The sequence below is a fragment of the Polynucleobacter acidiphobus genome, assembly GCF_003065385.1.
Taxonomy (GTDB): Bacteria; Pseudomonadota; Gammaproteobacteria; order Burkholderiales; family Burkholderiaceae; genus Polynucleobacter; species Polynucleobacter acidiphobus.
In genome coordinates, this window is sequence record NZ_CP023277.1 from 1,644,889 (window position 1) to 1,756,622 (window position 111,734).

At 47.3% G+C, this 111,734-nt stretch carries 120 protein-coding genes, 2 tRNA genes and 1 other RNA gene (1 of these 123 running past the window's edge); 58 read left to right on the plus strand and 65 right to left on the minus strand.

The window, feature by feature from the left end:
• Positions 1-51: 51 nt before the first annotated feature.
• From AOC32_RS08635 to AOC32_RS08645, 3 genes are all read left to right on the plus strand, one after another.
• A protein-coding gene (locus AOC32_RS08635) for an IS3 family transposase (protein WP_108507841.1) occupies positions 52-1,139 on the plus strand; the annotation gives its coding sequence in 2 pieces (ribosomal slippage) (positions 52-304 and positions 304-1,139; 1,089 coding nt in all).
• Positions 1,140-1,167: 28 nt separating this feature from the next.
• Positions 1,168-1,608, plus strand: coding sequence for a DUF6641 family protein (locus AOC32_RS08640; protein ID WP_108509071.1), 441 nt, complete (start codon positions 1,168-1,170; stop codon positions 1,606-1,608).
• A 63-nt stretch (positions 1,609-1,671) separates the two neighbouring features.
• A complete protein-coding gene (locus tag AOC32_RS08645; protein ID WP_108509072.1) occupies positions 1,672-1,866 on the plus strand; it encodes a hypothetical protein in 195 nt (64 codons plus the stop codon).
• Between the two features lie 24 nt (positions 1,867-1,890).
• Here AOC32_RS08645 and AOC32_RS08650 read toward each other — a convergent pair whose 3' ends face one another.
• Positions 1,891-2,241, minus strand: coding sequence for a helix-turn-helix domain-containing protein (locus tag AOC32_RS08650; RefSeq protein ID WP_108509073.1), 351 nt, complete (start codon positions 2,239-2,241; stop codon positions 1,891-1,893).
• 69 nt (positions 2,242-2,310) lie between these two features.
• On the opposite strand from AOC32_RS08650, the gene AOC32_RS08655 reads away from it, so the two are divergent.
• From AOC32_RS08655 to AOC32_RS09790, 3 genes are all read left to right on the plus strand, one after another.
• Complete coding sequence (locus AOC32_RS08655; protein ID WP_234409740.1) at positions 2,311-2,883, plus strand: hypothetical protein; 573 nt, start codon at positions 2,311-2,313, stop codon at positions 2,881-2,883.
• A 100-nt stretch (positions 2,884-2,983) separates the two neighbouring features.
• A tRNA-Met gene (locus tag AOC32_RS08660) sits at positions 2,984-3,060 on the plus strand.
• Between the two features lie 62 nt (positions 3,061-3,122).
• On the plus strand, positions 3,123-3,269 hold the full coding sequence (locus tag AOC32_RS09790; RefSeq protein WP_159074934.1) for a hypothetical protein: 147 nt from the start codon (positions 3,123-3,125) through the stop codon (positions 3,267-3,269).
• A 118-nt stretch (positions 3,270-3,387) separates the two neighbouring features.
• Here AOC32_RS09790 and AOC32_RS08665 read toward each other — a convergent pair whose 3' ends face one another.
• Positions 3,388-4,650 (minus strand): Coenzyme F420 hydrogenase/dehydrogenase, beta subunit C-terminal domain, encoded by a 1,263-nt coding sequence (locus AOC32_RS08665; protein WP_108509074.1) that lies wholly within the window; start codon positions 4,648-4,650, stop codon positions 3,388-3,390.
• A gap of 43 nt (positions 4,651-4,693) precedes the next feature.
• Here AOC32_RS08665 and maiA point away from each other — a divergent pair, with 43 nt between their 5' ends.
• Positions 4,694-5,365 (plus strand): maleylacetoacetate isomerase, encoded by a 672-nt coding sequence (maiA, locus tag AOC32_RS08670; protein WP_234409741.1) that lies wholly within the window; start codon positions 4,694-4,696, stop codon positions 5,363-5,365.
• On the opposite strand, the gene AOC32_RS08675 is transcribed toward maiA, so the two are convergent.
• Genes AOC32_RS08675 through AOC32_RS08685 form a run of 3 tightly spaced genes read right to left on the minus strand, consistent with a single transcriptional unit; the run spans position 5,358 to position 8,048 of the window.
• Complete coding sequence (locus AOC32_RS08675; protein ID WP_108509076.1) at positions 5,358-6,290, minus strand: AEC family transporter; 933 nt, start codon at positions 6,288-6,290, stop codon at positions 5,358-5,360. The two genes, maiA and AOC32_RS08675, sit on opposite strands and share 8 nt — an antisense overlap.
• A gap of 7 nt (positions 6,291-6,297) precedes the next feature.
• Positions 6,298-6,822: a gamma carbonic anhydrase family protein gene (locus tag AOC32_RS08680; protein WP_108509077.1), complete on the minus strand. Its 525-nt coding sequence runs from the start codon at positions 6,820-6,822 to the stop codon at positions 6,298-6,300.
• 23 nt (positions 6,823-6,845) lie between these two features.
• Positions 6,846-8,048 carry an ammonium transporter gene (locus AOC32_RS08685; protein ID WP_108509078.1) on the minus strand — a complete coding sequence of 401 codons (1,203 nt, stop codon included), beginning with the start codon at positions 8,046-8,048 and terminating at the stop codon, positions 6,846-6,848.
• A 111-nt stretch (positions 8,049-8,159) separates the two neighbouring features.
• On the opposite strand from AOC32_RS08685, the gene AOC32_RS08690 reads away from it, so the two are divergent.
• Together AOC32_RS08690 and AOC32_RS08695 are read left to right on the plus strand one after the other, a co-directional pair.
• The gene (locus tag AOC32_RS08690) at positions 8,160-8,516 is read left to right on the plus strand and encodes a Rap1a/Tai family immunity protein (RefSeq protein ID WP_108509406.1); all 357 of its coding nucleotides are present in this window, start codon (positions 8,160-8,162) and stop codon (positions 8,514-8,516) included.
• 25 nt (positions 8,517-8,541) lie between these two features.
• Positions 8,542-8,847: a glycine zipper domain-containing protein gene (locus AOC32_RS08695; RefSeq protein ID WP_108509079.1), complete on the plus strand. Its 306-nt coding sequence runs from the start codon at positions 8,542-8,544 to the stop codon at positions 8,845-8,847.
• Here the strand turns inward: AOC32_RS08695 and AOC32_RS08700 are convergent.
• Together AOC32_RS08700 and htpG are read right to left on the minus strand one after the other, a co-directional pair.
• Complete coding sequence (locus AOC32_RS08700) at positions 8,839-9,225, minus strand: OsmC family protein (protein WP_108509080.1); 387 nt, start codon at positions 9,223-9,225, stop codon at positions 8,839-8,841. The two genes, AOC32_RS08695 and AOC32_RS08700, sit on opposite strands and share 9 nt — an antisense overlap.
• Positions 9,226-9,235: 10 nt before the next feature.
• Positions 9,236-11,134: a molecular chaperone HtpG gene (gene htpG, locus AOC32_RS08705; protein WP_108509407.1), complete on the minus strand. Its 1,899-nt coding sequence runs from the start codon at positions 11,132-11,134 to the stop codon at positions 9,236-9,238.
• Between the two features lie 136 nt (positions 11,135-11,270).
• On the opposite strand from htpG, the gene miaB reads away from it, so the two are divergent.
• The 8 genes from miaB (at position 11,271) to AOC32_RS08745 (ending at position 19,907) form a co-directional block, all read left to right on the plus strand.
• Positions 11,271-12,629 (plus strand): tRNA (N6-isopentenyl adenosine(37)-C2)-methylthiotransferase MiaB, encoded by a 1,359-nt coding sequence (gene miaB, locus AOC32_RS08710; RefSeq protein ID WP_108509081.1) that lies wholly within the window; start codon positions 11,271-11,273, stop codon positions 12,627-12,629.
• Between the two features lie 7 nt (positions 12,630-12,636).
• On the plus strand, positions 12,637-13,086 hold the full coding sequence (gene ybeY / locus AOC32_RS08715) for an rRNA maturation RNase YbeY (RefSeq protein ID WP_108509082.1): 450 nt from the start codon (positions 12,637-12,639) through the stop codon (positions 13,084-13,086).
• Positions 13,087-13,139: 53 nt separating this feature from the next.
• Positions 13,140-13,985 (plus strand): HlyC/CorC family transporter, encoded by an 846-nt coding sequence (locus tag AOC32_RS08720; RefSeq protein ID WP_108509083.1) that lies wholly within the window; start codon positions 13,140-13,142, stop codon positions 13,983-13,985.
• The gene (gene lnt, locus AOC32_RS08725; protein ID WP_108509084.1) at positions 13,986-15,509 is read left to right on the plus strand and encodes an apolipoprotein N-acyltransferase; all 1,524 of its coding nucleotides are present in this window, start codon (positions 13,986-13,988) and stop codon (positions 15,507-15,509) included.
• A gap of 65 nt (positions 15,510-15,574) precedes the next feature.
• Positions 15,575-16,456 (plus strand): glycine--tRNA ligase subunit alpha, encoded by an 882-nt coding sequence (glyQ, locus tag AOC32_RS08730; protein ID WP_108509085.1) that lies wholly within the window; start codon positions 15,575-15,577, stop codon positions 16,454-16,456.
• A gap of 15 nt (positions 16,457-16,471) precedes the next feature.
• Positions 16,472-18,601: a glycine--tRNA ligase subunit beta gene (glyS, locus tag AOC32_RS08735; protein WP_108509086.1), complete on the plus strand. Its 2,130-nt coding sequence runs from the start codon at positions 16,472-16,474 to the stop codon at positions 18,599-18,601.
• Positions 18,598-19,170, plus strand: coding sequence for a D-glycero-beta-D-manno-heptose 1,7-bisphosphate 7-phosphatase (gene gmhB, locus AOC32_RS08740; protein ID WP_108509087.1), 573 nt, complete (start codon positions 18,598-18,600; stop codon positions 19,168-19,170). The genes glyS and gmhB overlap by 4 nt, the downstream gene beginning before the upstream one ends.
• Positions 19,167-19,907, plus strand: coding sequence for a lysophospholipid acyltransferase family protein (locus AOC32_RS08745; RefSeq protein ID WP_108509088.1), 741 nt, complete (start codon positions 19,167-19,169; stop codon positions 19,905-19,907). The genes gmhB and AOC32_RS08745 overlap by 4 nt, the downstream gene beginning before the upstream one ends.
• Here AOC32_RS08745 and rsmA read toward each other — a convergent pair whose 3' ends face one another.
• Genes rsmA through AOC32_RS08765 form a run of 4 tightly spaced genes read right to left on the minus strand, consistent with a single transcriptional unit; the run spans position 19,908 to position 25,701 of the window.
• Positions 19,908-20,699 (minus strand): 16S rRNA (adenine(1518)-N(6)/adenine(1519)-N(6))-dimethyltransferase RsmA, encoded by a 792-nt coding sequence (gene rsmA, locus AOC32_RS08750; RefSeq protein ID WP_108509089.1) that lies wholly within the window; start codon positions 20,697-20,699, stop codon positions 19,908-19,910.
• The gene (gene pdxA, locus AOC32_RS08755) at positions 20,683-21,678 is read right to left on the minus strand and encodes a 4-hydroxythreonine-4-phosphate dehydrogenase PdxA (RefSeq protein ID WP_108509090.1); all 996 of its coding nucleotides are present in this window, start codon (positions 21,676-21,678) and stop codon (positions 20,683-20,685) included. Before pdxA ends, rsmA begins: the two co-directional genes overlap by 17 nt.
• Positions 21,662-23,068 (minus strand): peptidylprolyl isomerase, encoded by a 1,407-nt coding sequence (locus AOC32_RS08760; protein ID WP_234409742.1) that lies wholly within the window; start codon positions 23,066-23,068, stop codon positions 21,662-21,664. The genes pdxA and AOC32_RS08760 overlap by 17 nt, the downstream gene beginning before the upstream one ends.
• Positions 23,069-23,103: 35 nt before the next feature.
• Positions 23,104-25,701, minus strand: a complete 2,598-nt coding sequence (locus AOC32_RS08765) for an LPS-assembly protein LptD (RefSeq protein WP_234409743.1) — start codon at positions 25,699-25,701, stop codon at positions 23,104-23,106.
• Between the two features lie 32 nt (positions 25,702-25,733).
• Here AOC32_RS08765 and AOC32_RS08770 point away from each other — a divergent pair, with 32 nt between their 5' ends.
• The 10 genes from AOC32_RS08770 (at position 25,734) to ruvB (ending at position 35,087) form a co-directional block, all read left to right on the plus strand.
• Entirely contained in the window at positions 25,734-26,735 is a 1,002-nt protein-coding gene (locus tag AOC32_RS08770) for an aminoglycoside phosphotransferase family protein (protein WP_108509091.1), read from the plus strand.
• Positions 26,736-26,748: 13 nt separating this feature from the next.
• A complete protein-coding gene (murU, locus tag AOC32_RS08775) occupies positions 26,749-27,459 on the plus strand; it encodes an N-acetylmuramate alpha-1-phosphate uridylyltransferase MurU (protein WP_108509092.1) in 711 nt (236 codons plus the stop codon).
• Between the two features lie 10 nt (positions 27,460-27,469).
• On the plus strand, positions 27,470-28,846 hold the full coding sequence (locus AOC32_RS08780; RefSeq protein ID WP_108509093.1) for an aminopeptidase P N-terminal domain-containing protein: 1,377 nt from the start codon (positions 27,470-27,472) through the stop codon (positions 28,844-28,846).
• An 11-nt stretch (positions 28,847-28,857) separates the two neighbouring features.
• Complete coding sequence (locus AOC32_RS08785) at positions 28,858-30,006, plus strand: FAD-dependent monooxygenase (RefSeq protein ID WP_108509410.1); 1,149 nt, start codon at positions 28,858-28,860, stop codon at positions 30,004-30,006.
• A 75-nt stretch (positions 30,007-30,081) separates the two neighbouring features.
• The gene (gene dusB, locus AOC32_RS08790; protein WP_108509094.1) at positions 30,082-31,098 is read left to right on the plus strand and encodes a tRNA dihydrouridine synthase DusB; all 1,017 of its coding nucleotides are present in this window, start codon (positions 30,082-30,084) and stop codon (positions 31,096-31,098) included.
• A 10-nt stretch (positions 31,099-31,108) separates the two neighbouring features.
• Positions 31,109-31,348, plus strand: coding sequence for a helix-turn-helix domain-containing protein (locus AOC32_RS08795; RefSeq protein WP_108509095.1), 240 nt, complete (start codon positions 31,109-31,111; stop codon positions 31,346-31,348).
• Between the two features lie 2 nt (positions 31,349-31,350).
• Positions 31,351-32,934 carry a bifunctional phosphoribosylaminoimidazolecarboxamide formyltransferase/IMP cyclohydrolase gene (purH, locus tag AOC32_RS08800; RefSeq protein ID WP_108509096.1) on the plus strand — a complete coding sequence of 528 codons (1,584 nt, stop codon included), beginning with the start codon at positions 31,351-31,353 and terminating at the stop codon, positions 32,932-32,934.
• Between the two features lie 2 nt (positions 32,935-32,936).
• A complete protein-coding gene (gene ruvC, locus AOC32_RS08805; protein ID WP_108509097.1) occupies positions 32,937-33,431 on the plus strand; it encodes a crossover junction endodeoxyribonuclease RuvC in 495 nt (164 codons plus the stop codon).
• Between the two features lie 9 nt (positions 33,432-33,440).
• Complete coding sequence (ruvA, locus tag AOC32_RS08810) at positions 33,441-34,022, plus strand: Holliday junction branch migration protein RuvA (protein ID WP_108509098.1); 582 nt, start codon at positions 33,441-33,443, stop codon at positions 34,020-34,022.
• Positions 34,023-34,025: 3 nt separating this feature from the next.
• Positions 34,026-35,087, plus strand: a complete 1,062-nt coding sequence (gene ruvB / locus AOC32_RS08815) for a Holliday junction branch migration DNA helicase RuvB (RefSeq protein WP_108509099.1) — start codon at positions 34,026-34,028, stop codon at positions 35,085-35,087.
• Positions 35,088-35,093: 6 nt separating this feature from the next.
• On the opposite strand, the gene tyrS is transcribed toward ruvB, so the two are convergent.
• On the minus strand, positions 35,094-36,320 hold the full coding sequence (gene tyrS / locus AOC32_RS08820) for a tyrosine--tRNA ligase (protein WP_108509100.1): 1,227 nt from the start codon (positions 36,318-36,320) through the stop codon (positions 35,094-35,096).
• Between the two features lie 80 nt (positions 36,321-36,400).
• Here tyrS and AOC32_RS08825 point away from each other — a divergent pair, with 80 nt between their 5' ends.
• The gene (locus AOC32_RS08825; protein ID WP_267895629.1) at positions 36,401-37,546 is read left to right on the plus strand and encodes an anhydro-N-acetylmuramic acid kinase; all 1,146 of its coding nucleotides are present in this window, start codon (positions 36,401-36,403) and stop codon (positions 37,544-37,546) included.
• 6 nt (positions 37,547-37,552) lie between these two features.
• On the opposite strand, the gene erpA is transcribed toward AOC32_RS08825, so the two are convergent.
• From erpA to rplM, 4 genes are all read right to left on the minus strand, one after another.
• On the minus strand, positions 37,553-37,933 hold the full coding sequence (gene erpA, locus AOC32_RS08830) for an iron-sulfur cluster insertion protein ErpA (RefSeq protein WP_199908504.1): 381 nt from the start codon (positions 37,931-37,933) through the stop codon (positions 37,553-37,555).
• A 66-nt stretch (positions 37,934-37,999) separates the two neighbouring features.
• Positions 38,000-39,058 carry an N-acetyl-gamma-glutamyl-phosphate reductase gene (gene argC / locus AOC32_RS08835; RefSeq protein ID WP_108509412.1) on the minus strand — a complete coding sequence of 353 codons (1,059 nt, stop codon included), beginning with the start codon at positions 39,056-39,058 and terminating at the stop codon, positions 38,000-38,002.
• An 88-nt stretch (positions 39,059-39,146) separates the two neighbouring features.
• Complete coding sequence (gene rpsI, locus AOC32_RS08840) at positions 39,147-39,539, minus strand: 30S ribosomal protein S9 (RefSeq protein ID WP_108509102.1); 393 nt, start codon at positions 39,537-39,539, stop codon at positions 39,147-39,149.
• A gap of 9 nt (positions 39,540-39,548) precedes the next feature.
• Positions 39,549-39,977 (minus strand): 50S ribosomal protein L13, encoded by a 429-nt coding sequence (gene rplM, locus AOC32_RS08845; RefSeq protein ID WP_108509103.1) that lies wholly within the window; start codon positions 39,975-39,977, stop codon positions 39,549-39,551.
• Positions 39,978-40,396: 419 nt separating this feature from the next.
• On the opposite strand from rplM, the gene AOC32_RS08850 reads away from it, so the two are divergent.
• Positions 40,397-40,819, plus strand: a complete 423-nt coding sequence (locus tag AOC32_RS08850) for an OsmC family protein (RefSeq protein ID WP_108509413.1) — start codon at positions 40,397-40,399, stop codon at positions 40,817-40,819.
• Here AOC32_RS08850 and rnpB read toward each other — a convergent pair.
• The 13 genes from rnpB to AOC32_RS08915 all read right to left on the minus strand — a co-directional run bounded on the left by rnpB (position 40,808) and on the right by AOC32_RS08915 (position 56,591).
• An RNA gene (gene rnpB / locus AOC32_RS08855) (RNase P RNA component class A) lies at positions 40,808-41,114 on the minus strand. The genes AOC32_RS08850 and rnpB overlap by 12 nt on opposite strands.
• 42 nt (positions 41,115-41,156) lie before the next feature.
• Positions 41,157-42,209, minus strand: a complete 1,053-nt coding sequence (gene pyrC / locus AOC32_RS08860) for a dihydroorotase (RefSeq protein WP_108509104.1) — start codon at positions 42,207-42,209, stop codon at positions 41,157-41,159.
• Positions 42,210-42,211: 2 nt separating this feature from the next.
• Positions 42,212-43,561, minus strand: coding sequence for a glycerate kinase type-2 family protein (locus AOC32_RS08865; protein WP_108509105.1), 1,350 nt, complete (start codon positions 43,559-43,561; stop codon positions 42,212-42,214).
• 15 nt (positions 43,562-43,576) lie between these two features.
• Complete coding sequence (locus AOC32_RS08870; protein ID WP_108509106.1) at positions 43,577-45,427, minus strand: ABCB family ABC transporter ATP-binding protein/permease; 1,851 nt, start codon at positions 45,425-45,427, stop codon at positions 43,577-43,579.
• Entirely contained in the window at positions 45,424-45,942 is a 519-nt protein-coding gene (gene nudB, locus AOC32_RS08875) for a dihydroneopterin triphosphate diphosphatase (RefSeq protein ID WP_108509107.1), read from the minus strand. The genes AOC32_RS08870 and nudB overlap by 4 nt, the downstream gene beginning before the upstream one ends.
• Positions 45,884-47,683 carry an aspartate--tRNA ligase gene (gene aspS, locus AOC32_RS08880; protein ID WP_108509108.1) on the minus strand — a complete coding sequence of 600 codons (1,800 nt, stop codon included), beginning with the start codon at positions 47,681-47,683 and terminating at the stop codon, positions 45,884-45,886. Before aspS ends, nudB begins: the two co-directional genes overlap by 59 nt.
• Positions 47,684-47,691: 8 nt before the next feature.
• Positions 47,692-48,336 (minus strand): DUF502 domain-containing protein, encoded by a 645-nt coding sequence (locus tag AOC32_RS08885; RefSeq protein WP_108509109.1) that lies wholly within the window; start codon positions 48,334-48,336, stop codon positions 47,692-47,694.
• 59 nt (positions 48,337-48,395) lie between these two features.
• On the minus strand, positions 48,396-49,979 hold the full coding sequence (ubiB, locus tag AOC32_RS08890; protein WP_108509110.1) for a ubiquinone biosynthesis regulatory protein kinase UbiB: 1,584 nt from the start codon (positions 49,977-49,979) through the stop codon (positions 48,396-48,398).
• Positions 49,980-49,981: 2 nt separating this feature from the next.
• Complete coding sequence (locus AOC32_RS08895) at positions 49,982-50,593, minus strand: ubiquinone biosynthesis accessory factor UbiJ (protein ID WP_108509111.1); 612 nt, start codon at positions 50,591-50,593, stop codon at positions 49,982-49,984.
• 52 nt (positions 50,594-50,645) lie between these two features.
• A complete protein-coding gene (locus AOC32_RS08900; protein ID WP_108509112.1) occupies positions 50,646-51,575 on the minus strand; it encodes a Tim44 domain-containing protein in 930 nt (309 codons plus the stop codon).
• Positions 51,576-51,625: 50 nt separating this feature from the next.
• Positions 51,626-52,369 carry a bifunctional demethylmenaquinone methyltransferase/2-methoxy-6-polyprenyl-1,4-benzoquinol methylase UbiE gene (gene ubiE, locus AOC32_RS08905; protein WP_108509113.1) on the minus strand — a complete coding sequence of 248 codons (744 nt, stop codon included), beginning with the start codon at positions 52,367-52,369 and terminating at the stop codon, positions 51,626-51,628.
• A gap of 2 nt (positions 52,370-52,371) precedes the next feature.
• Entirely contained in the window at positions 52,372-52,755 is a 384-nt protein-coding gene (locus AOC32_RS08910) for a gamma-butyrobetaine hydroxylase-like domain-containing protein (RefSeq protein ID WP_108509114.1), read from the minus strand.
• A complete protein-coding gene (locus AOC32_RS08915) occupies positions 52,755-56,591 on the minus strand; it encodes a DUF3683 domain-containing protein (RefSeq protein ID WP_108509115.1) in 3,837 nt (1,278 codons plus the stop codon). Before AOC32_RS08915 ends, AOC32_RS08910 begins: the two co-directional genes overlap by 1 nt.
• A gap of 119 nt (positions 56,592-56,710) precedes the next feature.
• Here AOC32_RS08915 and ilvA point away from each other — a divergent pair, with 119 nt between their 5' ends.
• From ilvA to queF, 3 genes are read left to right on the plus strand one after another with little or no spacing between them, the layout of a single operon-like run.
• Positions 56,711-58,231 (plus strand): threonine ammonia-lyase, biosynthetic, encoded by a 1,521-nt coding sequence (gene ilvA, locus AOC32_RS08920; RefSeq protein ID WP_108509414.1) that lies wholly within the window; start codon positions 56,711-56,713, stop codon positions 58,229-58,231.
• Position 58,232: 1 nt separating this feature from the next.
• The gene (locus tag AOC32_RS08925) at positions 58,233-59,147 is read left to right on the plus strand and encodes a 5'-nucleotidase (RefSeq protein WP_108509116.1); all 915 of its coding nucleotides are present in this window, start codon (positions 58,233-58,235) and stop codon (positions 59,145-59,147) included.
• An 8-nt stretch (positions 59,148-59,155) separates the two neighbouring features.
• The gene (queF, locus tag AOC32_RS08930; RefSeq protein WP_108509117.1) at positions 59,156-59,995 is read left to right on the plus strand and encodes an NADPH-dependent 7-cyano-7-deazaguanine reductase QueF; all 840 of its coding nucleotides are present in this window, start codon (positions 59,156-59,158) and stop codon (positions 59,993-59,995) included.
• A gap of 2 nt (positions 59,996-59,997) precedes the next feature.
• Here queF and ssb read toward each other — a convergent pair whose 3' ends face one another.
• On the minus strand, positions 59,998-60,441 hold the full coding sequence (gene ssb / locus AOC32_RS08935; RefSeq protein ID WP_108509118.1) for a single-stranded DNA-binding protein: 444 nt from the start codon (positions 60,439-60,441) through the stop codon (positions 59,998-60,000).
• A gap of 41 nt (positions 60,442-60,482) precedes the next feature.
• Entirely contained in the window at positions 60,483-61,646 is a 1,164-nt protein-coding gene (locus AOC32_RS08940; protein ID WP_108509119.1) for an MFS transporter, read from the minus strand.
• A gap of 37 nt (positions 61,647-61,683) precedes the next feature.
• Here AOC32_RS08940 and uvrA point away from each other — a divergent pair, with 37 nt between their 5' ends.
• From uvrA to rapZ, 11 genes are read left to right on the plus strand one after another with little or no spacing between them, the layout of a single operon-like run.
• The gene (uvrA, locus tag AOC32_RS08945) at positions 61,684-64,596 is read left to right on the plus strand and encodes an excinuclease ABC subunit UvrA (protein WP_108509120.1); all 2,913 of its coding nucleotides are present in this window, start codon (positions 61,684-61,686) and stop codon (positions 64,594-64,596) included.
• Between the two features lie 36 nt (positions 64,597-64,632).
• Positions 64,633-65,622: a KpsF/GutQ family sugar-phosphate isomerase gene (locus tag AOC32_RS08950; RefSeq protein ID WP_108509121.1), complete on the plus strand. Its 990-nt coding sequence runs from the start codon at positions 64,633-64,635 to the stop codon at positions 65,620-65,622.
• A gap of 3 nt (positions 65,623-65,625) precedes the next feature.
• Positions 65,626-66,201 carry a KdsC family phosphatase gene (locus tag AOC32_RS08955; protein ID WP_108509122.1) on the plus strand — a complete coding sequence of 192 codons (576 nt, stop codon included), beginning with the start codon at positions 65,626-65,628 and terminating at the stop codon, positions 66,199-66,201.
• Between the two features lie 12 nt (positions 66,202-66,213).
• Positions 66,214-66,858 (plus strand): LPS export ABC transporter periplasmic protein LptC, encoded by a 645-nt coding sequence (gene lptC, locus AOC32_RS08960; RefSeq protein WP_108509123.1) that lies wholly within the window; start codon positions 66,214-66,216, stop codon positions 66,856-66,858.
• Positions 66,855-67,391, plus strand: a complete 537-nt coding sequence (gene lptA / locus AOC32_RS08965; RefSeq protein ID WP_234409744.1) for a lipopolysaccharide transport periplasmic protein LptA — start codon at positions 66,855-66,857, stop codon at positions 67,389-67,391. Before lptC ends, lptA begins: the two co-directional genes overlap by 4 nt.
• Position 67,392: 1 nt before the next feature.
• Positions 67,393-68,145 (plus strand): LPS export ABC transporter ATP-binding protein, encoded by a 753-nt coding sequence (gene lptB, locus AOC32_RS08970; RefSeq protein WP_108509125.1) that lies wholly within the window; start codon positions 67,393-67,395, stop codon positions 68,143-68,145.
• A gap of 59 nt (positions 68,146-68,204) precedes the next feature.
• Entirely contained in the window at positions 68,205-69,524 is a 1,320-nt protein-coding gene (rpoN, locus tag AOC32_RS08975) for an RNA polymerase factor sigma-54 (RefSeq protein ID WP_108509126.1), read from the plus strand.
• Between the two features lie 15 nt (positions 69,525-69,539).
• Entirely contained in the window at positions 69,540-69,869 is a 330-nt protein-coding gene (gene hpf / locus AOC32_RS08980) for a ribosome hibernation-promoting factor, HPF/YfiA family (protein ID WP_108509127.1), read from the plus strand.
• A gap of 27 nt (positions 69,870-69,896) precedes the next feature.
• On the plus strand, positions 69,897-70,358 hold the full coding sequence (locus tag AOC32_RS08985; RefSeq protein ID WP_108509128.1) for a PTS sugar transporter subunit IIA: 462 nt from the start codon (positions 69,897-69,899) through the stop codon (positions 70,356-70,358).
• Positions 70,355-71,341 (plus strand): HPr(Ser) kinase/phosphatase, encoded by a 987-nt coding sequence (gene hprK / locus AOC32_RS08990; RefSeq protein WP_108509129.1) that lies wholly within the window; start codon positions 70,355-70,357, stop codon positions 71,339-71,341. The genes AOC32_RS08985 and hprK overlap by 4 nt, the downstream gene beginning before the upstream one ends.
• 1 nt (position 71,342) lies before the next feature.
• The gene (gene rapZ, locus AOC32_RS08995; RefSeq protein ID WP_108509130.1) at positions 71,343-72,215 is read left to right on the plus strand and encodes an RNase adapter RapZ; all 873 of its coding nucleotides are present in this window, start codon (positions 71,343-71,345) and stop codon (positions 72,213-72,215) included.
• Here the strand turns inward: rapZ and mutY are convergent.
• Both mutY and mutM read right to left on the minus strand, forming a co-directional pair.
• Entirely contained in the window at positions 72,176-73,291 is a 1,116-nt protein-coding gene (gene mutY / locus AOC32_RS09000) for an A/G-specific adenine glycosylase (protein WP_234409745.1), read from the minus strand. The genes rapZ and mutY overlap by 40 nt on opposite strands.
• A gap of 2 nt (positions 73,292-73,293) precedes the next feature.
• Positions 73,294-74,130 carry a bifunctional DNA-formamidopyrimidine glycosylase/DNA-(apurinic or apyrimidinic site) lyase gene (gene mutM / locus AOC32_RS09005; RefSeq protein WP_108509131.1) on the minus strand — a complete coding sequence of 279 codons (837 nt, stop codon included), beginning with the start codon at positions 74,128-74,130 and terminating at the stop codon, positions 73,294-73,296.
• Positions 74,131-74,165: 35 nt separating this feature from the next.
• On the opposite strand from mutM, the gene AOC32_RS09010 reads away from it, so the two are divergent.
• The 6 genes from AOC32_RS09010 (at position 74,166) to pth (ending at position 79,052) form a co-directional block, all read left to right on the plus strand.
• Positions 74,166-75,665 carry an outer membrane lipoprotein LolB gene (locus tag AOC32_RS09010; protein ID WP_234409746.1) on the plus strand — a complete coding sequence of 500 codons (1,500 nt, stop codon included), beginning with the start codon at positions 74,166-74,168 and terminating at the stop codon, positions 75,663-75,665.
• Positions 75,658-76,536, plus strand: coding sequence for a 4-(cytidine 5'-diphospho)-2-C-methyl-D-erythritol kinase (ispE, locus tag AOC32_RS09015; RefSeq protein WP_108509132.1), 879 nt, complete (start codon positions 75,658-75,660; stop codon positions 76,534-76,536). Before AOC32_RS09010 ends, ispE begins: the two co-directional genes overlap by 8 nt.
• A gap of 6 nt (positions 76,537-76,542) precedes the next feature.
• Positions 76,543-76,619 (plus strand) — tRNA-Gln (locus AOC32_RS09020).
• A 34-nt stretch (positions 76,620-76,653) separates the two neighbouring features.
• Positions 76,654-77,607 carry a ribose-phosphate pyrophosphokinase gene (locus AOC32_RS09025; RefSeq protein WP_108509133.1) on the plus strand — a complete coding sequence of 318 codons (954 nt, stop codon included), beginning with the start codon at positions 76,654-76,656 and terminating at the stop codon, positions 77,605-77,607.
• 104 nt (positions 77,608-77,711) lie between these two features.
• Positions 77,712-78,362, plus strand: coding sequence for a 50S ribosomal protein L25/general stress protein Ctc (locus AOC32_RS09030; protein WP_108509134.1), 651 nt, complete (start codon positions 77,712-77,714; stop codon positions 78,360-78,362).
• A 99-nt stretch (positions 78,363-78,461) separates the two neighbouring features.
• Positions 78,462-79,052: an aminoacyl-tRNA hydrolase gene (pth, locus tag AOC32_RS09035; RefSeq protein WP_108509135.1), complete on the plus strand. Its 591-nt coding sequence runs from the start codon at positions 78,462-78,464 to the stop codon at positions 79,050-79,052.
• Positions 79,053-79,057: 5 nt separating this feature from the next.
• On the opposite strand, the gene AOC32_RS09040 is transcribed toward pth, so the two are convergent.
• The 5 genes from AOC32_RS09040 to AOC32_RS09060 are packed head-to-tail and all read right to left on the minus strand — an operon-like array spanning position 79,058 to position 83,196.
• Positions 79,058-79,318, minus strand: coding sequence for a YfhL family 4Fe-4S dicluster ferredoxin (locus AOC32_RS09040; protein ID WP_108509136.1), 261 nt, complete (start codon positions 79,316-79,318; stop codon positions 79,058-79,060).
• Positions 79,319-79,350: 32 nt separating this feature from the next.
• Positions 79,351-79,842 (minus strand): pantetheine-phosphate adenylyltransferase, encoded by a 492-nt coding sequence (gene coaD, locus AOC32_RS09045; RefSeq protein WP_108509137.1) that lies wholly within the window; start codon positions 79,840-79,842, stop codon positions 79,351-79,353.
• Between the two features lie 34 nt (positions 79,843-79,876).
• Positions 79,877-80,467 carry a 16S rRNA (guanine(966)-N(2))-methyltransferase RsmD gene (gene rsmD, locus AOC32_RS09050; RefSeq protein ID WP_108509138.1) on the minus strand — a complete coding sequence of 197 codons (591 nt, stop codon included), beginning with the start codon at positions 80,465-80,467 and terminating at the stop codon, positions 79,877-79,879.
• Positions 80,468-81,808 (minus strand): M16 family metallopeptidase, encoded by a 1,341-nt coding sequence (locus AOC32_RS09055; protein WP_108509139.1) that lies wholly within the window; start codon positions 81,806-81,808, stop codon positions 80,468-80,470.
• A gap of 11 nt (positions 81,809-81,819) precedes the next feature.
• Entirely contained in the window at positions 81,820-83,196 is a 1,377-nt protein-coding gene (locus tag AOC32_RS09060; RefSeq protein ID WP_108509140.1) for a M16 family metallopeptidase, read from the minus strand.
• Positions 83,197-83,296: 100 nt separating this feature from the next.
• Between AOC32_RS09060 and ftsY the strand changes: the two genes are divergently transcribed.
• The gene (ftsY, locus tag AOC32_RS09065; RefSeq protein WP_108509141.1) at positions 83,297-84,202 is read left to right on the plus strand and encodes a signal recognition particle-docking protein FtsY; all 906 of its coding nucleotides are present in this window, start codon (positions 83,297-83,299) and stop codon (positions 84,200-84,202) included.
• 118 nt (positions 84,203-84,320) lie between these two features.
• Positions 84,321-85,226, plus strand: coding sequence for an RNA polymerase sigma factor RpoH (gene rpoH / locus AOC32_RS09070; protein WP_234409747.1), 906 nt, complete (start codon positions 84,321-84,323; stop codon positions 85,224-85,226).
• Positions 85,227-85,229: 3 nt separating this feature from the next.
• Here the strand turns inward: rpoH and AOC32_RS09075 are convergent, their stop codons facing one another.
• The 5 genes from AOC32_RS09075 to AOC32_RS09095 are packed head-to-tail and all read right to left on the minus strand — an operon-like array spanning position 85,230 to position 89,191.
• A complete protein-coding gene (locus AOC32_RS09075) occupies positions 85,230-85,802 on the minus strand; it encodes an SCO family protein (RefSeq protein WP_108509143.1) in 573 nt (190 codons plus the stop codon).
• Positions 85,803-85,805: 3 nt separating this feature from the next.
• Positions 85,806-86,690 (minus strand): heme o synthase, encoded by an 885-nt coding sequence (gene cyoE, locus AOC32_RS09080; RefSeq protein WP_108509144.1) that lies wholly within the window; start codon positions 86,688-86,690, stop codon positions 85,806-85,808.
• The gene (locus AOC32_RS09085) at positions 86,687-87,811 is read right to left on the minus strand and encodes a COX15/CtaA family protein (protein ID WP_234409748.1); all 1,125 of its coding nucleotides are present in this window, start codon (positions 87,809-87,811) and stop codon (positions 86,687-86,689) included. The genes cyoE and AOC32_RS09085 overlap by 4 nt, the downstream gene beginning before the upstream one ends.
• A complete protein-coding gene (locus tag AOC32_RS09090; protein ID WP_108509145.1) occupies positions 87,808-88,461 on the minus strand; it encodes a hypothetical protein in 654 nt (217 codons plus the stop codon). Before AOC32_RS09090 ends, AOC32_RS09085 begins: the two co-directional genes overlap by 4 nt.
• 13 nt (positions 88,462-88,474) lie before the next feature.
• Complete coding sequence (locus AOC32_RS09095; protein WP_108509146.1) at positions 88,475-89,191, minus strand: SURF1 family protein; 717 nt, start codon at positions 89,189-89,191, stop codon at positions 88,475-88,477.
• 66 nt (positions 89,192-89,257) lie between these two features.
• Here AOC32_RS09095 and AOC32_RS09100 point away from each other — a divergent pair, with 66 nt between their 5' ends.
• Positions 89,258-89,467: a twin transmembrane helix small protein gene (locus AOC32_RS09100; RefSeq protein WP_108509147.1), complete on the plus strand. Its 210-nt coding sequence runs from the start codon at positions 89,258-89,260 to the stop codon at positions 89,465-89,467.
• 30 nt (positions 89,468-89,497) lie between these two features.
• On the opposite strand, the gene AOC32_RS09105 is transcribed toward AOC32_RS09100, so the two are convergent.
• The 7 genes from AOC32_RS09105 to AOC32_RS09130 all read right to left on the minus strand — a co-directional run bounded on the left by AOC32_RS09105 (position 89,498) and on the right by AOC32_RS09130 (position 95,026).
• A complete protein-coding gene (locus AOC32_RS09105; RefSeq protein ID WP_108509148.1) occupies positions 89,498-90,352 on the minus strand; it encodes a cytochrome c oxidase subunit 3 in 855 nt (284 codons plus the stop codon).
• Positions 90,353-90,373: 21 nt separating this feature from the next.
• Positions 90,374-90,568, minus strand: coding sequence for a DUF2970 domain-containing protein (locus tag AOC32_RS09110; RefSeq protein ID WP_108509149.1), 195 nt, complete (start codon positions 90,566-90,568; stop codon positions 90,374-90,376).
• Positions 90,565-91,161: a cytochrome c oxidase assembly protein gene (locus AOC32_RS09115; protein ID WP_108509150.1), complete on the minus strand. Its 597-nt coding sequence runs from the start codon at positions 91,159-91,161 to the stop codon at positions 90,565-90,567. Before AOC32_RS09115 ends, AOC32_RS09110 begins: the two co-directional genes overlap by 4 nt.
• A 4-nt stretch (positions 91,162-91,165) precedes the next feature.
• Complete coding sequence (locus AOC32_RS09890; RefSeq protein WP_234409749.1) at positions 91,166-91,291, minus strand: cytochrome oxidase small assembly protein; 126 nt, start codon at positions 91,289-91,291, stop codon at positions 91,166-91,168.
• Positions 91,291-92,883, minus strand: a complete 1,593-nt coding sequence (gene ctaD / locus AOC32_RS09120) for a cytochrome c oxidase subunit I (protein WP_108509151.1) — start codon at positions 92,881-92,883, stop codon at positions 91,291-91,293. Before ctaD ends, AOC32_RS09890 begins: the two co-directional genes overlap by 1 nt.
• Before the next feature lie 40 nt (positions 92,884-92,923).
• On the minus strand, positions 92,924-93,997 hold the full coding sequence (gene coxB / locus AOC32_RS09125; protein WP_407675557.1) for a cytochrome c oxidase subunit II: 1,074 nt from the start codon (positions 93,995-93,997) through the stop codon (positions 92,924-92,926).
• A 267-nt stretch (positions 93,998-94,264) separates the two neighbouring features.
• Positions 94,265-95,026 carry a methyltransferase domain-containing protein gene (locus AOC32_RS09130; protein WP_108509153.1) on the minus strand — a complete coding sequence of 254 codons (762 nt, stop codon included), beginning with the start codon at positions 95,024-95,026 and terminating at the stop codon, positions 94,265-94,267.
• Positions 95,027-95,050: 24 nt separating this feature from the next.
• Between AOC32_RS09130 and AOC32_RS09135 the strand changes: the two genes are divergently transcribed.
• Both AOC32_RS09135 and trmL read left to right on the plus strand, forming a co-directional pair.
• Entirely contained in the window at positions 95,051-95,776 is a 726-nt protein-coding gene (locus tag AOC32_RS09135) for a ComF family protein (protein WP_108509154.1), read from the plus strand.
• A gap of 18 nt (positions 95,777-95,794) precedes the next feature.
• Positions 95,795-96,265 carry a tRNA (uridine(34)/cytosine(34)/5-carboxymethylaminomethyluridine(34)-2'-O)-methyltransferase TrmL gene (gene trmL / locus AOC32_RS09140; protein ID WP_108509155.1) on the plus strand — a complete coding sequence of 157 codons (471 nt, stop codon included), beginning with the start codon at positions 95,795-95,797 and terminating at the stop codon, positions 96,263-96,265.
• On the opposite strand, the gene AOC32_RS09145 is transcribed toward trmL, so the two are convergent.
• The 4 genes from AOC32_RS09145 to AOC32_RS09160 are packed head-to-tail and all read right to left on the minus strand — an operon-like array spanning position 96,262 to position 98,496.
• Positions 96,262-97,272, minus strand: coding sequence for an NAD(P)H-dependent glycerol-3-phosphate dehydrogenase (locus AOC32_RS09145; protein WP_108509156.1), 1,011 nt, complete (start codon positions 97,270-97,272; stop codon positions 96,262-96,264). The genes trmL and AOC32_RS09145 overlap by 4 nt on opposite strands.
• Entirely contained in the window at positions 97,272-97,787 is a 516-nt protein-coding gene (gene secB / locus AOC32_RS09150; protein ID WP_108509157.1) for a protein-export chaperone SecB, read from the minus strand. Before secB ends, AOC32_RS09145 begins: the two co-directional genes overlap by 1 nt.
• Positions 97,788-97,814: 27 nt before the next feature.
• Positions 97,815-98,069, minus strand: a complete 255-nt coding sequence (gene grxC / locus AOC32_RS09155) for a glutaredoxin 3 (protein WP_108509158.1) — start codon at positions 98,067-98,069, stop codon at positions 97,815-97,817.
• 10 nt (positions 98,070-98,079) lie between these two features.
• The gene (locus tag AOC32_RS09160; protein WP_108509159.1) at positions 98,080-98,496 is read right to left on the minus strand and encodes a rhodanese-like domain-containing protein; all 417 of its coding nucleotides are present in this window, start codon (positions 98,494-98,496) and stop codon (positions 98,080-98,082) included.
• A gap of 22 nt (positions 98,497-98,518) precedes the next feature.
• Between AOC32_RS09160 and gpmA the strand changes: the two genes are divergently transcribed.
• The 3 genes from gpmA to AOC32_RS09175 are packed head-to-tail and all read left to right on the plus strand — an operon-like array spanning position 98,519 to position 101,422.
• The gene (gpmA, locus tag AOC32_RS09165; protein WP_108509160.1) at positions 98,519-99,214 is read left to right on the plus strand and encodes a 2,3-diphosphoglycerate-dependent phosphoglycerate mutase; all 696 of its coding nucleotides are present in this window, start codon (positions 98,519-98,521) and stop codon (positions 99,212-99,214) included.
• Positions 99,215-99,218: 4 nt separating this feature from the next.
• Positions 99,219-100,655, plus strand: a complete 1,437-nt coding sequence (locus tag AOC32_RS09170) for a S41 family peptidase (protein WP_108509161.1) — start codon at positions 99,219-99,221, stop codon at positions 100,653-100,655.
• Positions 100,656-100,666: 11 nt separating this feature from the next.
• Entirely contained in the window at positions 100,667-101,422 is a 756-nt protein-coding gene (locus AOC32_RS09175; protein ID WP_108509162.1) for a HesA/MoeB/ThiF family protein, read from the plus strand.
• Here the strand turns inward: AOC32_RS09175 and ptsP are convergent.
• The 8 genes from ptsP to AOC32_RS09215 form a co-directional block, all read right to left on the minus strand.
• Positions 101,419-103,173 (minus strand): phosphoenolpyruvate--protein phosphotransferase, encoded by a 1,755-nt coding sequence (gene ptsP, locus AOC32_RS09180; RefSeq protein WP_108509163.1) that lies wholly within the window; start codon positions 103,171-103,173, stop codon positions 101,419-101,421. The two genes, AOC32_RS09175 and ptsP, sit on opposite strands and share 4 nt — an antisense overlap.
• Before the next feature lie 2 nt (positions 103,174-103,175).
• On the minus strand, positions 103,176-103,445 hold the full coding sequence (locus tag AOC32_RS09185; protein ID WP_108509164.1) for an HPr family phosphocarrier protein: 270 nt from the start codon (positions 103,443-103,445) through the stop codon (positions 103,176-103,178).
• Positions 103,432-103,896: a PTS sugar transporter subunit IIA gene (locus AOC32_RS09190; protein WP_108509165.1), complete on the minus strand. Its 465-nt coding sequence runs from the start codon at positions 103,894-103,896 to the stop codon at positions 103,432-103,434. The genes AOC32_RS09185 and AOC32_RS09190 overlap by 14 nt, the downstream gene beginning before the upstream one ends.
• Before the next feature lies 1 nt (position 103,897).
• Positions 103,898-104,836 carry a glutathione synthase gene (gene gshB, locus AOC32_RS09195; protein ID WP_108509166.1) on the minus strand — a complete coding sequence of 313 codons (939 nt, stop codon included), beginning with the start codon at positions 104,834-104,836 and terminating at the stop codon, positions 103,898-103,900.
• Between the two features lie 8 nt (positions 104,837-104,844).
• Positions 104,845-106,143: a glutamate--cysteine ligase gene (gene gshA / locus AOC32_RS09200; RefSeq protein ID WP_108509167.1), complete on the minus strand. Its 1,299-nt coding sequence runs from the start codon at positions 106,141-106,143 to the stop codon at positions 104,845-104,847.
• Between the two features lie 199 nt (positions 106,144-106,342).
• Positions 106,343-107,728 (minus strand): ammonium transporter, encoded by a 1,386-nt coding sequence (locus AOC32_RS09205; protein WP_108509168.1) that lies wholly within the window; start codon positions 107,726-107,728, stop codon positions 106,343-106,345.
• A gap of 10 nt (positions 107,729-107,738) precedes the next feature.
• Positions 107,739-108,077: a P-II family nitrogen regulator gene (locus tag AOC32_RS09210; protein WP_108509169.1), complete on the minus strand. Its 339-nt coding sequence runs from the start codon at positions 108,075-108,077 to the stop codon at positions 107,739-107,741.
• A gap of 26 nt (positions 108,078-108,103) precedes the next feature.
• Positions 108,104-108,937: a TorF family putative porin gene (locus tag AOC32_RS09215; protein ID WP_108509170.1), complete on the minus strand. Its 834-nt coding sequence runs from the start codon at positions 108,935-108,937 to the stop codon at positions 108,104-108,106.
• A gap of 256 nt (positions 108,938-109,193) precedes the next feature.
• Here AOC32_RS09215 and AOC32_RS09220 point away from each other — a divergent pair, with 256 nt between their 5' ends.
• On the plus strand, positions 109,194-109,451 hold the full coding sequence (locus tag AOC32_RS09220; RefSeq protein ID WP_108509418.1) for an accessory factor UbiK family protein: 258 nt from the start codon (positions 109,194-109,196) through the stop codon (positions 109,449-109,451).
• Positions 109,452-109,469: 18 nt separating this feature from the next.
• Here AOC32_RS09220 and AOC32_RS09225 read toward each other — a convergent pair whose 3' ends face one another.
• From AOC32_RS09225 to lipA, 3 genes are all read right to left on the minus strand, one after another.
• On the minus strand, positions 109,470-110,813 hold the full coding sequence (locus AOC32_RS09225; protein WP_108509171.1) for an MFS transporter: 1,344 nt from the start codon (positions 110,811-110,813) through the stop codon (positions 109,470-109,472).
• A gap of 7 nt (positions 110,814-110,820) precedes the next feature.
• Positions 110,821-111,282, minus strand: a complete 462-nt coding sequence (locus tag AOC32_RS09230; RefSeq protein WP_159074935.1) for a hypothetical protein — start codon at positions 111,280-111,282, stop codon at positions 110,821-110,823.
• A 103-nt stretch (positions 111,283-111,385) separates the two neighbouring features.
• Positions 111,386-111,734 carry the 3' portion of a lipoyl synthase gene (lipA, locus tag AOC32_RS09235; RefSeq protein ID WP_108509173.1) on the minus strand. It continues 623 nt past the right edge of the window, so only the last 349 of its 972 coding nucleotides appear in the window; its start codon lies beyond the right edge, outside the window; the stop codon is at positions 111,386-111,388.

The window sequence follows — 111,734 nt, forward strand, 5'->3', positions numbered from 1 at the left end:
ACAGGTTAACCGTCCTCAGAGGTAGAATTTTCTCTAATAGAGGAGTTCTGCATGAAGCGTTCTAAATTTACCGATAGCCAAATCATGGATGCCCTTAAACGGGTTGATGCTGGCTTGGGTGTTCCTGATGTTTGCCGAGAGCTCGGCATTAGCTCTGCCACCTTTTACAAGTGGCGCGCCAAGTATGGCGGCATGGATACCTCGATGATGGCTCGCATGAAGGAGCTTGAAGCAGAGAACGCCCGCTTAAAGAAGATGTATATCGAAGAGAAGCTTAAGGCGGAGATCGTGACCGAAGCCCTCGCAAAAAAGTGGTGAGGCCATCTCACAGACGTGAGATGGCCCAGCGGGCAGTCAGAGATAAAGCAATCCCCATTCGTTTGGCTTGCGAAGCTTTTAGGGTTAGCGAGTCTTGCTATCGCTATGAGGCCAAGAGTAATGCCGAGAACGAGCAGATTGCCAACTGGCTGATCCGATTGACGGATAACAACCGCAGCTGGGGCTTTGGGCTGTGCTATTTGCACCTTCGCAATGTCAAGAACTTCAAATGGAACCACAAACGCATTTACCGGATTTACCGGGAGTTAGAACTGAACCTGCGCATCAAACCCCGCAAGCGTTTGGTACGGGATAAGCCCGATGCCTTGGTGGTGCCGCTCGGTATCAACCAGGTGTGGTCGATGGATTTTATGCATGACCAGTTACAAGATGGCAGATCCATCCGCCTCTTTAACGTGATTGACGACTTTAACCGGGAAGCTTTGGGCATTGAGGTGGACTTCTCGCTGCCATCCGAGCGCGTAATCCGCGCTTTAGATCAGATCATTGCTTGGCGCGGTAAGCCTGCCGTTATACGAGCGGACAACGGGCCAGAACTGGTGAGCGGCAGACTGATGGAATGGGCAGCCAAACATCAGATCCATATTACCCATATCCAACCCGGTAAACCACAGCAAAATGCGTATGTCGAGCGCTTTAATCGCACCGTGAGGTATGAATGGCTATCGCAGCATTATTGGCAAAGCGTAGATGAAGTTCAAGAGTTTGCAACAGAGTGGATGTATAAATATAACCATCAACGTCCAAATATGGCATTGGGCGGTATTACCCCGAAACAGCGACTAGCCATGGTTGCTTAATGAATCCTACTTCTGGGTTCGGTTAAAAATGGGGGGATTACCATTAAAACTGTCTGCCGCTAAAAAACCCGCGCATTTAAGCGCAGTGGTCATTCGGCGCAATAAATTGATTGCTAAATTGTGGGAACAAATCCAACTCGCTAAAAGTCAAATTGAAGGCACTGCATTTACGGTAAAGAAATTTCGCAGTATTAAAGATACGGAAACGGGACTGCGTAAGAGTGTGGAAGTGAATAAACGCATACGCGAGTGGTGGTTTAGAAATGAGGCGGGTAAGGTCTGTGTGAGTATTCGCTACGGCACTCAAGTGATTGAGTTAGCGAAGGGCAAACACAGTATTGAAGTGGAGAATGCACAAGCACTGATTAAAGCATTAGAGACAGTAAAGCAAGCGGTGGAAGCGGGTGAATTGGATACGCAGATTGAGAATGCGGGTAATCATTTGCGCAGTGGCTTTCGTAAATCCTAATACGTGCGTCGTGTTAAAACGACACTGTGGATAGAGATAGACGCATACGGCTTAAATAGTTGTATGCGCTTTTTTGAGATTGCCAATCATCATTCCGTCGCTCCAACGAAACCGCAGACGCCCGCACAAGCACGGATTCGGTCATTGCAACAGCAAAAAGACAGTGTCAATCGTGCGCTGCAAATAGAACGTAAGCGACAGCGCATCGCACGTGCGCAGCAGTCATTAGCACAAGCAAATAAACTGATGGCTACTTAAAAATTAATATGGAGCTAAAAAAAGTTAAGGTTTCAACGCCTTATTCATACATTCAGAGAGATATTGATAATGCGCTTCCGCTTTTTTTGTTATCTGCACCGACTTTTTGCGACCATCAACCCTATCCTCAACCAGCTCAATATATCCTTTGCCAACTAAATTCTTAAGACGAGCGTGTAAGGTAGCCTGTGAGCCAAATTGCTCTAAATGGATAACATCACCAACTAACAGTTGCTTTTGATTGACTGAAGCCCTATATACGTAATCTAAGATTTGTTGCTCGAGTGAGTCTAATTGACTGCCTGGCTTAATACGGTCCAGTGAATCTAAAGCGTTTAAAAAACGGGCGTAGGCTGTGGGTTTAATGGCTTTCATACAAAGATTTTATATCACAAAGCGGAAAAAATTTGTATGCAAAGTGTTAATAAATTTTATAATTAGCTAATGCCGCGTTCTAAATTCCTTAATCATCTTTTTTTTGAAATACTACTAAGCGCAGCTTTATACATCGCGTTTTTTTATTTCAATCTATTTGTGTTGGCACCATTTGAGGTTGCGCAAGGAGTTAGTTGGATTTTTTTACCTGCGGGCTTGCGAATTTTTATAGCTCTGATTTTTGATTATTCGGGTGCAGTTGGACTTGCAGTGGCATCATTGATTATCAACTTCATAAGCTTTTCTGAATACGATCTCATTTCAATCTTAGGCATTGCTGCCATTTGTGGTGTAGCGCCGCTTTTAAGTCGCCACTTTGTGATACATAATTTGAGAGTGCATTCTGATCTCAGTAATATTTCACTATCACAGTTAGTCGCAATAATATTTGTATTCTCTTTACTCAGTTCAGGCTTACATCAACTATGGTTTGAAGTTAGAAATCTTGAATCCGGTAGTTTTGATCATTTTCTAATTATGCTGTTTGGGGACATCGTGGGTTCAGTATTGATCATTACTCTGATCAAATATGGAATCAATGTTGTAAAGAAAAAAATGGGTAGAGATAGTTTGATCGAGTAATGTCGTTTTAAACGACAAATTCCATAACCTCACGGATGAGATATTCCCCAGTTTGAGCTTGGCTGGCTCTTGAAGCCTTTTACCTTATAATTCTCAGTTCGGCGAATTAGCTCAGCTGGTTAGAGCGACGGAATCATAATCCGCAGGTCCGGGGTTCAAATCCCTGATTCGCCACCAAATTCTGCCCTCAGCTTGTCTGGGGGCTTTGTTTTTGGATCGTTTATTGGTAAGGTATATCGATGATTTCTAGAACGTGGTGGATGATCTTTGGGTTTATTGCTCTTGGTTTAGGCTTTTACATGTACATTCGGGATAAAGACCTCATTGGTATTGTGATTGCCGTCTTAATTTTATTTGGTTCTTTCTCAGCCAAACCAAAAAAATAGCTTGTTATGGATCCAAAAATACAACGAGAGCGCGATGAAGCGGTTAAGCGCAAATATATTTACAAACCCGTCTTCATTATTTTTGGCATCCTTAATCTTTTAATCATTGCTCTATTTGTTATTTCTCTTTAGTTGTATTCTTCACTTCATCTTTGATTTCACTGGTATTTGCAACTAGCCCGTAAGGTTTGACCAGCTGCCAGACATGATTAGGCACCATGTTTTTCATCTTCTTTGGTAGCTCTCTGCGCAGGTGTAATACCGTTTCAATCGCTTTCATCTCAACCCGTGCTCTTGCAAACTCTAATCCCCTGGGACCAATCTTAGGCATGAGCCACCCGACGATCGGTCTTAACCAATTAGGCATCTGACGCAGTGGTAAACCACCAGCAGCTAACTCAACGTTTTTCATAAACCCTCTGACAGGGCTTGCGCGATTACCAGCACTTTCTGGTTCAGTAAGTTTTATTTGATTACCCAACAGATTGAGTAACTCTTCTCCCTGCTGATTACGCACAATTAACCATTGCTCCCCGGAGCCACCCATGTAGCCAACCGTGATATCAGAAAGCGCATTGGTGTAATCCACGCAGGTTCTGCATGTTAGTGGGAAAAAATCGGGTCTGAGTTTAGATAATGGCAGCATCAGAAATGGAATTGTTTTATTTCGTCCATCTTGATATCGCAACTCCACATGGTAGTCGGCCCTGAACTCTAAATAGGTAATGTCTTCTGGGCTCTCATCAATCAGTTGTAAAAACTCATGGAAGTTCTCTGTACTGGTGTTGTCTGAACAGGGTGTACCAATCACATAAAGTTTTTTTAAATTGAGCTCTTTTTCTAAAGCACGCAATGCATAAACCTGGCAAGGAATACCAATCACTCCAAGCCGTTGGTAATTTCTCTCTTTTGCTATATCCAGAAGAGCCAGAAGCGGGGCGTAGCCCATCCGCATACCCCGTGCTTGATGAAGCTCTTGAGGATCGGTGATCAGGACAGGCATGGGTCGCCAACGATCATCTGGATCTGGTGCCATCGTTAATACGGCATCTACTAAATTGTTATTGAGAAGTTGGCTGGCAATCGAGGTGGTAATTCCGGTCCACTGAGCACCCTCGAGTGGCTCTCGCATACTTGCCCGGTACATCTTGCGATAAACCCCAAAGAAGAGTTGATCGCCGCTGAATGCTCGAGATTTTCCATGTATCTCTTGCTCAAGGGATTCATATTGAGGATCAATAAACTGACAGGCACGGCCACAACGCTTGGGATCTGAAGATCTAGAAATGCCGCAATCGGTACAAAGCTCTCGTTCAGGCGCACCGCTTTCAGTTTTGAAGAAAATGGTTCGCTTTTGGAGCGTTGATTTCAGAGTTGTCATTACAGAGACAAGCATAGCAAATTAATCGTCTATGATTAAATTTATGAAACCAACTCTATATAGCTTCTGGCGTAGCTCTGCTGCCTTTCGAGTGCGAATTGCACTGAATTTGAAAGGGATTGAATACGAGGTGATTCCAGTCCACCTTCGTAAGGGCGGTGGTGAGCAGCTCCAGGAATCTTATCAATCCCTCAACCCGAATGGCTTGGTACCACTGTATATCGATGCGGGCATTGCCTTGCATCAATCGGCTGCCATCATTGAATTTCTCGAAGAAAAGTACCCCACTCCAACTTTGTTACCCACTAAGGTCGAAGATCGAGCCTGGGTGCGAGGTTTGGCGCAGGATATCGCCGCTGATATTCACCCGCTGAATAATCTTCGGGTTCTGCGTTATCTGGTTGGAAAACTTGGGATTAGTAATGAAGCGCGTATTGGTTGGTACAACCATTGGCTTGAAAAGGGACTCGTGAGTCTAGAAAAACGTCTCTCGAATGACGCGCGCGTTGGCCAATTCTGCTATGGCGATCAGCCAGGCATGGCCGATGCATTTTTAGTTCCGCAAGTATTTAATGCATACGATGCCAAGATCAATTTTGCTAGCTATCCAACCTTAAATCGGATTACGCACAACTGCATGCAACTCCCTGCATTTGTGAATGCCTCTTGGGAACATCAAGTGGATGCGGAAGGAAAAAATCCAGAGCCTAGCTAGGCGTCATCCACCATACGAGGATCGATAGCGTAAATAAAGAACCTAGGGTGGTAATGAGTACGACTCGTGAGATCAGAGAGCCATCAGCTCGGTAATACTGAGCCAGCATGAATGGGCCTGTACCCGTTGGCAAAGCACTCACCAATACGGCGGCATAAACCCAGAACGTCGGTAATCCCAAGATCGGATCCGCTACCACCCAAACGACGAATGGTTGCAAAATCAGTTTTACAAACACCAAGCTCCAAGTGGTCTTTGCGGGTGCGGCAGTTTTTTGGACTAAAAATAATCCAATCGATACTAAGGCACAAGGACTGGCTGCGGCCCCCAAAAAACTGACAAACTGACGCAGTGGCGCGTAGAGTTCTAGACCGGTGGTCGCCCAAAGCGCCCCACAAAATGGCGCTACCAATAGAGGATTAGTGGCCAAGGATTTAGCAACCGTTTGAATAATTTCACCAAACGGCTTTTTGGCGTGTACCCCGAGCTCAATAAAGATGATCGCCACCGCAAAGAGTGCACACACCACAATCAAGGTCGCAATCACGGCAGGCCCAAGGCCACTTTCACCAAAAGCGAGCAGTAATAGCGGGATGCCCATATACCCAGTGTTCGCATACGAGCCACTCAAGCTTTGAAAACTAGCCACGGTCCAATCTTTGGTCTGAATCCGGTAATAAATTAAGAGGGCCAAATAGACCAAGATCGCACCCGAGCTAAATGCGATGATGAATCCTGGTTGCCAAAGTTCCTGCCAATTACTGTGCGCAGTGAAGTCAAACATTTGGGCTGGCAGCGCGAGCCACACCACAAAGCGATTAATTTCGGTCGATGCGTTGGGACTTAACTTACCTGTCTTCCCACAAATATATCCTGCCAAGATCAAGGCAAAGATCGGAATAATGACGTTAAGAACGTGCAGCAATGAAAGCCTAGGAAATTTTCTTGAGGGTTTTGCGGTAGCGGGCGGCGTTCTCGACGTAGTGCGAGGAGATGCGATTCATCTCAGCAATTTGCTCTGGACTTAGCGATTTGACCGCTTTCGCTGGCGATCCAATGATTAAGGAACCGTCTGGAAATTCTTTTCCTTCTGTCACTAAAGCACCAGCACCGACTAAGCAATTTTTACCAATCTTGGCGCCATTAAGGACGATAGCATTAATTCCGATTAGACTGCCATCACCAATCGTGCACCCATGCACCATGGCCTGGTGACCAATCGATACGTTCTCACCCAAGGTGAGCGGCCAGCCATAGTCAGAGTGTAAAACTGCAGAATCTTGGATATTCGTGCCAGCTCCAATCCGAATCGGCTCGTTATCGCCCCGGATCACCACGCGCGGCCAGACATTAGCGTTTTTTCCAAGATGAACTCGGCCAATGACTTCGGCAGAGTCCGCCACCCAAGCGCCATCACCTAATTCAGGGGAAATGCCATCCAATTCATATATCGCCATGCTTTCATTATAGTGAGGCTAAATTACCAGCTTGACTCCCGATCTGGAGTGGCGGAAATTTTATGAATACTAAGATCGGCCCCATCAAATTCATCCTCTTGAGACATTCGAATCCCAACCGATGCTTTAAGAATTCCATAAACTATAAAACCGCCGATTAGAGCAACCGCTACCCCTAATAAGCTACCGATTAACTGAGCAATAACATTGACTCCGCCAAGTCCACCTAAGGCTGTGAGACCAAATATACCTGCAGCGATACCGCCCCACAAACCGCATAAGCCGTGTAATGGCCAAACACCAAGCACGTCGTCGATCTTCCAACGATTCTGTACTTTGGTAAACATATAGACAAATAAAGCGCCCGCAACTAATCCCACGATAAGTGCCCCTAGAGGATGCATCAAATCGGAGCCAGCACACACTGCCACTAAACCAGCTAAAGGCCCGTTATAAGAGAACCCTGGATCATTGCGCCCTACAAACCACGCTGCAATGGTTCCACCAACCATAGCCATTAGAGAATTAAGAGCAACTAAACCACTGACCTTATCAATCGTCTGTGCGCTCATGACGTTAAACCCAAACCATCCCACTGTCAAAATCCATGCCCCAAGAGCTAAAAATGGGATGCTTGAAGGTGGATGCGCTGCAATTTGACCTTCCTTAGAATATCGCCCACGTCGAGCACCCAGCAAAATGACTGCTGGTAAAGCGAGCCAACCACCAACTGCATGAACCACAATCGAGCCGGCAAAATCATGAAACTCATCACCTGTGAGATTTTTAATCCAACCTTGTATTCCATAATGTTGGTTCCAAACAATGCCCTCAAAGAAAGGATATATAAAACCAACAATCACAAAGGTAGCAATCAATTGCGGATTAAACTTGGCACGCTCGGCAATGCCGCCAGAAATAATTGCTGGAATCGCTGCGGCAAAAGTTAATAAGAAGAAAAACTTTACAAGCTCAAAGCCATTTTTTTGAGAGAGTAACTCTGCACTTGAAAAAAAGTTGACTCCGTAAGCAATGCTGTAGCCAATAAAAAAATAAGCAATGGTGGAGATCGAAAAATCAATAAGGATTTTGATCAGTGCATTGACTTGATTTTTCTTACGCACAGTTCCAAGTTCCAAAAAAGCAAACCCCGCATGCATTGCCAAAACCATAATTGCGCCCATCAAAATGAAAAGGACATCGGCCCCAGATTTCATCGCATCCATTAATACCCCTATTTTTGTAAGTGAATTTTCGGTATTATGTTTTGAAGTGGGGCAATATGATCGCAATGTTGCACTATTACGGTGCAAATTATGTTTTTTAAGGGACTAGCAATGAAAAAACTGTTTCTATTGCTTGGATTAGGTGTATCTTTTTTAAGCACCCCAGCCATGGCTGAAAACAAAGCCTTAAGTACCCAAGAGCTCGTGAAGTACTGTCAGCTTCCTGCTAGCTCAGAATTTCGATCCTTTTGTGTTGGCTACTCAACTGCGATTTACGATACCTACCTCGTAACCCGCCATCCAACGAATGCCAAACCGTTTATCTGCCTAAAGCAACCGGCACCCCCGATTGATGCAGTGATTGCCGATTACGTCAATTGGGCAAAGCAAAATCAGCAATATGCTAATACACCTGCAGCCGATAGCGCATTGCGTTACCTTGCTGGTCGCTTTCCTTGTGGCAAATAATCATTTCATTTAGGAGAACTTGATCATGAAAAAATCATTACCCATCATTCTCGGTTCCGCATTGTTGATTACAGGTTGCTCAAATATGGACACTACCCAACAGCGCACCTTATCGGGTGGCGCAATTGGCGCAACTGCAGGTGCGGTTGGTGCGGCGATTTTCCATAGCAACCCAATCTGGGGTGCGGTTGGCGGTGCTGCAGTTGGTGCAGCTTCTGGCTATGTGTATGACCTGTATGAGAAAGACAAGCAAGCCCAATACAACAAAGGCTATCAGGCTGGTAAAGCAAGCTCTACCAACACCAATAGCTCATCATCAGGCTCAAAGTAACAGGGTATCGATTTCTATTTTGCCGGCAAGTGCCTTGTGAACCGGGCACTTGTCCGCGATTTCAAATAAACGATCGCGCTGTTCTGAATCAATTACGCCCACCAGTTTGATGGTGCGCTTAAATTTCTCGATGTCGTTCTCGCGCTCGATATCCACCGTCACAATCGCATCTTGTAGATCCCACGATTTTCTCTTGGCATACATTTTGAGAGTCATGCCTGTGCAGGCAGCTAGGGCAGCCCCTAAATATTCATGCGGCGATGGGCCCGAGGCATTACCACCCTTGTCTTGATCAACATCCGAGACAAAATGATCATTGCCTACCTCTAAGGTCTGCTGAAAATTACCATTACCAAATCGAGATACCACCGCTCTCATACCCAATCCTTTATGCCAATAGCATTTGATTAATGCGTTTTACAAATCCAGCAGGATCCTGTAACTGACCCCCTTCTGCAAGCAATGCTTGATCAAACAAAATGGTTGCCCAATCATCAAATTGCTTATCCTCATATTTTAGTTTGAGAACTAAGGGGTGCTGCGGATTAATTTCTAAAATCGGTTTGCTATCCGGGGCCTGCTGGCCTGCGGCCTTGAGCATCCGCAAGAGATTGGCGGAGAGCTCATGCTCATCAGCAACCAAGCACGCTGGCGAATCGGTCAAGCGCAATGTAACGCGTACGTCCTTCACTTTGCCATCAAGGGATTTTTTCATGCGCTCGATCAAATCCTTGTACTGCTCTTCAGTCTCTTTTTGCTCTTTTTTCTCGGCCTCATCGGCCAAGGCGCCTAGATCAAGGCCACCTTTTGCAACGGATACTAAGGCCTTACCGTCAAACTCATGGAAATAGGACAACATCCACTCATCGACTCGATCGGATAACAGCAGAACCTCAACACCCTTTTTCTTAAAGATCTCTAAGTGAGGGCTGTTCTTGGCAGCGGTATAGGATTCACCGGTGACGTAGTAAATCTTGTCTTGCCCTTCTTTCATCCGACTAAGGTAATCGGCAAGCGCAACCGTTTGCTCGGCAGAATCACTGTGGGTGCTAGCAAAGCGCGCTAATTTTGTAATTCGCTCTTGATTACCGACATCTTCTCCGATCCCCTCTTTGAGGACTTGACCAAATTCTTGCCAAAACTGGGCATACTGCTCTTTTTTGGCAGCGTCCTCACTATTTGCCAACTCCTCGAGCATCGTTAAAACTCGCTTGGTTGAGCTCTCACGGATGCTTTTGACATCGCGCGACTCTTGTAGGATCTCACGAGAGACATTGAGTGGTAAATCTGCAGAATCAATCACGCCCGTGACAAAACGAAGGTACATGGGCATTAACTGTTCGGCATCGTCCATGATGAAGACGCGTTTGACATAGAGCTTGATGCCATTACGCTTGTTGCGATCCCATAGATCAAAATTGGCCTTCTTGGGAATAAACAAGAGCTGGGTGAACTCACTGCGCCCCTCAACGCGATTATGCGAATACGTTAGCGGGTCTTCAAAGTCATGGGAAATATGTTTGTAGAACTCCTTGTATTGCTCGTCTGTAATTTCTGACTTAGGTCTAGCCCATAAAGCGGTCGCTTGATTGATGGTCTCAAACTCATCTTTTGTGACCTGCTCCTTCTTTTCTTCGTCCCACTCCTCCTTGTGCATCTGAATGGGTAAAGAAATGTGATCCGAATACTTGCGAATAATGGATTTCAATTTCCAAGAAGAGAGTAACTCATCTTCGCCCTCGCGCAAGTGCAAGGTGATCGAGGTACCGCGCTCAGGACGATTGATGGTTTCAATGGTGAACTCACCAGCACCCTGGGATTCCCAACGCACACCTTCGGATGCAGGCAAACCAGCACGTCGTGTTTCCACGATGATGTTGTCAGCCACAATAAATGCTGAATAGAAGCCAACACCAAACTGACCAATCAGAGCGGCGTCCTTTTGCTGATCACCCGAGAGTTTTGTAAAGAACTCTTTCGTGCCTGAACGGGCAATGGTTCCGAGATTGGCGATTACCTCATCCCGGCTCATCCCAATTCCGTTATCACTGATGGTGATGGTTCTGGCTTCTTTATTGAAGCTGATTTTGATCTTTAACTCTGGATCAGACTCATACCAGTCAGGATGGGTCATCGCCTCAAACCGCAACTTATCAGCGGCATCCGAAGCGTTTGAAATGAGCTCTCGCAAAAAGATTTCCTTGTTGGAATACAAGGAATGGATCATTAGCTGCAAAAGTTGTTTTACTTCAGCCTGAAAGCCAAGGGTTTCTTTTACGGTACTCATCGGTAAATGTCCTTTTTGTTCAATTTTTGATTGCTTTTCATATTGGGGCACTTTGAGCGATTTCAAGTGCCCGAACACACTTGAGAATCGCCTACAATAGGAGCCTTGCCCCCAGTTATAAACCTGAGATCGGCGTATGAAAAAGCTTTATATCAAGACATTTGGCTGCCAAATGAATGAGTATGATTCGGACAAAATGGCCGACGTCCTTCATTCAGCCCAAGGCATGGACCAAACGGATCAAATTGAAGATGCTGATGTCATCTTGCTCAATACCTGTTCCATCCGAGAAAAAGCCCAAGAGAAGGTGTTCTCAGACCTAGGGCGCCTACGGGAGCTAAAGCAGCTAAAGCCCGGTCTTTTAATTGGTGTGGGCGGCTGTGTTGCCAGCCAAGAAGGCAAACAGATTATTAATCGAGCACCGCATGTGGATTTTGTCTTTGGCCCACAAACCCTGCACCGCTTACCAAAACTGATTGACCAGCGACTCGCCACCGGTCAATCGCAAGTGGATATCTCGTTTCCTGAGATTGAGAAGTTTGATCATCTGCCCCGCTCACGTCAGACCAAAGGCTCGGCCTTTGTCTCCATCATGGAAGGTTGCTCGAAGTACTGCAGCTACTGCGTGGTGCCGTATACACGCGGTGAAGAGGTGTCTCGTCCCTTTGAGGATGTACTCACTGAAATTGTGGGCCTAACCGAGCAGGGTGTGAAGGAGATCACTCTATTGGGGCAAAACGTCAATGCCTATCGCGGGCTCATGGGCCAAACATCAGAGATTGCTGATTTTGCACTGCTCCTTGAATACATGTCAGAGATACCGGGGTTAGAACGCATTCGGTTTACCACCAGCCACCCAAAAGAATTTACCCAGCGCCTAATTGATGTGTATGACCGAGTCCCGCAGTTAGTCAGTCATTTACACCTTCCCGTGCAACACGCATCGGACAAAATTTTGTCGGCCATGAAGCGTGGCTATACGAGCTTGGAGTTCAAAAGCATTATTCGTAAAATGCGTTTGGTTCGCCCCAAGCTCTCGCTCTCGAGTGATTTCATTGTTGGCTTTCCCGGGGAAACCGAGGCTGACTTTGAGAAGCTGATGGATATGGTGACCGAACTGCAGTTTGATAACAGCTACTCATTCATCTTTAGTCCTCGGCCTGGCACTCCCGCAGCCAATCTAGAGGACGACACGCCCTATGAAATCAAGTTAAAGCGCTTGCAGCGTTTGATCGCTCAAATTGATTCTCAAGCGCTGAGGGTCAGCCAAGCAATGCTAGGTAACCATGAGCGGGTCTTGATTGAAGGCTTAACCCGTGATAACGCCCATCTGCTTGGGCGTACTGAGAATAATCGTGTAGTCAACATCATCATTCCAGAGGGTGATTCTGATCAAAGCACTATCGATCATTGGAATGGACAGATGCTTGACGTTAAAGTTAGTGAAGTTCTAAAGCACACCCTACGCGGTGAAATTGTTCATTCTTCGGTCTAATTGATTCATGAGCCAAACCCTCAATCTTGATCTTCAGTTTGCTACCCAGGGCCTCCAAAGCCAAGTTTTGAGGATAGCGAGTTTGGCGCAAATTCGTAAATGGGCTGGAGCCTGTTTTCAAAGTAAAGCAATCCTCACGATTCGGTTTGTGAACAAAGCCGAGGCTCACGATCTCAACCTATTTTTTCGCAGCTTTGATAAGCCTACCAATGTGCTCACTTTTTCCTATCCAACACAGGGAAAATCGATTGAAGCAGACATTGTTTTATGTTTACCAATTCTGCGCAAAGAAGCCAAAGAACAACAAAAGCCCCTCGTAGCTCACCTCGCCCATCTTTTAATTCATGGCTGCCTGCATGCCAAAGGCTATGACCATTTAAAGCCAAAAGATGCTAAAAAAATGGAAGCCTTAGAGATCAAGATATTGCAATCGCTTGGCTTTGCAAACCCTTACTAAAAAGATTCGTTTGTCGGACTGTCATCAAAATGTTTTATGCTGTCTACTAATTTATGTCAAATAGCCTGATTGATCGTCTAAGCGCGTTTTTTTCGGACCAGTCTTCCGATCCCAAAGCGCAGCGCAGAGAGTTGATTGAGACTCTTCGTGAAGCCCAAGCCGATGGGCTCATGGATGCCGATGCGCTTTCGATGATCGAGGGCGTTTTTCAGGTTGGCGAATTATCTGCTCGCGATATATTGCTGCCTCGCGCCCAAATTGACTGGATTGACATCAATGCTCCCTTGTCGCAAATCATTGCGGATGTGGTCAAAACTGGCCACTCGCGCTTCCCAGTCTATGAAGGCAGTCGAGATCAAGTGATCGGTATTCTGCTAGCCAAAGATCTTTTGCGCCATTTCACCGAAAAAGATTTTCAGATTCGAGACTGGCTACGGCCGGCTGTTTTTATTCCAGAGTCAAAACGTTTAAGTGTTCTCCTCAAAGACTTTCGTAATAACCGCAATCATTTAGCCATTGTGGTTGACGAATACAGTGGCGTGGCTGGAATGATTACGATTGAAGATGTCATCGAACAAATTGTTGGTGACATTGAAGATGAGCATGACATCGATGAGGATGCTGACAATATCACCGTCTTAAAAAATGGTGACTATCGTATTAAGGGCATGACTGAGCTTGAGCAGCTTAATGAAGAGCTAAAGACGGATTTTTCGGCAGAAGATGTGGAAACCGTTGCTGGGCTGGTCATTCAACATTTAGGTCGGGTGCCAAAATTTGGCGAGCGGGTTCGGATTGATGGTTTTGAATTCGAGGTCCAACGTGCCGATCCCCGTCAGGTCCATATTCTTCTAATGCGCCGCATTGCAAGCCCCAACGTCTCTGCCACCGATTCTTAATTGCAAAGTAGTCGTCTTCAGGCCAACCCCATTATTTATAGCGCCTTACTAGTTTTTTTAGGGGTTCTCTTAGCGGTCGCGAGTGAGCTTCCCTTTAGTGGCTATATTCAAATAGTCTTATTTGCTTACACTTTATACATACTTAACAGGGGCAGCGAGACCAAATCTAGTCAGGCATTTCGGGATGGATTCTTACTCGGTCTTGGTTATTTTGTAATCGCTCTTTGGTGGATTTTTATTAGTCTGCACGATGTCGGTGGCATGGCGATATGGTTATCAAGCCTTGCTGTTCTTGCCCTAGCCAGTCTAATGGCGGTCTACTTTGGATTGGCCAATCTGATTGCAAAGCAAGTCACTCATTCTGCGTGGCGATCCCTCGCGATCCCTGCAGCGTGGGTACTAACTGAATATTTACGAGGTCAGATTTTTACTGGCTTTCCATGGATGGGGTTTGCCGAGTCGCAAGTGAATGGTCCATTTGCAAATATCGCACCCTACTTGGGTGGCCTAGCTTGTACCTTTTTATTTATCTGGGCCGCCTTGCAATTGAGTCAGCCCCGGCTCAAAAGTATCGCTGTTGTATTGGGGGTGGTTGCAATTGTCCAGGTTTTGGGAATTTGGTCGTTCACTAGCCCCAAAGACTCACCCATTACGGTGCGACTGATTCAGGGCAACTTTGAACAAAGCCTCAAATTTAATCCCGCTGAAATCCTAAAACAAATCCATTTTTATCGGGATCAAATTATTAAAGCCCCAGCCGATTTGATCATTGTCCCTGAGACCGCGTTTCCTTGGCCCGAACCAGACATTCCCGATCAATCGATGGAACGTATTCAAGCGTTTGTAAATGAAACCGATAGTCATGTATTGCTCGGCTTAATTGGCAAAATTGCCAAAGGCGACACTGCGGTTCAGTATTCCAATCGGGTCAGTGGCTTTTCTAAGCAACAGCCTATCTACCACTACGATAAACATCACTTGGTTCCGTTTGGCGAATTTATTCCTCCTGGTTTTCAGTGGTTTGTGGATGCATTTAAAGTACCGATGAGTGACTTTGCCAGAGGATCGATTGATCAAGCACCATTTTCAATTCGCCCCCGCTCCAATCCAGATCGTCCACTTTATGCGGCCATCTCAATTTGCTACGAAGATATTTTTGGCAACGAAATCGCCACCCGAATTCGTAATAGTAGAGAACCAGTTAATCTTTTAGTGAACGTTACAAACTTGGCTTGGTTTGGCCAATCGCAAGCCCCCATGCAGCAATTACGTCTCTCCCAATTGCGCTCTCTAGAAACTGGCTTACCCAGTTTACGCGCCACGAATACCGGGATCACTGCGGTGATTGATGAGCGCGGACGAGTCATAGCAAGCCTTCCGCAATTTGTGCAGGGCGAACTTGATATTCGAGTGCAAGCCTTCGAAGGACGGACGCCTTATGTGATCTGGGGCAATTGGCCGATTTTGATCTGGGTACTTTTTGCCCTGGGGATTGGCTATTGGCGGAGAACGCGACCGAACTGATTTTTTAACAAGTCCTTGGTTTGCCGAGTAAAATCAAGGTCTTATCTAAAAAATCATTATGTCGCATGCTAACGTTTCAACAAATTATTCTCAAACTTCAAGATTATTGGGACCAACAGGGTTGTGCGCTGTTGCAACCCATCGATCTCGAAGTGGGGGCCGGTACCTCGCATACAGCTACTTTTTTGCGAGCCATTGGTCCTGAACCATGGAAAGCAGCTTATGTTCAACCTTCACGCCGTCCCAAGGATGGTCGTTATGGTGAAAACCCAAATCGCTTGCAACACTACTACCAATACCAAGTTGTTTTAAAACCAGCGCCTGCCAACATCTTGGATTTATATCTAGGCTCCTTAAAGGCTTTGGGGCTTGATCTGAAGCAAAACGATATTCGTTTCGTAGAAGACGACTGGGAGAACCCAACCTTAGGGGCGTGGGGCCTTGGCTGGGAAGTTTGGCTCAATGGGATGGAAGTGACTCAATTTACCTATTTTCAGCAAGTGGGTGGCTTAGATTGCAAACCCGTATTGGGTGAGATTACCTATGGAATTGAACGCTTAGCGATGTACTTGCAAAATTGCTCCAATGTGTTTGATCTCGTCTGGACAGACGGCGTGACCTATGGTGATGTGTATCACCAAAATGAAGTGGAACAGTCGCGCTATAACTTTGAGCACTCCAATACAGACTTCCTGTTTGCAAACTTTAATCAGTACGAAAGCGAAGCGAAGCGCTTAATGGAGCAATCGCTTGCATTACCTGCGTATGAGATGGTTTTAAAAGCAGCCCATACATTTAATCTGCTTGATGCGCGTGGGGCGATTTCAGTAACAGAGCGTGCTGCCTATATTGGACGTATTCGCAATCTGTCGCGCTTGGTCGCGCAAGCGTATTACGAATCACGTGAACAACTAGGCTTTCCCATGTTGCAAACTAAAGCGCATTAAGGCATTAATTTCCATATGAACCGTCTCCCCTTACTGCTCGAGCTATTCACCGAAGAGCTTCCCCCAAAATCACTCAAACGTTTAGGCGAATCCCTATCGCAATCGATCTACGAAAGTTTAAAGAAAGCGCAATTGCTAAGTTCCAGTAGCACCTGTCAGTCATTTGCCAGCCCAAGACGTTTAGCAGTCCTGATTAGTGATGTTTTGGATCAGGCTCCCGATTATCCGGTGCGAGAGAAACTCTTGCCACTCTCAATTGCCTATGATGCGCAAGGTAAACCCAGTCAAGCGCTTACCAAAAAGTTGGCAAGCTTGGGTCACCCCGATACTCCGCTCGATCAATTAGAACGTAGCGGTGAAGGTAAAAATGAGGCACTTTATTTAAATACAATTGCCACAGGCGCGCGTCTGGAATCAGCTTTGCAATCGGCCTTAGTAGACGCAATCGAGCAATTACCAATCGCAAAGATGATGCATTACCAGATCGAAGCGCAATTAGGTGCCATTGAAGAAGTCCAATTTGCGAGACCCGTACACCGCATCATTGCATTACACGGATCGAAGACTCTTGCAATCCATGCTTTGGGGATTGATGCAAATAATCAAACTGAAGGCCATCGTTTTTTATCACCTGGAATTATTACCATTGGTGACGCGCAGCAATACGAACCCCAACTTGAGGCTGCAAAAGTAATCCCGTCATTTGCCAAACGCCGCGCTTATATTAAATCGGAGTTACAAAAGGCTGCCAATGGCCTGCGGGTTTTAATGCCAGACGCTCTTTTGGATGAGGTCACCGCCTTGGTGGAGTATCCGGCGATCTATACCTGCGAGTTTGATCCTGAGTTTTTGGAAGTTCCTCAGGAATGCTTGATTCTGACAATGCAAACCAATCAGAAATACTTTGCCTTAACTGATCAAAACGGCAAACTAAGCAATCGTTTCCTCATCGTCTCGAATATACAAACGGATCAACCAGAGTCAATTATTTCTGGGAATGAGCGCGTTATTCGCCCCCGTTTGGCCGACGCGCGCTTCTTTTATCTGCAAGATCAGAAGCGCACTCTAGAATCGCGCATTCCTGATTTAGCCAAGGTGATTTATCACAACCAATTAGGAAATCAGCTGCAACGCTCAGAACGAGTCCGAGCATTAGCCAATGAAATTGCTAGTAGCCTCAATCAAGCTGGATTTGAGCTTAAGCTTCAAGAGGTTGACCGTGCCGCACAACTCGCCAAAGCTGATCTATTAACGGATATGGTTGGCGAGTTCCCGGAACTACAAGGGGTTATGGGTCGCTACTACGCCTTGGCAAATGATGAAGCACCGGATATCGCTTCCGCGTGTTACGAGCACTATCTTCCTCGATTTGCGGGGGACTCTCTACCGGAAACCTTGGTGGGAACCGTATTGGCGATCGCCGATAAGTTAGAAACTATTGTTGGAATTTGGGGTGTCGGTCTTGCTCCCACAGGTGATAAGGACCCCTATGCATTGCGACGCCATGCCTTAGGGATTTGCCGACTGCTATTGGAAAAGAATTTGCCACTCAATCTCAAGCAACTCATTGGGCTTGCGAAGCAACAGTTTTCAAATCTAGTTTTGAAGGTTGAGGTTGATGAAGAAGTTATCTATCAGTTTATTCTGGATCGATTAAAAGCATATTTAAAAGATCAAGCCGTTGATGGCGCCACATTTAGCCCCTTAGAGATTGATGCGGTCCTGAGCACCCATCCGCAAAAACTCAACGATCTAATTGCACGTTTACTAGCCATTCGAAGTTTTAATCAATTACCGCAAGCAGCCGCGCTTGCTGGAGCCAATAAGCGAATTAGTAACATCCTGAAGAAGGTTGATGGCAAAGTGAGTACGGAGATCAAACCAAGTCTACTCAGCATTGCAGCAGAAAAGAATTTATACACGGCTCTTACTCAACTGCAACCGCGCCTCGATCAGAAGCTCCAAGCCCAACAATTGATTGATCTATTGCAAGATCTGGTCTCACTCAGTGAGCCGGTGGATCAATTCTTTGCAGATGTCATGGTAATGGATGAGAACATCGAGCTTCGAAATAATCGTCTTGCCCTACTGCAACGCCTCCACCAACAAATGAATTTAGTCGCCGATATTGGCAAACTTGCATGACCCTTAAAGTCGATAAGCTCATTATTTTGGATCGTGATGGTGTGATTAATCAAGATCGCGATGATTATGTGAAGTCATGCGATGAGTGGATTCCGATTCCTAATAGCTTAGAAGCGATTGCCTTACTTTCTCAAGCAGGCTATACCCTCACGATTGCCACCAACCAATCGGGTATCGCACGCGGCTATTACACCTTAAGTGAATTGCATGCGATGCACCAAAAAATGATGGATTTGCTTAAACCATTGAGTGGCAAGATTGATAGTATTTTCTTTTGTCCCCATACCGATGCCGATCAATGCGCTTGCCGTAAGCCTAAACCGGGCTTAATGCAGCAAATTGCAAATCGATATTTAAAAAGTCCTGCAAATCCTGCGTTGCCATTAAGCAGTGTTCCGATCGTGGGCGACTCATTGCGCGATCTTTTGGCTGGAACGGCCCTTGGTGCGACTCCGCACTTGGTCCTAACGGGGAAAGGTCGTGGTATTAAGAGGGCTGAGTTACCAAGCAATACACAAATTCATGAGGATTTGATGGGTTTTGCACGATCAATTTTGGCGCAGTCATGATTTGGCTTCGTTCACTCCTTTTTTTGATTAGTCTTGTAACGTACACGCCGTTCTATGCGGTTTTTTGCTTAATAACCTTTCCCTTTCTGAACGAACATACTCGTTATCGCATTATTCAGTTCTGGGGTCGAAGTATTATCTTTTTTCTGCAAGTCTTTTGTGGGGTTCGGTTTGAAGTTCTCGGAAAAGAGAACATTCAGGCAGTAATTGATCAACCCGTGGTGATTCTTAGCAAGCATCAATCGGCCTGGGAAACGATTGCATTTTTACAGATCTTTCCTAAAGATCTCTGCTATGTGTTTAAACGGGAACTACTTTGGATTCCTTTTTTTGGTTGGGTGATTGGCTTACTCAATATGATTCATATCAATCGCTCTGATGCGGGCGGCTCCGCAATATCGGTTGCCAATCAAGGAAAGGAGCGTTTAAAAGCAGGTAAGTGGATGATTTTGTTTCCAGAAGGTACCCGTACGCCCGTTGGATCCCATAAGCCCTATCGCAAAGGCGGAGCCCGCTTAGCTGGACTCACGGGAGCTACCGTATTACCGGTGGCCCATAATGCAGGCCGCTGCTGGCCACGAAATAGTTTTTTGAAGTACCCTGGGCTCATTACCGTCTCGATTGGACCGTCAATCCCCTCCCAGGGCAAATCCGGGGATCAATTGCATGAGGCTGTAGAAACCTGGATCGAGGGTGAAATGCGACGAATTGACCCAGCGGCTTATCAAGCCAAATAATTATTTTTCTGACAGCATCAACGCCCACTGAACATAACGCTCGACTGAAATATCTTGGGCACGTGCTTTTAGTTCCGTATCGGTCAGATTTAATTGCTCAGCAATACTCTGCAAATTACTGCGTAGCATTTTGCGACGCTGAGCAAAGGCTAAGGCCACAATCTGACTGAGTGAGTCCCATTGGGCTGGTGTTAAAGAAAAATCGGCGCGTGGAATCATCCGAATCACTGCAGAATCTACTTTGGGCTGCGGCTCGAACGCAGTCGGTGGCACATCCATCAAGTAATCCACGTGATATCTTGCTTGCAGCATGACCGACAGGCGGCTGTACTCCGAATCGCCCGCTGGTGCAGTGATACGTTCCACTACTTCAGCTTGCAACATAAAGATTTGTTCATCGACCCAAGGGGCCGCTGCAATCAGATGAAATAGCAAAGGCGACGAAATGTTATATGGCAGGTTACCAATCAAGGTGCAGCGCTCATTCGTTAACTTGGCTTGCTTAGCCCAGCTCGCAAAGTCGAATTGAAGAGCATCGCCTTCGTGAATAATTAGGCCGTCCAAGCACTCTCCCTGTTTTGCCGCTTGCCATGTCTGAACAATGTCTCGATCGATCTCAAGAACCTCGAGTTTTTCAAGGCGCTCAAGTAAAGGTCGGGTTAAAGCACCAAGCCCCGGGCCAATTTCAAGAACGCGCATGCCGGGCGTCGGGTTTAAGGCATTCACAATCGCAGCAATGACTCCCTGATCCATCAGGAAGTTCTGTCCAAAGCGCTTACGTGCTCGATGCATCGTAATTTAATTTCGTGAGGGCCAACTCTCTGGCGAGGCGAAGAGCAGCAAACATACTACGCCAATCTGCCCTACCCTGCCCAGCGATATCGAGGGCTGTGCCATGGTCAACGGAAGTTCTGATGTATGAAAGACCCAAGGTAACATTCACTCCCTCCGTAAAACTTGCAAATTTAAAAGGGGCTAAGCCTTGATCATGGTACATCGCTAAGACTGCATCAAATGAATGTAACCGATCCGCATGAAATAAGGTATCGGCTGGATACGGTCCAGAAGCCAGGATCCCTTCATGTTTAGCAGCTTCAATCACAGGAATAATCACCTCAAGCTCCTCGCGACCAAGATGGCCATCTTCTCCTGCATGGGGATTTAAACCAGTCACCGCAATGCGAGGCTTTGCTATCCCAAAGCGCGCCTGTAAATCCGCTTGCATGATTCTTAGGGTATTGAATAGAGACTCAAACTGAATAGCACCAGCAACCTGACGAATAGGCAAATGGGTGGTGGCAAGAGCGACTCGCAAGGGGATTGCTTGCCCTTTACCACTGAGCGCTTGGGGGATTTCACCGCACAACATCATGACGACCTGGTGCTGGTGATCGAGGTCAGCCAAAAACTCGGTATGCCCAGTAAATGGCGACTGCGGAGTATCCAAAATACTTTTTTGGACCGGAGCAGTAACCAGTGCATGATGTTGACCAACTCGACATGAATCGCTAGCCGTACGAATCAAAGAAAGTACGTACTGCGCATTCGCTGAATCAAGAACACCGGATTTTGGCGGATGGTTTAGGGGAATATGCGCAATTTGGATTTGGGGCGGCAATGCCTCATTTGCAAATAACTGCCGATCGCCAAATAAACTAATCTCTACATCCGCATGGGCTGCTACGAAGGCTTTGGCAGCTGCTAATGAAACTTCAGGGCCAATGCCAGCCGGCTCCCCAGTGCTCACTGCGAGCTTAACGGACTTGCTCATCCAGATTCAAAATCTTGACAGTTGCTGTATCGCGCAATTGACGCAACCAGTCTTGGTAAGCTTGCTCGAACTTACGCTCTCGAATCGCGGCTCGAGCAAACTCACGTTGCTTTTCAACCGTTAGTTGCGCATCGCGCCGCTCTAGCACTTGAATTAAATGCCAACCAAATTCGGTCTTGACCGGATCACTCACTTCACCAATTTGCAAGCGATTCATCGCAATCTCGAATGGGGGTACCAATTCACCGGGACCCATCCAGCCCAATATACCGCCATTCTGGGCTGAGCCATCTTCCGAGAATTTCTTTGCTAAAGACTCAAAATCAGCGGTCTTGGCACGAATCTGATCACGATAGCCTTGTAAGCGTCGTTCAACATCGGCATCTTGTAATCCTTGACGATGACGAATCAGAATATGCCGCGCTAGTGTTTGCGTAACAATCATATTTTGTGGTGTTAGATCTGCCGGATTGGCATTACTGGTCGCTGCGCGTGCCCCTGTACCGCTGGAACGTCGATCCATTACTTTTAGTACATGAAAGCCGGCTGGGCTTCGAACCACCGACGGTGCTACTTGACCAGGACCCAGATTTCTTACAGCCTCAACAAAAATTTGAGGTAAACGATCTTGGGTTCGATAGCCAAGATCCTGAAACTTAATACGAGAGTTTTCTTTATTAGCTTGTGCGCCCAACTGCATAAAATCTGCGTCACCACGTGCTTCTTTTAATATGGCTTCTGCACGCTTTCTGGCTTCAGCTTGAGCGCTGGGACCCGCTCCCTCTTCCACCGGGATAAAAATTTGAGCAACCGCAATCTCTTCAGGACCTGAGCCTGCTGCGGCAGGCTCCGCCCCACGACGCTGCATCTGCTCAACAATAAAGTTATCGATTTCAGCATCGGAGATCTTAATTTGTGAGTCAACCTCCCGCTCTCGTAAGCGCGCTTTTAGAACATCCTCACGCAATAACTCACGATAACGCTGAAAACTAATACCTGATTTAGTGACCGTCTCCCGAAATTCATTGAAGGTCAACTTATTCCGAGTTGCGATATCTTCAATAATTTTATTAAGCTCTTTATCGTTAACGGCCAAACCAGTTTGCTCCGCTTCCTGAATTTGAATTTTCTCTAAGATCAAGTTTTCAAGAACTTGCTTACGCAGCTCATCACCCTCTGGCAGCTTTTTCGCTCCAGCTGGTGCCTGCTTTTGGATTGAGGCAACCCGATCATCAATTTCTTTGCGCGTTACAACCCCGGTGTTCACAACCGCTACTACCCCATCAATATTGATGATCTTAGGCTCATTAGCAGAGGGATTATTTTGTGCACCTAATGGCTGACTAAACAACACGCCCAAGAATCCAATTACCATCAAAAAACGAGGCACGCTGAACTTTAGGAATGAATTACGACACAAAATCATTATTGATAATTTTCGTAGGGTGAAGGTGGCAAAGGCTTAGCTACCGGCTGGTATCCAGGAACGTTCAGACGCATCACATCGACTGGGTTATTTCCAACACTAGCAAAACCTCTAAATTCTAATTGAAAAAGGACTTGGGTAGTGGTGATCTGGGAAGTGTTACGGGCTTGAGAGTAAGCAAAACGAGCGGTCCAACAATCTGCGTCGTACTGCAATCCCACTAAGGTATTTAAGGTCTTCGCTGTTAAGGCATCGTATCCCCAACGGCCCAATACACGGTATTTTTTTAATATTGGCCACTCGCCAAATGCATTGTATTGATCGGTCTGAGTGACCCCCGAGTTCGTTCCATCGGTTGGCGGATTCCAAACATTACGATAAGCAAAATTGAGACTGCGGCCTGGTGTTGGTCGCCATCCAGCACCCACACTGCTTTGTACAAAGCGGTTAAGTTGGGTGTTGTACTGCCCAAACAAATCGACGTTAAAGTTCCCTAGCAAACGGATCGTACTAGCGCCCAAGGTATCGGAATAACGTGTTGGGTTTTGGATCGTGCCATTTAAACCCACCCGTTGACCTGTGAAATCCTGGCGCTGCGCCAGGGTCACTGTGGCACGCTCTGCACCCGTATTTGTTTCTAAAACACGGCTTGTCAATCCCATGGTTAATTTATTGTTATCAGCTACGCGGTCATTACCCACGAAAGTGTTCTCACTAAATATTTGGGTAATACCAAAACCCGCATCAGCAGTATCAAATAATGGGGTCTGCGCCTGACTCTGGAATGGGGTGTAGACATAGAAGGCACGTGGCTCCATGGTCACAATCATGTCGCGCCCAAAGAAACCTTTCATTTCCGTTGCATCGCGCTCAAATGCCAAACCAGAATCCAAGCTAAAAGTTGGTAAAGCAAATCCTTGAATAGGTTGATTTAAGGATTGATTAATCGAAGTCGATGGGCTATTTGTAAGTACTCCAGAATATTGATTGGCTTGAAAACTAAGTTTTGGCTTTAAGTAATAGCCAGGGGTAATTTGTGGCATGGCAATGCTACCCCGGATCACGGTTCGATCGGCTTGACTAAATGATCCCCCCTGGGGCATTCCGGAGGCAGGCGCATACAAATTATTGGTGTTGTATGAAAAGCGAGTGAAATCCGCACCAAATGTAATGTCGGGAGTTCGATTAAATCCACCCGAGAATGACCCAGGGGCGCCCAAGGCACGCTGATTACGATAATTGGCGGTAACTTGCGGCAAGATGTTGTAGGGAGAAGTAACGGGTGATGTTGGATCTGGCTGCAAAGTCTGAAAGGTCAGTGCGCGCGCTGTGAAATTCCAGTTTTTAATTCCGCCATAATTGGTACCCACCTCTTGCCGGAACTGATTGGTCACCGCGCCGCCGATGCCGTACGAGAAATCAATCGGATACAAGTTATCCGACACCTTACTGACATTCGCGTAACCATTCCACGCTCGACCTAACATTTGTCGCTGTTGCCAGTCGTACTTCCAGCGATCGCGTCCTAAAATTTTGTCGTAGTTCATGAACTGACCACTTAACGTTCCTGAATACTTTGGATCAATGTAACGAAAATCACCGCCTAACAATGTACCGCGGTGGTTCATGAACCGAGGGGTAACGGTGAGATCGCGATTCGGTGCAATATTGATGTAATACGGCTGTGCAATATCTAAACCATTATTCGAGTTATAGCCAATTACGGGCGCTAATAATCCAGAGCGACGTTGATTTGAGGTAGGCAAACTAAAGTAAGGTGCATACGCAATCGGCACATCAAAAAAACGCATCACACCATTGCGGCCCGTCATTTGTTTTTGTTCTTGATCAACTTCAATCTGACTGGCCGTGAAATACCAATCTAAATTATCTGGACTGCAAGTGGTGTAGGTGGCTTTATCAAAGATAAAGATGTCAGCAGACTCGATGGTTAACTTATTCGCTTGACCGCGTCCGCGAACATCTCGAAGCTCATACTTTGGTTTATCCATCTCGCCTTCGCGTGCATCGACCTTAAAGCGTGCGCGTGGCCCCGAGAACTGAGTCGTTCCCTTAATTAACTCCACATTACCGATCAAATTTGCAATATCAGTATCGGGGTCATAATTAATTTCATCGGCCTTAATGACGGTGTCATTCCGGCGAATTTGAGCACGTCCCTTCAAGTTCATTTGACGATCAACCACGCCATCAATTTCATCGCTAAAGGAGAAGGTCAGGGCCTCACTATCTGGAATCGGTTTACCGACCCGCAATTGATCATCTAACTTTAAGACCGTTACTTCAGCACGGCTAGGAACTAAAGTTGTGGTTGGGAGGGATCCAACCGGCAGTGGTCGAGGTGGCTCACCAATCGGAACCGGCGCTTGCTTTTGTAACTCTTGTTGAGTCTGGTTTTGTTGTGACGATGGTAGCAATGGTGAAATCGTATTAACAACTGGACCCAAGTTTTGGGCCATCAGCGGCATGGCTAGCATTAAAGGGGAGAGCATTAACCCCCGGCCCAGGATCGCGTACGGGGTCTTTAAAGATGCGAGATAGGCGCTGATGCCGGCGCGAAGGCGATAATGACTCATGGATCCTGACAGCCTTATTATACGAACCGATCATGCCTGACAATCGCTTAATTCAAATGAATCAATGGCTTGATAGCCAAGTAGGCCGCTGGGGGCTAGAGACTGCCAGCTTGGCCCCCGCTTCCTCAGATGCGAGCTTTCGGCGCTACTTCCGAATGACTAGCTCTCACCCCCAATATCCCAGCCTGATTGTGATGGATGCCCCACCCGATAAAGAGACCGTTTTACCCTTTATTCAGGTTGCCAATCTTTTGAAGGATGCGGGGCTTCATGTACCCCTCATCCTCGAAGAGAATCAGGAAAAAGGATTTCTGCTACTCAGTGATCTAGGAAGCAAGACCTATCTAAACGTCTTATCTCCGAGTAATGCAAAAGCGCTTTATCGCGATGCCAGCCAAGCCTTGGTAAAAATGCAGCTTGCGACTCGTGAGGGTGTTTTACCGCCCTATGATGATGCAACTCTGCAGCGCGAACTCGATCTATTTGATGAGTGGTATTTAAAGCGCCACCATCAATACGCCTTGAGTGAAGATGAGAAAAATCAACTTCACACGATTTTTCAGTTGATTAAAGAAAATAATCTTGCTCAATCGCAGGTATATGTTCACCGCGATTTTCATTCTCGCAATTTAATGCATTGCTCATCCAATAACCCCGGCATTTTGGATTTTCAAGATGCCTTATATGGTCCGATTACCTATGACATCGTCTCTTTATTACGCGACGCTTATATTGAGTGGACCGAAGAAGAGGTGCTTGATTTCTTGATTGAGTATTGGGATATGGCGCGCGCTTCTGGCTTGAAAGTTCCGTCTGATTTTGCTGATTTTTATCGGGACTTTGAATGGATGGGCCTACAGCGTCACCTGAAAGTCCTGGGTATCTTTGCGCGCTTATATCACCGTGATGGCAAAGCCAATTACTTAAACGATATACCCTTGGTTCTCAAATACACGCGTGCGGTTGCAAGTCGTTACAGCTGCTTTAAGCCCCTCTTGCGGATTTTGGATCAAGTCGCAAAGCAGTCGTGCTAACTGTTCACTACTGATGACTCCACAATATCCACCTTGTCTTTTATTGGCCGCCGGTCGTGGGGAGCGCATGCGCCCATTAAGCGACCATACCCCGAAACCGCTTTTAAAGGTTAAAGGCAAGTCTTTGTTAAGCTGGCATCTGGAATCGCTACAGCGGGCTGGGATTCAACATGTGGTGATCAACCATGCCTGGCTTGGTAAACAGATCGAGACAGCCTTAGGGAATGGCAATGAATATGGATTATCCATTCAGTACTCTCCGGAGGTAACTGCCTTAGAGACGGCCGGGGGAATCTGCCAAGCATTACCCATTCTCAACCCGACTGATTTCTTTTTAGTAATTAATGGCGATGTTTATAGTCCCAATTTTCCGATTCAAGAATTGATCCAACGTACTGAACAACTCCGCAATCAAGCGCAGTTCTTAGCTCATCTTATTTTGGTTCCCAATCCACCCCATCACCCCACAGGCGACTTTTATCTTGATGGCGCTATCGTCCGTGGAGAAGAGTGTTCGAATGCTAACTGTCCAAAACTGACTTTTTCAGGGATTGGCATCTACCATCGGAGCCTATTTGACGGCTTAAATCGGGGAGAAAGTGCTAAATTAGCCCCCATCTTACGCAGGGCAATGCTCCATAATCAAATCTCCGGTGAAAAATATTTAGGTTCGTGGCAGGATGTAGGTAGTCCCGAACGCTTAGCTGAACTGAATCGATCCTAAAACCATCAAGATGAATCATCCTCACTCGCACAATCCGCTCATGCATGCCTGCCAACAGCGCCGTGATCGCTTGGCATCGATCATTCAGGCTAAAACAGGTGGTGGGGTAGTCATTCTAGGAACGGCCCCTGAAAAAGCACGCAATCGAGATAGCGACTTTCCCTATCGGCATGACAGCGATTTCTTTTACCTCACCGGTTTTGAAGAGCCTGCGGCTACCTTGGTGATGCTAGTTACAAAATCAAGCTATGAGACCCACCTCTTCTGTCGACCCAAAGATCTCGAACGCGAGATATGGGATGGATACCGCTTAGGCCCCCAAGAAGCGCCCGCCCATTTACGAATAAACGCTGCATACCCAAATTCAGAGTTAGACCAAAAACTGCCGGATTTCTTAGCGGATCAAGACGCGGTATACGTCAAACTTGCTACAGCCTCACAAGAGGATACGTCTTTGCGCGGATGGATGAACACGGTACGCCAACGGGCTCGCATGGGCGTCAATGCCCCTGAGGTATTTCATGACATTGAAGTCATTTTGCATGAAATGCGTTTGTTTAAGGATCCTGAGGAAATCGCCATCATGCGGCAAGCCGCAGCCATCTCTGCCCAGGCTCACATTCGCGCCATGCGCTCTTGCAAGCCCGGAAAGCGTGAGTATCAATTAGAGGCTGAGTTACTCTATGAATTTCGTTATCACGGGGCCGAGAGTGTTGCCTATAACAGCATAGTGGCCGCTGGTGCGAATGCCTGCGTGTTGCATCACCGCGCAGGATCGGCCGAACTCTTGGATGGTGATCTATGTCTAATTGATGCTGGGTGTGAGCTTCATGGCTATGCCTCCGATATCACCCGAACCTTTCCAATTAATGGACGATTTAGTAGTGCTCAGCGCGCACTCTATGACATTACACTTGCCGCCCAACAAGCGGCGGTTGATGCGACACGCCCGGGCCATTCGTTTATCGATCCACACCAAGCTGCAGTAAAAGTTCTGACCCAAGGTTTGATCGATGAAAAATTAATTCGGATTAGCGAAGTTGGCTCTCTCGACAATGCCATTGAGACGGGAGCCTATAAGCGCTTTTATATGCACCGCACTAGCCATTGGCTGGGCATGGATGTCCATGACGTGGGATCCTATCGAGAACTCAATACTGTTGCTCAAGCTGATACCGAAAGACCCTGGCGCACACTTTCAGAAAATATGGTACTGACCATCGAGCCTGGTCTTTATATTCGTCCTGCAGAGGATATTCCGAAGGCCTATTGGAATATTGGAATTCGGATTGAGGATGATGCTCTAGTGACCGCCAATGGTTGCGATTTAATCTCCCGCGGGGTACCGGTTGATCCAGTTGAAATTGAGTCCATCATCCGTTCTTAATGGATGAGCGTATGAACCCATCCCATACGGTTGTTATTCAAGGCGGGGGTCCTGTGGGTCTTGCTTGCGCAGCTTGGCTTTTACAAAAAAATCCACACATTAGTTTGACCTTGATTGATCGCAACCCAGCTGATGATCAGCAAATTCAGTCGGGTGATCAACGCGGTATTGCTCTATCGCATGGCAGTAAATTGTTACTGGATACGATCAATGCTTGGCCATCCAATTGCCCCGGGATTCATCGAATTCATGTCTCTCAGGTCGGTCGCTTTGGTCGGGCTCTAATGACGCGCGAAGAACTGGGGCAAGATGCCTTAGGTCATATTAGTCGCTATCGTGATATTCATCTGACCCTTAGAAAGGCACTGCGAGCCCTGGGGACCCATTCACCAAATTTTGTGTGGCATCACAATGCGGATGAAAGCTTCAATACACCACCAGCTGCCTGCATCGTACATGCCGAGGGTGGGCTGTTTAAGCAACAGGATTGGGTCGAGTCTGGCCGCGATTACCGTCAAGCCGCCCTTGTGGGCACCGTGGATGTTGAGCATCCAATTGCCCATCAAGCGTGGGAGCGTTTTACCAATGAAGGCCCGCTTGCACTGCTACCCTCGCATTTAGGACCTAATACGCATAATCTGGTCTGGTGCGCCTCCCCAGAGTCCAGTCAACGCCGACTGGCTCTCAGTGATGATGAGTTTCTCAAGGAACTAGAGCACAGCTTTGGTCAGCGTCTGGGCCGATTTACCAATATCACCAATCGCCGTCTCTACGATCTGGGCCTCAACTATCGCAAAGACATTTGCGTGGGTCATGAAGTGTGGATTGGTAATGCCGCACAGACCTTGCATCCGGTGGCTGGCCAAGGCCTGAATCTTGGCTTACGAGACGCTTACTTACTCGCCGAGAAACTCGCTGATCTCTTTAAGCAAACACACGCGCTAACGCCTGACGCCGTGAACGCACAACTGCTTGACTATGCAAAAAGCCGTCAAATTGATCGGCGCGCAACGATTGGTATTACCGACTTCTTAGCACGCGTGTTCACCTCGCCCTTATTGCCTATTCAGGTCTCGCGTGGTCTTGCGCTCAGCGCACTCGCCTGGCTACCGCCTGTAAAAGTCACTCTCGCTAAGCAAATGATGTTTGGCCGGCGCTAGATTGCCTAAAAATTAAGCAGTTGAGTAGCGGGTGTGGTACAGTGGTGCCTCCAGTCCAGATCCATTTCCCTCGGTATGCAAATCGGTCCTTACTCACTAGCCAATGCTCTATTTGTTGCGCCCATGGCTGGTGTCACCGATCGCCCTTTTCGGCAATTATGTAAAAAATTAGGGGCGGGTTATGCGGTCTCGGAAATGATCGCCTCCAATGCCATGCTGTGGAATAGTGAAAAAACCTTAAGGCGCGCTAACCATGTTGGCGAGTTCAAACCCATTGCAGTCCAAATTGCAGGCGCTGACCCCAATATGATGGCGCAAGCCGCAAGGCTAAATGTCGATCGGGGTGCTCAAATCATCGATATCAATATGGGTTGCCCAGCTAAAAAAGTATGCAATGTCGCCGCAGGTTCTGCCCTCCTAAAAGATCAACCTTTAGTGCAGCAAATTGTGGAGTCGGTGGTTCAAGCCGTTGGGACTGGGCCTGACGCTGTGCCAGTAACACTCAAAATTAGAACTGGCTGGGATCGTGATCATAAGAATGCGCAAGAGATTGCAAAAATTGCGCAGGACGCTGGAATTTCGATGCTCACAATTCATGGGCGTACCAGAGCGGATTTGTATCATGGCGACGCTGAATATGAAACGATTGCGGCTGTGAAGAGCCGTGTCGGCATTCCGGTGGTTGCCAATGGCGATATCAACAGCCCCGAGAAAGCCAAGCAGGTTCTGTGCATTACTGGGGCCGATGCGCTCATGATTGGACGAGCAGCACAAGGTAGACCGTGGATTTTTCGGGAAATTGATCACTATCTAAAAACAGGTGAACTTTTACCTGCTCCACAGGTTCATGAAATTCAGGCGATCCTCAATGAGCATTTACTCGATCACTACGCATTCTATGGTGAGTACACGGGTCTGCGAACCGCACGCAAGCATATCGCTTGGTATTGCAAGGGCTTACGCAACTCGCATGCGTTTCGTCACCAAATGAATAGTGCCGAGGATTGCAAAACCCAACTCCAACTCGTCAATGATTATTTTGATGAGATGAAGCTTCACTCGGACCATCTTTTATTTTTAGAAGCAGCCTAATTAACCTATCATGAAAAGCAATAAACATCCCGTTACGGAGTGCATTGAGATCAATCTGCAGCGCTACCTCGATGACCTAAAAGGCACCCCGCCCAATGATATTTATCAAATGGTTTTGAGTGTGGTTGAAAAGCCGATGTTAGAGCTGGTCATGGCGCATGCCAAACAAAACCAATCCTTAGCAGCATCGTATTTAGGGATTAACCGCAACACCTTACGCAAAAAACTTTTAGAGCATCGCTTAATCTAATCATGATTCGTACAGCCCTCCTCTCCGTATCCGATAAAAGCGGCATTGTTCAGTTTGCCCAAGCACTGCATGGCCTAGGCGTAAAACTGATCTCAACTGGCGGCACTGCCAAACTGTTGGCCCAAGAAGGCTTACCGGTTACCGAAGTAGCAAGCCTGACCGAGTTCCCTGAAATGTTAGATGGTCGGGTCAAAACCTTGCACCCAAAGGTTCATGGTGGCTTATTGGCCCGACGCGACTCTAAAGAACATATGGCCGCCATTGCCGAGCATGGGATTGAGCCCATTGATCTATTGGTGATTAATCTCTACCCCTTTACGCAAACGGTTAGTCAAGAGAACTGCAGCTTTGAGGAGGCGGTTGAAAATATTGATATTGGCGGACCAGCCATGTTACGAGCTGCTGCAAAGAATCATCAAGATGTCACCGTACTCATCTCCCCAGCCGATTACGAGCGGGTTTTGGATGAGATGCGTCGCAATCAGAATACAGTTTCGTTTGCAACCAACTTGGCGCTTGCTAAAAAAGTGTTTGCCCATACCGCTCAATACGATGGAGCAATTGCGAACTACTTAAGTTCTTTAGACGATATGCAAGATCATCAGAAGCGTCATCCCTATCCAGAGACCTTGCATTTGGCATTTGAGCGCGTTCAAGAAATGCGCTATGGCGAGAACCCTCACCAATCGGCTGCATTCTACAAAGACCTCATGTCACCCCTTGGTAGCCTCGCTCATTACCAACAGCTTCAAGGCAAAGAGCTATCCTTTAACAATATTGCCGACTCCGATGCCGCCTGGGAATGCGTCAAATCGATTAGTCGCGATCAAGCGGCGTGTGTCATTATTAAACATGCCAACCCTTGCGGCGTGGCGATAGCGGATACCGCAGAAAAAGCCTATCTAAAAGCATTGCAAACCGATCCAACCTCTGCTTTTGGCGGAATCATTGCACTCAATCGTCCCTGTGATGAAGCCTGTGCTCAAGCAATTGCAAAGCAATTTGTTGAAGTACTCATCGCCCCCTCCTTTACCGAGTCTGCTAAGGCGATCTTTGCTTCCAAACAAAATGTACGCCTACTTGAAATTCCGCTTCCCAAGGAAGGGGATAATCCTCTTAATCAATTTGACTTCAAACGCGTTGGGGGCGGTCTCTTAGTGCAATCGAGTGATTCAAAAAATGTACTTCCCCAAGAGTTGCAGGTGGTGACTAAGCGTCAGCCGACCCCCACCGAATTAGCAGACCTGATGTTTGCCTGGCGAGTTGCCAAATTTGTGAAGTCGAATGCAATTGTGTATTGCGCCAATGGTATGACCTTGGGGATTGGTGCTGGGCAAATGAGTCGGATTGACTCCGCCCGAATCGCAAGCATTAAAGCTGAGCATGCTGGCCTAAGTTTGAAAGGTTCTGCGGTCGCAAGCGACGCCTTCTTCCCGTTTCGTGATGGACTGGATGTAGTTGTAGCTGCCGGTGCGACTAGCGTCATTCAACCCGGGGGCAGTATGCGAGATCCCGAAGTGATTGAGGCGGCTAATGAGCATGGTATTGCGATGGTGTTCACAAGTACACGGCACTTTAGACACTAATCATGCGCTGGTTAGGTATCGATCCTGGCTTACGAACCACTGGCTTTGGAGTGATTGAGCTTGAAGGTCAACAATTACGCTACATTAGTTCGGGGACGATTGAGAGTGGCGAAGTTACCTTAGGTTTGCCTCATCGTCTCGGAACACTGTATCAGGGTGTCCAAGAGGTGCTACTTTCCTATCAGCCCGATGCGGCTGCCATTGAAGAAATCTTTTTAAATGTCAATCCACGCTCCACGCTAATGCTGGGTCAAGCACGAGGCGCTGTGATTGCCGCCCTTGTATCGACCGGTCTTTCAGTCTCTGATTACAGTGCGCGCAGCGTCAAGCAGGCAATCGTCGGTACCGGTCGGGCTAACAAAACACAAATGCAAGAAATGGTAAAGCGCTTACTCAAGCTCAAAAAAAGTCCATCGCCTGATGCAGCCGATGCACTTGGGGTCGCCATTTGTGCGGCTCACCATCATCAAGTTCAAATGACTAAAGCAAAGCGTTAAGATAGAGTCATGATTGGACGCATTCATGGCACGCTTATTACGATTTCAGCTCCTAAATTGCTGATTGATTGCCATGGGGTCGGTTACGAGGTCGACGTTCCGATGAGCACCCTCTATCAACTACCAGCTGTTGGTCAAGTGATTACCCTTCTCACGCATTTTCATGTGCGCGAGGATCAACAACAATTATTTGGTTTTGCCACCGAAGCTGAACGCAATGCCTTTCGATCACTCATTAAGATCAGCGGAGTTGGGGCACGCACTGCTCTAGCGGTGCTATCGGGCATGAGTGTGAGTGAATTAATTCAAGCAATTGCAAGCCAAGACCCAGGCGCCCTTGTTCGGGTTCCTGGTATTGGCAAAAAGACGGCTGAACGTCTTTTGTTAGAACTCAAGGGCAAGTTAGCCCCTGATTTAGGAATTTCCCAGAACGCATCCGGTAAGCCCGATACCACCTCCGAGGTGATTCAAGCCTTGGTTTCTTTGGGATACTCGGATAAAGAAGCGCATCTGGCAGTTCGTCAAATCCCTGCTGATACGAGCGTCTCCGATGGGATTAAGATCGCTCTCAAAGCCCTTTCAAAAGGTTAAGTCGTGGCAATTCATACTGATAACTTAGATGCCGATGATGGTGATGAGCGGATTGTCAGCCCCGGGGCTGGGCAAGCCGAAGCCGTATTTGAGCGGGCCCTTCGGCCAAAGCAACTCGATGAATACGTTGGTCAAAGCAAAGCACGCTCCCAGCTAGAAATCTTCATCAATGCGACCCGTAAACGCAAAGAAGCCTTGGATCATGTTTTGTTATTCGGCCCGCCCGGTTTAGGCAAAACTACCCTAGCGCACATCATTGCCCGAGAGCTTGGGGTTAATCTTCGACAAACTAGTGGTCCGGTATTGGATCGCCCTGGCGATCTTGCCGCACTTCTCACCAACCTCGAAGAAAACGATGTCCTATTTATTGACGAGATTCATCGGCTCTCACCAGTCGTTGAAGAGATTCTTTATCCTGCTCTTGAGGATTATTCGCTCGATATCATGATTGGTGAAGGTCCTGCAGCCCGCAGCGTAAAGTTAGATCTCAAGCCCTTTACTTTGATTGGGGCAACGACGCGCGCTGGCATGTTGACCAATCCCTTGCGCGATCGTTTTGGGATTGTGACAAGACTTGAGTTTTATTCTTCGGACGAACTCACAAAGATCATTGAACGATCGGCTACTTTACTCAATGCACAAATTGATCCCCAGGGCGCAAGCGAGATCGCGCGTCGCGCCCGCGGCACGCCTCGAATTGCGAACCGCTTACTTCGTAGGGTTCGAGACTATGCAGAGGTAAAGGGCAGCGGAGTAATAACAAAGTCAATGGCTGACGCTGCCCTAGCCATGCTAGATGTTGATCCAATGGGCTTTGATGTCATGGATCGCAAGCTTCTCGAAGCAATCTTGCATAAATTTAATGGCGGTCCAGTCGGTATTGATAATTTAGCTGCAGCCATTGGCGAAGAACGCGACACCATCGAAGACGTGTTGGAACCGTTTCTGATTCAGCAAGGATATTTACAACGCACCTCGCGTGGTCGTATTGCCACCCGTCAGTGTTATGAACATTTTGGCCTCAAGGCGCCAAGTAGCTCTGCAAATCTTGATTTACTCGATTAGATAACGTTATCTTAAGAGCGTCACTTTGGCAAAACGGCGCTTACCAACCTGAATCACATAAGTGCCTGGCTCTAATTTCAGGGTCTTGTCGCTCACGACTGTTCCATCAATACGTACACCATGTTGGTCAATATTGCGATTGGCCTCCGAGGTCGATGGCACCAAATTGGCGGCTTTCAAAAGAGCAGCAATGCCCAGTGGAGCCCCGGTTAACTCAAGCGCAGGAATATCGTCGGGTATTCCACCTTTGGCACGATGATTAAAGTCTTCCAGCGCTTTCTCTGCAGCGGCCTGCGAATGAAAACGAGCCACAATCTCTTGACCCAATAACACTTTGCAATCCCGCGGATTTTGGCCCGCAGCGACCTCTTGCTTCATCAGATCGATTTCGGCCATCGGTCTAAATGACAATAATGTGAAGTAGCTCCACATGAGCTCATCCGAAATACTCATCACCTTTCCAAACATTTCATTGGCAGGCTCGTTAATACCGATGTAATTGCCCTTGGACTTACTCATCTTCTCAACCCCATCAAGACCCACCAAAAGAGGCATCGTCAAGATGCATTGCGGCTCTTGGTCATACTCTTTTTGTAGTTCACGACCGACGAGAAGATTAAATTTTTGATCGGTGCCCCCGAGCTCTAAATCACTTTGTAAAGCCACCGAGTCATAACCCTGCATCAAGGGATACAGAAACTCATGCACCGAAATCGGTACACCGCCCCGATAGCGCTTGGTAAAGTCATCGCGCTCCAGCATCCGAGCCACTGTGTATTTAGCCGCCAACGTAATCATGCCGCGCGCACCCAAGGCATCACACCACTCACTGTTGTAACGCACTTCCGTTTTACTAGGGTCTAAGATAATGCTGGCTTGCTGATAATACGTTTTTGCATTGACTGCAATCTCTTCCGGAGTTAATGGTGGACGAGTACTATTGCGACCCGATGGATCACCAATCATGCTGGTAAAGTCGCCAATCAAGAAAATGACGGTATGACCCAGATCTTGTAGCTGACGTAGCTTGTTTAGAACAACGGTATGCCCCAAATGAATATCTGGCGCAGTTGGATCCAAACCCAGTTTAATTCGCAAGGGTTTGTGGGTTGCTTCGCTGCGCGCTAATTTTTGAAGCCAATCTGCCTCGACCAATAACTCCTCACAGCCACGCTTGGTAACTTCCATAGCCTCAAGTACGCGCGGGGTCACTGGATAGGGTTTTGTGCTCATGCCTATTTTTTTCAGTTAAATTAAGGTTTTAATATCGTTAACGTGATATTGTCGCATTCTCAAGAAAGTTCGCCACACCCTTGAATTCTAATCAAGCAAACGCCTCGAGCTCTCTATGGATTGGGCTCATGTCGGGAACCAGCCTCGATGGTATTGATGCAGTCTTAGCCGAAATCGACGCTACGGGCAAAGCCCGGCTGATTCAGTCGCATAGTGTCGGGTTTGATGCGCAGCTGAGGTCGGAGCTTACTGAATTGCAATTTGCTACCAATCATGAGCTTCACCGCGAGCACCTTGCGGCCAATGCGCTTGCCAATGCCTACGCACAGGTATGCCAAGAACTATTGCGGATTCAGAATATTCAGCCAAGCGCAATAAGTGCAATTGGTGCCCATGGACAAACACTACGTCATCAACCCGCATCCGATCATCTCAAAAGCTATACCCATCAGAGCCTAAATTCAGCCTTATTAGCTGAGCTCACTGGTATCAACGTCGTTGCTAATTTTCGTGCGCGCGATATGGCCGCCGGTGGCCAAGGCGCGCCTCTGGTACCTGCCTTTCATTATGAGCAGTTTTATGATCCCCTTGAAAATCGTGCCATTTTGAACATAGGTGGGATTGCTAATTTAACGATTCTTCCAGCATCTGGCGAAGTGACTGGTTTTGATTGTGGGCCAGGTAATTTGTTACTCGATGCCTGGGTACATCACCACCTTGGAAAAGCGTTTGACGATGACGGACGGTGGGCAAGTTCAGGCATGCCCAATTCAGAACTCGTAGCGCGAATGCTACAAGACCCTTACTTTGCAAAGCTTCCTCCCAAGAGTACGGGGCGGGATCACTTTAATTTGCACTGGCTAAATCATTTGATGACAGGGCTCTCGCTTGCCCCTGAAGATGTTCAAGCTACCCTCTTGCAACTCACGATTGACAGCATCCTTAATGCATTACGCTCGTTTGCGAGCAATACTCAGACTCTGATTGTGTGTGGAGGCGGAGTTAAGAATATTGCTCTACTTGAGCTTCTTAAAATTCAGGCTCGTCATCAGCTGCCGAATCTAACGATTGCCTCATCAGCGCGATTTGGAATTGATCCCCAGCTAGTGGAAAGTCTGGCGTTTGCTTGGTTGGCCTGGGCCTTCATGCAAAAACGGCCAGCAAATGTGCCGGCCGTTACTGGAGCAAAAGGTTCACGAATCCTTGGGGCGCTCTACCCTGCCTGAAATGAATTAGGCTGAAAAAGATGAGCCACAACCACAGGTGGTGGTTGCATTCGGATTTTTGATCACAAACTGTGAACCGTTGATATCTTCTTTATAGTCAATCTCCGCGCCCACAAGATACTGAAAACTCATTGAATCGACCAACAAGGTCACGCCGTTTTTTTCAAAACTGGTGTCATCCTCGTTAACGGCGTCATCAAAAGTAAATCCATACTGAAATCCAGAACATCCACCGCCTTGAACAAAGACACGAAGTTTTAGCTCAGGATTTCCCTCTTCGGCAATTAAGTCAGCAACCTTAGCGGCTGCACTATCCGTAAAAATCAATGGGACTGGTGGCTCAGCCATGGCTGAGACTTGATCAACAGCGGTATTCGTAGCGGTCATGATTACTCCTTTTGGCATCTATACGATTGATTGTAGGCTCTAATTCCCCTATTTGCACAGGGTGAATCATGGCATTAGAGCGATCTGCTCTAGGCCCATGGATTCAGGAAAGCCAAACATTAAATTTAGACACTGGACACCTTGGCCCGAGGCACCTTTCACCAAATTATCTTCAACCACCAAAATGACGAGGGTATCCCCACCGCCAGGCCGATGAACCGCAATCTTCATCCCATTACTGCCCCGCACTGAGCGGGTTTCTGGGTGGCTTCCCGCTGGCATGACATCCACGAAGGGCTCATTGGCATAAAAACTTTCATACAGCGCCTGAAAGTCGACCGATCTGCCATCCGGTGTTAATTGAACGTATAGAGTTGAGTGAATCCCCCGAATCATCGGGGTTAGATGAGGTACAAAGGTTAGGGCTACCTGATCATGCCCCGCAATGGCCTTCAAGCCTTGCGTAATCTCGGGTAAATGACGGTGACCCTTAACGGCATAGGCTTTGAAGTTATCGCTCGCCTCAGATAACAAAGTAGCAATTTCGGCTTTACGGCCCGCGCCTGAAGTGCCAGATTTACAGTCGGCAATGATTCGTTGGGCATCAATAAGGGGCTTTGAGAAGCCATTCTGTGGGGATAACAATGGAGCAAGCCCTAACTGCACAGATGTTGGATAGCAACCTGCCAAACCAACGATCCGAGCCTGCTTGATTTTCTCTCGATTGATTTCAGGCAAACCATAAACAGCCTCCTTCAAGATATCCGGGCAAGCGTGTGGCATCCCATACCATTGCTCAAAGACCTTGATATCTTGAAGACGAAAGTCTGCAGCAAGATCCAATATCTTCACATTCGCTGCGAGTAGCTCTTTGGCCTGTGCCATTGCCACACCGTGAGGGGTCGCAAAAAATACAGCATCGCACTCGGTAAGCTTGGCATTTTCTGGAGTAGTAAATTTCAAATCCACCCGATTGCGTAAGGATGGAAACATTTCTGCAACCGCCATGCCGGCTTCAGATCGAGAGGTGATCGAGTGCAATTGGACCTGAGGATGTTGGGCCAAAAGGCGAAGCAATTCGACGCCCGTATACCCCGTGCCACCCACAATACCGACTTTAATCATGCTCTTCTCCATTGCTACTGATCAATAGACAAATTGTATAAAAATAAAGGGCCGCATTAGCGGCCCCTTCCAGACATTTCGGTGTCGCTTAACGCTTACTAAATTGCTTACGACGTCGAGCGCCGTGTAAACCAACTTTCTTACGCTCAACCTCACGAGCATCGCGAGTGACCAATCCAGCTTTTGACAGAGTTGGCTTGAGAGCCGCATCATAATCAATCAGCGCACGGGTTACACCATGACGCACAGCACCAGCTTGACCGGTCTCACCACCACCGCTAACGTTCACTTGAATATCAAACGTGGTCAGATTGCTAGTCAGCGCTAAAGGCTGACGAGCGATCATGCGTGAAGTTTCACGAGCAAAATAAGCGTCAATGGGTTTGCCATTCACGGTAATCTCGCCCTTACCTGATTTAATGAAGACGCGAGCCACTGAGCTCTTGCGACGTCCTGTTCCGTAGTTCCAATTTCCGTACATATCGCTTCCTTAAATCTCTAAAGGTTTAGGCTGTTGAGCCGTGTGGGGATGCGTAGCATCGCCATAGACTTTGAGCTTCTTGATCATGGCATAGCCAAGGGGGCCTTTGGGCAGCATGCCTTTTACGGCCTTCTCAAGAGCGCGCGCTGGAAAGCGAGCTTGCATCTTGTCAAAGTTGGTCGAGCTAATACCACCAGGATAGCCACTATGACGGTAATAAATCTTGTTAAGTCCCTTACTTCCAGTGACACGAAGTTTGGACGAATTGATAACGACAATGAAATCGCCAGTATCAACGTGAGGGGTAAATTCGGGTTTGTGCTTGCCGCGTAGACGGAGTGCCACTTCACTGGCGACACGACCGAGGACTTTGTCCGTAGCGTCAATCACGAACCACTCGCGCTTTACCTCATGCGGTTTTGCGGAAAAGGTTTTCATGATTACTTTCAAATTGTTTGGTCAACACACTCCAACTCAGAAATCGCACTTTGGCTCCGCTTATGTTTGCAGGCTCGCAGATCAGATCCCTCAATTGGTCCAACAAATTACCGCTGACCGAATCGGTAATTCAGTAAAGCATTGAATTGTATATCAAAAAAAACCCGGGAATCAATCCCGGGTTGAAATCCACCAATGTTTGGGTGGAGGAGACATCAGTAGAATGCAAACTTGATATACAAAGAACGGCTTTAAGTAAATCAAGGTTGACATCAATGGAGAAATTTTAGGACTAAATCTTGTGCATTGCAAGAAAAAATTTGGGTTTACCCTATCTTTTATATAAGACTTATAGGCCCATTTTTTGGTTTAACGTATTGATTTAAATAGAAATATTATTATTTGAGGATTTTTATATGATGGAATGCAAAATAAACTGGTTGCCTGATGCTGGGATGGCGTTTATGGCTCAGACGGGTACAGGCCATATCCTCAATATGGATGGTGCCCCCGAGGCTGGCGGAAATAACTTAGCGCCTCGCCCCATGGAACTCTTACTGGCAGGCGCCGGGGGTTGTACAGCCTTTGATGTGGTTTTAATCCTACAACGCTCCCGTCAAGCCGTGAGCGGCTGTGAAGTGTCTGTAAAAGCCGAGCGCGCAGAATCCGATCCTAAGGTATTTACCAAAATGAATCTGCATTTTTTGGTGAAGGGCTCTAACTTAGATCCTAGTAAGGTGGAACGGGCGATTGCACTATCTCACGACAAGTATTGCTCAGCCACTGCAATGCTTGGCAAAACAGCAGAAATTACCTATAGCTTTGAAGTAGTGCAGAGTTAACCGATAAGCCGGATTCTGTCGCCCTAATTTGCATTAAGGGGCAATCATTCCTCTAGGCCTGCAGTTACCTACAGGCTCAAGCTCCCTACCCGCAAACTCGACGGGCCATGTCAACATTTGCTTACTTGGGATTGCTCCGAGTGGAGGTTGCCGCGTTTCACCGTAACTCAATACGCTCGTCTCTGTGGCCCTATTCCGCACGTCACCGTGGATGGCTGTTAGCCAACACCCTGCCCTATGGAGTCCGGACTTTCCTCTCCTTTCTTACGAAAGCAGCGATTGCCTGGTTAACTCTGCGATGACAGTCTAAACGAGGAAACGAATTTGTACTGCTCAATTATTGGGCGATAGACCAGCCGATGGTTTCACCTGCACGCAAAGGCACCAGGATCGAGGCGCCCATAGAGTACTCAAATGGTACAGTCTGCGGTTGATTAATCAGAGTAATTGTTTCTGTATGTCGAGGTAAGCCGTAATAGTCAGCACCATAATGACTTGCAAACCCCTCGAGTCGATCCAGTTTTCCAACACTATCAAAAGCCTCTGCATAGAGACCCAGCGCATTGTGCGCGGTATAGCATCCCGCACACCCACAACTACTCTCCTTTTCACCCTTTGGATGAGGAGCGCTATCCGTTCCTAAGAAGAAGCGTGGGTTACCGCTGGTTGCCATTTCCACTAATGCCACTCGATGCTCCTCGCGCTTTAGAACAGGCAAGCAATAGTGGTGGGGACGAATACCGCCGGTAAACAAACTATTTCGGTTCATGAGTAAATGGTGAGCCGTAATCGTTGCAGCCAAAGTGTTCTTGCCATCGGTATTCGCATCACGCACATAGTGGGCTGCTTGCTTAGTCGTAATGTGCTCAAACACGATACGGAGTTCTGGGAAATGCTTGCGAATGGGGTCCAAGATGCGGTCAATAAATACCGCTTCACGATCAAAGATATCAATCGCCTGCTCAGTGACCTCACCATGAATCAATAAGGGGACTGAATAACGCTGCATCGCTTCGAGAGCAGGGTATGCCTTTTTAATATCCGTGACACCGCCATCACTATTCGTTGTCGCGCCTGCGGGATATAACTTAAATCCAATAATACCGTTCTCGCTCGCTTTTTTGACCTCGTTCGCTGACGTATTGTCTGTGAGATATAAGGTCATGATGGGAGTGAAGTGGGTAATTCCTAGCCGCTTTAACGCCGCCTGAATCCGAGCCTCATAGGCTTTGGCTAGATCAACCGTGGTAACCGGTGGCTTCAGATTAGGCATGATGATTGCGCGCCCAAATTGAGCTGCGGTATGCGCCAAAACATCATTGAGGACCGCACCATCTCGAACATGCAAATGCCAATCGTCAGGGCGCGTGATGGTAAGGGTTCTGTTCATAGTCAGTCGATCAAAATCATCCGAAAATCATTCACATTGGTTAAGGTTGGACCTGTATGAACTAGAGCATTCAGTTCAGCAAAGAAGCCGTAACAATCATGCAATTGTTGAAAGCGACTGGCGCGCAAGTCTTTCTCTTGGGCATGCAACCGCACTTCAGGAGTAAACCAAGCACCTGCATTTTTTTCACTGCCATCAATGCCATCAGTATCGGCAGCGATAGCGGATAGCGTTTTTAGATCAGCGGTTGCAGCAAACAAGGAAAGTAGAAACTCTGAGCAGCGACCGCCGCGCCCTTGAGTTCCAGGAGGTAAAGTGACTGTGCACTCGCCACCAGAAATCAGCGCCACGGGGAGCTTCCCCCAACTAGCATGGTGGGCTAACTCACGAGCAATCCCTGCGTGTACAAGACCAACGTCTTTGGCTTCACCGGTAATCGTATCTCCCAAAATAATTGCAGTGTATCCAAGTCCTTTGCAATATTGCGCAGCAGCCTCAAGACTGCGATGTGCCGTTGCAATCACATGGTTGCGCAGGGGATAGCGATGTTGATCAATGTCCGATTGCTTTAAGGTTTCTGGGATCTCACCCGCCAATCCCTTTTGCAAGTGGGTTAATACGGAACTCGGAATGCTGCGCTCATCCAAATGGTATTTCGCGAAAATCTGTAATGCATCCCCATAACTTGAGTAATCAGCTGCACATGGTCCACTCGCGATATCCGCTGGATGATCGCCAGTGACATCTGAAATAAGTAAAGCCTCGACTTGAGCGCCGCGCGAAAGAGCAGCGCGCGCCAAATTACCACCCAATATGGCCGATAAATGTTTGCGGACGATATTCATTTCCTCAATCGGCGCACCGCTATTGAGTAAAGCTTCGGTGGTCTTGCGCATGTCGTCGATCGTAATTCCTGGCTGCGGCAAAGTTAATAAACTCGAACCGCCACCAGAAACAAGCGCAATCAAAGTATCCCCGGCTTGTAAGGTACTGACCAAGCGCAATACTTCTGCAGCACCATCCATTCCAGCCTGATCAGGTACCGGATGACCGGCCTCAACGATCTTAATTTGTTGCGTAGGTGATGCATGGCCATAACGAGTGACCACCAAACCATCGATTAATGTATTTGGCCAATGGGTTTTAGCATAGTTCTCTAGAGCACTTGCCATCGCAGCACTTGCTTTACCTGCACCAACGACGAGACAGCGACCTTGCGGAGCCTTACCCTCCGGAAAAATTTTGGCAAGATACTCTGGAACGATTTTTTTAGGATCGGCAACGGCTAGTGCCGCCGCAAAAGCACCCTCTAAATGCAGCTGACGACTTGAGGAGGGCTGAGTTGTTTGCATTTGCCCATTTTAAGCCTAATTATCAATGGCTTGATCAGGGTCAATCGGTGCGTTTTCTTGTAACTGCCACATGGAAGCATAGCGACCATTGGATTCTAAAAGCTCATAATGGGTGCCGCGTTCAATGATTTGCCCGTGCTCCATCACTAAGATTTGGTCGGCATGGACTACCGTTGATAGTCGATGAGCAATGATTAATGTGGTCCGATTTTTTGCCAAATTGAACAATTCTTCCTGAAAGGCGCGCTCGGTCTTTGAATCGAGCGCCGAAGTCGCTTCATCAAAAATCAATAAGGCGGGCTTCTTTAAGAGTGTGCGAGCGATCGCAACCCGTTGCTTCTCACCACCGGAGAGCTTGAGACCGCGCTCACCCACAGGGGTGTCGTACCCCTCTGGCAGGTGTTCAATAAACTGGCTCATCTGTGCGGCACGTGCCGCTTCCACAATTGCCTCACGACTTGCTTGTGGACTTCCATAGGCAATGTTGTAGGCAATTGTGTCATTGAACAAGACGGTGTCTTGAGGAACAATGCCAATCACTTTTCGCAGGCTGGCTTGCTCCACATCTTGAATATTTTGGCCATCCAATAGGATCGCGCCTGACTGCACATCGTAGAAGCGAAAGAGCAGTCTTGCTAAAGTACTTTTACCAGCCCCACTTTGCCCAACCACCGCAGTAATCGTCCCGGCTGGAATCGTAAAACTCAGATCCTTCAAAATCTCACGCTTCTCGTTATACGAAAAGTAGACATGCTCAAACCGAACCTCGGGACCCTTAGCAAAATCCCGGATAAGTAAAGGCTTGGCATCTTTAGAGTCTTTAATTTCTTGGTCTTCATTCAAAAGCATGAACATATGATCCATATCGGTGATCGACTGCTTCATTTCACGATAAATCACCCCCAAGAAATTTAAGGGGATATATAACTGAATCATCAGCGTATTCACTAGGACTAAGTCACCCAAGGTCATCGATCCATCGACTACACCCTGAGTGGCTCGCCATAGGATTAAAACTAAGCCAATCGCAATAATCGCCTGCTGACCTAGATTGAGAATAGCTAAGGATTGTTGAGAGAGGATCGCAGCAGACTGATAATGCTTGAGATTTTCATCGTAGCGACGTGATTCAAAATGTTCATTTCCAAAATACTTCACGGTTTCAAAATTAATTAAGGAGTCAATCGCTCTTTGATTGGCTTTTGAGTCCATTTCATTCATCGTTCGCCGATAATAGGTACGCCATTCAGTTACCTTGATCGTATAAAAAATATAGATGACTAATGCAACAAAGGTAATGATCGCAAACCAAATATCGTAGTTGTAGGCGAAATATGCCAACACCAAGGCGAATTCAATCATGGTTGGCAAAATACTGTAGAGCGAGAATGAAACCAGAGTTTGAATGCCGCGTGTGCCACGTTCAATATCGCGACTCACTCCGCCAGTCTGGCGGCCCAAATGAAACTGCAAACTCAAGGCATGCAAATGCTCAAATACTTGTAACGCAATCTTGCGCACAGCACTTTGAGTCACTTTTGCAAAAAGTAATTCGCGTAACTCTGAAAACAACGAAGCAAGTAAGCGTAAGGCACCGTATCCCACAATCAGGCCAGCAGGAACGATTAAATAACTTTGCAAAGAACCGGGTTTGATGTTCATGGCATCAATCAGGTCCTTTAAAACAATCGGGACGCCCAAGTTAGCAAATTTGGCTGCCACTAAGCACAACATGGCAAAGAGAACTCGAAAGCGATGCTCAAATAGATACGGCAAAAGATCTTTAATGACTTGCCAATCCGAACGATTTGCGGCTCGCTTGATTGGCAACATACCACCCGATGGCCGGTTCTGAGCGCCTCTCATGATGCCAGCTTAGAGGGATCGCTATAGAACTGCAAAATGGCATCCCGATTGGTATGAGAAAAACACTTTTGTGCAGCCTCTTGATACGGCAACCAAACATACTGTAGATGCTCCCGAGGCGCTAACCGAATCGCAGTATTTGTGGGAACCTCCAGAGCAAACCAGTACTCGGTATTGCGCTCTACCCCCGGGGGGTAGCGATGACGCCACCCTGGATAAATCTCATACTGCACAGCGCGATGAAGATTTTGTAGGGAGCCTAAAGGCAAGGCTTGGACGTCGATACCTGTCTCTTCGGCCACCTCTCGAATTGCAGTGCTTTCGAGTGGCTCATCGATAAAATTAAGACTACCAGTGACCGATTGCCAAAATCCTGGCCGATCTGCTCGCTCGAGTAAGAGAACTTCCCGATTTCTGTTATGAATAAGGACTAAAACTGAAATCGGGATTTTCAAATCAACCCACCGGATTGGTATTGCGTAAGCGGATATGCAGTTCACGCAATTGACGCTCATCGACAGGACTTGGGGCTTGCGTTAACAAGCATTGTGCGCGCTGAGTCTTGGGGAAGGCAATCACATCGCGGATTGATTCCGCCCCCGTCATCATGGTCACAATACGATCCAATCCAAATGCAATTCCTCCGTGGGGAGGAGCGCCGTATTGCAAAGCATCCAATAAGAAACCAAATTTTGCTTTTGCTTCGTCCGGACCAATCTTCAGGGCACGAAACACCTGACTTTGGACAGCCTCTTGATGAATACGTACCGATCCCCCACCGATCTCGCTACCATTCAATACCATGTCATAGGCTTTTGCCAGGCATTTGCCGGGATCGGTTTCCAACAGCTTCAGATGTTCATCTTTGGGGCTGGTGAAGGGATGATGACAGGCAACCCAACGGGCATCATCTTCATCGTAATCAAACATGGGGAAATCAACCACCCATAATGGCTTCCAGCCTTCCGTAAAGAGACCGTGTTTCTTACCCCAATCCGAATGACCGATCCGCAGGCGGAGATTTCCAATCGCATCATTCACGACCTTGGTTTTATCCGCACCAAAGAAAATCAGGTCGCCATCTTTTGCTTTGGTTCTCTCTAATATTCCGGCAATTGCAGCATCGTGTAGATTTTTTACAATCGGCGACTGCAATCCATTGCGTCCCTCTGCAACTGAATTGACCTTAATCCATGCCAAGCCCTTAGCGCCATAGATGGCTACAAATTGCGTGTAATCATCGATTTCGCTACGGCTGATTTCCGCTCCACCAGGAACACATAAGGCCACAACCCGACCACCTTCTTGATTGGCGGGTCCCGAAAATACTTTGAAATCCACATCACGCATCAGGTCGGTTAACTCGGTAAATTCCATCGCAACCCGTAAATCGGGTTTATCGGAACCATAGCGCGCCATCCCTTCTGAATACGGCATGATTGGGAATGGATTGGGCAGCTCCACCTTCATCACGGTTTTGAAAATATGTCGCATCATATTTTCAAAGAGAGAGCGGATCTCAAGCTCATCTAAGAATGCGGTTTCACAATCAATTTGCGTAAATTCAGGTTGGCGATCAGCGCGCAAATCTTCATCACGAAAGCATTTTGTAATTTGGTAATAGCGATCAAAGCCAGCCACCATTAATAATTGCTTAAATAATTGGGGCGATTGGGGCAAAGCAAAGAATTGACCGTCGTGGACGCGTGACGGCACCAGATAATCGCGCGCTCCCTCTGGAGTACTTTTGGTGAGCATTGGCGTTTCAATGTCAATAAATCCGGCTGCATCTAAATAACGTCTTGTTTCCATAGCAACCTGATAACGCAAACGCAAATTCTTTTGCATTTGCGGACGACGTAAATCCAAGACCCGATGGGTCAAGCGCGTCGTTTCAGAGAGGTTGTCATCATCAAGCTGAAATGGTGGGGTTACCGATGCATTTAATACATGCAGGTCGTGGCACAGAACCTCAACCTTACCGCTCACTAAGTCTGGGTTCTCGGTTCCAGCGGGTCTTGCGCGAACCAAGCCTTTAATTTGAATACAGTATTCGTTACGAACCTCTTCGGCCTGTTTAAACATATCGGGGCGGTCTGGGTCACAAACCACTTGCACAAAACCCTCTCGATCACGTAGGTCAATAAAAATGACACCGCCATGATCGCGCCGGCGATTGACCCAGCCAGCGAGAGTAATTTCTTGACCAATTAAAGAATCAGTAACCTGACCACAGGTATGACTGCGCATCGACATATGTATTCCTAATGAGGTTGATTGGGGGTCTTGGGTTGAGCGATTCGAGGTGCCACCGAACCCATCGACACAATATGCTTAAGCGCTTCTTGAACGCTCATATCCAGCTCGATCACATTGGCGCGCGGCACAATCATAAAAAAACCAGAGGTTGGATTCGGTGTGGTGGGCAAAAATACATTGACATATTCACCGCCCAACTTATTGTTCACTTCAGGCGCTGCAGTGCCCGTTTGAAAAGCAATTACCCATGACTCAAGATGCGGATAACGAATCAACAGGGCTTTGCGAAATGCTTGGTTGTTTCCAGAAAATAATGTGGAGGAAACCTGTTTCACACTCGAATAAATGGAGCGCACGATTGGGATGCGGGTCACGGTTCGGTCCCAAAGCTTGAGCCACCACTGGCCTGCAAAATTAATAGCGAGAAAGCCCGTAAATCCAATCACCGCCAACACGATCAGAATCCCAAGTCCTGGGATTTCACGGAAATGCCGCAGCTCCCCAGAGAACTGACCAGGCGAAACCGTAATGATGGCCGACATTACCCAGCCGAAAATTTGATCGATGACACCCAGCCCCCAGGTGATCACCCAAATCGTGACCGCCATCGGTATCCAAACCAAAATGCCAGCAATAAAGTATTTTTTCATGAGAATTTGTGCCTAACCCGCTATTTTAGCGAGTTAAGGCCAATTCAGGCGAATTAGACCTAAATCGAATGGATTCGGACCAAAACCAAAAGAGCGCCCACCAAGAATCCACTGAGGAATAAAGCGACTCCAAGCCATTGGCGCCGTTTGCGTCGCTCATCGATTAACAGCTGTTTTAGCAAATCAAACTCCGGCCGCTGCTCTTTACGATGAACCTGTTCTAGGTTTTCAGCAATGAGACGTGGCAGGGTCGGCAATATCTTTGCCCAGTTGGGCGCCTCTTTCTTTAGTCCATCAATCAGACCTCTCAAACCAAGCTGCTGACTAACCCAACGCTCCAAAATAGGTTTAGCTGTTTTCCAAAGATCGAGGTCAGGATCCAATTGACGACCTAAGCCCTCCACATTCAAGAGGGTCTTTTGCAATAAAGTGAGTTGCGGCTGAATTTCAACCTTAAAGCGACGTGATGTTTGAAAGAGTCGCATCAACACAATACCCAAGGAAATATCTTTGAGCGGTCGATCAAAATAGGGTTCGCAAACGGTGCGAACCGCCCCCTCCAACTCTTCTAAACGGGTATTGGCGGGAACCCAACCGGATTCAATGTGTAACTCGGCAACGCGCCGGTAATCACGATTAAAGAATGCCAAGAAATTCTGAGCCAAATAATTCTTATCAAACTCGCTCAAATTTCCAACAATCCCAAAGTCGAGAGAAATATATCGGCCGAAGGTGTTGGAGTCCAAACTGACTAAGATATTTCCTGGGTGCATGTCCGCATGGAAGAAGCCATACTCAAATACTTGAGTAAAAAAGATCTCAACGCCATCAATAGCAAGTTTCTTAAAATCAACTCCTGCGGCGCGCAGCTCATGCGTTTTCCCAATCGAAACACCATACATCCGCTCCATCACAATCACATTGGTGTGGCATAGATCCCAAATCATTTCAGGAATCATGAGTTTGTCGGAGTCTGCAAAATTGCGGCGCAATTGGCTCGCATTCGCCGCTTCGCGCATCAGATCAAGTTCATCGTGCAAATAAGTATCAAATTCAGCAACCACCTCTCGTGGCTTGAGTCGTCGACCATCTTCAGAGACTTTCTCGACAATACGTGCCAAGTCATGCATTAAAGCCAAGTCGCTCTCAATCACCGGCAAAATGCCAGGGCGTAATACTTTGATGGCGATCTCTTTATTGGCCCACTCGGGATGTGTCTCGTTGCCCCGCAAGACTCCAAAATGAACCTGTGCCACCGATGCGCTCGCCACGGGTGTTGCATCAAACGATGAAAAAATCACCTCGATCGGGTGCCCCAACGCTTTTTCAATAATTGCTTTGGATTGCTCATTAGAAAAAGGTGGGACGCGATCTTGCAGCTTTGCAAGTTCATTAGACACATCATCGGGCAATAAATCCCTGCGGGTCGATAGGACCTGACCAAATTTGACAAAAATTGGGCCAAGCGCCTCAAGCGCTAAGCGAATCCGCTCGCCACGAGGTAGCTGACTTGGGGAGGTTGATGCAATCAGTTCAAGAAAGAACCGGCGCACACCGGGTCTCAAATTATCGCGAATCAGCCCAAATAAATTAAAGCGCCAAGCCGTATAGAAAATGATGCTTAGGCGAACAATACGACTCACAATTAATCCCGACTTTTTTGTAAAAAGGAAATTCGTTTTTCAAGGCGCTCAACCGCATCACGAACTGCCTGAATCTGCATTTTATGAGAAACAAAATCGCGTTGATGTAATAAGACTTTTTTTTCCTCACTTAGGTACTCGACCATATTTCCTTGCAAATCAAGAATTGCTTTCTCTGTCGCTTGAGCAAAACGCTTGGCTTGTTTACAAATAAAATGCGCAGGTGCATCACCAATCATTTTGGCTAAATCCTCTTCATACTCCCAACGCAATTGGTTTGATAGCTTAGCGATCAATTGAGCCAATTGGGCATCACCCGTTATTTTGACGGCTCTCATCGCCCGGTCTTTGATGGTCCCTTGAGGGGCACTAAGCGCTAAAAAGCTATTAGCATCGACTTCTAAAACCAAATCAGGATGCGGATGCACCTCAGACAAAAGAGCAATGAAGGAATTATCTTGAATTTGCCATTGCATCGAGCCAATTGGCAAAATCAACTCGATCACCCGCCCTTGATGATTACTCAAATCACGCAAAGCCCATTCCTCACGCTCAAGGACATGATTTATGGCGCGCACCAAGGCCGTTTTTGGCAAATCAAAACGCAGGTTCATAGTGTAAAAAACCCGCACAAGGCGGGTTTTCCGGTGGGGGAAAGGTTTAAGCTTAAACCAATTGCTGAATACCAGCTAGAACCCAGCCTCCGGGGCCGTTGACAGGCTTGGATAGATTCCAAACTTCCCTAAATGGTTCAGCGGGTCCATCTGCCTGCTCCCGAATCATGCCTGTGAACTCAACGCTACACAGGTAGGTATTCGCATCGGTCTCAACGCCCAAGAGTTCAGCGTTTAGCGTAACCACATCGGTATGATTTGTACCTTCAGCGCGGCCCTGCAGATCGCGTTGCAAGCTGGCAAACATTTCGGGGGTTGTAAATTCACGCAATGCCTCAAGGTCGCCAGCATCCCAAGCCTTTTGCAAACGCGTGAAGTAGTGTTTTGCATTAGCCAAAAATGCAATTTGATCAAAGCCTTCAGGCAGTTGATAAGCAGGAGCCTCATCAAGCATTGGAATTGGTGATCCAAATCCAGTATTCACTGGATGACTAGGCGTAAATGCGGGTTCTTGCCTTGCGCTTCTTTGCATTCCATTAGAGGCAGGCACTGGGCTTGGCATATTTTTGGCACTGGCTGGCATGAAGCGACGCAATACGAATAGCAATGCAAAACCAACTAAGACGGCCAATAAGAGTCCTGTCAAAAATGAAGCAGCAGCTTCACCTAAACCAAAATGCGAAAGTAGGTAAGCAATTCCAAGACCTGCCGCAAGACCGCCCAACATCCCACCTAAGCCAGAACGCTTCGCTGCAGCGGCTGGGGCAGCAGCTTGAGCAGGTGCCGCAGCAGGTTGTTGAGCTTGCTGTGCTGGTTTTTGCTGGGCCGGAGGTTGTGCTTGTTTTTGCTTAGGTGCGTTGGCTGAGCGGCCGATACTCGATCCACCACCCAAACGCTTTGCATCAACAACAGCAACATGCCCAACCGATAGGAATGCAAAGGACAGTGCAAAAACACTGGCTTTTAAATAAGTACTTTTCATTGAATCAGTCTCCTGTCTGCGATCTGTAAGCACTACTTTACAGTGAATAACTAATATTTAATACCAAGATGCAAAGCAACGATACCCCCAGTCATCCTATGGGTATGGACCTCATCAAATCCGGCCGCCTCCATCATGACTTTGAGGGTTTGTGCGTCTGGATGCATCCGAATCGATTCTGCTAAGTATTGGTAGCTAGCGGCATCTTTGGCCACCTTATCACCGAGCCATGGCAATACCTTAAAGGAATACAGGTCATACATTGGGGCTATTAGTGGGTCTGGCTTGGAAAACTCCAAAATCAGAACCTTACCCCCAGGTCGAATCACCCTCGCCATTTCTGCCAAGGCGAGTTCTTTATGCGTCATATTCCGCAGACCAAATGCAACGCTCACCACATCAAAATAGTGATTTGGGAAGGGGATCTGTTCAGCATCAAACTGAATGCATGGGATTGCAAGACCGCGATCCAAAAGTCGATCTCGACCTACCGATAGCATGGATGCGTTGATATCGCTTAACCAGACCTCAGCCTCGGGATGAATGCCCCACTGCGCGGACTGCGCAAAGGCGTAAGCGAGGTCACCAGTTCCACCGGCAATATCAAGCACCCGGTCGCCGGGCTTAACGTTCGCTTGGGCTAAGGTAAATTTTTTCCAGAGCCGATGCAAACCGGCTGACATCAGATCATTCATGATGTCGTACTTCGCCGCTACTGAATGAAAGACCTCGGCAACTTTCTCGGCCTTTTGAGATTCATCAACGCTTTGATATCCAAAATGGGTTTTTGACATATCTAGTGCCCACAACCATGGGATTTATTTACCATGGCAGCATCACGATCAACACCGGCGAGTTTGCAGCGTTCAAGATACTCATTCCACAAAGACTCTTGGTTTTCACATAACTCATACAAATAGTCCCATGAATAAAGACCTGAGTCATGACCATCTGAAAAGGTTGGCTTAATTGCGTAATGACCAACTGGCTCAATGTTTACGATAGCAACGTCTCGCTTGCCGGTTTGCAAGACCTCTTGCCCCGGTCCATGACCACGCACTTCAGCTGAGGGTGAGTAGACACGTAAAAACTCAAAAGGCAAACGATAGCTCTTGCCTTGCTCGTATTGAAGCTCGAGAACCTTTGAGTTCTCATGCACGATTAAATTGCTTGGAATCATTACACCAATACCCTTTCAATTCCGCCTTGGTTGGCCTTGCTTACGTAGCTTTCAAGCCAATTGTCACCCAACAAATGCTTGGCCATTTCAACCACAATGTAATCTGCTTTGGTATCGCTATCGCTATCAAAACGCGATAAACCTTGTAAACAGGATGGGCAACTAGTTAATACTTTAACCTCACCCGTAAAGTCTTTTCTTAAATCGGTCGCACCCTTTTCCATTTCAATTTGCTTGCGATAACGCACTTGAGTTGAAATATCTGGTCGAGTAATCGCCAGCGTACCGGACTCACCACAGCAACGCTCGTTCTTCACAATCGCTGTGCCATCCTCAAGTCCAATGAGCTCATTGACTGTCTTCAACGGATCCTGAAGCTTCATAGGGGTGTGGCATGGATCGTGGTACATGTATCGAACTCCCTCAACACCCTCAAGTTTGAGCCCTTTCTCGAGCAAGTACTCATGAATATCAATGATTCGACAACCTGGGAAGATTTGATCAAACTGATAGCCCGCTAGTTGATCGTAACAAGTGCCACAGGAAACCACGACCGTTTTGATATCGAGATAGTTCAAGGTATTGGCAACCCGATGAAACAACACCCGGTTATCCGTAATCATCTTCTCAGCTTTATCAAAGTCGCCATTTCCCTTTTGCGGATAACCGCAGCATAAATATCCGGGGGGTAGTACCGTTTGCACACCAGCATGCCAAAGCATTGCCTGGGTCGCCAGTCCCACTTGTGAAAATAGTCGTTCCGAGCCGCATCCTGGGAAATAGAAAACAGCTTCCGAATCAACGCTCGTCTCTAAAGGATTACGAATGATCGGCACGTAGTCTGCATTCTCAATATCCAAAAGTGCGCGGGCGGTCTTTTTGGGTAAGTTGCCGGGCATCTTCTTATTCACAAAATAAATGACCTGCTCTTTCAAAGCAGGCTTACCAACCGTCGCGGGTGGGGATTGCGTCTGTTTAACAGCCCATTTTTTGAGTAACTGATGGGCAAATCGCTGTAAGCCATAACCCCACTCAATCATCACTTTGCGACTCATCCGGATAGTTTCTGGATTGGTTGCATTGAGAAACAGCATCGAGGCACTAGTACCCGGGTTAAAGCGGCGCTGCCCCATCTTGCGCAATAGATTGCGCATGTTCATGGTGACATCACCAAAATCGATTTTGACGGGGCAGGGCGTATGGCACTTATGACAAACCGTACAGTGCGCAGCAACATCATCAAACATTTCCCAATGCCGAATCGATACCCCGCGGCGGGTTTGCTCTTCATATAAAAATGCTTCGATTAGCAATGAGGTGGCAAGAATTTTGTCTCTGGGGCTATATAACAAATTTGCCCGAGGAACATGAGTTGCACAGACTGGCTTGCACTTTCCGCACCGCAAACAATCTTTTACGCTATCGGCAATTGCTCCGATATCGCTTTGTTGCATGATGATCGATTCGTGACCCATGAGTCCAAAGCTTGGGGTGTATGCCATTTGCAAATTGGCATTAGGCATCAGCTTGCCCTTATTAAAGTGACCGTTTGGATCCACTCGATTTTTATAGGAACGAAATTCCCTTAGCTCCTCATCGGTGAGGTACTCTAATTTTGTAATACCAATGCCATGCTCACCCGAAATCACACCATCTAAGGAGCGCGCTAAAACCATAATGCGATCAACCGCACGATGCGCATCTTGCAACATCTCATAATCGTCCGAATTCACTGGAATATTGGTGTGAACATTGCCATCCCCGGCGTGCATATGTAAGGCAACGAATACGCGTTTACGCAATATCTTCTGATGAATTGATTTAATTTCTTTCAGTACCAAATCAAACGTGGAACCGCCAAAGATGACTTGCAGCGGAGCTAGCAACTCCCTCTTCCAAGAGGCGCGCAGGGTTCCATCTTGTAACTGTGGGAAAAACTGATCAATTTTCTCCAACCACTCCGTCCAAAGGATCCTTACTTCACTCAGGAGTGCCTGGGCCTGAATGACGCGATCGCCCACCATTTCCGCTCGTGAAATATCCTCAATTTCCTCATTCGCACGAATCGGGAGCGTCGCTTGATTGATATATTGCTCGAGGGCATCGAGTAACTGAATTTTATTTTTAAGCGATAGCTCGATGTTGATTTGATCAATTCCGTCGGTGTACTCGCCCATTCGCTCGAGCGGAATCACCACATCCTCGTTAATCTTGAACGCATTGGTATGCTTTGCAATCGCAGCAGTTCTTGCTCGATCTAACCAAAACTTCTTACGCGCCTCAGCGCTCACTGCCACAAAGCCTTCGCCCACACGCCGATTAGCCATACGCACTACTTCGCTAGTCGCGGCAGCAACCGCCTCCTCATCCTCACCAGCGATATCACCGATGAGCACCATCTTGGGCAAACCGTTGCGTTTGGATTTTGTGGAATACCCCACCGCTTTTAAATAGCGGTCATCGAGGTGCTCTAGTCCAGCTAAAAGGGGTCCACCCTTTTTACTTAAATCATCCAAATACGCTTTGATCTCAACAATACTGGGAATGGCTTCACGTGCTTGGCCGAAAAACTCCAAACAAACAGTGCGCATATGTTTTGGCATGCGATGCAAAATCCAGGTGGCACTCGTAATCAGACCATCGCAACCTTCTTTTTGAATTCCCGGTAAGCCGGATAAAAATTTATCTGTTACATCCTTACCTAAACCTGCTTTCCTAAATTTAGCGCCCTCGATTTCTAAAACCTCAGAACGTAAAACCTTGGCTTGAGGTGCCGCCTTACCATCCGACCAGATCAAACGAAACCGGGCAATACCTTGATCATGAATCTTGCCAAGATTGTGGTCAAGCCGCTCAATGTCTAACCAATTTCCATCAGGATCGACCATGCGCCAACTGGCCAGGTTATCCAGTGCGGTTCCCCACAAAACGGCTTTCTTGCCGCCTGCGTTCATGGCAATGTTTCCGCCAATGCAACTAGCATCGGCCGAAGTTGGATCGACAGCAAAAACGAGTCCTTGTTTTTCTGCAGCATCCGCTACACGACGGGTCACAACACCCGCCCCAGAGAAAATCGTGGGCACCGGAGCACTTAGGCCAGGCAATACAGAATGTACGACCGCTCCAAGATCAATTAACTTCTCCGTATTAATCACTGCCGACATTGCCACCATTGGAATTGCGCCACCGGTATAACCCGTGCCGCCGCCGCGCGGAACAATGGTGAGTCCCAACTCAATGCAAGCTCTGACCAAGTTCGGGATTTCTGCTTCGGTGTCTGGCTTGAGAACAACAAATGGATACTCAATTCGCCAATCGGTTGCATCGGTCACGTGCGCAACGCGCGACATTCCGTCAAATGCGATATTGTCGACATGCGTAAATTTGCTAAATACTCTCTTGGCCTGCTTGCGCAATTGCGAAACGGTTTGAAAGTTATTCGCAAAGGATTTCACTGCAATGCGAGCGGCTGATAGTAAATCGTTGACCTGCTCAGCAAAATCTCCCGAGATCCTTTTTTCAACTTCACCCAAACGATGCCACAAGGCTTGAATGAGTGCTTCGCGACGTTTGGGGTTATCTAGTAAATCATCTTGCAAGTAAGGATTGCGCTCGACAACCCAAATATCGCCAAGCACCTCAAATAGCATCCTGGCAGAGCGGCCTGTGCGTCGCACACTCCGTAACTGCTCCAAAATTTCCCAAGCCTTGACCCCCAAAAGACGAATAACGATCTCCCGATCGGAAAATGAGGTGTAGTTATACGGAATCTCACGAAGACGATGGGATTGCGTATCGATCTCAGACAAGCTATCTAAGGAGATAGGTGCGTTCATGGTGGCCAGTCGATTAAAGCTCTATTTTAGATGAGCTTGATCATTCCCGTTGCCAATCAATTTGGCACAATACTGAATTAATTTAAGGACTTATGTACCAAGCATGGTACGCTTTCGTGATGAAAAATGATTATTTAAACCGAATTAACAACGCTAAGGTCTACGACCTTGCACGAATAACAGAGTTAGAAAAGGCCCGGGAGCTAAGCACCCGCTTCCAAAACACGATTCTTTTAAAGCGGGAAGACAGTCAACCGGTCTTCTCATTTAAGTTGCGTGGTGCATATAACAAAATGGCCGGATTGAGCCCGGCGGCTCTTAAAAAGGGAGTGATTGCAGCCTCTGCTGGCAATCATGCGCAAGGGGTTGCACTATCCGCTGCCAAACTCAAATGCAAGGCGGTGATTGTGATGCCAATCACCACCCCTCAGGTCAAAATTGATGCAGTGAAGGCTCATGGTGGCAAGTGGGTGGAGCTGGTCTTAACCGGCGATTCTTACAGCGATGCCTATCAAGAAGCTCAACTGCTTCAAAAAAAGAAGGGGTATACCTTTATCCACCCTTTTGATGATCCAGACGTGATTGCTGGTCAAGGCACGATTGCTAAAGAAATCCTCGATCAACACCCTGATCCAATTGATGCCATTTTTGTGGCAATTGGCGGAGGGGGACTGATCTCTGGAATCGGCGCCTATATCAAATCAGTGAGACCCAAGATCAAAGTGATTGGCGTGCAAACGGTCGACTCAGATGCCATGAAACAGTCTTTGCAACTGGGTAAGCGCATTGAACTGAAGGAAGTTGGTTTGTTCTCAGATGGCACCGCGGTCAAGCAGGTGGGCAAGGAAACCTTTAAGGTCTGCCAACAGGTGGTTGACGACATTGTCTTAGTCGATACCGATGAAATCTGTGCTGCGATCAATGATGTTTTTACCGACACGCGCAGTATTTTGGAGCCCGCAGGCGCACTCGCCATTGCAGGTTTAAAGAAATACGTTGAGAAGCATCACCTCAAAAAGAAAACCCTGGTGGCCATTGCGTGTGGTGCCAATATGAATTTCAGTCGTCTACGATTTGTGGCTGAGCGTGCCGATGTGGGTGAATTTCGTGAGGCGATCTTTGCGGTCACCATTCCCGAAGAGCGAGGCTCATTCAGAGCCTTTTGCAAAATGCTTGGTAAACGCAACGTTACTGAATTTAACTATCGCATCGCTCATGCCGATCAAGCGCATATTTTTGTTGGCATCGGAACCCAACGTGCAGGTGATAACAAAACCATTGCCAGCGCCTTTCGTAAAGCCGGCTTTGCAACTATTGATCTAAGCCATGATGAGTTGGCCAAAACCCATCTACGGCACATGGTTGGGGGTAGTTCTGCTTTGGCCAAAGACGAACTACTCTATCGTTTTGAGTTTCCAGAACGCCCAGGTGCGCTGATGCGCTTTCTGGATAGCCTAGCCCCGAATTGGAATATCAGTTTGTTTCACTACCGCAATCACGGGGCTGATTATGGACAAATCTTATTGGGTATTCAGGTACCGAAGAACGAACAGCCAGCCTTTAAACAATTTTTGACGACTTTAGGCTATCCTCATTGGGATGAAAGCAAGAATCCTGCGTACCGCCTATTCCTAAAATAAGATGTCCTATACCCTCGCTGGAAAACTAGTCGTTGCCATTTCATCGAGAGCGCTCTTTGATTTTGAAGAGGAAAACCGCCTGTTTGAAGAGAGTGATGACAGTGCCTATATGAAATTGCAGCTAGAACGCCTAGCGATTCCAGCCCAAGTGGGTGTTGCTTTTCCTCTCGTTAAAAAATTACTGCGCTTTAATCAAGATCAGCCACGCGTCGAAGTTGTGATTCTGTCACGTAATGATCCGGTCAGTGGTTTGCGCGTATTTCGTTCTGCCAAACACCATGGTCTTAGCATTGAACGCGGTGTCTTTACCCGCGGTAGGCCGCCGTATCACTACTTAAAATCGCTACAAGCCAACCTTTTCTTATCAGCAAACGAAGAAGATGTACGCGCCACGCTTGACGCCGGTTTTCCGGCTGCGCGCGTCTACCCAGAATCAACCAAAATGGCTGAAAATAATCCCAATGAAATCCGCATTGCCTTTGACGGAGATGCTGTTTTATTTTCAGATGAGGCCGAACAAGTTTTTCAGGATCAAGGCCTAAAGGCGTTTGTTGATCATGAGAGTCAACGTGCTGCCATTCCATTGCCGCCAGGCCCCTTTAAGCCCTTGCTTGCAGCCCTTCACCAACTGCAAACCGATGCTGAACCTAAAAATGAAATGCGCATCCGCACTGCTTTAGTAACAGCTCGCTCGGCACCAGCTCATGAGCGTGCCATTCGCACTTTGATGAACTGGGGAATTGATGTGGATGAGGCGATGTTTCTTGGAGGCTTATCCAAGCGCGAGTTTCTAAAGGAGTTCGAGCCCGACTTTTTCTTTGATGATCAAACGGGTCATTGCAATGCCGCCTCCAGTGTCGCCCCAACAGGGCATGTAATCTCTGGAGTTAGCAATACCAACCGGTCCAAAACCTAAATTTTTCCATGTCTGAATTTGTTCTCGGTCAGCAAAGCGCTTACCCCAATCAATATGACCCAGGTTTGCTCTTTCCCATCCCTCGTGCTGAGAATCGCAAAAAACTGGGTATTGAAGATGGCTCACCTCTACCGTTTTTAGGAATTGACCTTTGGAATGCATTTGAGTTGAGCTGGCTAAACCCCAAAGGTAAACCACAAATTGCGTTAGCTGAATTTGTAATTCCTGCAGAGTCGCCATGCATGATTGAGTCAAAGTCATTCAAGCTCTATCTCAATAGCCTTAATCAACATCGCTTTGAAAATAGTGATGCAGTGCGCGAGTGCTTAAGCCGTGATTTAGCTTCAGCCCTCGGTAGTGCATTGCAAATCAAGTTGCTTGATCCATCCGCAATACAAGATCAAAAAAAATATCCGGTAATACAAGAACTAGCTGGTCAACTTCTCGATCGCCTTGATATTGAAGTCAATCAAACACAGATTGCTGATCCGCTGCTTCTAAGTGCAGATCAAAACTCAGCTCCTATCACACAAACTCTGGTCTCGCATTTACTCAAATCCAATTGCCCGGTTACCGGTCAACCCGATTGGGCCAGTGTGCAAATTTATTACCAGGGTCGGCCTATCGATGAGGAAGGGCTATTACGCTACCTGATTGGCTTTCGTCAGCTTGGTGAATTTCACGAACACTGCGTTGAAAAAATATTTTGCGATATTAAGAGACGCTGCCAACCAGAAAAACTCTCCGTTTATGCGCGCTACACCCGGCGGGGTGGTTTAGACATTAATCCGTTTCGGGCGGATTTCAATGCTGCCTGGCCCAACAATATTCGTCACGCCAGGCAGTAATACTAGAACGGAATATCGTCATCCATTGCATCGAGTGCATTGGCGCTTGGACTCGATGAGCTCTCCGCAGGCTTAGAACGACCGCCTGACGATTCCTCTCCGGAACCAGCCATTCGTGCACCCAGCATTTGCATGCTGTCAGCAATGATCTCGGTGGAATACTTTTCTTGTCCACTTTGATCCGTCCACTTTCGAGTCCGCAAACGGCCCTCGACATACACCTGTGAACCTTTTTTGAGATATTGACCAGCAATTTCAGCTAACTTACCGAAAAAGGCAATACGATGCCATTCGGTGTTTTCTTTCATCTCACCTGTTTGCTTATCTTTATAGCGATCTGAGGTGGCTACTGAAATATTGGTGACAGCGTCACCGCTGGGCATATACCGTGTTTCTGGGTCACGCCCAACATTACCAACGATGATGACTTTATTGACTGAAGCCATTTTGTCTCCCGAAGAAAATTAAATAAAAAGTGTGGCTAAAGCTACTTTGCGGTTTGCGACGATGGAATATCACGCATTGGCCAGGCAATTATAAGCCAGGCAATAATTAAAACGGCGCCGCCAATAAATACCGAAAGGTTTCCAAAAAGCTGCATCATGAGTCCACCGAGTGCTGCGCCGGTAAATAATCCGACAGACTGAGTCGTGTTATAGATGCCCAATGCCGCTCCTTTTTCATCCTTGGCCCAACGCGATACCATCGAGGGTTGCAAGGCTTCGAGTAAATTAAATCCGACAAAGTAAATCAATAGAGCACTGACAATGGCTGTTATGGAATGGGCTTGCAAGAAGATGATTTGTGCAATCAATAGGATGACAACAGCTGTTAGCAATACAAGCCGTAATTTCTTTTTCTTTTCTCCATAAATAATCCCTGGCAACATCAAAAAGAATGAAACAACAACCACTGGAAAGTAAATTTTCCAATGGTCATCTAATGGCATGCCTACATCCACGAGCAATCGCGGCACAACCAAGAACATAGCTACTTGAGTAGCATTGAGAACAAACACTCCCACATTCAGTCGGAATAATTCAGGTCTTAGAAAAATTTGCATCAGCGGCTGATGCTCTCCACGAATTTGCTTTGGAGGACTTGGTACCAAGAGCCAGGCAACCAAAAAGCCAATCAAGCCCAACAGCGCTAATAATAAAAACATACCATCGAGACCAATGGCTCGATAAATCGGGGTGGCAATTACTAAAGAAAGGGCGAAGGAGATGCCAATGCTCCCTCCCACAATCGCCATTGCCGCGGTTCTCACTTGCTCGCGCGTTAAATCCGCCACCCAAGCGGACACAGCAGCAGAGATTGCTCCTGCTCCCATGAGCCCTCGCCCAATGGCTATCCACAACAAATCATCACGACTGGCGGCAATCAATGCGCCAGCAATGAATAAGCTCAATCCCCATAAAACGACCGGCTTACGACCGACCCGATCCGAAAGAATCCCCAAGGGAATATGGAAAAAGGCCTGAACAATATTAAAAATTCCGAGGGCCAAACCGACCCATAAGGCATTTTCTCCCCCCGGTAAATCCTTGGCATGCAAAGAGAAAACGGGTAACAGCAAGAAAAGTCCCAGCATCCGCAAGCCAAAGATACCGGCAAGGGCAAGGGTTGAGCGTAGTTCGGAAGAGTTCATGGGAAAAGGCTATATTAACAAGTTACGCTGAAAAATCATGAATAACGAAATCAAAATCCGTGGGGCCCGAACCCATAACCTTAAAAATATCAATCTGGATATCCCCCGCGAAAAGCTGGTGGTGTTGACCGGCTTATCCGGTTCTGGAAAAAGCTCTTTAGCCTTTGATACGCTCTATGCCGAAGGACAGCGGCGCTATGTTGAATCGCTCTCGGCCTATGCGCGCCAATTTCTGCAGTTGATGGAAAAACCCGACGTGGATGTGATTGAGGGTTTATCGCCCGCAATCTCGATTGAACAGAAGGCGACCAGTCATAACCCGCGCTCAACGGTTGGTACTGTCACTGAGATCCATGATTATTTGCGCCTCCTCTTCGCGCGGGCGGGCACCCCCTACTGCCCAGATCATGCCTTACCCCTTGAAGCACAGAGCGTCTCGCAAATGGTTGATACGGTCATGGCAATGCCGGCCGATGCCAAACTGATGATCTTGGCTCCTGTGGTGAGTGAACGCAAAGGGGAGTTCGTTGATTTATTCGAAAATCTCCAAGCTCAGGGCTTTGTGCGTTTTCGCATTCGCTCCGGTGGTGGTACGAGTAATGCCGCCAAAGCCGAGATCGTTGAAGCTGATCGTCTACCGCAACTCAAGAAAAATGATAAGCATTCGATCGAAGTGGTGGTGGATCGAATTCGCGTCAAAGAGGATATTCAACAACGGCTGGCTGAGTCGTTTGAAACCGCCCTGCGACTCGCCGATGGCAAAGCCATGGTGGTCAATATGGATACGGGCGAAGAAACCATCTTCTCTAGCAAATTTGCTTGCCCCATTTGCTCCTACTCATTGCAAGAACTTGAGCCCCGTCTGTTTTCCTTTAATAATCCGATGGGCGCCTGCCCCAGCTGCGATGGACTCGGTCATATTTCCTTCTTTGACCCCAAACGGGTTGTGGCGCATCCTGACTTATCACTAGCAGCAGGAGCCATCAAGGGCTGGGATCGTCGCAACCAGTTTTACTTCAAGCTCCTACAAACCTTAGCGAAGTTTGGCGGTTTTGATCTTGAAAAGCCTTTTGAGAAATTACCCAAAAAAGCGCAGGACCTGATCCTCTATGGGTCCGGGGACACAACCATTCCATTTGAGTATCTCAATGAAAAGGGTCGCTCAGTCGTGCGCGAACATGCCTTTGAGGGAATCTTGGCTAATTTTGAGCGGCGCTATCGAGAAACCGACTCAGCAGCGGTGCGTGAGGAATTGGCCCGTTATCAAAATATTCGGGCTTGCCCAGAATGCGGCGGTACCCGTTTACGCAAGGAGGCACGCTTTGTCAAAGTGGGCGATGGTCAGCAAGCGCGCGCTATTTATGAAATCAGCGCCCTGCCCTTACGCGAAGCGCAAGACTATTTCAATACGATCCGATTAAAGGGTGCTAAACGCGAAATTGCTGACAAAATCATCAAAGAGATCGCCTCCCGTTTGCGCTTCTTAAATGATGTGGGTCTCGATTACCTATCCTTAGAACGTAGCGCAGATACCCTCTCGGGTGGTGAAGCACAACGAATCCGACTTGCCTCGCAAATTGGTTCTGGACTAACCGGTGTGATGTATGTTCTCGATGAGCCGTCGATTGGTTTGCATCAGCGCGATAACGATCGTTTAATCGCAACCCTCAAACACCTGCGCGATCTTGGCAACAGCGTATTGGTCGTAGAGCACGACGAAGACATGATTCGGGCCTCAGACTATGTGATTGATATCGGACCAGGTGCAGGTGTGCATGGAGGAAAAATTGTTGCAACTGGAACACCAAGCCAAGTCGAACTCAATCCTGATTCATTAACGGGCGCCTACCTATCTGGCCAAGAAAATATTGCGGTTCCCCAAAAGCGTACTGAACATGATGGGCGCTTTTTAAGCATCATTGGTGCGAGTGGTAACAACTTACAAAAAGTGGATGCGCACATCCCTGTTGGTTTGTTGACTTGTGTCACTGGTGTATCTGGGTCTGGTAAGTCAACCTTGATCAACGACACCTTGCATCATGCGGTTGCCCAACATCTTTATGGCTCGAGTGCTGAACCAGCTGAACATGATCATATCGACGGTATTGAACACTTTGACAAAGTGATTAATGTGGATCAATCACCGATTGGCCGCACACCGCGCTCGAATCCTGCAACCTATACCGGTCTATTCACACCGATCCGAGAACTCTTTGCAGGGGTGCCGGCTGCGCGTGAACGGGGTTATGAAGCGGGTCGATTCTCATTTAATGTCAAAGGTGGCCGCTGCGAAACCTGTGAAGGCGACGGCGTCCTCAAGGTCGAGATGCATTTCTTGCCTGATGTCTATGTGCCCTGTGATGTGTGCCATGGCAAACGCTATAACCGTGAGACCTTAGATATTCGCTATAAAGGCAAGAATATTCATGAGATCTTATCCATGACGGTAGAGCAAGCTCATGAATTCTTTGAAGCCGTTCCAGTGGTTAAGCGCAAACTCAAGACCTTGCTCGATGTTGGTTTGGGGTATGTCTGCCTTGGTCAAAGTGCCACCACCCTTTCGGGGGGGGAAGCGCAACGCGTCAAGCTCTCGCTAGAACTCTCCAAGCGTGATACAGGACGGACTCTTTACATCCTTGATGAGCCAACGACGGGTTTGCATTTTCATGACATCAAACTATTGCTTGAGGTAATTCATACCTTGAAAAAGCAAGGGAACACCGTGGTGATCATTGAACACAATCTGGATGTGATCAAAACCGCCGACTGGTTAATTGACCTTGGACCGAATGGGGGCGCCGGCGGTGGTCAAATTATTGCAACTGGAACCCCTGAAGAGGTCGCCAATCACCCCGCGAGCTTCACTGGAAAATACTTAAAGCCCCTCCTTAAAAAGCAGCTTAATCCCGGTCCTATCAAGAAAAAAGATCTCGAAAAACTTGGGCTTTAAATCCCGCAAGGGGGCAGTCAGCATATACTTATCCCCATGAATGCAAAGAACCAACGCGCCCTGGAATTAGCCTGCGCCACCCTTGATTTGGAAGCGGATGCGATTCGCAAAATGCGGGATCGCTTGGCTCAAGAAGGACAGTCGGCCCTGCTACTTTCGGTTCATCTTCTCGAACAATGCCGCGGCCGGATTGTTGTTTCAGGAATTGGCAAGTCAGGTCACATCGCGCGTAAAGTGGCTGCCACCTTTGCATCAACCGGTTCCCCTGCATTTTTTGTTCATCCCGCCGAGGCAAGTCATGGTGATTTAGGCATGGTTACTCGTGAGGATGTATTCGTAGCGATTTCAAACTCCGGCGAAACCGAGGAACTGCTCACAATTGTCCCCATCATTAAACGAACTGGCGCAAAATTAATTGCACTAACGGGGGACCCTAATTCCTCACTTGCCAAATTGGCAGACGCACATCTTGATATTAGTGTTGACAAAGAAGCTTGCCCGCTTAATATGGCACCAACGACCAGCACGACGGCAGCACTAGCGATGGGTGATGCACTCGCTGTTTCTCTATTGGATGCGCGAGGCTTTAAGGCAGAAGACTTTTTGCGCTCGCACCCCGGCGGAAGACTGGGTCGAAAATTAATCGCCCATGTCTCAGAGGTGATGCGCGATCTCTCAAGCACCCCTAAAATAAATGTAAAGGCATCATTTGCACAAGCGCTTACTGAAATGAGTCTTCATAAGATGGGCTTGGTTGTGATTGTGAATGACGCCAACCAAGTACTAGGTATTCTGACCGATGGGGATCTACGACGCCTGCTCGAAAAACAGGTAAGCATTGGCTCTATTAGTCTCACAGACGCCATGACGCCTAAGCCAAGAACCATCCCGCCTGATTTAATTGCTGAAGAGGCCATTGGAATGATGGAGCAGCATCGGATCAATCACTTAATTGTGGCTGATCCAGAAAATCGCTTACTAGGCGCCCTCAACTTGCATGACCTATTTGCAGCCAAGGTAATTTAATTGATGGCACCGATTCTTCAATCACACACCACAAACCCATTAACCAACTATCCCCAGGCTCTCGAACGAGCGACTCAGATCCGTGTATTGGTACTTGATGTCGATGGCGTTCTCACCAGCGGTCAGGTTTTTTTTGGACCAGACGGGAAAGAATCAATGAAAGGTTTTGATATCCAGGATGGCTTTGGTATCAAACTGCTTCAAAGTGTTGGGGTTGAGTGTGCCGTCATTACGGGTCGCCACTCGAAAATGGTGCTTGGACGCTGCGATGAACTTGGTATTACCAATGTATTTACTGGTGTTCAAGATAAAAAATTAGCGCTTTTAGAATTACAACAACGAGTTCCATTGAATCCTGCCATCGACTTGGCAGTGATGGGGGATGATTGGCCTGATTTATCGATCATGCAATCGGCGGGCTTGCGGATTGCCCCTGCTCAGGCACACGAAGCCGTTCGTCAAGCCGCCCACTATGTCACGCAGGCGAAAGGTGGCTTTGGTGCCGTTCGTGAAGCCTGCGATTTAATCCTCAAAGCCCAAGGGCATTACGATTCACTGCTGGCCAAAGCCAAAGGCTAAGACAAACTCTTCATGAGACTTTCTCGGCACATTATTTATTTATGGATCGTACGCGGTTTATTGCGTGTCCTGCCCTTTTTGCTGATGGGCTCGCTAACTCTGGCTACTTTCTGGCTAGTCAAGCGGAGTGCACCACCAGAGTCGCTTGCTTTAGCGCGCGTGCCCCAACACGTGCCTGATTACATTCTTAAAAATGCAACTCTATCGAATCTCGATGAGCAAGGGCAAACGAAATACCGCGTTCTAGGAAAGAAACTGATTCACTATGAAGACGATGCATCGATCGATCTAGAGCGCCCGCGGATTCGTATCTTTCAAGATCAAGGTGCGCCTGTTACGGTTCGTGCTGAGCGCGGCCATATTGATGGTGATTTAACGATCTTGGATCTGTATGAGAATGGTGAAATTTTTCGTCCGGCTCAAGAGGCTTTGGGTGATCGCAAGGCTGCGCCCCAATTACTGGCTCGCTCAAGCTACTTCCAGGTTTTAATTAATGATGATATTGTGCGTACCGATAAACCATTAGAGCTTCAACAGGGAATGTCGATCATGAATTCAAGTGGTGGCGGAACATTCAATAACGTTGATCACAGCGCTAGCCTTAAAGGGCAAGTACGTGGTCGAATCGAGCCTGCCGAGCAAAAGGGTCGTAATTGAGAATCCTAATTTTCATCCTTGCTCTTAGTGCGCTATCCATGTCTGCTAAAGCGAATCAGGCCGATCGAGATAAGCCACTCATTATTAATGCCGATCAAGTTGATCTGGATGATCTAAAGCAAAAATACACTCTAACTGGTGACGTTCTTCTCGTGCGCGGCAGCATGGTCGGTACGGGGGAACGCGGCTTCGTCCTAGTTACCCCTGAAGGCTATCAAATGATTGATCTAAACGGAAAGCCTAATTTACCAGCCTCAATGCGCCAACGACGCGAAACCCTGCAAGATGAGTTTATGCAAGGAATCGCCAAAGATATTCTCTATGACGATAAGAAGGAAAGGCTTTTGTTGGTTGGTAATGCCACCGTCAAGCGCCTACTCAATATGCAAATGCTCGATCAACTCCAAGGTTGGCAGATCGAATATGAAGATGTTAAAGAAAGTTATCAGATCAAACCACAAAAGTTGGATCTAACTCGTCCCCCGCAATCAAGAGCAATCTTAGCCCCCAGAAAGAAAGTGCTTGTTAAATAAGATGACGTCCGCTTCGCCTTCCGTCCTTCAAGCGGTATCGCTTCAAAAGCGTTATGGCTCTCGCACGGTTGTTCGCGATGTCAGCATTGAGGTAGCAAGCGGTGAGGTCGTAGGCTTATTGGGGCCTAATGGTGCTGGCAAAACCACCTCGTTTTACATGATTGTTGGCTTGGTCCCGCTCGATGGCGGGGATATTCGTTTAAATCAAAAGAAAATTAGTCATCTTCCCATCCACCAACGTGCTCGAATGGGTCTTTCTTACTTGCCCCAAGAGGCTTCTGTTTTTCGTAAACTGAATGTGGCAGAAAATATACAAGCCGTATTAGAGCTTCAAGAAACGAGTGGCAAGCCGTTAAGCAAAAAGCAAATTCAGGCCCGTTTAGATGAGTTACTGGGCGAATTACAAATTAGTCACTTGCGTAATAATCCAGCCCTTTCTCTGTCAGGAGGCGAACGGCGACGAGTTGAAATTGCCAGGGCACTTGCATCTTCTCCTAAATTTATTTTGCTCGACGAACCGTTTGCTGGTGTTGATCCCATTGCTGTAGGCGAAATCCAACGGATTGTCCGCTTTCTAAGGGACCGCCAAATCGGGGTTCTAATCACCGATCACAATGTGCGCGAGACTCTTGGTATTTGCGACCACGCTTACATTATTAGCGAGGGAAGCGTTCTGGCCGCTGGCAAGCCGGATGAAATTATTCAAAATGATGCGGTTCGAAGGGTTTATTTGGGCGAAAACTTCCGCATGTAGTGCACCATTTTGGTGAATTTTTGCCCCGGGCAACTGTTAAGCCTTCCTAGAATGGATTCATGCGCTTTTCGATTAGCCCCCGCCTAAGCCAACAAACCAACCTCAGCCCGCAACTTCAACAGGCTGTGAGGCTGTTGATGCTCTCGAATCTCGAACTCGAGCTAGAGCTTGAGAAAGCGGCTCTCGATAATCCAATCATTGAATTTGAGCCTAGCGCACCACACTACTCTGGAAGTGGCGAGGGCGATGGACTCGAACAAATACCGAATCAGATATCGCTTCAAACGGCTTTGGCCGAACAAATTCGAGTGATGAACATCAGCCCAAAACTTAAAGCAGCAGTGCACTACTTGGCGGCCTGTCTTGATGAGCGCGGTTTCCTTTCTGAAAGCCTTGAAATCATCACCCTTGAAATCGCTGAACGTTTTCAGGAGCAGTACACCCTTGCTGAATTACAAATGGCATTAGGCCACTTACAGCAATTAGAGCCGATTGGTGTTGGCGCACGCGATCTGAGTGAATGTCTGTGTATCCAACTTCAAGAAGAGCTTAATCGAGCCGCCATGCGACCTGAAGAAAGAGCCGTTCTTTCACTCGCCCTACAAATTTGTAAATCTCATTTAAGCAAGGTGGCAAACCGTGAGTATGCAAAGTTACGAGTCCTTTTGGGTAAATCTGAGAGCAGTATTGAGGCGGCGATTCGGAAAATTAAAACCCTTAACCATCATCCAGCAGCCAATTATGACTATGGCCCCGATCACTTGGTGATCCCGGATATCGTCGTTTATAAAAAGCGCAAGCTGTGGGTTGCTAAACGTAATGAAGAGGCCGTTCCAAAAGTCTCATTAAATCAAGAATATATCAACATCATCTCTGAACACCGTGACCATGCTGATATTGGTGCAATGCGCCAAAAAATGACCGAAGCAAAATGGTTATTAAAAAATATTCAACAACGGGAAGAAACCATACTGCGCGTGGCTTCTGAGGTCGTTGCAAGGCAACAATCCTTCTTTGATTCTGGGGATATTGCACTCCGCCCATTGGTTTTAAGAGAAATCGCTGATAACCTAGAGTTGCATGAATCTACTGTATCTCGTGTAACGAAGCAAAAGTATTTAAGTTGCCCCTTGGGTTTATTTGAACTAAAACATTTCTTTAGTCATTCCATTACCTCAGAGCAAGGTGATCGAGTCTCCACAACTGCAGTCCATGAAATTATTCGTCGGATCGTGGCCAATGAGTCTCCTGGCAAACCCATCTCTGATCACTCGATTGCAATGATTTTAGAAAACCAAGGGTATGCGGTTGCGCGGCGCACAGTAGCGAAGTATCGGGACTCACTGCGCATCCCGGCCATGCATTTGCGTAGGCATTAATCATGGAGGTTTGTAATGAATTTACGCATCAACAGCCGTCATCTCGAAGTTACTCCAGGCATTCGTGATCACTTAGAAAATCGTCTAGAACGAATTCGCAAACATTTTGATCATGTGATTGATGCCTCTGCATTTCTCATGGTTGATAAAGCAAAAGAAAAGGGGCTAAGACAAACGGCTGAACTAACTCTTCACCTCAAAGGAAAGGAGTTATTTGCTCAGGCTCATCACGAAGATTTGTATCACGCGATGGATGCCGTCATTGATAAACTCGACCGACAGGTTATTAAGCATAAAGAGCGAATCCAGGATCATCATCACGATAAACATCAGCTGCAAAGTTAAGTGTTTTGACCCCTATAATCAGGGGTCATGAATGTTCTTAGTCGCCTATTCACTACTGACAGCATTAATTTGAATGCACAAGCGTCTAACAAGGCGCAGGCATTCGAAAATGCTGGTCAGTATTTTGCGACCAAACTTCAAATTCCATCCGAGACTGTCTTAAATTTCTTGAATGCCCGGGAAGCTCTGGGTTCAACCGGTCTTGGATTCGGTGTAGCCATACCCCATGGACGAATTAAAGGCTTACAAGAGCCATGCGCGGCTCTTTTTAAGCTTCAAACCCCAATTGAGTTTGGAGCCCCAGACGGCAAACCCGTCTCACTCCTCCTTTTTCTCCTAGTTCCAGAAAAAGCAACCCAAGAGCATCTTGAAATCCTAGCAGTCATTGCTCAGCTTCTTACTAATCCCCAAACCCTTGACCAGTTGCAAAATGAGACCGATCCTGAGAAAGTTAGGGACTTGATTTGCCATTGGGAGGCTTTGCAATGAGCCAACAACTCTTACTTGAAGACGTCACAGCTCAACAGATCTTTGATGAGAATATTGGGGATTTAAAGCTGTCTTGGATCAGCGGCCTCGAGGGTGCTGACCGAAAATTTAACGCAGATGCTGTGAAGTCCGCAGCAGCCTCCTCTGATTTGGTTGGGCATTTAAATATGATTCATCCAAGCCGAATTCAGATCTTCGGGAATCAAGAGATTGACTATCACGCCAAATTACCAAGTGCTGAACGTCAAACCCAAATCTCCTCTTTGATCGCCAGCAAGCCGCCCTGCATTATTGTGGCCGACGGTTGCAAAGCAGACGAAGAATTGCAACTCTATTGCCAACGTTCCTCCACGCCCCTCTTTGCCACCAACACTTCTGCGGCAGAGGTCATTGATCACCTTCGGTTTTACTTAACGAAGATAGGAGCGCCTTGCATTACGATGCATGGCGTTTTTATGGACATCTTAGGCCTTGGCGTCTTAATCACCGGTGAATCCGGCTTGGGGAAAAGCGAGCTTGGCCTCGAATTAATTTCTCGCGGCCATGGTTTGGTAGCTGATGATGCGGTTGACTTTACACGACTTGGGCCAGACTATATTGAAGGTCGGTGCCCTGAGATTTTGCGCGACCTTCTCGAAGTTCGCGGTTTAGGTTTACTTGATATTCGGACGATCTTTGGCGAAACCGCGGTTCGACGGAAGTTGAAACTCCGCTTAATTGTGCAGTTGGTTCGTCGCAATGATGGTGAGTTCGAACGCTTGCCGATTGAATCCCAGTTTGTCGAGGTTCTTGATATTCCGATTCGGACCGTGAAAATTCAGGTAGCCGCTGGACGAAATTTAGCGGTTCTCGTTGAGGCCGCTGTTCGTAACACCATTTTGCAACTGAGGGGAATTGATACGCTCAAAGACTTTATTGAGCGTCAACGCAATCAAATGAATCTCGATAGCGAACATAATAAATCCCAAGGCCGTCTCTTATAAGATGCGCATCCAACTCATTACTGGTATCTCTGGTTCAGGAAAATCAGTCGCCTTACGTGCGTTTGAAGATGCTGGGTACGATTGCGTTGATAACTTACCAGTGTCATTAATTGAGCAATTGGTAAGGACTATGGAAGGTGAGCAACGTCAGCATATTGCGATTGCGGTTGATGCCAGACGCGGTGAGTCGATCTCTCAATTACCCGCACTTCTGGAAAAGCTACGCCACAAGCATCAGGTTGGTGTGTTGTTTTTAAATGCAGATACCAATACCTTAGTCCAGCGCTTCTCAGAAACGCGCCGCCGTCACCCACTCTCCCACCCCACGCAATCGACCACCTTAATTGATGCGATTGAGAGGGAACGAGAATTACTTGCTCCTTTAGCAAACGAAGCTCAACAAATTGATACTGGGCATATTCCAGCCCACACACTGCGCCACTGGATCGCTGATCAATTAAAAGAGCGGCCCATTGGTCTAGCGCTGATATTTGAGTCCTTTGCGTTCAAAGGCGGTGTACCCAGTGAGGCAGACATTGTGTTTGATGTTCGCTGCCTCCCAAATCCACATTACGAAGCAGCCCTGCGAGATAAAACTGGTTTGGATCAAGCGGTGGCGGACTATTTGTGTCAGTTTCCTGAGGTCTCACAAATGCTGACCGATATAGAGTCGCATATCCAAAAATGGTTGCCGCACTATCTAAAAGATGGTCGCAGCTATCTCACAGTAGCGGTTGGTTGCACAGGCGGGCAACACCGATCGGTTTACCTCGTACATCAATTGAATCAATTTTTCTCTCAGGCGGCAATCAAAGATGTATATGTCTTAGAACGTCATCGCGAACTGGATTCTAAGAAGACTCGTATTGGCTGAGGTAGGCCATACTCCTTTAGCTGGCTTATGCAAATCCAATCGAGTGCAGCGCTTGAGTGTGGCCATTTCCGTTTGAGATGAATAATCCATGGTTGCATTCGTAGCCGTCGATGACTAAATACATGCTCGATTACATGGCCTTCTTCAACTGAGGCAATCGAACCTAAATCGCTTTTTGATAAAAGCTTTGAAAGAACTGTCTGATTCAGTAAGCTCGTGACGTCACTTGATTTTGAAGGATTTATTTTCGGTTCGATCGGCTCCCATGGGGTTTCGATTAAGGAATAAAGTCCACCCCAAATTGCTTTTGGAGGTCGCCTCTCAAGCAATATCTCATCCTGATAACGAATCAGAAAGATATGGGTTGTGAACGTCGGGGATTGCTTTTTCTTCTTTTTCGCTGGAATGCGATCGACCTGACCAAGCTCATACGCTTTGCACTCACTCATCATTGGGCAGGTCTGATCCTGACTTTGACATTTGGCGACCTTCGGGGTGCACCAGGTGGCCCCAAAATCCATCAGTGCTTGTGTGTAAATAGGCATTTGAGACTTCGTCTTGGGAAGAATCGCCCTTGCATGCTCCCAAAGCAATTGCACTGTCTGATGGCTTTGTTGATCACCAGTAATACCAAAAAAACGACTAATAACCCGCTTTACATTGGCATCTAGGATTGGGGCGCGCTCCTCAAATGCAAAGGCAGCAATCGCTCCTGCCGTGGATCGGCCAATTCCAGGTAATTTCTCAAGCTCTTGGGCCGATCTGGGAAACTGTCCTGCATACTCTGCCATGATCTGTTGTGCACAGCGATGAAGATTACGCGCGCGCGAGTAATACCCCAATCCGCTCCACAGCGCCATCACTGCATCTAGATCAGCGCTTGCTAGCGCCTTAACTGTTGGAAATTGACGCATAAATTGTGGGTAGCGCTCCATGACGGTGCTAACTTGGGTCTGCTGCAGCATGATCTCCGAGACCCAAATTGCGTATGGATCTCGCTGACCTTGCCAAGGCAGGCCTTGACGACCATAGTGCTTTGACCAACGAATTAAAGCTTGGGAGAAACGAAATCCCATACCTATCGTTTCTGACAGCAAGGACAATAATAGGTCGAGCGCTGACCTTGGGTTATTTGCCGAATCGGTGTTTTGCACACCCGACACGGTTCATTCGCTCGGTCATAGACTTTGGTTTGCATCATGAAGTAACCAGGCTCACCATGCGCATCCACGAAATCGCGCAAACTGCTCCCACCAGCCGCAATCGCTCTTTTTAAAATGGTTCGTACCGCCTCGGCCAATCGCTCACACTGTGCTTTAGTTAATTTGCCAGCGGGTAAGCCTGGATGAATGCCGGCCTCAAACAAAGATTCAGAACAATAAATATTGCCAACACCAACCACTGCTTGCCCGGCCAATAAAAATGCCTTTACCGAAATCGTTCGTTTGCGGGAAAACTGGTACAAACGTGTCGCGCCCAACTTCCCAGCAAAATCCTCGGCAAGGGGCTCTGGCCCCAATTTTTGAATTAAGGGATGTTCTAACACCTCGCCCTTAGTGGATGGGTGCCACAATACAGCACCAAACTTTCGGGGGTCATGAAGCCGAAGACTAAGGCTATCAAAGTGAATGGAGACCCGATCGTGTGGCTTTAGGGGGTCCTTTTGAGGCAGTACACGCAATACCCCAGTCATACCTAAATGAATGATCAAATAGCCATCGGTCATTTTGAGCAATAAATACTTCCCCCGGCGCTCGATCGTATCCAAGCGTTGGCCCTTCAGAATTTTTGGCAAGCCCCTGGGAACTGGCCAACGCAGTCGCCCATCAATCACATTGACATGCGTGATCTGACGCCCTTCTAGGTGGGGTTTAATCCCCAAGCGCGTGACTTCAACCTCTGGTAGTTCTGGCATCGGTACATTGTAGATTCGGGGATTAGAATGTGCTGATGGGCTATCGATTGACTTCCATTTTGGCAAATATTGGTCTGAAGCATGCATTGCTTTGGGCTATCTGCGGCTGCTCTTTGGGCTTCATGCTGCCTGTCTCAGCGCAGACCAAAGGAGCTACCAGCGAGCAAGTATTTGAAATACTTGCTTCTGAAATTGCCCTACAACGGGGTGAGGCTGGGTTGGCCTATCAAACCTATTTGAGCCTCGCACGACAAACCGGGGATCCTGCTTTAGCTCAACGTGCAATGGAAATTGCAATTGCGGCGAACGCGGCAGATCTCGCTTTAATCGCTGCACAGACTTGGGATGAGCTATCGCCACCCGGCCAGAGCAAGCCCAAAGAAGTATTGGTTACCCTACTGATGCTCAATCAACGGTGGTCTGATGCTGTTACACCAGCCATCGCCCTTCTTAGGGAACAAAATGTTAGAGAGCGCGAACAAATTTTGCTCCAGTGGCAAAGCCTATTGGGTCGGGCTCAAGATGAGGGAGCGGCTTTAAATGCCTATTACAAAATTGTTGCGGCCCTCGTTCCGCCTCCTTCCAATCCTCAAATTTTGTATACCTATGCTTTAGCAGCTGAAAAGTCCGGTCAGTTTGAGGTGATGGAGAAAACCTTAAGAACTCTGATTGAACGCAATCCAAATGATATTCAAGCACTCAATGCGCTGGGCTACTCCTTAGCCGACCGAAATGTCAAACTGAAAGAGGCGTATGAACTGATTCTTAAAGCACACAATCTGGATCCTAGAGATCCGTTTATTTTGGATAGTTTGGGTTGGGTTAACTTTCGTTTAGGTAACAATGAGCTTGCCTTAAAGCAGCTGCAAGACGCATTTCGCATCAAACCTGAGGCTGATATCGCCGCTCATCTTGGCGAGGTCCTCTGGACGCTTAATCGACCGATTGAGGCAGAGGAGGCTTGGCGACAGGGTGAGTTGATCGACGCAAATAATGCCACCCTGCGCGAGACCTTAAAGCGCCTAAAACCATCTTGGGCGATCTCGATGGATGTGGTCGCTAGTCAGTGGGATGGTCGTTTTGCGGTTAAGGCAAGCGATCGACCCACCAACAATAATCAAGGTGGATCGGGTAGCTTTACCCTCACCAAAAATGGCTTGAGTGATACCTTGGAAATTCGGGGGCCCATGGGAGGTGCAATTGCCAAAATCACGATTAACCCGGGTGAAGCCATTCTAGAACGTGATGGCAAAAAAGTTAGTGCGATTGATGCTGACACCTTAATTCAAAATACCTTAGGCTTACCGCTGCCCGCGCGGGGTTTATCCAATTGGCTAAATGGGCAATTACGCGCCGGCAGTCCTGCACGGCTCGAGCGCGATAACCTGGGTCAAGTCAAACGGATCTCGCAAGACGGATGGGATTTAGCCTATGTGTGGAATGAGAGTAAGAAGATTGAGCGTCTTACGATGACTAGAAACACGAACACGGGTTCGATTGATGTGCGCTTAATTTTTGATCAAGTGAATGAGTAATCGTCTCGAGCTCCTTGCTCCAGCCAAAATCAATTTATTTCTTCATGTGACCGGTCGACGTCCAGATGGATATCACGAGCTTCAATCGGTATTTCAATTGGTCGATTGGTGTGATCGCATTTCTTTAACTCCGCTCGAGCAAAGCACAATTATTCGGCACGGCGGTAATCCACAGATTTCCCCGGAGAATGATCTGGTCGTGCGAGCCGCTCAGTTATTGAAAAACCATACGCACTACCCACGCGGAGTTGAAATTCATCTTGAGAAAAATATCCCCATAGGAGCAGGCTTAGGTGGTGGATCATCGGATGCAGCTACCGTATTAATTGGTTTAAACCATCTCTGGGATCTTCATCTTCCCCAAGCCGAACTGAGTGAGCTAGGATTAAAACTGGGTGCCGATGTGCCGTTCTTTTTATTTGGTCAAAACGCATTTGTGCAAGGGATTGGCGAGCGACTGGAATCGATTGATCTACCCGATCATGAGTTCTTGATCATTTTTCCAGGAGAATCAGTTGCCACTCGGACCGTGTTTCAATCCGATCAATTGACCCGAAATCATGCTCCGATTACAATGGCAGACTTTCTTGCAAACACTGGTGAGGTTGGGCAGTTTACGAACGACCTCCAACCAGTTGCTTGTGAGCTCTGCCCTGAAGTAAATCGAGCATTAAATTGGTTGGCGCAAACGCTTCCAGATGCTACTCGTAAGATGTCTGGATCGGGTAGTAGTGTGTTTGCTGTACTACCAGAGTCGGTCAATCGACGCGATCTGGAACAACGGATGCTCACACTTCCCTCGGGGTGGGTGGGTCGGCTTGTTCGGGGTCTAAAACTAAATCCCGCTTACAATTCGGTTTTATCAGTATGACGCAGTAGGGGAGTCGCCAAGTTGGTCAAGGCACCGGATTTTGATTCCGGCATGCGAGGGTTCGAGTCCTTCCTCCCCTGCCATTGTTATGATGGATAACCAATACTAGCCAAGACCATGAACTCTGACGCGCTCACAATTTTCACTGGCAACGCCAATCCCGCACTTGCACAGGCCGTTGCTAGCCAGATGCAGTTGCAGCTAGGAAAGGCCTTCGTTGGCCGTTTTTCTGATGGTGAAATCCAGGTTGAAATCCAGGAAAACGTGCGCGGCAAGAATGTTGTTGTGATCCAGTCGACCTGCGATCCGACCAACGATAACCTCATGGAACTCATGATCATGATTGATGCCCTTAAAAGGGCATCGGCCAACCGGATTACTGCGGTCATCCCCTACTTTGGTTATGCCCGCCAAGACCGCCGCCCCCGCTCTGCGCGGGTTGCGATTTCTGCCAGAATTGTGGCCAATATGCTGCAGTCAGTTGCAGGCGTAGAGCGCGTTCTAACAATGGACTTGCACGCAGACCAGATCCAAGGATTTTTTGATATCCCGGTCGACAATATCTATGCCTCCCCCGTCCTCTTAGGGGACCTACGAGCAAAAAATCAGCCTGACCTGACCGTGGTATCGCCCGACATTGGCGGTGTGGTACGCGCCCGGGCTTTTGCCAAGCAATTAAGCTGTGATCTGGCCATTATTGATAAACGCAGACCAAAACCTAATGTCTCGGAAGTGATGCATTTAATTGGTGAAGTGGAAAACCGTCACTGCGTCATCATGGACGACATTATTGATACGGGCGGGACTCTTTGCAAGGCGGCTGAGGTTCTAAAAGAACGGGGCGCCAAAAGCGTGACAGCCTATTGCACGCACCCGGTTCTATCTGGAGGCGCAGCTGCTCGCATTGCAGGATCTGAAATTGATGAGTTAGTGGTTACTGACACGATTCCATTGAAACAAGATACAAAATCCGTCAATAAAATCAGGCAGTTAAGTGTTGCCCCGCTGCTGGCAGAGACGATTTCGCGAATTACCAAAGGTGACTCGGTCATGTCGCTTTTTGCCGATTAGCTTCCTAAGCAACTGATTTCTACCGAATTTTTACTCTTTCAAGCTATAATTTAAGGCTTTCCGTTTGGTCGCGGACGGAAATTAACCCTTAATTTGGAGTCATCATGAAAGTAGTAGCATTTGAACGAAGCGTACAGGGCACTGGTGCGAGCCGCCGCCTGCGCAATTCTGGGAAAACCCCCGGAATTATCTATGGCGGAAAGCAAGAATCTCCCTGCGCAATCGAGTTAGACCATAACGCTTTATTCCACGCCTTGCGGAAAGAAGCTTTCCATTCATCCATTTTGGATATCGAATTAAACGGTAAATCACAAAAAGCCTTATTGCGTGATTACCAGATGCATCCATTTAAAGCATTGGTTTTGCACGTTGACTTCCAGCGTGTATCAGCCAGTGAAAAAATTCATATGCGCGTTCCTCTGCACTTTAAGGGTGCTGAAGAATCAGAAGCGGTTAAGTTTGGTGGAGCAGTTGTTAGTCACGTTGCTAATGAAATCGAAATCACTTGCTTGCCAGGCGATCTTCCCGAGTTCTTGGAAGTGGATCTAAGCAAAATTGTGGTGGGCCAATCGATTCATGCCAAGGACGTTGCACTACCCAAGGGCGTTAGCCTAGTCCTGCATGTCGAGCAAGAAAACCCTGTGATCGCAAACGCTCGCGTTCCAGCGGTTAAAGCAGAACCAGAACCAGGTGCTGAGGCTGCACCAGCTGCAGAGGCTGCTGCACCAGCTGCTGATAAAGAAGCGAAGAGCTAAATCGTTTCACTCTCATAGAAACCCGCTTGATGCGGGTTTTTTATTGCCTAGTTGAAGTCGTTTATAGTTGGATCACTTAGCCTCAACCTACTGATAAAAATGATTCGTTTAATTGTTGGACTCGGAAATCCTGGATCAAAGCATGAGGCCGACCGTCACAATGCAGGGTTTTGGTTTGTGGATCGTCTGGCTGCTCAACATAAACAATTTCTTCAGCCAGAAAAACGATTTAATGGTCGAATCGCAAAAATCCAAATTAAAGGTCATGATATTTACTTGTTAGAACCTGATACCTATATGAATCTCAGCGGGGAAGCCGTTGCTCCCCTATGTCGCTTTCATAAGATCGGGGCGAGTGAGGTACTAGTAGTCCATGATGAGCTGGATCTCAAAGCTGGCACGGCGCGTCTAAAAAAAGGTGGGGGCAATGGCGGTCACAATGGCTTAAAAGACATTCAACAGCATTTATCAAGCCCCGAATTCTGGCGACTCCGCTTTGGGATTGGTCACCCACGCGATCTACCCGGCAATCTAGCAAGAATGGATGTTGCCGACTATGTGCTAAAAAAACCAAGCGCAGAAGAGCAAGATAAATTAGATGCGGTCATCACGAAAGCAATTAGTATTTTGCCCCTCGTTCTTGAGGGCAATACACAGGATGCTATGCAAATTCTGCACGGCCCAAATTAGATCATTTAATTGGTCTGCTTGAGAGCACTCAAGACTTTGTATTTTTCGAGTAACTGCTCTTGGGTTTCAGAATAATCGGGATTAAACGGAATACAATCGACTGGGCAGACCTGACGGCACTGAGGAGCATCAAAATGCCCCACGCACTCGGTGCATTTATTGGGATCGATTTCATAGATCTCAATCCCCATATAAATCGCATCATTTGGGCATTCCGGTTCACAGACATCACAGTTGATGCACTCGTCTGTAATCATTAACGCCATATTGATATCCCCAAAAGAATGATCAGAATAGCTTAAGTGGATTTAATTTGGGCGTTCTTCTTTTGTAACCATTTTTCCACTGAGGGAAAGACAAACTTACTCACATCGCCACCCATGAGCGCAATTTCTCGGACAAAGGTACCGGAAATAAATTGATATTGATCCGATGGGGTCAAAAATAAAGTTTCCACATCTGGTAGTAGGTAACGATTCATACCAGCCATCTGAAACTCATACTCAAAATCCGATACAGCACGTAAACCGCGCACAATCACTCGAGCAGAATGCTCTCGAGCAAAGTCTTTCAGCAATCCAGAAAATCCTGCAATTTCAACATTCGGATAATGGCTCAATACCTCTTTGGCAATTTCAATCCGTTCCTCAAGTGTAAAAATAGGACGCTTATTTTTACTATCAGCCACCCCGACAATCAGCTTGGTAAAAATACTTGAGGCGCGCCGAACCAAATCTTCATGACCACGGGTAAATGGGTCAAAGGTTCCTGGATAGACAGCAATGGTCATAAAGACCCCCTTATTTATATGGATAAACAGGAGTTTAGCTCGAACTGCGGCGAAACAATACGGCTTTTACTTGGGCTGTTTCCATCGATTTAATAAGGGTCCAATTGGGTAATAAACCTTCCAATTCAGTCAGATCAAAGGAATTGGGGCATTCAATATAGATTCCGCCCCGTCCTTGATCGTGACACACGCGACCGGCCTCTTGTGCTGCGCGAATGAGTAAGTCGGGTTGACTAAATGGGGGATCCAGAAAAATCAACTGGGCCGACTGATCACGAGCGCCCTCTAAATAAGCAACGCCATCCCCATGAAGGATTTTCACTTCCCCACGAGTTGGATAAGAAGTCAGGAGTTGATACTGCGTCAAAAGCTGGTTATAGATTCGTTTATCGTTCTCAATCAATACCACCTCGTCAACTGATCGAGAAGCGGCCTCAAAACCAAGAGCCCCAGAACCAGCAAACACATCAATTGCCTTGAGACCGCTAAGGTCTGGGCCCAACCAATTAAAAAGCGTTTCACGAACCCGATCAGAACTAGGACGCAAATCCTGCTGATCTAAAACCTGAATCTGCCGGCTACGCCACACACCGCCAATAATCCGAATTCGGTGGCTGAGTGCCAATTAGGGTGCGCCCCCAACAAGAACACTGATCATTCTGCGCATATCTAAGTGTCGTTTAAACGCATTACGCACATCATCCTTTTTGACCGCTGCGACTTGTTGTGTCCATACATCGAGGGTATTGAGTGGTAGTTGATTCCAAGTAATCGCTGAAAGGTTATCAAGTAATTTACGATTACTATCGAGTCGCAATGGATAGCCATTGATTAAGTTTGCTTTAGCAGCCGCTAATTCTGCATCGCTTGGACCATCTTCAATAAAGCGTGCAATGGTCTCTTGCAATACATTCAGAGCTTGATCTGCTTGATCATTACGGGTTTGCAAGCCTGCTTCAAAGGTTCCGGTATCGCGCCCCGGTTGAAAGTAACTGAATACGCTATAAGCAAATCCGCGCTTATCTCGAACCTCACCAACTAAACGAGATACAAAGCCCCCGCCACCCAAAACATAGTTTCCAACGAGTAAGGGGAAATAGTCAGGATTATCCCGAGTAATGGCGGTCATACCCATCGCAATATGGGTTTGCTGTGTTTGAAACGGAATTCGGACCAAGCGCTTGGATTCTGGCTCTATTGGTGAGCGTTCCAAAGGTGGTAATGCAGGAATAGCTGGGCCCTTAACGGGCAATGCATTAATAATTTGTTCAGCAATTTGTTTAGCCTTGGCTGGATCGACATTGCCTACAATGTTCACAATGACTCGGTCTTGACGATAAAAATCCTGATGAAATCGCGCTAGATCGCCCCCCTGAATTGCTGCAATCGATTCAATGCTAGGGGATCGCGCTAAGGGATAATTTCCGAATACCTCCTGACGAAACCGTTTTTGCAGAACAACTTCCGGTTTCGTATCGCCCTCCTGAATCGCAGCACTAACGCGCTGCTTCTCACGCATCAGAATCGATGAATCAAAGATAGGTTTCGATACACTAGCTACTAGAAGTTGCAGGAGTGGATCAAAAATATCGGGTTTACTCAGTGATCGAGCGCGCACGATGGCTCTCTCACCTGAAGCAGACGCACTAATACTGGCTCCTAGTTCTGCAATTGCATCTGCCTGTTGAGCCTCATTCAAAATACCGCCCTGCCACTGAATGCCGCGGATCAGCATCGCAGCGGTCAAGGATGCTAGACCACTTTGATCTTTCGGGTCGTAGCGACTTCCCGCATCAATACTAATTTCAATATCAACCATTGGTATGGCGTTCGTTTGAATCAAATAAGCGTTTGTACCATTGCTTAAGGGAATCGCTTGGATTGGCAATACTGCATGCGCTGAAACTACAAATAACGTTGCGATTAAGCCGATTAGTCCTTTAAAAATAAGATGAATACGATGCATTGTCTTCCCTTTTAATGGCGCAAACTACCTGACATTCCACGCGGCTTTGCAAGCATTGAACGTGGCTGGGGATCCAAGGTCACAATGGTTAAACCATCGTTGACAAAATACGTATTAATTGCGCGTTGGATTTGATCCGATTGAATTAATTGGATTCGCTCAATCATCCGATCCAAATCTCGCCAAGAGACATCAGCCATCTCTGAACTGCCAATCTCCATGGCTTGAGCAAAAATTGAATCGCGTTTGTATATTTGTGAAGCGAGCAATTGCGCCTTAATCCGCTTTAACTCCGATTCAGTAACCCCTTGATTGGCAATATCGCGTAAGGTCTTGACAATACCCTTTTCAAGGTCTTGTACTGTTTGGCCCTTGGCTGCTGTTGCACCAATCACAAAAAGCTCTGGCCCGCGGCTAATTAATTCATAGCTTGCCCCAGCGCTATTTGCAAGTCGTTGATTGCGAACTAGCTCTCGATTTAACCGTGAGTTATCGTGCCCACTTAAGACGGCAGATAATACTAGTAATGCGTAAGGATCCACTTCATCCATTTTTTTGGGATCCAGTTTGGGAACTTTCCATGCCATCATGATTTGTGGACTCTCAGCAGGAGCTTTCAAAACGGCACGCTTCTCGCCTTTTTGTTCAGGTTCGAGCTGAGGTTTGCGCTCTGGTAATTTTTTTGCTGGTATGGGTCCGTAGTACTTTTCAACCAATGCTTTCACTGCCAGCGGATTAACATCACCCGCTACCACAACCACAGCATTATTCGGTGCATACCAGTCGCGATACCACTGTCGCGCATCGGCAGGCTGCATATTTTGCAAGTCGTTCATCCAGCCAATAATGGGATGACGATACGGAGAGCTAATAAATGCCGTTGCCATCAGTAACTCACGCATCAAACTCGATGGATTATCTTCCGTACGTAAGCGTCGCTCTTCCATCACCACCTGAAGCTCTCGCCCAAACTCCTCATCAGAAAATTGCAGATTAGCCATTCGATCGGCTTCAAGCCGCATCACTTCTGCCAGCTTTGATTTCTCAATCTGCTGAAAATATCCGGTGAAGTCGCGTGCGGTAAAGGCGTTCTCACGTCCGCCTACAGCAGCGACCATTCTCGAGAACTCACCTGATTTCACCGTTTTAGTTCCCTTGAACATCATGTGTTCAAGCACATGGGCAACACCTGTTTTGCCATTCACCTCATCCATCGATCCAGCGCGATACCACACCATATGTACAACCGTAGGCGCCCGATGATCCTCTCGCACGATTAGGCGCAAGCCATTCTTGAGTCGATACTCATGCGTATCTGACTGAGTCGCAAAAGCATTCCCTGAAACAAGTAAGCCAAAGCTAGCCAAGGCAATCAATGCCTGCTTCATAGCTCTCGATATTGGGTTGCTAAACTGGAATTTCGCTATCATGAATGGTTTGGATGCATGAATTATCTAGTTAAGATCACTCTTTTGGATTGTATCGACAATGTTTGGTTTACGTAAAACACTTAGCTCACTCTTTACTCGTAACCGAGTGGATGAAGCCTGGTTCGATCATTTAGAAGAATTACTGATCAAAGCCGATGTTGGTGTTTCGACATCAACCGCTCTAATAGCTAGTCTACGCAAATCGGCCAAACAGCATTCCATTACAAATTCTGAGGATTTAAAGTCAGTTCTGGTTGATGAGCTCAGCCATCTTTTGAGCGACCTAGAACCCCCGGAAAATCCTTTAATCCACTCTGCGGCGCATACCAAGCCTGAAGTTTGGCTGATTGTAGGGGTCAATGGTGCTGGCAAAACCACATCAATTGGAAAACTATGCCATCACTTTCAGGCTCAAGGAAAATCAGTACTCCTCGCTGCTGGGGATACATTTCGAGCGGCAGCGCGTAATCAGCTCAAGGAATGGGGTGAGCGCAATCAAGTACAAGTGCTTAGCCAAGAGAGTGGCGATGCAGGTGCGATTGCACATGATGCTATCCAGGCTGCCCTGTCGCGCCAGGTTGATGTTGTGCTAATTGATACCGCTGGCCGACTCGCCACTCAAGCGAATCTGATGGAGGAGCTAAAGAAGGTAAAGCGGGTGATTACCAAACTGATACCCGATGCTCCCCATCAAATTGTCTTGGTCCTTGATGGCAATACAGGTCAAAATGGAATTGCCCAAGTTTTGGCCTTTCGGAACGCGATTGGCCTCCATGGCCTTATCGTCACCAAATTGGATGGCACCGCCAAAGGCGGGGTAGTTTGTGCACTTCGCAATGAGTTGCAAAACCCCTCCCAAACAGGGGGCCCGAAAACCTATGTCTACGCCCTTGGCAAGGGGGAGCAATTGGGTGATTTGGAGTTATTTTCAGCCAAAGCCTATGCCCAAGAGCTCGTAGAATAGCTATACAAATCAATAATTTATAGTTCAATCGATCGATTAGCACTCTCTTGACAAGAGTGCTAAAATGGTTCAGTCTAAACTCAAACTGATCTATTAAACGATGACTTTGAACACCATCATGAATACACGAAAAACGGGCTCTTCTAGCATCGCTCTTGCAATGCCAGCTCTACCATCCCTTGGAGTCGGTACGATTGATGCCTATTTGGCACACATTAATCGCTTACCGATGCTAAGTGCTGCCCAGGAATACACCTTGGCGCAAGAATATCGCCGCTCCGAAAATTTAGACGCCGCGCGACAACTGGTTTTATCGCACTTACGACTGGTTGCGTCGGTTGCGCGTCAATACTTGGGTTACGGCATTCCGCATGCTGACCTCATTCAAGAGGGCAATATTGGTTTGATGAAAGCAGTGAAACGCTACGACCCCAACCAAGGGGTGCGACTCGTTTCATATGCCATTCACTGGATCAAAGCGGAGATCCATGAGTACATCCTAAAGAACTGGCGTCTAGTCAAAGTAGCAACGACCAAAGCACAACGCAAACTTTTTTTCAATTTACGCAGCAATAAACTTTCTGCAAATGCCTTGAGCAATGATGAAATTGAGTCCTTGGCAAAAGCGCTTGATGTTCGCGGTGCTGACGTAAAAGAAATGGAAATTCGGCTTGCAGGAGGCGATATCGCTATCGAGGGCGATAGCCAAGATGAAGAAAGCTTTGCGCCAATCCATTGGTTAACCGATGAGAGCCAAGAGCCAACTGCCGTCATTGAGCAAAATGAATCCTACTCCTTGCATGGTCCAAAACTCTTGGAAGCACTTCATGCCCTAGATGAGCGTAGCCGTGCGATTGTTGAAAGCCGTTGGTTAGCAGTCGATGCAGAAGGCCAAGGCGGTAAGACTTTGCATGATCTTGCCAAAGAATTTGGTATCTCTGCTGAACGGGTGCGTCAAATTGAGGTCGCTGCTTTTAAGAAGTTGCGCACACTCTTAAAAGATGAAAGCCCAACACTTCACTAAGAATTATTGAAGTAGCAGTTTTAGGTCATGGGCAATCGGCTCCGCGCCTTGCCCATGCTTAACGTAAAGGCGTAAGTTACCGTTTGGATCAAACACATAACTTCCGGCGGTATGGTCCATTGTGTAATTTTTAGGATTGCTGCCTGGAACCTTGTTGTAATACACCTTGAAATCTTTTGCGACCTTAGCAAGCGCCTCATCGTTAGCCGGTCTCAGCCCAATAAATCGGGGATCAAATGCAGGAGGGTATTGCGCCATTAGCTCTGCAGTATCTCGCTGCGGGTCAACTGTAATAAAAATAACTTGCACCCGATCGGATAATGGGCCTAAGGTTTTCATGACCTCTTGCATTTCAACTAATGTCGCAGGACAAACATCTGGGCAGTGGGTATAGCCAAAGAAAATTAATACGGCCTTACCTTTGAAATCAGCCATGGTTTTCACCTGACCGCTGGGATCCAAAAGTTCAAAATTTGAACCAAATGATTTACTGCCGGTAATATCAACGTTCTTAAAGCTAGGCTTTGAACAAGCTGCCAACAAAAACACGGTAAATAAAAGAACTAGTTTTTTCATGGGCTATAAGTAATGATCGATTAGGATAGCAGCAAACAATAAAGCTAAATAACTAATTGAATACTTAAATGTCTTGCGAGCCAATTGATCGCTATAGTCTTGATAGAGGCGGATTGCATACATCACAAAAATACCGCTAAGAATCAGGGCGCAAACCAAATAGAATAAGCCGCTCATTCCATAGACATACGGAAGAATCGAGGCTGCCAATAAGATGAGCGTATAGAGCAAGATATTCAGTAAGGTAAATCGCTCACCATGAGTGACTGGTAACATTGGCAAGCCTGCCTGAACATAATCTTCGCGTCGATAAAGAGCCAATGCCCAAAAATGCGGTGGGGTCCACACAAAAATGATCAGAACCAATAACCATGCTTCTGCTGATAATTGATTAGTAACAGCTACCCAACCTAATGCGGGTGGCATGGCACCAGAAAGCCCACCAATCACGATGTTTTGGGGGGTTGCCGGCTTTAAGAACCAGGTATAAATAACGGCATACCCCACAAAGGTTGCAAAGGTAAGCCACATCGTTAGTGGATTGGTATAAATCCACAGAACCGCCATCCCCGCGGCCCCCAAAATGCAAGAGAAAATAATAATTTGCCAAGGGGTAATCTCGCCCGTTGCCGAGGGGCGCCATGCGGTTCGACGCATTTTGGCATCCACTGCCTGCTCAATCAGACAGTTCACTGCAAAGGCTGCGCCCGCAAGCAACCAAATGCCAATCGACCCACCAATTAATATCGACCAGGGAACCATTCCGGGGGTTGCCAAAAACATGCCAATAATGGCGCAAAATACCGCAAGCTGAGTGACCCTTGGCTTGGTTAGTACCCAGTACTGCCTCCAACGAGGCATGGGAGGACGAACAAAATCAGTGCTCATGCAGACCCTCGTTGCAAGGGCTTACCGGATAAAAAATAGTTATTACTCCACGCACTTAAGCGCACCAAGCAAAATAGAATGGCTGCCGCACCACTGGTATGCAATAAAGCAGCCACTAATGGCCATTGAAAGACTACATTGGATATACCGGTTGCGATTTGCAATGCAAGCAATGCAATGATGGCTTTCCCCCAAAATTGAACCTTTGGCTCCGGATATCGAATGACTTTTATAGCAACGAAGAGTAAAACGGCGGAGGCAAAAATAGCTCCGACGCGATGGGTCCAGTGGATTGTGACTAATGCTGCCATCGGGATCATCTCACCGGATTTAGCCTCACCCAAATCGCGCCATAAGAAAAATGCATTTTGCCAATCCATATTGGGATACCAAACACCCATACAAGTTGGAAAATCAGGGCAAGCCAAAACAGCATAGTTGGTACTAACCCACGCCCCTAGAAAAATTTGAGCAAAGAGCGCAACGATAGCAATGAGTACAAGACCACCAGATAGGCTTGAGATCGTCCTGGAATCACTTGAATAGCGAGCATCATTACGTTGCGCAAACCACACCATGCTGGCAAATAATATCAATGCCAAAATGAGATGCATGCTCACAATGATTGGTTGAAGCTTGAGGGTCACGGTCCAGGCTCCAAATGCACCCTGCAAACAAACCAAGACCAGCAAAAACAAACTGCCTCTAATTGCTAAGGAACGGCCTGCGCTGGGCTGCTTAAATGCCATGATGACTTGAATAATGATTAAAAACCCAACGCTCATTGCCAAATAGCGATGAATCATTTCAACCCATGCTTTAAAGACCGTTACCGGCCCTGTGGGCATTGCAGCTTCTGCCGCCCGAATTTCTTCAATGGCACGAAAGGGATTGGATGTGCCATAGCAACCCGGCCAATCTGGACACCCTAAACCAGAATCACTTAAACGAGTAAATGCACCAAACAAAATCAGGTCAAAGGTTAGAAAAACGATGGTCCAATTGAGCTTTTGAAATAGCCCCATTCCTTTTTTAAAATAAAGGAATGCCAACGGTAAGCCAGCGATCAGGAGGGCGATTCCGGCAAGCTCTAAAACCATTAGAGCCATTTCAGACATCATATCTTCTCACCCTTGCGATTTAACTTGAGAAGACGCTCAATATCTTTACGAATCTTCACAAAGTCACTCGAGCTGGTTTTGTCGGGGAAGACCATCATCTTCTCACCACTCGGATCAATCAGAGCAATGCCTTGGCCTAGATTTTGAGTATTTAACCAAGCTTGCCAACCAGCCTCATTTTTTGGATCGGGAGCGGGAATAATGTAAAACCCAGCATTCTCTTGATCATAGGCCTTCTGAATATCCTCCTCAACCGGGCCACGATCATTTACAACCCATACTAATTGCAAACGATTTTTGTGTTTACCAAGCGCTAAGCGTACCTGACGCATTAGATATAAAACCTCAATACAGGCATCATTCCCTTTTTTGCACTCGCTGGCTGGTCTTGCCACCATCAGGGTCCACTTGCCATTGAATGGAATCTCAAACCAGCTGGGGTTAATTGGCTGTGGCGGCACAATCAAGGTACCGTAATTGGTCTTTCCACCCTCAGGCTTATAAACGTAGTAAGCCAAATACGATGCGATCACTGGCGATGCACATGCGAGTAGCACCAATATCATTTGAATCCGGCCACGACGAGTTCGGACATCCAATGCCTTTTTATCAAGCTGACTCGCCGGAATTAATAAATCTTGATCACTCACCGCTGTATAACCCCTATGAACTTGATTTACCTTGATTGCGATATCGCATAAAGCCGGTTGTGAACCAAAATGCTAGCGCGGCCGCACCTAAAGAAAACCATTGGAAAGCATAAGCATAATGGCGATCGACGCCTGTCGTTGCTACAGGCCAAATTCGGGATAATCCATCACCTTCATCTGGGTCATTTTGACGAATAATGAAGGGCAATTGTGGGTACGTCATTCGGCCTGCCTCATAGGTCAAGTCTAAATTTTGCTGAATCCGGGGTGAGGCTTGACTATTGGGTTGATTGCCAAGCTCTAGCACCCTTCCTGGGCCGGCTAATGCAACACCCTCGATGACTACACTCTCCTTAGGTGTTGTAATGCCTGGCAATATCAATCGATCTTGATTATTTCTGGGGGCCCACCCTCGGTTAACCCAAACAACGCGCCCCTCCTGACCATCGAGTAATAGTGGCATCAACACATAAAATCCAGATTGGGTCTGCCCCGTTTGGGGCTTTAGGCTCGGACGATTGTCGAGCCAAACGACCTCATTGGGCAAAAAACGACCACGCGCTCGCACCGGCCTAAACTCAGTCTCTGAAAGGGTCCAATTTTTGGCATTCAGATCAATCTGCTCTCGAGCGGCCATGGCGCTGATTTGGTTAGCGAGGATTATTTTTTGATCCGCACGACTGAGCTGCCAGCGGCCAGCCAAAATACCTATTGCAAGAACGATCAGCATCGCAATGGTTGCGACTCTTCGCTCTACAATAAGGACTCGAAATAAACTCAAGGGTTTGGCACCAATATGAAATGGCTAATTGTTCTAATTCTGTTGGTCATCATTGCAAGCTTAGGATCAGCACTGTATTTCATGATGAAAGACAAGGGCAATAGCTCCAGGATGGTTCACTCGCTGATGCTCAGAATTGGTTTATCGATTGCACTATTCATTGGGATTTGGATTGCCCATTACTTTGGACTCATTGAGTCCACTGGCCTGAAAGTGCCTCAATAGGCGGCAACAAGTGCTGCCGCCTTATCGCCATTACATCCAGTAAATAACGATGTAAAGCCCTAGCCAGACGACGTCAACGAAGTGCCAATACCATGCGGCACCTTCAAAACCAAAGTGATTCTCGGCGGTGAAATCACCACGAATCAAACGACGCAAGATAATCGCCAACATCAAGCCGCCCAAGAAGACATGGAATCCATGAAAACCGGTCAGCATGAAGAAGGTTGATCCGTAAATTCCAGAGGTAAGTTTCAGGTTCAGATCGTTATAAGCATGGATGTATTCGTAAGCCTGAAAACCCAAGAAAATAAGCCCAAGAAATACCGTGGCAAACAATCCATAAATGGCATGCTGGCGATTACCCTCGCGTAAGGCATGATGCGCCCAGGTCACGGTAACGCCTGAGCTTAAGAGCAATAGCGTATTAATCGTTGGAATTGGCCAGGGGCCAATGGTGCTAAATTTTTGTACCAGATCAGCAGGACCAACGGTTGGCCATGCTGCTACAAAATCAGGCCACAAGAGTTTGTTGTCCACATCGCCAAGCCAGGGCACTGTAATACTGCGTGCGTAAAATAGGGCCGCAAAGAAAGCGGCAAAGAACATGATCTCGGAAAAGATGAACCAGCTCATTGACCAGCGATAGGACACATCGACGTTCACACCGTTCTTGCCGGTATTGGACTCCGAGATTGCGTCACCAAACCAACCATAAAGCACAAACAGTACATAAATAACCGCTGCTAGGACCAGCGGTCCTCCCCATGAGAGGCCATTGACCCAAGCGGACATGCCGCCGCCAAAGCCAAGCAGTCCAATACTAGCAAGGACGGGATATTTTGAGGGGCCCGGGACAAAATAATACGGTGTGGAGTTTGATGACATCGCGCTCTTTCTAACTAAAAATTAATTGGTTACCACTAAATTCACAATCAACAAAAGGATCGCCATAAATAGTACAGCGCCCAATACGCCAGCAATGATGATGTGCACAAAACTCAAGCTTGCAACATCATTTTGCAATCCTGCTTTATTACGAATCCCTAAAAACGCCCACAAAACTGCGCGCATTGAGCGAAAGAAGCTGGGCTGTTTGTTCATGACGACACTTTCTTCTTGGGCTCTTTGCTATTAGCAACAGGCTTTGGTATGCCGGTCTCAAAAAAGGTATACGACAGGGTAATTGTTTTAACGTCTTTTGGAAGATTGGGATCAACAATAAATACCACCGGCATTTGCCGAATCTGATGTGGGGTCAGAGCTTGCTCTTGAAAACAAAAGCATTCGATCTTCGTAAAAAACTCCGTAGCGGTCTTTGGAGCATAGCTGGGAATCGCCTGAGCAGCGACTGGGCGATCCAAAGTATTAACGACTTCATAAACGATCTCGTGCATCTCGCCTGGATGAACTTCAAGAAAATTCTTAACCGGCTTAAAAGCAAAGGGGCCGCGACTGTTGGAGTCAAACTCAATCGTGATCGTTCGACTGTAATCAACCTGGGTATTACCTGGCTTGCTTGCTCCATAAGCACGCACACCGTAATTATTTTTGCTGGTGACAACATTAATGCCGGTCACTTCACAAAGGGCTTTATACAGAGGCACTAAGGCATAACCAAACCCAAACATCAATACAGCAAGCAAAAGAAGCTTTAGCAGAATTTGCTTATTGAGAGCGCCTAGATTGTTTGCCATATGACTAACCTAAGATCCAATACTTTAATACGATGCCTAAGAAAAAAGTCAACGCAATCGATAGCAAGACCGCCGCTAGGCGGCGGTTGCTCATCAAAGGATTTGATCGCTCGGTCACGTAAGCTGCCATTAGCTAATTTTGGGCGGCTGCTCAAATGTGTGGAATGGTGCGGGCGATGGAACTGTCCACTCCAAGGTATTAGCTGTCTCCCATGGATTATCTGGAGCCTTCTTACCATGGCCACGGTATGCAGGCAACACGACATACAACAAGAAATAAACCTGCATTAAGCCAAAGCCCAGACCGCCGATTGAAGCAATTAAATTGAAATCAGCAAACTGAGTTGGGTAATCCGCATAGCGACGTGGCATACCTGCTAAACCCAAGAAGTGCATTGGGAAGAAGGTGAGGTTAAAAAAGAACATCGAACCCCAGAAATGAACCTTACCCCGGAACTCATCGGCCATACGACCGGTCCACTTTGGACACCAGTAATAAAAGCCTGCAAACATCGCAAAGAGCGAACCTGCCACCAATACATAGTGGAAGTGAGCAACTACATAGTAGGTATCTTGCAAGCCAATATCAATTGGAGCCATTGCCAAAACTAGTCCGGTGAAGCCACCGATCGTGAACACAAAGATGAATCCAATCGCCCATAACATGGGGGTTTCAAAGGTCATTGACCCTTTCCACATGGTCGCAACCCAGTTAAAAATCTTTACCCCGGTTGGCACTGCAATCAGCATCGTGGCATACATAAAGAAGAGCTGACCAGTTACTGGCATACCAGTGGTAAACATGTGGTGAGCCCAAACAATAAATGACAAGATTGCGATAGATGATGTGGCATAAACCATCGAGGCGTAGCCAAACAAACGCTTTCTAGCAAAAACAGGAACCACCTCGCTGATAATGCCAAACGCGGGCAAGATCATGATGTAAACCTCGGGGTGACCGAAGAACCAGAAGATATGCTGGTACATCACAGGATCACCACCACCAGCTGCAGAGAAGAAGCTAGTTCCAAAATGACGGTCGGTGAGAACCATGGTGATCGCGCCAGCTAACACAGGCATCACAGCAATTAATAAATAGGCAGTAATCAACCAGGTCCAGCAGAACATTGGCATCTTCATGAGTGTCATGCCTGGTGCGCGCATATTCAAAATGGTCACAATGATGTTGATCGAACCCATGATCGATGAAGCGCCTAACAAGTGAAGTGCGAAGATGGCCATATCCATCCCTGGGCCCATTTGCAAGGTCAACGGTGCATACAGGGTCCAGCCACCAGAAGGCGCGCCACCTGGTGCCAAAAATGAACCAAACAAAAGTAATGCAGCAACTGGCAGAATCCAGAAACTGAAATTGTTCATGCGAGCAAACGCCATATCAGACGCGCCAATTTGCAAAGGAATCATCCAGTTTGCAAAACCCACGAAAGCGGGCATGATGGCACCGAACACCATCACCAAGCCGTGCATGGTAGTTAACTGATTAAAGAACTCGGGACGTAAATATTGCAATCCGGGCTGGAAAAGCTCCAAGCGAATACCAAGCGCCATGACGCCGCCCGCCAGAAGGCTCACGAATGCGAAGATCAAGTACATCGTACCGATGTCTTTGTGGTTGGTTGCAAACAACCAGCGACGCCATCCATGTGGATGGTCGTGGGCATGATCGTGTGCGTGATCGTGGGTTGTGGATATGGTGCTCATGATTTGCTCCGGTTTAATTCAATTCGTTATATAGGTTCAATTATTTTCCAGCACGAACAGTAGCGAACTCTTGGGTTTGAACCACTTCACCCGTTTTGTTGCCCCATGCATTTCGGTAATAGGTCATTACGGCCGCCAAGTCTCCATCAGAGATAACACCACCCCATTTAGGCATAGCACCCTTACCGTTAATCAAAATATTGAAGTTAGCCGCTTTCGGACCTAAGGCAACCTTGCTGCCATCCAATGCAGGGAACGCGCCGGCACCCTTACCGTTGGCTTGATGACAAGCAGCGCAATTAGCAGCATATACCTTGGCACCACGATCCATTTGCTCAGCTAAGGTGTAGACCTTGCTAGGATCATCTGCATTGGCAGCCATTTCTTTTTTCTTTTCTTCAACCCACTTGGTGTAATCCTCATCCGAAACGACTCTAACCACGATGGGCATAAATGCGTGCTGCGCACCGCAAAGCTCTGAACACTGCCCACGGAAGGTGCCAATTTTTTCAGCTCTAAACCAGGTATCACGCACAAAGCCAGGAATGGCGTCTTGCTTTACGCCAAAGGCAGGAACGGTCCATGCATGAATCACATCGTTCGCAGTTGTGATTAAACGAATCTTTTTATTCACTGGCACAACCATCTCATGATCAACTTCCATCAGATAGGTTGGGCTCTTGGGTGCGAGATTATTAATTGCTTCGCGTGAAGTCGACATGGTCGAAAGGAAGCTGATACCCTCTCCCTCACCCTTAATATAGTCATAACCCCACTTCCACTGATAGCCCGTGGTTTTAATGGTGATGTCTGCATTGGTGGTGTCCTTCATCGCGACCACTGTTTTGGTGGCAGGTAGGGCCATGCCAATCACAATCAGCAGCGGGATGACGGTCCAAATGATTTCAACAGATGTGCTCTCATGAAACGATGCGGGCTGAGCGCCTTTGGATTTGCGATGCTTGTAAATCGAATAAAACATCACTGAGAAAACACCAATAAAGATCACCAAGCAAATGATCATCATCATCCAATGCAACCAATGAATCTCTTCCATAATTTTGGTTGCAGGGGCGGGGAAATTGAGTTGATTTACCTTAGGGCCGCCTGGCATATCTTGCGCCGCAACAGCAAAACTCCAGATTCCAAAACCAAGGGCAAGCCAAATTTTTGTCAGCAATTTACGAATATTCATTTTTTTCTCAAATTTAAGAGCAGCGCACCCAATAAACTCCAGTCGCTTATCCGCCCACTAATCACCAATTAGACACTGAATTATAGGATGATTTGCTTGACAGAAGTCATTTTGTGATTTCCTTTGGGGCAAACCCTATATATAGATAATTAAATGTAAGTACTTACTTATAAATTAGCTTTGGAACTATTTACGTTTAATTGCGTCTACGCGAATATATGCCGATTTGGCATCCCCAGTACTAAGATTTTTTGCCAAAACCCAAGCGTGCCCATAAACGATTTCAAGGGTCAACTTTAGGGGGGTCGGAACCCTAAGCTGATGGAATTGCGTTCCCGTAGAAATGAGTCCCAGAGCTAGGCCATCCTCGTAAAGCGCCTGACCGGTTTCGTACTCCAAATGAAGAAATTCCATATCCATCACAGGGTCCGAATACCGATTCTGAACTAAGGCATCCCCAATATCGTGCATGTCGAGGGCACCTGGCAAGGTTTGCATTTGGCTACCATCCGGGTTGGCATCCCGCAGCTCCTTCCCCGTATCAGGGCCCAAATAGGCAAATGAAATCAAGCCGCCTTCTCTCAGGTGCAGGTGACAGCTCGCCAACCAGGCACTTGGGTTACTGCGATTTTGCAAACATAAATTACTAAGAATTAAATCGTAGGATGCATTGACTGGAATCCCCCGATCCAATACTCGGCCTGAATTCAGTAAGGCACGACCGAGCACCTGTTTAAGTTTGACCCCCAATGGAATCGTTCCCTGAGTTTGAGGATCAAGGATGGTGTCAATTTGCGCACCAGGAAAACGCTTAATAAATGCTCTGCGATTAAGTCCAGAAAAATCAGGTTCGAGCAAAATGTGTTTTGGCGATAGCTTGATGGGCGCTAGCTTATCAAGCATTCGCTCTTGAATCTCAGTTCGAAGCCATGAAAGAGAAGTGGTCATCGAATCAGTATACTCAGCGCCCCGATGAGCTGGCTTCGTACTGCAACCCAATATTTAATTCCGACACTGTGCATGGTGTGCGAGCAAGTACAAGCTGAAATTGTATGCTTTCCATGTCGCGATCGCATTGCTCAAAACCGCTTGCAATTTGGTCCATCGTGTCTAGTTTGTGCGCTACCAATCAGGCCGCATCAATCACTTTGTGCTCAGTGTGAACAAGCAAAGCCAGCCTTTGATCACGTGACTTATCTCGACCTCTATCAAGAACCATTACGTCAAGCGCTTCACCTTTTAAAGTACCAAAAGAGGCTAGCATGCGCTAGTGGCTTTGCCCTCTTGTGGAATGTATTTCATCAACATACTCTCAAAGCATGCGATGCGGATGTCTTAATTCCAGTACCGCTAAATCCAACAAAATTAGCAGCGCGCGGCTTCAATCAAGCATGGGAAATCGCAAAACGGTTTGATCTTCCGAAATCCATCCGACGCATTCCAAACCTAGTGATTTGCCACCCAACCCACACTGCTCAGGCAAGCCTTAATCGTGCTGAGCGAACCGTATCGACGCAAGACCGTTTTGCATTGAAAGGGGGTGCGGCATCCATGATTCGGGACCAACATATCCTCATTGTGGATGATGTGATGACCACTGGCTCAACCATCCACTCGTTAGCAACAACTCTCAAAAAGTCTGGGGCAAAACGGGTGAGCGCATGGACCATCTTACGCACACCCCCTTGGGAATCTTAGGTGCAATATGATGCTGCTATGTTTAATGTCGTTTTATTTGAACCTGAAATCCCACCCAATACCGGGAATATCATCCGCTTATGCGCCAATACCGGTGCACAATTGCATCTCATCAAACCGCTTGGCTTTCCTCTTGAACACGCCAAATTAAAGCGCGCGGGCCTGGACTACCATGAGTTTGCCAATCTCAAACTGTATGAGAACTGGTCGGACTTTCTAACAACTACGCAGGCAGATCTGCAGCGTGTCTTTGCTCTAACAACCAAAGGCCAGCGCTCCATACTTCATTCGGAATTTCACTCAAACGATTATTTTGTATTTGGATCAGAGACTAAAGGAATTAGTGATGAGGTACGTGCTAGCATTCCTCGCGAGAATCATTTGCGGCTAGCAATGCTTCCTAACAGTCGCAGCTTAAATCTTTCAAACTCAGTGGCAGTCGTGGTTTATGAAGCTTGGCGCCAACACCAATTCCGGGGTGGGGCTTAAGTTTCCGATTTAGGCCCGCGGCCCATTAAGGTCCGAACCCCATCCTCGGGACTCAGTTGACCATTGAGTACGTGACTAACCGTTGTGCAAATTGGCATCTCGACCTGATGTTGTTTAGCCAAATCACTCACGGCTTGCGCACACAAGACACCCTCAGCCACATGACCAAGCGCGGCTAACACCCGGTCCAAGGGTTCACCAGCAGCAAGCGATAAGCCCACGCGGCGGTTGCGCGATAAATCACCCGTTGCGGTCAAAATAAGATCGCCCAAACCAGTCAGCCCCATGCAGGTCTCGCTCTTACCACCCACTGCTTTAACCAAACGCATCATTTCAGCCAAGCCACGAGTTAATAAGGCAGCACGGGCATTCATACCCAATCCCAAACCATCACCAATTCCAGCGGCAATCGCTAATACATTTTTCACCGCACCACCAAGCTCAACGCCAATCAAATCGTCGCTTGCATACACCCGAATATTTCCATGGTGAAACGCAGTTTGTATGCGCAGACAAAATTCAGGTGTAGCGCTTGCAACCGTCAAAGCGCAAGGCAAGCCCTCGCCAACTTCACGGGCAAAGCTAGGGCCTGATAAAACACCCACTGCATGCGCATGGGTGGCGAACCGCTCTTGTTCGCGCCCGACAACCTGGTGAGGAAGTAGGGAGGTTTTGGGTTCCAACCCTTTGCAAAGCCACAAAATATTGAAAGGGTGTCGTGCCGTTTTAAAAACATCGGCTGCTGTACTTGCTAACCCAGCCATCGGGGTCGCAATCACTAATAGGTCGTCGGCCCCCAATCGGCTAACGGCTTTCTCAAAATCGGACTCAACCAATAGTGCATTGGGTAGAGCAACAGCCGGTAAATACTGCTTATTTTCTTGCTCCCTACGTATAGCTTCGGCAGCATTTGGGTTACGCGCCCAAAGACAAACCGAATGGTGACTAGCAGCGGATATAGCAATGGCTGTACCCCATGCTCCTGCCCCTAGGACCGATATATTCATTAGTTGGGCAAAATAATCTTGCTCTCTGCCTCACCATTACCGGCTTGCGCTCCCTGAGCTGCCTGGGCCTGAGCCAAACGATGCTCATACATGCCATGGAAGTTGATATCGGCAAGATGAATGGGCTGAAAGCCAGCACGACTAATAATGTCAGCAACGTTCGAACGCAAATAGGGAAAGATGATGCTTGGGCAAGTGATACCAAGCATGGGATCAATTTGCTCAATTGGGATATTTTTAAACTCAAAAATACCGGCTTGCTTGGCTTCGACCAGGAACATGACCTTGCCTTCAACGCGAGCGGTGACTGTACTCAAGAGGGCAACCTCAAACAACTCATCACTTAAACGATCAACCGCAATATCCAATTCCACCTGAATCTGTGGCTCACTAGCAACCAACAAAATACCGGGGGCATTGGGTTGCTCGAGTGATAAATCTTTTAAATAAACACGTTGGATGACAAACGAAGGTTCATTTGAACCCGTTGCTGAATTCGTTGCAGCATCACTCATACAAACTCTCTTTCCAATTAGAAATGGTTAGACTAAAAGCGGATCAAGACCGCCTGCACGATCCAATGCTGCTAGATCATCGTAACCGCCAATATGACGATCACCGATATAAATTTGTGGAACAGTCCTGCGACCCGTGCGAGTCATCATTTCTTCTCGCTTGGCTGGATCAACATCAATCAATACTTTTTGTAGATTCTGAACACCCTTTTTTTGTAAGAGTTTTTCGGCCATCACGCAGTAAGGGCAAACGCGGGTGCTGTACATCAGAACGTCTGGCATTGCTTCCCCATTACGATTTAATCAGTGGCAACCCGGAAGTTTGCCAAGCGCTAATACCGCCCTCTAAAACGCCCACTTCGGTATACCCAAGATTACGAAGTTCTTTAGCTGCTTTCTGAGAATGAGCCGGACCCCGACCAATCACCACAACGGGATATTTTTGGTCGATTTTCAGGGTTTTTAGGCTGGCGCCCAAGCTCTCCAAGGCGATATTTTTTGCATTTGGCAAATGGCCTAATTTAAAATCATCCTCGGTTCGCAAATCGATCACATTGGCCTTGCGACGGTTAATCCAAATGGTCGCATCGGTGGGGCTTAGGCCCTTGCCACTAATTAGGGTTGATAATGTTGGCATGAATAAAGCCGTGCCTGAAATGATCATTAAGGCGGCCAATACGAGGTTGTCTGTTTGAGCTAAGAAGTCCATTGTTAGATTATAGAATGCATCTATGAAACAACTCATCCTAGTCCGCCACGGACAATCCGCCTGGAATCTTGAAAATCGGTTTACTGGATGGGCTGATATTGACCTAACGCCAACAGGCGTGGAGCAATCCCAACGGGCCGGTCAACTATTAAAAGAGGCTGGTTATGACTTTGATATTGCCTATACCTCGGTCCTAAAACGCGCTATTCGAACCTTATGGAATATCCAAGATGCAATGGATCTAATGTGGGTGCCCGTAGTCCATAGCTGGCGATTAAACGAACGGCACTACGGTGCGCTGACGGGTCTCAATAAGGCAGAAACTGCAGCCAAATTTGGGGATGAACAAGTCCATATTTGGCGACGCTCCTATGCCATCGCCCCACCTCCATTAAGCCCAGAGCAGCGTGCTGAGCTCGCCAGTGACCCCCGGTACACCAAGCTTAATCATGAGGATATTCCCCATGGGGAGTGCCTAAAAGACACCGTCAGTCGGGTTTTGCCCCTCTGGAATGAGTCGATCGCTCCGGCTCTCAAGCTTGGCAAACGGGTTATTCTGGTCGCCCATGGCAACAGCATCCGCGCCCTAATGAAACACATTGATCAGGTATCGGATGAGGCGATCATGAAGGTCAATGTGCCTAACGGCAATCCCCTCATTTATGAACTGGACGATGAGCTTCGCCCAATACAACATTTCTATTTAGAGGCAAAATAGCTAAATGCGTCAGTTATTTAGAAATATTGTCTTAATTAGTATTGGCCTGATTGCCGGAATTGCGGCAACCATCCAGTTCTCTGCGACTGCGCAGCAGGGTACAAGCACCTTGCCGCTGGATGAGTTACGCACGCTCTCAAATGTTTTTGGGCAAATTAAGCGTGAGTATGTCGAACCCATTGACGACAAACAATTACTCACCGATGCAGTTAAAGGAATGGTCAGCAGTCTTGATCCGCACTCCGCTTATCTTGACAAAAAAGATTTTGCAGAAATGCAAGAGCAAACTGCTGGAAAGTTTGCAGGGCTTGGTATTGAAATTACTTCCGAAGACGGTTTGGTAAAAGTTCTTAATCCAATTGAAGGCTCACCCGCTGCTAAAGCCGGTCTTCAAGCAGGCGATCTGATTACCCGTTTAGACGACAAACCAGTGCGCGGTATGTCACTCGATAAAGCCGTTCGTACCATGCGCGGTACCCCAGGTACCAAAATTACCTTAACGATTTTCAGAAAAAGTGAAGAGCGCACTTTTCCGGTCACCATCACCCGTGCTGAAATCAAAGTGCAGTCGATTCGAGCAAAAATTGTGGATAACAATATTGCATGGGTTCGCATTACTAGCTTTCAAGAGCGCACCGTTCCAGATCTTGCTAAGAAATTAGCAGAGCTTGCCGCTAAAGATCCGAGCTTAAAAGGGTTGGTATTGGATCTGCGTAATAACGGTGGTGGACTACTGCAGGGCGCAGTCGGTGTTGCAGCTGCATTCTTGCCACCAGGCGCAATCATTGTTTCTACCAAAGGCCAAGCGCCTGACTCGCGGCAAGTATTTAATGCCGTTCCTGCTATGTATAAATTGAGTGAACCGAATGATCCGCTCGATGAGGTACCGCCGCTTTTTAAGAAAATCCCAATGGTGGTGCTCGTCAATGCCTATTCCGCATCTGCTTCTGAAATCGTTGCGGGTGCACTGCAAGATTACAAACGCGCCACCATTCTTGGAAAGACTACCTTTGGTAAGGGATCCGTGCAGACTGTTCGGCCACTCAGTAGTGACTCGGCACTCAAAATTACTACCGCTTATTACTACACGCCCAATGGTCGCTCAATCCAAGCATTTGGGATTAAACCCGACATTCCGGTGGATCAGAATAAGGATGGTGACCCGGAAGATGTATTAATTACACGAGAAATTGATAGCGAAAAGCACTTGCGTAATAAACAATCCTCAGAAGAAGCATTGATCAAAGATCGCGAGAAACGGCGTCTGCAAGAATTGCAATTGATTGAAGAGCGCAATGCGAAGAAAACGCCAGAGGAGCGCGAGAAAGAAAAGAATCGTCGCCCACCTGAGTTTGGTAGCAATGATGACTTTATGCTGCAACAAGCCATTGCCTTTCTGAACGGTCAAACTGTCAAGCGCTCGGCTTCTAAGCTCGAGTAATTGAGTTGCTCATGAATGACGAGCAACTCCTTCGCTATTCGCGTCATCTACTACTCGAAGAAATTGACATTGCCGGCCAAGAGCGGCTATTAAGTTCCCAAGTTCTCATCATTGGCGCCGGTGGTTTGGGCTCCGCGTGCGCACCTTATCTAGCAGCCGCTGGCGTTGGAAAAATTACCCTAATCGACCATGATCACGTCGAACTTACCAATCTTCAGCGTCAAATCATGCATCAGGACAATAGCATTGGCATGAGTAAGGTGGCCTCAGGTGAACGTTTTCTGAAGAGCTTAAATCCCACCTGTCAGGTTGAAGCCCTTGAAAAGAGGGTTGATGAACCCTTACTCAAAGAGCTGATTGATGATGTTGATGTGGTGGTCGACTGTACCGATAACTTTTCGACCCGACATCTGATTAATCGGGTATGTGTTGCCCATGGGAAGGTGTTAGTCTCAGGCGCTGCACTACGCTTTGATGGTCAAGTGAGCGTGTTTGATTTTCGTGATCCAAACTCACCATGCTATGCCTGCGTCTTCCCACCAGATCCTAATTATGTTGAAACCAACTGTGCCAGCATGGGGGTATTTGCACCTCTCGTAGGCATTATTGGAACTATTCAGGCGGCGCAAACTCTGCAAGTCATGATTGGTTTTGGAGAGCCGTTAATTGGGCGCTTGCTGATCTGGAATGCTCGCACGACCCAGGTCGATGAAATTAAACTCGCACGCCATCATGCTTGTCCAGTGTGCGGACCAGGCACGCACTAATGAATTGAATTTAAGCGATTAAACAAAACGCTTTGCTCAACCGGCTCATAAGCTGCCAATAACTCATCAATATGCATCTTCAACTTGCGGGTATCGGCCTGCATGATCTCACGTTTAACCAGCAAGAGCTGACTAAAGTGCATTGAGAAATCGGTCAATCCCATCGCCAATAAGAGCTTTGTCAAGGCAGGATCACCCGCCATCTCACCACATACCGCAATCGGCACATTGGCACGGTTTGCCTCACGAATAATTCCGGCAATTAAATTGAGTACTGCTGGATTTAATGGGTCGTATAAGTGAGCGACCGCATGATCGGCGCGGTCAATCGCCAAGGTGTACTGAATCAAATCATTGGTACCAATTGATAAATAATCAAAGTGTTTGACAAAGAGCGGCATCATTAAGGCAGCGGCAGGAATCTCAATCATTGCCCCTACCTGAATATTCGGATTGAACGCTTTGCCACGCTCTTGTAATTGCTGTTTAGCCTTTTCAATAAGCCGCAAACTTTCATGAATCTCCTGTGCATGCGCTAGCATCGGCAATAACAGTCGAACTTGGCCATGTGCAGACGCTCGTAGTATGGCGCGCAATTGAGTTAAAAATATCTCGGGCTCAGATAATGACCAACGAATAGCACGCAGGCCCAGAGGGGATGTTCCGGTAGTTCCGGTTTCGGCTCCAGCAACTGATTTATCGGAACCAATATCAATCGTACGAATATTGACTGGCAAGCCAAACATTGCTTCAACCGCACGGGTGTATTCCTGATATTGCTTCTCTTCATCTGGAAGACCGTGCTCTTGGTTCATAAACAAAAACTCAGACCGAAATAGTCCAATCCCAACCGCGCCTAATTCCAGTGCATGCTTAGCATCCTCTGGCAACTCAATATTGGCAAATAACTCAATCTCGACGCCGTCTTTGGTGCGAGTCGGACTGTACTTGAGCTCTTGTAGCTTTTCTGACTCAATGCGTATTTCAGCCTGAAGACTCCGATATTGAGTAAGGAGTATCTCGTCTGGGGCAACCACCACAATGCCCCGGTCACCATCAATCACAATCCAATCACCGTGCTCAATCATGTCACTAGCATGACGAATACCCACGACTGCCGGTATTTCTAAGCTGCGCGCCACAATCGCGGTGTGAGAGGTTTTGCCACCCAAATCAGTTACAAACCCGCCCAGCGCATTCTCTTTAAACCGCAACATGTCATGGGGTGCAATATCATGCGCCACCACAATCGTGTCATCTTCAAAGTGTCCCGTAATTAGTCCTTCACCACCAACCACGGTCTGACGGTTATGTGACTGCAATGCCTTTAGGACTCGCTCAGCGACCTGCCGAATATCATTGCCACGTTCCTTTAAATACGGATCGTCCATTTCAGCAAACTGCTCCAGTAAATCATTGAGCTCGGTGGTCAAGGCCCAAGCAGCATTTAAGCGTTTTTGCCGAATCAAGGCTAAAGGTTTTTCAGCTAGGGTCGGGTCTGAGAGGATCAGCTGATGAACATCTAAAAATGCTGCCATCTCCTGTGGAGCATCTTTGGGTAAAGCGGCTTTAAGCGTATTGAGTTCTTGGCGCACACAATCAAACGCTTCGAGTAATTTATTGGCTTCGGCTTCTTCAGTGCCGTGCTCAATGAGGTAATGACTAACTTCAAGGGCTGCTCTCGAAATTAATACGGCCTTACCAATCGCAATGCCTTTAGAGACCGCAATACCATGGAGCGCAAAGGTCATTCCTACTCGCCCTCACCAAATCGGTCTTGAATCAGCTCACAAATTTTCTTTAGGGCTTCGTCTTCTTTCTCGCCAACAGTCTCAATCGTAACGGTGCTTCCCATACCAGCAGCAAGCATCATCACGCCCATAATGCTTTTGGCATTAATACGTCGGCCGTTCTTGCTCATAAAAACCTCGCACGGGTATTCGCTAGCGAGTTGCGATAACTTTGCGGACGCGCGTGCGTGCAGGCCAAGCTTATTAATGATTTCAATATCAACTTTTGGCATCGCTCGTTCCTGCATTCTGATTCAAAATAAGTTCGGCCTCGGTCATTGAGGAGGGCGCTCCTAAGCGAATAATGCCATTTTGACCACCCTGCATGGCTTTAAGAGCAACCGATTCCACTCCGGTACCCCGATAAGAAATCGCCCGCATCAGCATTGGCAAGTTCACGCCAGCCAGCACAATCACCTTACATGAAAAGAGTCCAGATTTGGCAAGCCGGGTAGCAACATTTGCTGGGGTAGCGCCCATGACGTCCGTTAAAACCAATATGCCATGTTCACTTTGGACCTGGGTGGCCGCTTCATAGACGCGATCAAAACTAATCTTGGTGTCTTCATGCGGAGGAATATCAACTGCAGCCATACGAACCGGCACCTTGCCATAAGTATGCTCAACAAAACCAAGCATGGATCCGGCAATAGGGGTGTGGGCAACAATTAGGATTCCTGGCACCTTAAATGAGCTCCTTTTCAAGCAATGTAAGCCATTTTTGAGCAATATCCAAATTGGTTTGTTGAGTAATTTCCACAAAACAGGTGGGGCTTGTTACATTAATCTCGGTCAAGTAACCGCCGATCATGTCAAGGCCCACTAAGAACAAGCCACGCTTAGCCAGAATAGGGGCTAAATGATTTGCAATTTCCTCTTCGCGCGCTGTCAAAGCCATCGCTAGGCCTTTCCCACCAACGGCTAAGTTCCCACGAATCTCCGAGCCCTGCGGAATACGCGCCAAAGCATAAGGCATGACCTCACCACCAATGAGCAAAACGCGCTTATCGCCCGAGGTAATTTCAGGCAAGTAACGTTGCGCCATGAGGGTACGTGCGCCGTTCTCACCCAGGGTTTCAACAATGCTTCCTAAATTAAGACCATCGGGTCCCACCCGAAATACCCCCATGCCACCCATACCATCGAGTGGCTTAATAACAATGTCGTGATGAAGCTGATGAAAATCGCGGATCGCATGAATATCACGCGTCACTAAACTCGGAGGGATAAATTGCGGGAACTCCGTGATCGAGAGTTTTTCAGAATGATTGCGAACCGCATCCGGCGAATTAAATACCCGCGCTCCTTGCAAAACAGCGGCCGATAAGATCCAGGTGCTCGTCAAATACTCCACCGTGAATGGTGGATCTTGACGCATTAAGACCGCTGAAAAATATTCCAGCGGATGCTCCTCAAAAGAACCTAATGCATACCAATGCTCACCATCTAAAAGTTTAATTGCTTGGCAACGCGCTCTGGCCTTGCCTTGACCCCATACCAAATCATGGCTTTGGGTATACCAAATCGCATGGCCCGCAGCCTGCGCGGCGCGCATCATGGCCAGAGTGCTATCTTTCTCGACCTTAAATGAATCGAGTGGATCGGCAATAAACAGAAATTTCATGGCCAGACTTAAGCGGCCTCGGCATCCGGATCGGTGCGCTCAAGCTCAAGCGATGCAGCGAGCAGAGCCAAGCGCGCTACAACGCCATATAAGTAGAATCGGTTTGGTGCTGCGCTGCCTGGCTTTGCTTTCATATCCGGCATGGCGTTTTGCTCAAACGCAAGGGGCACAAAATGCATGCCAGGTGCATTCAAATTCTCATCAGGTCCACGATCGGTATGAACCCGATAGAAACCCCCGACGACATAACGATCAATCATATAAACCACAGGTTCGGCCACCGCCTCATTGACCTTTTCAAAGGTGTAGACCCCTTCTTGAACAATCACGTCACTGACCTCAAGACCCTCTTTAACGACGCTCATCTTATTACGATCACGACGATTCAAGTTCTTTAAATCATTGGGGTCGTGCGCGATCATCACGCCCATTCCATAAGTTCCCGCATCAGGCTTAACAACCACATAGGGCTTATCTTTTATCCCATACTCACGGTATTTCTTGGCGGTCTTTTTGAGCACCTGATCAACGGCTGCGAGTAATTGCTCTTCACCCTTTTGCTCATGAAAATCCATCCCTGTGCAACGGGCGTAATACGGATTAATCATCCACGGATCAATATTGATTAATTTGGCAAATTTCTTGGCTAACTCTTCGTACGCCTGAAAATGATTGGATTTACGACGAATTGGCCAGCCCGCATGCAAACCTGGCAATAAGTATTGCTCGTATACATTCTCAAGGATTGGCGGAATACCAGCCGATAAATCGTTATTGAGCAAAATAGAGCAAGGATCAAAATCCTTCAAACCCAAACGAGTCTTGCGCAAACCTAAACGCGTCAGTGGTTCCAAAACTAATTTGCCACCCTCAGGCAATTCGATGGTGGTCGGTTTTTTAATATCGTCCGATAGAGTACCCAAACGAACATTTAATCCCGCTTGGCGCAGAATCGATGATAGGCAAGCAATATTCTGCAGATAGAAGGTATTGCGTGTATGGCGCTCCGGAATCAATAATAAATTTTTGGCCTCGGGGCAGATTTTCTCAATCGCCGCCATGGCAGCTTGGACTGCCAAAGGCAGCATTTCTGGAGATAAATTGTTAAACCCACCCGGAAACAGATTGGTATCAACTGGAGAGAGTTTAAATCCAGAATTACGTAGATCGACCGAGCAATAAAACGGTGGAGTGTGCTCCTGCCATTCCAAGCGAAACCAGCGCTCAATCGTTGGGGTTGCTTCGAGGACTTTCGACTCGAGCTCTAAGAGGGGGCCACTTAAGGCGGTTATAAGATGCGGGACCATATCCGCATTGTAAGTTTTTTGAAAGAAAGACGCGGAATCTTGCGATTCCGCGCTTAAAAACTAGGCAACCAACCAGTGCCACCTAGTGAGGGGTAAAAAAACAACAAATCACTATTGCAATGCCATGCTACGAACTGCTATTTGATGATTGGGCTTGTTGGAATCACTAAAAACCAACAAACCCGTTTCATCAGAATGCTTATTTTGAATAAGCGGTCTCGCCGTGCGATACGAGATCGAGACCCTCACGCTCTTGATCTTCGTTCACACGTAAACCAATTACGATATCCACAATCTTGTACGCAATTACAGACACAATTGCGCACCAGACGATGGTGATGCCAACACCTTCGGCCTGGATCAATACTTGGCTGGCGATTGAGAAATCATCATCACCCGTTCCACCAAGACTTGGGGCTGTGAACACACCGGTTAGGATCGCACCGATGATGCCACCAACACCGTGAACGCCGAACACATCCAAAGAGTCATCCGCACCGAGCATTTTCTTTAAGCCGCTTACTGCCCAGAAACATACGAAACCGCAAACCAGTCCAATCACAATTGCGCCCATTGGACCGACTGTGCCGCAAGCTGGAGTGATACCAACCAATCCTGCAATCGCACCAGATGCTGCACCTAACATCGAGGCCTTACCTCTAAACATAGTCTCAGCGATATTCCAAGCCAAGACTGCAGCAGCAGGCGCAAGCAAGGTATTAATGAAGGGCAATGTTGCCGTTGCATTTGCTTCTAAGTTCGAACCGGCATTGAATCCAAACCAGCCCACCCAGAGGAGTGATGCGCCAACCATGGTTAGGGTCAAGCTATGAGGCGTCATTGCATCTTTGCCATAACCAATGCGCTTACCAATCATGTAGGCACCAATTAAACCAGCGATACCTGCATTGATATGCACCACGGTGCCGCCAGCAAAGTCGAGATCGCCCTTACCAAGCAGATAGCCTCCTGGGCCCCAAACCATGTGAGCGATTGGGAGGTAGGCGAAGGTGAACCAGATTGCACAGAACAAAAGCACTGCTGCAAATTTCATTCTCTCAGCAAACGAGCCAACAATCAGACAGGCAGTAATGCCGGCAAAGGTTGCCTGAAAAGCAATAAAAATTAATTCAGGGATCTTAGAGGTGTCGGTAAAGGTATCCGATAAGGACTCGATCGTAACGCCCGATAAAAAGAGCTTACTAAAGTCACCAATAAATAACCCTTCGCCACCAAATGCCAAGGAGTATCCATAAATCACCCACAAAATAGCAATCAATGAAAACACTGTCATGACCTGCATCAAGACCGAGAGCATGTTTTTACTGCGGACCAAGCCACCATAAAACAAGGCCAAGCCTGGAACAACCATCATGATGACCAAGATGGTACTTAACATCATCCAAGCAATATCTGCTTTTTCAACAGTCGCTTTTACTTCTGGAGCAGCGGCTGCAGCAGTAGCAGCGGCAGCAGCGATTGGCTCAGGAGCAGCCAAAGCAGCAGACGTTGCCACTACACCAGTGACGCCAATGGCTAGTGCCACTGCGCCACTCGTTAGGACTTTTTTTATCCAATTCAACATGTTTAACCCCTTATAGTGCTGAGGTACCGGTTTCACCGGTACGAATACGAACGACATGTTCGATTGAAGAGACAAAAATCTTGCCATCACCAATCTTGCCCGTGCGTGCTGATTTCTCAATCGCCTCAATGGCGCGATCAAGGATGCCGTCTTCTACCGCAGCTTCAATGCGAACCTTGGGTAAAAAATCAACTACATACTCAGCACCGCGATACAACTCGGTGTGACCCTTTTGTCGACCAAAGCCTTTCACCTCTGAAACGGTGATGCCTGAAACCCCAACTTCTGAGAGAGCCTCACGCACCTCGTCAAGCTTGAAAGGCTTGATGATTGCGGTAATCATTTTCATGCATATCTCCTAGATAGTGAGAAGAATTAGAAGGTTTTGGTGAGAGAGACAAGTGCCCCGGCTCTTCCAAGATTTTTTTGTGGCAATCCTGAAGATGCTGGTGTTGCATATGAGTATGCGCCGTTATATGTAGCAGCATTCGTTCCCACATATGCTATGGCCGCTGATAAACCACCTCCAAAATCTTTGGTAAAACCAAGTTTCCAATCTGTGTAGGAATAAAGAGTGCTATTTGAGACAGTAGCGCCATTAGCAGTTCCAGCAATATATTGATACCCAATGTGACCGTTTGCAGTGATTCCCCATATGCCGGTGTCATAGTTGACGGTTAAGTCAGGGTAATAAGAACCTGAACTATTTGCATTTCCGAAGGCATTAGTTACCGCATAAGAGAACTTAACAAATCCCGCAACAGGACCTAGCGTAAAGTTTTGAGCGGCATAAATTTCGGTTGTATTTGGGCTCACAATAGAAGTGAAGGCGCCAGAAGTTGGATAGTAATATTGCAAGACGCCAATATCAGATGCAAATCCTTTCGCAATTAACTCCTTTTTAAATCCTCCATAGAAATTCATTTCCAATGGTGCGCTGACTCCGGGCTGTCCATCACTAATCCAAGAGATATTTGAGTTCCAGTTTCCGACGTAGACGCCGCTTTCATGAGCATAATCAAAGCCTCCTTGAATGGCTGGCTTAAAGTTAGTTTGACTAATTCCACGGAAGCGATAGTCATTAACGAGCGTTACGTTTGCAGTAATGGGGCTGGTCTCTGGAGCAGGTGCTGGTGCCGATTGGGCCATTGCGCCGCCAGCCAATGCAGAGATCGCTAGAGCCAATGTTGTTTTCTTAAAAGTGTTCATAAATACTCCCTTCTGGTTGAATGAAAAAATGCACTACACATTTATTCATGCAATAAGCGTGCCAGCTTCTTGAATATTGTTTTAAATCAAATACTTAGTAGATTTTTTGGCTTTGGATTTGACTTTATTCGGGCTTAATTTGGTGAGTATTTGGGTTTTTTATGGGATTTTGCACCAAATGAATGCATCATTTGGGGTCATTTTGTGCACCACCTTTGGGCATGCAAGGTCTTTGGGTTCGCCCTACAATTCTTTTATGCAAAAACCCAGTCAACTATTCGAGCAAATGCAGACCATTGCGGTCGATATGCAAAACAAGATCGGTGAGGTCATCCGCAACTCGCCCGCAAAAGACATTGAAAAAAATATCCGAGCCATGATGACCCAAGGTTTTCAGCGCATGGATTTGGTTACACGCGAAGAGTTTGATATTCAGTCCAAGGTCTTGACCAAGACTCGTGAGAAATTGGAAGCGCTTGAAGCAAAAGTAGCTGCTCTTGAAAACAAGTCGTAATCAATAAGTTATAACTGCTTAAATCTTTATAGCTTCATCTGTAGCTTCATCATCTCGAAAGAAAGTAGCTGGAAAATATTTGGGTGCGATCAAGAACCAAATAAAGCCAGCAATCTGCACCACTAGAAATACCGCAAGTGCTAAATCATAAGCACTGGTTTTGTTCCAACCCAAGGCAATGCCTAAATCCAATAAGTGGCCAATACCCCATTGCACAATAAAGGCACCGATAAAGAGTGTTAAGTTGTAGGTGGTGCTAACTCTTCCCGAATAGTGCTTCGGAAAATACAAAACAATAATACTCTGCGCCAACACAAACGAGGCGCACGTAATAGCAAATAAATACCACCAGATCCATACCAAGGGCGTTTGCCAAAAATACGCACAGGCTTGCATGATCATCGATGCCCCTACCATCCAGGTCATGTAACGCATGGTATCAACTCCGCGCTTGGCTAACTTTGGCAAGATCCATGCGTTAAAGAGATAGGCAAAGAGGAGAACGGTATTAAAACCAAAAACGATTTGTGCGGCAGTACTGGGGTGATACTCCATCACCTCAATGAGCCAAGGACCAAACCATAAGGTTTGTATCGCAATAAATCCACCATAACAAAATGTGCCCAGTGGCAGGATCCGCCAGAAAAATGGATTGGTCAAAATCGGCTGATAACTTTGCCACGATAAATTCGCTTGTGCACTGGGTACTTCGTGATTTGTGTGCTGACGTTGCTGATGTTGTTTTCGCACCGGCAAACCAAAGTACAGAATCAGGATTGCCAGAAATGACAAGCCAGCAAGTACCAGAAAGACTCCGCGCCAACCGATATAAGGCGTGACCAGATGAACTGGCCATGTGCTTGCTAGGGCACCACTGGTACCAAACACCAACATGGCTGAAGCTAATTGTCCTTGTTGAGAGGGCGCGTACCAAGCCCTAAAGCCTGAGAATGCAGCCATGAGACATGCAGATACCCCCATTCCAATTAAGACGCGTGCGATGACGAGCGTGTTGAAGTTCTCGGCTAAGGCAAACATAATGGCGCCAATCACCGCAAGGGTCATCACCCATGTTTCAGTAATGCGCGGGCCAAAGCGATCAAGCGCTAAACCCAAGGGAATTTGGGTCATTCCAAAACCAACAAAATAAGCTGATGACAAAAGCCCTAGATCGGCATTGCTAATTTGCAGATCACGCACAAGATCAGGAGCGATCACCACATTAATCGTGCGAAATGCATACGACATGAAGTAGGCCATGGCAAAGCACAAGAAAATCCGTAATGCAAACCCGCCCTCAAGGGGTAGCTTTAGATGATCATTGGGTCTGCCATACCAATGGGAATAATGCGTCCGACTCATTTAGTGCTTAGTTTGGTCGAAACTCATCAAAAAATATAGTGATGTTCTCTTGATTAAGGAGGGGCTCTAATTGGCTTTGCTGCCCCGTCCGAATGACGCTGATTTGATAAAGGTTCACAGAGTCATTTGTTGCTGGTCTAATGAGCCACCGCACCCGCATCACCTTTTTGTTTTCAGGAAGACCTAAATAATAGTCTTGCGTGACTTGTTTAGCTTGACCCGCTGGGCCAATTCGGCTGATAGCATCTTTAACCAGATTAAATTGGGTTGTGTTTGCCTGTCGAAGCAGGGTATTTTTTAACATCTGCTCAACCTGTGTGACCTGACTCGCAATCGTGGCTGGGATTTGTGTGGTCATCACCGCAAATACATCCTCATCGACTTTGCCGAACTCCAGAGTTTGCTTTAGAGACGTTGTTTGATAGGTAATGTCGCGCTCAATTAGTTGGGGCTTACTCGGAAACATCACCGAATAGCCCTGAGCATCGTTTTTAATGGTACGCCAATCAAATTGAGGGCTACACGCTACGATGAGAGTACAAAGGGTAGCTAGCCCAAATATGCGTATTGCCCTATACAACGCCAGCCTCATGGGCTTGTTGATCAGCGTGATAACTTGAGCGCACCATCGCACCAACCGCTGCATGGCTAAAGCCCATCGCATACGCTTTTTGCTCAAACTCTTTAAATGTATCTGGGTGTACATACCGCAATACTGGTAAATGGTGATTCGAGGGAGCAAGGTACTGACCAATCGTGAGCATATCAATATCATGTGCGCGCATATCCTGCATCACCTCCAAAATCTCCTCATCGGTCTCGCCCAATCCAACCATCAAACCGCTCTTGGTTGGTATCTTTGGAAAGCGTGCTTTGAAGTCTTTCAATAGCTTCAATGAGTGTGAATAGTCTGACCCTGGT

What these genes read in the sequence shown, in the direction of transcription:
- AOC32_RS08640 (WP_108509071.1), top strand. Translation starts at nt 1,168, where the DNA reads ATGGGGGGATTACCATTAAAACTGTCTGCCGCTAAAAAACCCGCGCAT.
- AOC32_RS08645 (WP_108509072.1), top strand. Translation starts at nt 1,672, where the DNA reads ATGCGCTTTTTTGAGATTGCCAATCATCATTCCGTCGCTCCAACGAAA.
- AOC32_RS08650 (WP_108509073.1), bottom strand. Translation starts at nt 2,241, where the DNA reads ATGAAAGCCATTAAACCCACAGCCTACGCCCGTTTTTTAAACGCTTTA.
- AOC32_RS08655 (WP_234409740.1), top strand. Translation starts at nt 2,311, where the DNA reads ATGCCGCGTTCTAAATTCCTTAATCATCTTTTTTTTGAAATACTACTA.
- AOC32_RS09790 (WP_159074934.1), top strand. Translation starts at nt 3,123, where the DNA reads ATGATTTCTAGAACGTGGTGGATGATCTTTGGGTTTATTGCTCTTGGT.
- AOC32_RS08665 (WP_108509074.1), bottom strand. Translation starts at nt 4,650, where the DNA reads ATGACAACTCTGAAATCAACGCTCCAAAAGCGAACCATTTTCTTCAAA.
- maiA (WP_234409741.1), top strand. Translation starts at nt 4,694, where the DNA reads ATGAAACCAACTCTATATAGCTTCTGGCGTAGCTCTGCTGCCTTTCGA.
- AOC32_RS08680 (WP_108509077.1), bottom strand. Translation starts at nt 6,822, where the DNA reads ATGGCGATATATGAATTGGATGGCATTTCCCCTGAATTAGGTGATGGC.
- AOC32_RS08685 (WP_108509078.1), bottom strand. Translation starts at nt 8,048, where the DNA reads ATGGATGCGATGAAATCTGGGGCCGATGTCCTTTTCATTTTGATGGGC.
- AOC32_RS08690 (WP_108509406.1), top strand. Translation starts at nt 8,160, where the DNA reads ATGAAAAAACTGTTTCTATTGCTTGGATTAGGTGTATCTTTTTTAAGC.
- AOC32_RS08695 (WP_108509079.1), top strand. Translation starts at nt 8,542, where the DNA reads ATGAAAAAATCATTACCCATCATTCTCGGTTCCGCATTGTTGATTACA.
- AOC32_RS08700 (WP_108509080.1), bottom strand. Translation starts at nt 9,225, where the DNA reads ATGAGAGCGGTGGTATCTCGATTTGGTAATGGTAATTTTCAGCAGACC.
- htpG (WP_108509407.1), bottom strand. Translation starts at nt 11,134, where the DNA reads ATGAGTACCGTAAAAGAAACCCTTGGCTTTCAGGCTGAAGTAAAACAA.
- miaB (WP_108509081.1), top strand. Translation starts at nt 11,271, where the DNA reads ATGAAAAAGCTTTATATCAAGACATTTGGCTGCCAAATGAATGAGTAT.
- ybeY (WP_108509082.1), top strand. Translation starts at nt 12,637, where the DNA reads ATGAGCCAAACCCTCAATCTTGATCTTCAGTTTGCTACCCAGGGCCTC.
- AOC32_RS08720 (WP_108509083.1), top strand. Translation starts at nt 13,140, where the DNA reads ATGTCAAATAGCCTGATTGATCGTCTAAGCGCGTTTTTTTCGGACCAG.
- glyQ (WP_108509085.1), top strand. Translation starts at nt 15,575, where the DNA reads ATGCTAACGTTTCAACAAATTATTCTCAAACTTCAAGATTATTGGGAC.
- glyS (WP_108509086.1), top strand. Translation starts at nt 16,472, where the DNA reads ATGAACCGTCTCCCCTTACTGCTCGAGCTATTCACCGAAGAGCTTCCC.
- gmhB (WP_108509087.1), top strand. Translation starts at nt 18,598, where the DNA reads ATGACCCTTAAAGTCGATAAGCTCATTATTTTGGATCGTGATGGTGTG.
- AOC32_RS08745 (WP_108509088.1), top strand. Translation starts at nt 19,167, where the DNA reads ATGATTTGGCTTCGTTCACTCCTTTTTTTGATTAGTCTTGTAACGTAC.
- rsmA (WP_108509089.1), bottom strand. Translation starts at nt 20,699, where the DNA reads ATGCATCGAGCACGTAAGCGCTTTGGACAGAACTTCCTGATGGATCAG.
- pdxA (WP_108509090.1), bottom strand. Translation starts at nt 21,678, where the DNA reads ATGAGCAAGTCCGTTAAGCTCGCAGTGAGCACTGGGGAGCCGGCTGGC.
- AOC32_RS08765 (WP_234409743.1), bottom strand. Translation starts at nt 25,701, where the DNA reads ATGAGTCATTATCGCCTTCGCGCCGGCATCAGCGCCTATCTCGCATCT.
- AOC32_RS08770 (WP_108509091.1), top strand. Translation starts at nt 25,734, where the DNA reads ATGCCTGACAATCGCTTAATTCAAATGAATCAATGGCTTGATAGCCAA.
- murU (WP_108509092.1), top strand. Translation starts at nt 26,749, where the DNA reads ATGACTCCACAATATCCACCTTGTCTTTTATTGGCCGCCGGTCGTGGG.
- AOC32_RS08780 (WP_108509093.1), top strand. Translation starts at nt 27,470, where the DNA reads ATGAATCATCCTCACTCGCACAATCCGCTCATGCATGCCTGCCAACAG.
- AOC32_RS08785 (WP_108509410.1), top strand. Translation starts at nt 28,858, where the DNA reads ATGAACCCATCCCATACGGTTGTTATTCAAGGCGGGGGTCCTGTGGGT.
- dusB (WP_108509094.1), top strand. Translation starts at nt 30,082, where the DNA reads ATGCAAATCGGTCCTTACTCACTAGCCAATGCTCTATTTGTTGCGCCC.
- AOC32_RS08795 (WP_108509095.1), top strand. Translation starts at nt 31,109, where the DNA reads ATGAAAAGCAATAAACATCCCGTTACGGAGTGCATTGAGATCAATCTG.
- purH (WP_108509096.1), top strand. Translation starts at nt 31,351, where the DNA reads ATGATTCGTACAGCCCTCCTCTCCGTATCCGATAAAAGCGGCATTGTT.
- ruvC (WP_108509097.1), top strand. Translation starts at nt 32,937, where the DNA reads ATGCGCTGGTTAGGTATCGATCCTGGCTTACGAACCACTGGCTTTGGA.
- ruvA (WP_108509098.1), top strand. Translation starts at nt 33,441, where the DNA reads ATGATTGGACGCATTCATGGCACGCTTATTACGATTTCAGCTCCTAAA.
- tyrS (WP_108509100.1), bottom strand. Translation starts at nt 36,320, where the DNA reads ATGAGCACAAAACCCTATCCAGTGACCCCGCGCGTACTTGAGGCTATG.
- erpA (WP_199908504.1), bottom strand. Translation starts at nt 37,933, where the DNA reads ATGACCGCTACGAATACCGCTGTTGATCAAGTCTCAGCCATGGCTGAG.
- argC (WP_108509412.1), bottom strand. Translation starts at nt 39,058, where the DNA reads ATGATTAAAGTCGGTATTGTGGGTGGCACGGGGTATACGGGCGTCGAA.
- rpsI (WP_108509102.1), bottom strand. Translation starts at nt 39,539, where the DNA reads ATGTACGGAAATTGGAACTACGGAACAGGACGTCGCAAGAGCTCAGTG.
- rplM (WP_108509103.1), bottom strand. Translation starts at nt 39,977, where the DNA reads ATGAAAACCTTTTCCGCAAAACCGCATGAGGTAAAGCGCGAGTGGTTC.
- AOC32_RS08850 (WP_108509413.1), top strand. Translation starts at nt 40,397, where the DNA reads ATGGAATGCAAAATAAACTGGTTGCCTGATGCTGGGATGGCGTTTATG.
- pyrC (WP_108509104.1), bottom strand. Translation starts at nt 42,209, where the DNA reads ATGAACAGAACCCTTACCATCACGCGCCCTGACGATTGGCATTTGCAT.
- AOC32_RS08865 (WP_108509105.1), bottom strand. Translation starts at nt 43,561, where the DNA reads ATGCAAACAACTCAGCCCTCCTCAAGTCGTCAGCTGCATTTAGAGGGT.
- AOC32_RS08870 (WP_108509106.1), bottom strand. Translation starts at nt 45,427, where the DNA reads ATGAGAGGCGCTCAGAACCGGCCATCGGGTGGTATGTTGCCAATCAAG.
- nudB (WP_108509107.1), bottom strand. Translation starts at nt 45,942, where the DNA reads ATGAGCGTCAATTGCGTGAACTGCATATCCGCTTACGCAATACCAATC.
- aspS (WP_108509108.1), bottom strand. Translation starts at nt 47,683, where the DNA reads ATGTCGATGCGCAGTCATACCTGTGGTCAGGTTACTGATTCTTTAATT.
- AOC32_RS08885 (WP_108509109.1), bottom strand. Translation starts at nt 48,336, where the DNA reads ATGAAAAAATACTTTATTGCTGGCATTTTGGTTTGGATACCGATGGCG.
- AOC32_RS08895 (WP_108509111.1), bottom strand. Translation starts at nt 50,593, where the DNA reads ATGAACCTGCGTTTTGATTTGCCAAAAACGGCCTTGGTGCGCGCCATA.
- AOC32_RS08900 (WP_108509112.1), bottom strand. Translation starts at nt 51,575, where the DNA reads ATGAAAAGTACTTATTTAAAAGCCAGTGTTTTTGCACTGTCCTTTGCA.
- ubiE (WP_108509113.1), bottom strand. Translation starts at nt 52,369, where the DNA reads ATGTCAAAAACCCATTTTGGATATCAAAGCGTTGATGAATCTCAAAAG.
- AOC32_RS08910 (WP_108509114.1), bottom strand. Translation starts at nt 52,755, where the DNA reads ATGATTCCAAGCAATTTAATCGTGCATGAGAACTCAAAGGTTCTCGAG.
- AOC32_RS08915 (WP_108509115.1), bottom strand. Translation starts at nt 56,591, where the DNA reads ATGAACGCACCTATCTCCTTAGATAGCTTGTCTGAGATCGATACGCAA.
- ilvA (WP_108509414.1), top strand. Translation starts at nt 56,711, where the DNA reads ATGAAAAATGATTATTTAAACCGAATTAACAACGCTAAGGTCTACGAC.
- AOC32_RS08925 (WP_108509116.1), top strand. Translation starts at nt 58,233, where the DNA reads ATGTCCTATACCCTCGCTGGAAAACTAGTCGTTGCCATTTCATCGAGA.
- queF (WP_108509117.1), top strand. Translation starts at nt 59,156, where the DNA reads ATGTCTGAATTTGTTCTCGGTCAGCAAAGCGCTTACCCCAATCAATAT.
- ssb (WP_108509118.1), bottom strand. Translation starts at nt 60,441, where the DNA reads ATGGCTTCAGTCAATAAAGTCATCATCGTTGGTAATGTTGGGCGTGAC.
- AOC32_RS08940 (WP_108509119.1), bottom strand. Translation starts at nt 61,646, where the DNA reads ATGAACTCTTCCGAACTACGCTCAACCCTTGCCCTTGCCGGTATCTTT.
- uvrA (WP_108509120.1), top strand. Translation starts at nt 61,684, where the DNA reads ATGAATAACGAAATCAAAATCCGTGGGGCCCGAACCCATAACCTTAAA.
- AOC32_RS08950 (WP_108509121.1), top strand. Translation starts at nt 64,633, where the DNA reads ATGAATGCAAAGAACCAACGCGCCCTGGAATTAGCCTGCGCCACCCTT.
- AOC32_RS08955 (WP_108509122.1), top strand. Translation starts at nt 65,626, where the DNA reads ATGGCACCGATTCTTCAATCACACACCACAAACCCATTAACCAACTAT.
- lptC (WP_108509123.1), top strand. Translation starts at nt 66,214, where the DNA reads ATGAGACTTTCTCGGCACATTATTTATTTATGGATCGTACGCGGTTTA.
- lptB (WP_108509125.1), top strand. Translation starts at nt 67,393, where the DNA reads ATGACGTCCGCTTCGCCTTCCGTCCTTCAAGCGGTATCGCTTCAAAAG.
- rpoN (WP_108509126.1), top strand. Translation starts at nt 68,205, where the DNA reads ATGCGCTTTTCGATTAGCCCCCGCCTAAGCCAACAAACCAACCTCAGC.
- hpf (WP_108509127.1), top strand. Translation starts at nt 69,540, where the DNA reads ATGAATTTACGCATCAACAGCCGTCATCTCGAAGTTACTCCAGGCATT.
- AOC32_RS08985 (WP_108509128.1), top strand. Translation starts at nt 69,897, where the DNA reads ATGAATGTTCTTAGTCGCCTATTCACTACTGACAGCATTAATTTGAAT.
- hprK (WP_108509129.1), top strand. Translation starts at nt 70,355, where the DNA reads ATGAGCCAACAACTCTTACTTGAAGACGTCACAGCTCAACAGATCTTT.
- rapZ (WP_108509130.1), top strand. Translation starts at nt 71,343, where the DNA reads ATGCGCATCCAACTCATTACTGGTATCTCTGGTTCAGGAAAATCAGTC.
- mutY (WP_234409745.1), bottom strand. Translation starts at nt 73,291, where the DNA reads ATGGGATTTCGTTTCTCCCAAGCTTTAATTCGTTGGTCAAAGCACTAT.
- mutM (WP_108509131.1), bottom strand. Translation starts at nt 74,130, where the DNA reads ATGCCAGAACTACCAGAGGTTGAAGTCACGCGCTTGGGGATTAAACCC.
- AOC32_RS09010 (WP_234409746.1), top strand. Translation starts at nt 74,166, where the DNA reads ATGGGCTATCGATTGACTTCCATTTTGGCAAATATTGGTCTGAAGCAT.
- ispE (WP_108509132.1), top strand. Translation starts at nt 75,658, where the DNA reads ATGAGTAATCGTCTCGAGCTCCTTGCTCCAGCCAAAATCAATTTATTT.
- AOC32_RS09025 (WP_108509133.1), top strand. Translation starts at nt 76,654, where the DNA reads ATGAACTCTGACGCGCTCACAATTTTCACTGGCAACGCCAATCCCGCA.
- AOC32_RS09030 (WP_108509134.1), top strand. Translation starts at nt 77,712, where the DNA reads ATGAAAGTAGTAGCATTTGAACGAAGCGTACAGGGCACTGGTGCGAGC.
- pth (WP_108509135.1), top strand. Translation starts at nt 78,462, where the DNA reads ATGATTCGTTTAATTGTTGGACTCGGAAATCCTGGATCAAAGCATGAG.
- AOC32_RS09040 (WP_108509136.1), bottom strand. Translation starts at nt 79,318, where the DNA reads ATGGCGTTAATGATTACAGACGAGTGCATCAACTGTGATGTCTGTGAA.
- coaD (WP_108509137.1), bottom strand. Translation starts at nt 79,842, where the DNA reads ATGACCATTGCTGTCTATCCAGGAACCTTTGACCCATTTACCCGTGGT.
- AOC32_RS09055 (WP_108509139.1), bottom strand. Translation starts at nt 81,808, where the DNA reads ATGCATCGTATTCATCTTATTTTTAAAGGACTAATCGGCTTAATCGCA.
- AOC32_RS09060 (WP_108509140.1), bottom strand. Translation starts at nt 83,196, where the DNA reads ATGAAGCAGGCATTGATTGCCTTGGCTAGCTTTGGCTTACTTGTTTCA.
- ftsY (WP_108509141.1), top strand. Translation starts at nt 83,297, where the DNA reads ATGTTTGGTTTACGTAAAACACTTAGCTCACTCTTTACTCGTAACCGA.
- rpoH (WP_234409747.1), top strand. Translation starts at nt 84,321, where the DNA reads ATGAATACACGAAAAACGGGCTCTTCTAGCATCGCTCTTGCAATGCCA.
- AOC32_RS09075 (WP_108509143.1), bottom strand. Translation starts at nt 85,802, where the DNA reads ATGAAAAAACTAGTTCTTTTATTTACCGTGTTTTTGTTGGCAGCTTGT.
- cyoE (WP_108509144.1), bottom strand. Translation starts at nt 86,690, where the DNA reads ATGAGCACTGATTTTGTTCGTCCTCCCATGCCTCGTTGGAGGCAGTAC.
- AOC32_RS09085 (WP_234409748.1), bottom strand. Translation starts at nt 87,811, where the DNA reads ATGATGTCTGAAATGGCTCTAATGGTTTTAGAGCTTGCCGGAATCGCC.
- AOC32_RS09095 (WP_108509146.1), bottom strand. Translation starts at nt 89,191, where the DNA reads ATGCTGATCGTTCTTGCAATAGGTATTTTGGCTGGCCGCTGGCAGCTC.
- AOC32_RS09100 (WP_108509147.1), top strand. Translation starts at nt 89,258, where the DNA reads ATGAAATGGCTAATTGTTCTAATTCTGTTGGTCATCATTGCAAGCTTA.
- AOC32_RS09105 (WP_108509148.1), bottom strand. Translation starts at nt 90,352, where the DNA reads ATGTCATCAAACTCCACACCGTATTATTTTGTCCCGGGCCCCTCAAAA.
- AOC32_RS09110 (WP_108509149.1), bottom strand. Translation starts at nt 90,568, where the DNA reads ATGAACAAACAGCCCAGCTTCTTTCGCTCAATGCGCGCAGTTTTGTGG.
- AOC32_RS09115 (WP_108509150.1), bottom strand. Translation starts at nt 91,161, where the DNA reads ATGGCAAACAATCTAGGCGCTCTCAATAAGCAAATTCTGCTAAAGCTT.
- AOC32_RS09890 (WP_234409749.1), bottom strand. Translation starts at nt 91,291, where the DNA reads ATGGCAGCTTACGTGACCGAGCGATCAAATCCTTTGATGAGCAACCGC.
- ctaD (WP_108509151.1), bottom strand. Translation starts at nt 92,883, where the DNA reads ATGAGCACCATATCCACAACCCACGATCACGCACACGATCATGCCCAC.
- coxB (WP_407675557.1), bottom strand. Translation starts at nt 93,997, where the DNA reads ATGCCAGGCGGCCCTAAGGTAAATCAACTCAATTTCCCCGCCCCTGCA.
- AOC32_RS09130 (WP_108509153.1), bottom strand. Translation starts at nt 95,026, where the DNA reads ATGACCACTTCTCTTTCATGGCTTCGAACTGAGATTCAAGAGCGAATG.
- AOC32_RS09135 (WP_108509154.1), top strand. Translation starts at nt 95,051, where the DNA reads ATGAGCTGGCTTCGTACTGCAACCCAATATTTAATTCCGACACTGTGC.
- trmL (WP_108509155.1), top strand. Translation starts at nt 95,795, where the DNA reads ATGTTTAATGTCGTTTTATTTGAACCTGAAATCCCACCCAATACCGGG.
- AOC32_RS09145 (WP_108509156.1), bottom strand. Translation starts at nt 97,272, where the DNA reads ATGAATATATCGGTCCTAGGGGCAGGAGCATGGGGTACAGCCATTGCT.
- secB (WP_108509157.1), bottom strand. Translation starts at nt 97,787, where the DNA reads ATGAGTGATGCTGCAACGAATTCAGCAACGGGTTCAAATGAACCTTCG.
- grxC (WP_108509158.1), bottom strand. Translation starts at nt 98,069, where the DNA reads ATGCCAGACGTTCTGATGTACAGCACCCGCGTTTGCCCTTACTGCGTG.
- AOC32_RS09160 (WP_108509159.1), bottom strand. Translation starts at nt 98,496, where the DNA reads ATGGACTTCTTAGCTCAAACAGACAACCTCGTATTGGCCGCCTTAATG.
- gpmA (WP_108509160.1), top strand. Translation starts at nt 98,519, where the DNA reads ATGAAACAACTCATCCTAGTCCGCCACGGACAATCCGCCTGGAATCTT.
- AOC32_RS09170 (WP_108509161.1), top strand. Translation starts at nt 99,219, where the DNA reads ATGCGTCAGTTATTTAGAAATATTGTCTTAATTAGTATTGGCCTGATT.
- AOC32_RS09175 (WP_108509162.1), top strand. Translation starts at nt 100,667, where the DNA reads ATGAATGACGAGCAACTCCTTCGCTATTCGCGTCATCTACTACTCGAA.
- ptsP (WP_108509163.1), bottom strand. Translation starts at nt 103,173, where the DNA reads ATGACCTTTGCGCTCCATGGTATTGCGGTCTCTAAAGGCATTGCGATT.
- AOC32_RS09185 (WP_108509164.1), bottom strand. Translation starts at nt 103,445, where the DNA reads ATGCCAAAAGTTGATATTGAAATCATTAATAAGCTTGGCCTGCACGCA.
- gshB (WP_108509166.1), bottom strand. Translation starts at nt 104,836, where the DNA reads ATGAAATTTCTGTTTATTGCCGATCCACTCGATTCATTTAAGGTCGAG.
- gshA (WP_108509167.1), bottom strand. Translation starts at nt 106,143, where the DNA reads ATGGTCCCGCATCTTATAACCGCCTTAAGTGGCCCCCTCTTAGAGCTC.
- AOC32_RS09205 (WP_108509168.1), bottom strand. Translation starts at nt 107,728, where the DNA reads ATGTTGAATTGGATAAAAAAAGTCCTAACGAGTGGCGCAGTGGCACTA.
- AOC32_RS09210 (WP_108509169.1), bottom strand. Translation starts at nt 108,077, where the DNA reads ATGAAAATGATTACCGCAATCATCAAGCCTTTCAAGCTTGACGAGGTG.
- AOC32_RS09215 (WP_108509170.1), bottom strand. Translation starts at nt 108,937, where the DNA reads ATGAACACTTTTAAGAAAACAACATTGGCTCTAGCGATCTCTGCATTG.
- AOC32_RS09220 (WP_108509418.1), top strand. Translation starts at nt 109,194, where the DNA reads ATGCAAAAACCCAGTCAACTATTCGAGCAAATGCAGACCATTGCGGTC.
- AOC32_RS09225 (WP_108509171.1), bottom strand. Translation starts at nt 110,813, where the DNA reads ATGAGTCGGACGCATTATTCCCATTGGTATGGCAGACCCAATGATCAT.